The 113,454-nt window shown below is 66.5% G+C and carries 103 protein-coding genes and 3 tRNA genes (2 of these 106 running past the window's edge); 50 read left to right on the top strand and 56 right to left on the bottom strand.

Going from position 1 to position 113,454, the window contains the following annotated elements; translation table 11 throughout:
- Positions 1-66, top strand: the 3' portion of a protein-coding gene (locus tag ACN0RC_RS06435) for a DUF937 domain-containing protein (RefSeq protein ID WP_417509960.1). It extends 519 nt beyond the left edge of the window; only the last 66 of its 585 coding nucleotides appear in the window; its start codon lies off the left edge, out of view; the stop codon is at positions 64-66.
- A gap of 24 nt (positions 67-90) precedes the next feature.
- Here ACN0RC_RS06435 and tilS read toward each other — a convergent pair whose 3' ends face one another.
- On the bottom strand, positions 91-1,080 hold the full coding sequence (gene tilS / locus ACN0RC_RS06430; RefSeq protein ID WP_417509958.1) for a tRNA lysidine(34) synthetase TilS: 990 nt from the start codon (positions 1,078-1,080) through the stop codon (positions 91-93).
- A 64-nt stretch (positions 1,081-1,144) separates the two neighbouring features.
- Between tilS and ACN0RC_RS06425 the strand changes: the two genes are divergently transcribed.
- The gene (locus ACN0RC_RS06425) at positions 1,145-1,777 is read left to right on the top strand and encodes a TMEM175 family protein (protein ID WP_417509956.1); all 633 of its coding nucleotides are present in this window, start codon (positions 1,145-1,147) and stop codon (positions 1,775-1,777) included.
- Positions 1,778-1,820: 43 nt separating this feature from the next.
- Positions 1,821-2,309: an inorganic diphosphatase gene (locus ACN0RC_RS06420; RefSeq protein WP_417509954.1), complete on the top strand. Its 489-nt coding sequence runs from the start codon at positions 1,821-1,823 to the stop codon at positions 2,307-2,309.
- Between the two features lie 71 nt (positions 2,310-2,380).
- Here ACN0RC_RS06420 and ACN0RC_RS06415 read toward each other — a convergent pair whose 3' ends face one another.
- Positions 2,381-3,835: a M23 family metallopeptidase gene (locus ACN0RC_RS06415; protein WP_417509952.1), complete on the bottom strand. Its 1,455-nt coding sequence runs from the start codon at positions 3,833-3,835 to the stop codon at positions 2,381-2,383.
- Between the two features lie 185 nt (positions 3,836-4,020).
- Here ACN0RC_RS06415 and ACN0RC_RS06410 point away from each other — a divergent pair.
- The 3 genes from ACN0RC_RS06410 (at position 4,021) to ACN0RC_RS06400 (ending at position 4,339) form a co-directional block, all read left to right on the top strand.
- A tRNA-Glu gene (locus ACN0RC_RS06410) sits at positions 4,021-4,093 on the top strand.
- 27 nt (positions 4,094-4,120) lie between these two features.
- Positions 4,121-4,194 (top strand) — tRNA-Asp (locus ACN0RC_RS06405).
- Between the two features lie 72 nt (positions 4,195-4,266).
- Positions 4,267-4,339 (top strand) — tRNA-Phe (locus ACN0RC_RS06400).
- Between the two features lie 41 nt (positions 4,340-4,380).
- Here the strand turns inward: ACN0RC_RS06400 and ACN0RC_RS06395 are convergent.
- Positions 4,381-5,010, bottom strand: coding sequence for a hypothetical protein (locus ACN0RC_RS06395; RefSeq protein ID WP_417509950.1), 630 nt, complete (start codon positions 5,008-5,010; stop codon positions 4,381-4,383).
- Positions 5,011-5,116: 106 nt separating this feature from the next.
- Positions 5,117-6,277: a glutamate--cysteine ligase gene (locus ACN0RC_RS06390; RefSeq protein WP_417509948.1), complete on the bottom strand. Its 1,161-nt coding sequence runs from the start codon at positions 6,275-6,277 to the stop codon at positions 5,117-5,119.
- Positions 6,278-6,406: 129 nt separating this feature from the next.
- On the opposite strand from ACN0RC_RS06390, the gene ACN0RC_RS06385 reads away from it, so the two are divergent.
- From ACN0RC_RS06385 to ACN0RC_RS06375, 3 genes are read left to right on the top strand one after another with little or no spacing between them, the layout of a single operon-like run.
- Positions 6,407-7,213, top strand: a complete 807-nt coding sequence (locus ACN0RC_RS06385) for a class II glutamine amidotransferase (RefSeq protein WP_417509946.1) — start codon at positions 6,407-6,409, stop codon at positions 7,211-7,213.
- 54 nt (positions 7,214-7,267) lie between these two features.
- Positions 7,268-7,687 (top strand): hypothetical protein, encoded by a 420-nt coding sequence (locus ACN0RC_RS06380; protein ID WP_417509944.1) that lies wholly within the window; start codon positions 7,268-7,270, stop codon positions 7,685-7,687.
- A 51-nt stretch (positions 7,688-7,738) separates the two neighbouring features.
- On the top strand, positions 7,739-9,139 hold the full coding sequence (locus tag ACN0RC_RS06375; RefSeq protein WP_417509942.1) for a threonine/serine ThrE exporter family protein: 1,401 nt from the start codon (positions 7,739-7,741) through the stop codon (positions 9,137-9,139).
- Here the strand turns inward: ACN0RC_RS06375 and ACN0RC_RS06370 are convergent.
- The 3 genes from ACN0RC_RS06370 to ACN0RC_RS06360 form a co-directional block, all read right to left on the bottom strand.
- Complete coding sequence (locus ACN0RC_RS06370; RefSeq protein ID WP_417509940.1) at positions 9,129-10,541, bottom strand: amidase; 1,413 nt, start codon at positions 10,539-10,541, stop codon at positions 9,129-9,131. The genes ACN0RC_RS06375 and ACN0RC_RS06370 overlap by 11 nt on opposite strands.
- A gap of 42 nt (positions 10,542-10,583) precedes the next feature.
- Positions 10,584-11,696: an acyl-CoA desaturase gene (locus ACN0RC_RS06365; protein ID WP_417510448.1), complete on the bottom strand. Its 1,113-nt coding sequence runs from the start codon at positions 11,694-11,696 to the stop codon at positions 10,584-10,586.
- A gap of 124 nt (positions 11,697-11,820) precedes the next feature.
- Positions 11,821-12,090 carry a hypothetical protein gene (locus tag ACN0RC_RS06360; RefSeq protein ID WP_417509938.1) on the bottom strand — a complete coding sequence of 90 codons (270 nt, stop codon included), beginning with the start codon at positions 12,088-12,090 and terminating at the stop codon, positions 11,821-11,823.
- 204 nt (positions 12,091-12,294) lie between these two features.
- Between ACN0RC_RS06360 and ACN0RC_RS06355 the strand changes: the two genes are divergently transcribed.
- Positions 12,295-13,890 (top strand): amidohydrolase, encoded by a 1,596-nt coding sequence (locus ACN0RC_RS06355; RefSeq protein WP_417509936.1) that lies wholly within the window; start codon positions 12,295-12,297, stop codon positions 13,888-13,890.
- Positions 13,891-13,918: 28 nt separating this feature from the next.
- Here the strand turns inward: ACN0RC_RS06355 and ACN0RC_RS06350 are convergent, their stop codons facing one another.
- Positions 13,919-15,088 (bottom strand): glycosyltransferase, encoded by a 1,170-nt coding sequence (locus ACN0RC_RS06350; protein WP_417510446.1) that lies wholly within the window; start codon positions 15,086-15,088, stop codon positions 13,919-13,921.
- 110 nt (positions 15,089-15,198) lie between these two features.
- On the opposite strand from ACN0RC_RS06350, the gene ACN0RC_RS06345 reads away from it, so the two are divergent.
- The 3 genes from ACN0RC_RS06345 (at position 15,199) to ACN0RC_RS06335 (ending at position 18,745) form a co-directional block, all read left to right on the top strand.
- A complete protein-coding gene (locus tag ACN0RC_RS06345) occupies positions 15,199-15,462 on the top strand; it encodes a glutaredoxin family protein (protein WP_417509934.1) in 264 nt (87 codons plus the stop codon).
- A gap of 26 nt (positions 15,463-15,488) precedes the next feature.
- A complete protein-coding gene (locus ACN0RC_RS06340) occupies positions 15,489-16,892 on the top strand; it encodes an MFS transporter (RefSeq protein WP_417509932.1) in 1,404 nt (467 codons plus the stop codon).
- Positions 16,893-16,975: 83 nt separating this feature from the next.
- Positions 16,976-18,745 carry an aldehyde dehydrogenase family protein gene (locus ACN0RC_RS06335; protein ID WP_417509930.1) on the top strand — a complete coding sequence of 590 codons (1,770 nt, stop codon included), beginning with the start codon at positions 16,976-16,978 and terminating at the stop codon, positions 18,743-18,745.
- A 21-nt stretch (positions 18,746-18,766) separates the two neighbouring features.
- On the opposite strand, the gene pip is transcribed toward ACN0RC_RS06335, so the two are convergent.
- Together pip and ACN0RC_RS06325 are read right to left on the bottom strand one after the other, a co-directional pair.
- A complete protein-coding gene (pip, locus tag ACN0RC_RS06330) occupies positions 18,767-19,732 on the bottom strand; it encodes a prolyl aminopeptidase (protein WP_417509928.1) in 966 nt (321 codons plus the stop codon).
- A gap of 119 nt (positions 19,733-19,851) precedes the next feature.
- The gene (locus ACN0RC_RS06325; protein WP_417509926.1) at positions 19,852-20,721 is read right to left on the bottom strand and encodes a neutral zinc metallopeptidase; all 870 of its coding nucleotides are present in this window, start codon (positions 20,719-20,721) and stop codon (positions 19,852-19,854) included.
- A 47-nt stretch (positions 20,722-20,768) separates the two neighbouring features.
- On the opposite strand from ACN0RC_RS06325, the gene ACN0RC_RS06320 reads away from it, so the two are divergent.
- Together ACN0RC_RS06320 and ACN0RC_RS06315 are read left to right on the top strand one after the other, a co-directional pair.
- On the top strand, positions 20,769-21,758 hold the full coding sequence (locus tag ACN0RC_RS06320; RefSeq protein ID WP_417509924.1) for a malate dehydrogenase: 990 nt from the start codon (positions 20,769-20,771) through the stop codon (positions 21,756-21,758).
- Between the two features lie 61 nt (positions 21,759-21,819).
- Positions 21,820-22,257 carry a dehydrogenase gene (locus ACN0RC_RS06315; protein WP_417509923.1) on the top strand — a complete coding sequence of 146 codons (438 nt, stop codon included), beginning with the start codon at positions 21,820-21,822 and terminating at the stop codon, positions 22,255-22,257.
- Between the two features lie 2 nt (positions 22,258-22,259).
- Here the strand turns inward: ACN0RC_RS06315 and ACN0RC_RS06310 are convergent, their stop codons facing one another.
- From ACN0RC_RS06310 to ACN0RC_RS06260, 11 genes are all read right to left on the bottom strand, one after another.
- Positions 22,260-23,030, bottom strand: coding sequence for a hypothetical protein (locus ACN0RC_RS06310; protein WP_417510444.1), 771 nt, complete (start codon positions 23,028-23,030; stop codon positions 22,260-22,262).
- Positions 23,031-23,136: 106 nt separating this feature from the next.
- A complete protein-coding gene (locus ACN0RC_RS06305) occupies positions 23,137-24,771 on the bottom strand; it encodes a serine/threonine-protein kinase (RefSeq protein ID WP_417509921.1) in 1,635 nt (544 codons plus the stop codon).
- Complete coding sequence (locus ACN0RC_RS06300) at positions 24,768-25,967, bottom strand: FHA domain-containing protein (protein WP_417509919.1); 1,200 nt, start codon at positions 25,965-25,967, stop codon at positions 24,768-24,770. The genes ACN0RC_RS06305 and ACN0RC_RS06300 overlap by 4 nt, the downstream gene beginning before the upstream one ends.
- Entirely contained in the window at positions 25,967-26,782 is an 816-nt protein-coding gene (locus ACN0RC_RS06295; RefSeq protein WP_417509917.1) for a PP2C family protein-serine/threonine phosphatase, read from the bottom strand. Before ACN0RC_RS06295 ends, ACN0RC_RS06300 begins: the two co-directional genes overlap by 1 nt.
- Positions 26,779-28,083 (bottom strand): RDD family protein, encoded by a 1,305-nt coding sequence (locus tag ACN0RC_RS06290; RefSeq protein WP_417509915.1) that lies wholly within the window; start codon positions 28,081-28,083, stop codon positions 26,779-26,781. The genes ACN0RC_RS06295 and ACN0RC_RS06290 overlap by 4 nt, the downstream gene beginning before the upstream one ends.
- Positions 28,080-30,476, bottom strand: a complete 2,397-nt coding sequence (locus ACN0RC_RS06285) for a transglutaminaseTgpA domain-containing protein (RefSeq protein ID WP_417509913.1) — start codon at positions 30,474-30,476, stop codon at positions 28,080-28,082. Before ACN0RC_RS06285 ends, ACN0RC_RS06290 begins: the two co-directional genes overlap by 4 nt.
- Positions 30,473-31,732 carry a DUF58 domain-containing protein gene (locus ACN0RC_RS06280; RefSeq protein WP_417509911.1) on the bottom strand — a complete coding sequence of 420 codons (1,260 nt, stop codon included), beginning with the start codon at positions 31,730-31,732 and terminating at the stop codon, positions 30,473-30,475. The genes ACN0RC_RS06285 and ACN0RC_RS06280 overlap by 4 nt, the downstream gene beginning before the upstream one ends.
- Positions 31,732-32,703 (bottom strand): AAA family ATPase, encoded by a 972-nt coding sequence (locus tag ACN0RC_RS06275; RefSeq protein WP_417509909.1) that lies wholly within the window; start codon positions 32,701-32,703, stop codon positions 31,732-31,734. The genes ACN0RC_RS06280 and ACN0RC_RS06275 overlap by 1 nt, the downstream gene beginning before the upstream one ends.
- A gap of 46 nt (positions 32,704-32,749) precedes the next feature.
- A complete protein-coding gene (locus ACN0RC_RS06270) occupies positions 32,750-38,848 on the bottom strand; it encodes an Ig-like domain-containing protein (protein ID WP_417509907.1) in 6,099 nt (2,032 codons plus the stop codon).
- 117 nt (positions 38,849-38,965) lie between these two features.
- Positions 38,966-39,535, bottom strand: coding sequence for a DNA-3-methyladenine glycosylase I (locus ACN0RC_RS06265; protein ID WP_417509905.1), 570 nt, complete (start codon positions 39,533-39,535; stop codon positions 38,966-38,968).
- A 27-nt stretch (positions 39,536-39,562) separates the two neighbouring features.
- Positions 39,563-41,632 (bottom strand): acyl-CoA dehydrogenase, encoded by a 2,070-nt coding sequence (locus ACN0RC_RS06260; RefSeq protein ID WP_417509903.1) that lies wholly within the window; start codon positions 41,630-41,632, stop codon positions 39,563-39,565.
- Between the two features lie 177 nt (positions 41,633-41,809).
- Between ACN0RC_RS06260 and ACN0RC_RS06255 the strand changes: the two genes are divergently transcribed.
- A complete protein-coding gene (locus ACN0RC_RS06255; protein ID WP_417509901.1) occupies positions 41,810-42,226 on the top strand; it encodes an OsmC family protein in 417 nt (138 codons plus the stop codon).
- Between the two features lie 8 nt (positions 42,227-42,234).
- On the opposite strand, the gene recQ is transcribed toward ACN0RC_RS06255, so the two are convergent.
- The gene (gene recQ / locus ACN0RC_RS06250) at positions 42,235-44,295 is read right to left on the bottom strand and encodes a DNA helicase RecQ (protein ID WP_417509899.1); all 2,061 of its coding nucleotides are present in this window, start codon (positions 44,293-44,295) and stop codon (positions 42,235-42,237) included.
- Between the two features lie 71 nt (positions 44,296-44,366).
- On the opposite strand from recQ, the gene ACN0RC_RS06245 reads away from it, so the two are divergent.
- The gene (locus tag ACN0RC_RS06245) at positions 44,367-44,693 is read left to right on the top strand and encodes a GNAT family N-acetyltransferase (RefSeq protein WP_417509897.1); all 327 of its coding nucleotides are present in this window, start codon (positions 44,367-44,369) and stop codon (positions 44,691-44,693) included.
- A 39-nt stretch (positions 44,694-44,732) separates the two neighbouring features.
- On the opposite strand, the gene ACN0RC_RS06240 is transcribed toward ACN0RC_RS06245, so the two are convergent.
- The gene (locus ACN0RC_RS06240; RefSeq protein WP_417509895.1) at positions 44,733-45,050 is read right to left on the bottom strand and encodes a hypothetical protein; all 318 of its coding nucleotides are present in this window, start codon (positions 45,048-45,050) and stop codon (positions 44,733-44,735) included.
- Positions 45,051-45,075: 25 nt separating this feature from the next.
- Here ACN0RC_RS06240 and ACN0RC_RS06235 point away from each other — a divergent pair, with 25 nt between their 5' ends.
- From ACN0RC_RS06235 to ACN0RC_RS06210, 6 genes are all read left to right on the top strand, one after another.
- On the top strand, positions 45,076-45,594 hold the full coding sequence (locus ACN0RC_RS06235; RefSeq protein WP_417509893.1) for a hypothetical protein: 519 nt from the start codon (positions 45,076-45,078) through the stop codon (positions 45,592-45,594).
- Positions 45,595-45,635: 41 nt separating this feature from the next.
- Positions 45,636-46,124 (top strand): HNH endonuclease signature motif containing protein, encoded by a 489-nt coding sequence (locus tag ACN0RC_RS06230; protein WP_417509892.1) that lies wholly within the window; start codon positions 45,636-45,638, stop codon positions 46,122-46,124.
- 40 nt (positions 46,125-46,164) lie between these two features.
- Positions 46,165-46,707 carry a gluconokinase gene (locus ACN0RC_RS06225; RefSeq protein ID WP_417509890.1) on the top strand — a complete coding sequence of 181 codons (543 nt, stop codon included), beginning with the start codon at positions 46,165-46,167 and terminating at the stop codon, positions 46,705-46,707.
- 9 nt (positions 46,708-46,716) lie between these two features.
- Positions 46,717-47,259: an ECF transporter S component gene (locus ACN0RC_RS06220; protein WP_417509888.1), complete on the top strand. Its 543-nt coding sequence runs from the start codon at positions 46,717-46,719 to the stop codon at positions 47,257-47,259.
- A gap of 63 nt (positions 47,260-47,322) precedes the next feature.
- On the top strand, positions 47,323-49,032 hold the full coding sequence (locus tag ACN0RC_RS06215; protein WP_417509886.1) for an ABC transporter ATP-binding protein: 1,710 nt from the start codon (positions 47,323-47,325) through the stop codon (positions 49,030-49,032).
- On the top strand, positions 49,029-49,862 hold the full coding sequence (locus ACN0RC_RS06210; protein ID WP_417509885.1) for an energy-coupling factor transporter transmembrane component T family protein: 834 nt from the start codon (positions 49,029-49,031) through the stop codon (positions 49,860-49,862). Before ACN0RC_RS06215 ends, ACN0RC_RS06210 begins: the two co-directional genes overlap by 4 nt.
- A gap of 81 nt (positions 49,863-49,943) precedes the next feature.
- Here ACN0RC_RS06210 and ACN0RC_RS06205 read toward each other — a convergent pair whose 3' ends face one another.
- The 4 genes from ACN0RC_RS06205 to ACN0RC_RS06190 all read right to left on the bottom strand — a co-directional run bounded on the left by ACN0RC_RS06205 (position 49,944) and on the right by ACN0RC_RS06190 (position 53,017).
- Positions 49,944-51,107, bottom strand: coding sequence for an acyl-CoA dehydrogenase family protein (locus ACN0RC_RS06205; RefSeq protein WP_417509883.1), 1,164 nt, complete (start codon positions 51,105-51,107; stop codon positions 49,944-49,946).
- 167 nt (positions 51,108-51,274) lie between these two features.
- Positions 51,275-52,210 carry a M15 family metallopeptidase gene (locus ACN0RC_RS06200; protein ID WP_417509881.1) on the bottom strand — a complete coding sequence of 312 codons (936 nt, stop codon included), beginning with the start codon at positions 52,208-52,210 and terminating at the stop codon, positions 51,275-51,277.
- A gap of 32 nt (positions 52,211-52,242) precedes the next feature.
- On the bottom strand, positions 52,243-52,422 hold the full coding sequence (locus ACN0RC_RS06195) for a hypothetical protein (protein ID WP_417509879.1): 180 nt from the start codon (positions 52,420-52,422) through the stop codon (positions 52,243-52,245).
- 31 nt (positions 52,423-52,453) lie between these two features.
- On the bottom strand, positions 52,454-53,017 hold the full coding sequence (locus tag ACN0RC_RS06190; protein ID WP_417509877.1) for a PfkB family carbohydrate kinase: 564 nt from the start codon (positions 53,015-53,017) through the stop codon (positions 52,454-52,456).
- A gap of 123 nt (positions 53,018-53,140) precedes the next feature.
- Between ACN0RC_RS06190 and ACN0RC_RS06185 the strand changes: the two genes are divergently transcribed.
- Positions 53,141-54,190, top strand: coding sequence for an Rv2578c family radical SAM protein (locus ACN0RC_RS06185; protein ID WP_417509875.1), 1,050 nt, complete (start codon positions 53,141-53,143; stop codon positions 54,188-54,190).
- A 32-nt stretch (positions 54,191-54,222) separates the two neighbouring features.
- Entirely contained in the window at positions 54,223-54,762 is a 540-nt protein-coding gene (locus ACN0RC_RS06180) for a YaeQ family protein (protein ID WP_417509873.1), read from the top strand.
- Positions 54,763-54,840: 78 nt separating this feature from the next.
- Here the strand turns inward: ACN0RC_RS06180 and ACN0RC_RS06175 are convergent, their stop codons facing one another.
- Positions 54,841-57,180, bottom strand: a complete 2,340-nt coding sequence (locus tag ACN0RC_RS06175; RefSeq protein ID WP_417509871.1) for a DEAD/DEAH box helicase — start codon at positions 57,178-57,180, stop codon at positions 54,841-54,843.
- Positions 57,181-57,416: 236 nt separating this feature from the next.
- Here ACN0RC_RS06175 and ACN0RC_RS06170 point away from each other — a divergent pair, with 236 nt between their 5' ends.
- Positions 57,417-58,313 carry an aldose 1-epimerase family protein gene (locus tag ACN0RC_RS06170; RefSeq protein ID WP_417509869.1) on the top strand — a complete coding sequence of 299 codons (897 nt, stop codon included), beginning with the start codon at positions 57,417-57,419 and terminating at the stop codon, positions 58,311-58,313.
- Positions 58,314-58,329: 16 nt separating this feature from the next.
- Here the strand turns inward: ACN0RC_RS06170 and ACN0RC_RS06165 are convergent, their stop codons facing one another.
- From ACN0RC_RS06165 to ACN0RC_RS06155, 3 genes are all read right to left on the bottom strand, one after another.
- The gene (locus tag ACN0RC_RS06165) at positions 58,330-61,533 is read right to left on the bottom strand and encodes an efflux RND transporter permease subunit (RefSeq protein ID WP_417509867.1); all 3,204 of its coding nucleotides are present in this window, start codon (positions 61,531-61,533) and stop codon (positions 58,330-58,332) included.
- 79 nt (positions 61,534-61,612) lie between these two features.
- Positions 61,613-61,972 carry a CrcB family protein gene (locus tag ACN0RC_RS06160; RefSeq protein ID WP_206494390.1) on the bottom strand — a complete coding sequence of 120 codons (360 nt, stop codon included), beginning with the start codon at positions 61,970-61,972 and terminating at the stop codon, positions 61,613-61,615.
- Positions 61,969-62,379, bottom strand: coding sequence for a fluoride efflux transporter FluC (locus tag ACN0RC_RS06155; RefSeq protein ID WP_417509864.1), 411 nt, complete (start codon positions 62,377-62,379; stop codon positions 61,969-61,971). The genes ACN0RC_RS06160 and ACN0RC_RS06155 overlap by 4 nt, the downstream gene beginning before the upstream one ends.
- 105 nt (positions 62,380-62,484) lie before the next feature.
- Between ACN0RC_RS06155 and ACN0RC_RS06150 the strand changes: the two genes are divergently transcribed.
- On the top strand, positions 62,485-63,999 hold the full coding sequence (locus ACN0RC_RS06150) for an FAD-dependent oxidoreductase (RefSeq protein WP_417509862.1): 1,515 nt from the start codon (positions 62,485-62,487) through the stop codon (positions 63,997-63,999).
- Between the two features lie 10 nt (positions 64,000-64,009).
- On the opposite strand, the gene ACN0RC_RS06145 is transcribed toward ACN0RC_RS06150, so the two are convergent.
- Entirely contained in the window at positions 64,010-64,813 is an 804-nt protein-coding gene (locus ACN0RC_RS06145; protein WP_417509860.1) for a nitroreductase family protein, read from the bottom strand.
- Between the two features lie 4 nt (positions 64,814-64,817).
- A complete protein-coding gene (locus ACN0RC_RS06140; RefSeq protein WP_417509858.1) occupies positions 64,818-65,192 on the bottom strand; it encodes a hypothetical protein in 375 nt (124 codons plus the stop codon).
- A gap of 147 nt (positions 65,193-65,339) precedes the next feature.
- Between ACN0RC_RS06140 and ACN0RC_RS06135 the strand changes: the two genes are divergently transcribed.
- Both ACN0RC_RS06135 and ACN0RC_RS06130 read left to right on the top strand, forming a co-directional pair.
- Positions 65,340-66,179, top strand: coding sequence for a DUF4097 family beta strand repeat-containing protein (locus tag ACN0RC_RS06135; protein ID WP_206494394.1), 840 nt, complete (start codon positions 65,340-65,342; stop codon positions 66,177-66,179).
- Complete coding sequence (locus ACN0RC_RS06130) at positions 66,176-66,808, top strand: helix-turn-helix transcriptional regulator (RefSeq protein WP_206494395.1); 633 nt, start codon at positions 66,176-66,178, stop codon at positions 66,806-66,808. The genes ACN0RC_RS06135 and ACN0RC_RS06130 overlap by 4 nt, the downstream gene beginning before the upstream one ends.
- A gap of 6 nt (positions 66,809-66,814) precedes the next feature.
- On the opposite strand, the gene ACN0RC_RS06125 is transcribed toward ACN0RC_RS06130, so the two are convergent.
- Entirely contained in the window at positions 66,815-67,357 is a 543-nt protein-coding gene (locus tag ACN0RC_RS06125) for a universal stress protein (protein ID WP_206494396.1), read from the bottom strand.
- Between the two features lie 146 nt (positions 67,358-67,503).
- Between ACN0RC_RS06125 and ACN0RC_RS06120 the strand changes: the two genes are divergently transcribed.
- Together ACN0RC_RS06120 and ACN0RC_RS06115 are read left to right on the top strand one after the other, a co-directional pair.
- On the top strand, positions 67,504-67,692 hold the full coding sequence (locus ACN0RC_RS06120) for a DUF3073 family protein (protein WP_206494397.1): 189 nt from the start codon (positions 67,504-67,506) through the stop codon (positions 67,690-67,692).
- Between the two features lie 106 nt (positions 67,693-67,798).
- A complete protein-coding gene (locus ACN0RC_RS06115) occupies positions 67,799-68,623 on the top strand; it encodes an MOSC domain-containing protein (RefSeq protein ID WP_417509855.1) in 825 nt (274 codons plus the stop codon).
- A gap of 9 nt (positions 68,624-68,632) precedes the next feature.
- Here the strand turns inward: ACN0RC_RS06115 and ACN0RC_RS06110 are convergent, their stop codons facing one another.
- Genes ACN0RC_RS06110 through purM form a run of 3 tightly spaced genes read right to left on the bottom strand, consistent with a single transcriptional unit; the run spans position 68,633 to position 72,528 of the window.
- On the bottom strand, positions 68,633-69,949 hold the full coding sequence (locus tag ACN0RC_RS06110; protein ID WP_206494405.1) for an MFS transporter: 1,317 nt from the start codon (positions 69,947-69,949) through the stop codon (positions 68,633-68,635).
- On the bottom strand, positions 69,946-71,403 hold the full coding sequence (purF, locus tag ACN0RC_RS06105) for an amidophosphoribosyltransferase (RefSeq protein ID WP_417509853.1): 1,458 nt from the start codon (positions 71,401-71,403) through the stop codon (positions 69,946-69,948). Before purF ends, ACN0RC_RS06110 begins: the two co-directional genes overlap by 4 nt.
- Positions 71,404-71,409: 6 nt before the next feature.
- Positions 71,410-72,528 (bottom strand): phosphoribosylformylglycinamidine cyclo-ligase, encoded by a 1,119-nt coding sequence (purM, locus tag ACN0RC_RS06100; protein WP_417509851.1) that lies wholly within the window; start codon positions 72,526-72,528, stop codon positions 71,410-71,412.
- A 79-nt stretch (positions 72,529-72,607) separates the two neighbouring features.
- On the opposite strand from purM, the gene ACN0RC_RS06095 reads away from it, so the two are divergent.
- The gene (locus ACN0RC_RS06095; RefSeq protein WP_417509849.1) at positions 72,608-73,213 is read left to right on the top strand and encodes a zinc-binding alcohol dehydrogenase; all 606 of its coding nucleotides are present in this window, start codon (positions 72,608-72,610) and stop codon (positions 73,211-73,213) included.
- A gap of 3 nt (positions 73,214-73,216) precedes the next feature.
- Here ACN0RC_RS06095 and ACN0RC_RS06090 read toward each other — a convergent pair whose 3' ends face one another.
- Positions 73,217-73,531 (bottom strand): potassium transporter Trk, encoded by a 315-nt coding sequence (locus tag ACN0RC_RS06090; protein ID WP_417509847.1) that lies wholly within the window; start codon positions 73,529-73,531, stop codon positions 73,217-73,219.
- A 98-nt stretch (positions 73,532-73,629) separates the two neighbouring features.
- Positions 73,630-76,635, bottom strand: coding sequence for an HtaA domain-containing protein (locus ACN0RC_RS06085; RefSeq protein WP_417509845.1), 3,006 nt, complete (start codon positions 76,633-76,635; stop codon positions 73,630-73,632).
- Positions 76,636-76,779: 144 nt separating this feature from the next.
- On the opposite strand from ACN0RC_RS06085, the gene ACN0RC_RS06080 reads away from it, so the two are divergent.
- The 3 genes from ACN0RC_RS06080 to ACN0RC_RS06070 are packed head-to-tail and all read left to right on the top strand — an operon-like array spanning position 76,780 to position 79,744.
- The gene (locus tag ACN0RC_RS06080; RefSeq protein WP_417509843.1) at positions 76,780-77,904 is read left to right on the top strand and encodes a heme/hemin ABC transporter substrate-binding protein; all 1,125 of its coding nucleotides are present in this window, start codon (positions 76,780-76,782) and stop codon (positions 77,902-77,904) included.
- Positions 77,901-78,974, top strand: coding sequence for a FecCD family ABC transporter permease (locus ACN0RC_RS06075; protein WP_417509841.1), 1,074 nt, complete (start codon positions 77,901-77,903; stop codon positions 78,972-78,974). The genes ACN0RC_RS06080 and ACN0RC_RS06075 overlap by 4 nt, the downstream gene beginning before the upstream one ends.
- Positions 78,971-79,744 (top strand): heme ABC transporter ATP-binding protein, encoded by a 774-nt coding sequence (locus ACN0RC_RS06070; protein ID WP_417509839.1) that lies wholly within the window; start codon positions 78,971-78,973, stop codon positions 79,742-79,744. Before ACN0RC_RS06075 ends, ACN0RC_RS06070 begins: the two co-directional genes overlap by 4 nt.
- 10 nt (positions 79,745-79,754) lie before the next feature.
- Here the strand turns inward: ACN0RC_RS06070 and ACN0RC_RS06065 are convergent, their stop codons facing one another.
- Positions 79,755-80,123 carry a sterol carrier family protein gene (locus ACN0RC_RS06065; RefSeq protein ID WP_417509837.1) on the bottom strand — a complete coding sequence of 123 codons (369 nt, stop codon included), beginning with the start codon at positions 80,121-80,123 and terminating at the stop codon, positions 79,755-79,757.
- A 30-nt stretch (positions 80,124-80,153) separates the two neighbouring features.
- Between ACN0RC_RS06065 and ACN0RC_RS06060 the strand changes: the two genes are divergently transcribed.
- A complete protein-coding gene (locus ACN0RC_RS06060; protein WP_417509835.1) occupies positions 80,154-80,840 on the top strand; it encodes an NUDIX hydrolase in 687 nt (228 codons plus the stop codon).
- A gap of 30 nt (positions 80,841-80,870) precedes the next feature.
- On the opposite strand, the gene ACN0RC_RS06055 is transcribed toward ACN0RC_RS06060, so the two are convergent.
- Positions 80,871-81,605 carry a DUF805 domain-containing protein gene (locus ACN0RC_RS06055; RefSeq protein ID WP_417509833.1) on the bottom strand — a complete coding sequence of 245 codons (735 nt, stop codon included), beginning with the start codon at positions 81,603-81,605 and terminating at the stop codon, positions 80,871-80,873.
- 115 nt (positions 81,606-81,720) lie between these two features.
- Here ACN0RC_RS06055 and purD point away from each other — a divergent pair, with 115 nt between their 5' ends.
- Entirely contained in the window at positions 81,721-82,998 is a 1,278-nt protein-coding gene (gene purD / locus ACN0RC_RS06050) for a phosphoribosylamine--glycine ligase (RefSeq protein ID WP_417509831.1), read from the top strand.
- A gap of 152 nt (positions 82,999-83,150) precedes the next feature.
- On the opposite strand, the gene ACN0RC_RS06045 is transcribed toward purD, so the two are convergent.
- Genes ACN0RC_RS06045 through ACN0RC_RS06035 form a run of 3 tightly spaced genes read right to left on the bottom strand, consistent with a single transcriptional unit; the run spans position 83,151 to position 86,952 of the window.
- The gene (locus ACN0RC_RS06045; protein WP_417509828.1) at positions 83,151-84,329 is read right to left on the bottom strand and encodes an ROK family transcriptional regulator; all 1,179 of its coding nucleotides are present in this window, start codon (positions 84,327-84,329) and stop codon (positions 83,151-83,153) included.
- 56 nt (positions 84,330-84,385) lie between these two features.
- Entirely contained in the window at positions 84,386-85,471 is a 1,086-nt protein-coding gene (locus ACN0RC_RS06040) for an ABC transporter permease (RefSeq protein WP_417509826.1), read from the bottom strand.
- Entirely contained in the window at positions 85,468-86,952 is a 1,485-nt protein-coding gene (locus tag ACN0RC_RS06035; protein ID WP_417510442.1) for a sugar ABC transporter ATP-binding protein, read from the bottom strand. Before ACN0RC_RS06035 ends, ACN0RC_RS06040 begins: the two co-directional genes overlap by 4 nt.
- A gap of 298 nt (positions 86,953-87,250) precedes the next feature.
- Here ACN0RC_RS06035 and ACN0RC_RS06030 point away from each other — a divergent pair, with 298 nt between their 5' ends.
- The 3 genes from ACN0RC_RS06030 to ACN0RC_RS06020 all read left to right on the top strand — a co-directional run bounded on the left by ACN0RC_RS06030 (position 87,251) and on the right by ACN0RC_RS06020 (position 90,570).
- Positions 87,251-88,303, top strand: a complete 1,053-nt coding sequence (locus tag ACN0RC_RS06030; RefSeq protein WP_417509824.1) for a substrate-binding domain-containing protein — start codon at positions 87,251-87,253, stop codon at positions 88,301-88,303.
- Between the two features lie 61 nt (positions 88,304-88,364).
- Positions 88,365-89,528 (top strand): Gfo/Idh/MocA family protein, encoded by a 1,164-nt coding sequence (locus tag ACN0RC_RS06025; protein WP_417509822.1) that lies wholly within the window; start codon positions 88,365-88,367, stop codon positions 89,526-89,528.
- Between the two features lie 37 nt (positions 89,529-89,565).
- Entirely contained in the window at positions 89,566-90,570 is a 1,005-nt protein-coding gene (locus ACN0RC_RS06020; RefSeq protein ID WP_417510440.1) for a sugar phosphate isomerase/epimerase family protein, read from the top strand.
- A 66-nt stretch (positions 90,571-90,636) separates the two neighbouring features.
- Here ACN0RC_RS06020 and ACN0RC_RS06015 read toward each other — a convergent pair whose 3' ends face one another.
- Both ACN0RC_RS06015 and ACN0RC_RS06010 read right to left on the bottom strand, forming a co-directional pair.
- Entirely contained in the window at positions 90,637-91,167 is a 531-nt protein-coding gene (locus tag ACN0RC_RS06015; protein ID WP_417509820.1) for a GNAT family N-acetyltransferase, read from the bottom strand.
- 44 nt (positions 91,168-91,211) lie between these two features.
- Positions 91,212-92,636, bottom strand: coding sequence for a DHA2 family efflux MFS transporter permease subunit (locus ACN0RC_RS06010; protein ID WP_417510438.1), 1,425 nt, complete (start codon positions 92,634-92,636; stop codon positions 91,212-91,214).
- Between the two features lie 150 nt (positions 92,637-92,786).
- Between ACN0RC_RS06010 and ACN0RC_RS06005 the strand changes: the two genes are divergently transcribed.
- Both ACN0RC_RS06005 and ACN0RC_RS06000 read left to right on the top strand, forming a co-directional pair.
- Positions 92,787-93,659, top strand: a complete 873-nt coding sequence (locus ACN0RC_RS06005) for a phosphoribosylaminoimidazolesuccinocarboxamide synthase (RefSeq protein WP_417509818.1) — start codon at positions 92,787-92,789, stop codon at positions 93,657-93,659.
- A 124-nt stretch (positions 93,660-93,783) separates the two neighbouring features.
- The gene (locus ACN0RC_RS06000) at positions 93,784-95,124 is read left to right on the top strand and encodes a uracil-xanthine permease family protein (protein ID WP_417509816.1); all 1,341 of its coding nucleotides are present in this window, start codon (positions 93,784-93,786) and stop codon (positions 95,122-95,124) included.
- A gap of 131 nt (positions 95,125-95,255) precedes the next feature.
- On the opposite strand, the gene ACN0RC_RS05995 is transcribed toward ACN0RC_RS06000, so the two are convergent.
- Together ACN0RC_RS05995 and ACN0RC_RS05990 are read right to left on the bottom strand one after the other, a co-directional pair.
- Positions 95,256-96,782 (bottom strand): carboxyltransferase domain-containing protein, encoded by a 1,527-nt coding sequence (locus ACN0RC_RS05995; protein WP_417509814.1) that lies wholly within the window; start codon positions 96,780-96,782, stop codon positions 95,256-95,258.
- Between the two features lie 4 nt (positions 96,783-96,786).
- Positions 96,787-97,551 carry a LamB/YcsF family protein gene (locus tag ACN0RC_RS05990; protein WP_417509812.1) on the bottom strand — a complete coding sequence of 255 codons (765 nt, stop codon included), beginning with the start codon at positions 97,549-97,551 and terminating at the stop codon, positions 96,787-96,789.
- Between the two features lie 51 nt (positions 97,552-97,602).
- On the opposite strand from ACN0RC_RS05990, the gene ACN0RC_RS05985 reads away from it, so the two are divergent.
- Positions 97,603-98,454, top strand: coding sequence for a VOC family protein (locus ACN0RC_RS05985; protein WP_417509810.1), 852 nt, complete (start codon positions 97,603-97,605; stop codon positions 98,452-98,454).
- 16 nt (positions 98,455-98,470) lie between these two features.
- Here the strand turns inward: ACN0RC_RS05985 and ACN0RC_RS05980 are convergent, their stop codons facing one another.
- The 5 genes from ACN0RC_RS05980 to ACN0RC_RS05960 all read right to left on the bottom strand — a co-directional run bounded on the left by ACN0RC_RS05980 (position 98,471) and on the right by ACN0RC_RS05960 (position 104,267).
- Positions 98,471-99,466 (bottom strand): LacI family DNA-binding transcriptional regulator, encoded by a 996-nt coding sequence (locus ACN0RC_RS05980; RefSeq protein WP_417509808.1) that lies wholly within the window; start codon positions 99,464-99,466, stop codon positions 98,471-98,473.
- A 29-nt stretch (positions 99,467-99,495) separates the two neighbouring features.
- Entirely contained in the window at positions 99,496-100,917 is a 1,422-nt protein-coding gene (locus ACN0RC_RS05975; RefSeq protein WP_417509806.1) for a GH1 family beta-glucosidase, read from the bottom strand.
- A 5-nt stretch (positions 100,918-100,922) separates the two neighbouring features.
- Positions 100,923-101,813 carry a carbohydrate ABC transporter permease gene (locus tag ACN0RC_RS05970; protein WP_417509804.1) on the bottom strand — a complete coding sequence of 297 codons (891 nt, stop codon included), beginning with the start codon at positions 101,811-101,813 and terminating at the stop codon, positions 100,923-100,925.
- A complete protein-coding gene (locus ACN0RC_RS05965; protein ID WP_417509802.1) occupies positions 101,810-102,856 on the bottom strand; it encodes a carbohydrate ABC transporter permease in 1,047 nt (348 codons plus the stop codon). Before ACN0RC_RS05965 ends, ACN0RC_RS05970 begins: the two co-directional genes overlap by 4 nt.
- 97 nt (positions 102,857-102,953) lie before the next feature.
- Complete coding sequence (locus ACN0RC_RS05960; RefSeq protein WP_417509800.1) at positions 102,954-104,267, bottom strand: ABC transporter substrate-binding protein; 1,314 nt, start codon at positions 104,265-104,267, stop codon at positions 102,954-102,956.
- A 139-nt stretch (positions 104,268-104,406) separates the two neighbouring features.
- On the opposite strand from ACN0RC_RS05960, the gene ACN0RC_RS05955 reads away from it, so the two are divergent.
- The 6 genes from ACN0RC_RS05955 to ACN0RC_RS05930 all read left to right on the top strand — a co-directional run bounded on the left by ACN0RC_RS05955 (position 104,407) and on the right by ACN0RC_RS05930 (position 109,708).
- Positions 104,407-104,937: an adenine phosphoribosyltransferase gene (locus tag ACN0RC_RS05955; RefSeq protein WP_417509798.1), complete on the top strand. Its 531-nt coding sequence runs from the start codon at positions 104,407-104,409 to the stop codon at positions 104,935-104,937.
- A 62-nt stretch (positions 104,938-104,999) separates the two neighbouring features.
- Positions 105,000-105,248: a phosphoribosylformylglycinamidine synthase subunit PurS gene (gene purS / locus ACN0RC_RS05950; RefSeq protein WP_417510436.1), complete on the top strand. Its 249-nt coding sequence runs from the start codon at positions 105,000-105,002 to the stop codon at positions 105,246-105,248.
- The gene (gene purQ, locus ACN0RC_RS05945) at positions 105,245-105,952 is read left to right on the top strand and encodes a phosphoribosylformylglycinamidine synthase subunit PurQ (RefSeq protein ID WP_417509796.1); all 708 of its coding nucleotides are present in this window, start codon (positions 105,245-105,247) and stop codon (positions 105,950-105,952) included. The genes purS and purQ overlap by 4 nt, the downstream gene beginning before the upstream one ends.
- 85 nt (positions 105,953-106,037) lie before the next feature.
- Positions 106,038-106,964, top strand: coding sequence for a 2-hydroxyacid dehydrogenase (locus ACN0RC_RS05940; protein ID WP_417509794.1), 927 nt, complete (start codon positions 106,038-106,040; stop codon positions 106,962-106,964).
- A gap of 62 nt (positions 106,965-107,026) precedes the next feature.
- Positions 107,027-108,688, top strand: coding sequence for a glycoside hydrolase family 13 protein (locus ACN0RC_RS05935; RefSeq protein WP_417509792.1), 1,662 nt, complete (start codon positions 107,027-107,029; stop codon positions 108,686-108,688).
- Between the two features lie 6 nt (positions 108,689-108,694).
- Positions 108,695-109,708 (top strand): LacI family DNA-binding transcriptional regulator, encoded by a 1,014-nt coding sequence (locus ACN0RC_RS05930; RefSeq protein ID WP_417509790.1) that lies wholly within the window; start codon positions 108,695-108,697, stop codon positions 109,706-109,708.
- 12 nt (positions 109,709-109,720) lie between these two features.
- Here the strand turns inward: ACN0RC_RS05930 and ACN0RC_RS05925 are convergent, their stop codons facing one another.
- On the bottom strand, positions 109,721-111,217 hold the full coding sequence (locus ACN0RC_RS05925) for a SulP family inorganic anion transporter (RefSeq protein ID WP_417509788.1): 1,497 nt from the start codon (positions 111,215-111,217) through the stop codon (positions 109,721-109,723).
- Positions 111,218-111,446: 229 nt separating this feature from the next.
- Here ACN0RC_RS05925 and ACN0RC_RS05920 point away from each other — a divergent pair, with 229 nt between their 5' ends.
- The gene (locus tag ACN0RC_RS05920; RefSeq protein WP_417509786.1) at positions 111,447-112,661 is read left to right on the top strand and encodes an amidohydrolase; all 1,215 of its coding nucleotides are present in this window, start codon (positions 111,447-111,449) and stop codon (positions 112,659-112,661) included.
- Positions 112,662-112,759: 98 nt separating this feature from the next.
- On the opposite strand, the gene ACN0RC_RS05915 is transcribed toward ACN0RC_RS05920, so the two are convergent.
- Complete coding sequence (locus ACN0RC_RS05915; protein WP_417509784.1) at positions 112,760-113,164, bottom strand: arsenate reductase ArsC; 405 nt, start codon at positions 113,162-113,164, stop codon at positions 112,760-112,762.
- A gap of 26 nt (positions 113,165-113,190) precedes the next feature.
- Positions 113,191-113,454: the 3' portion of a metalloregulator ArsR/SmtB family transcription factor gene (locus ACN0RC_RS05910; protein WP_417509782.1), read on the bottom strand. 747 nt of this gene lie beyond the right edge of the window; only the last 264 of its 1,011 coding nucleotides appear in the window; the start codon falls outside the window, past its right edge; it ends in the stop codon at positions 113,191-113,193.

Below are 113,454 nucleotides of genomic sequence, written 5' to 3'. Positions count from 1 at the left end.
GGCTCGTCTTCGGGTGGCGGCGGCATCGGCGACCTGCTCGGCGGCCTCTTCGGCGGCAAGAAGTAGTCGCGGCGCGGCGCGGCTTCGCCGCTACCGTGCGCTGAAGACGATCCGCGCACCATCCCGGTATGCGGCGCACCCCGGAAGATCGATCGGGCCCTGACCCGACCAGTCGGTGACGAGGCGGGCCACTTCAATCGTCTGCGTGCGCGAAAGGCTCGCACCGAACTCGCTGTGGGCGACCAGACGGATGATGCGGTTGCGCAGGGCTGCGGGATTCGCCGCGAGTGCCGCGACGCTGACCGAGATGCCGGCTTCAGCGTGCTCGACGATGTCTTCGATGGTCTCGTGGACCATCTCGTCGAACGCCTCAGCATCCTCGCGAAGCTGCTCGGCCGTGCGCGCGAGCGCCTCAGCGATCCCAGGGCCGAGCTCTGATTCGAGCACCGGCAGTACGTTCTCGCGCACCCGCACCCGCGCGAAACGGTGCTCACTGTTGTGCGGATCGTGCCACGGCTCCAGATCGGATGCTGCGCAGAACGCCTCTGTCGTCGCGCGGCGCACCCCCAGCATCGGGCGCAGCCAGACGGTGCCGTCCTCGTCCTCGCGTCGCGGCGCCATCCCCTGCAGGCTGGCCGCTCCGGATCCGCGGGCGAGCCCGAGCAGGACGGTCTCTGCCTGGTCATCGAGAGTGTGTCCGAGCAGGACAGCATCCGCTCGTTCGCTCGCGGCAATGCCGCGCAGCGCCGCGTAGCGCGCGTCGCGCGCGGCAGCCTCGAGTCCCCCCTCAGCGGACGAAACGTCGACTCGCGCAACAAAGGAGCGGATGCCGAGGCCCTCAGCCTTCACCGCGACCGACGCCGCGACCTCATCTGAGCCATCCTGCAGGCCGTGATCGATCGTGGCACTGAGCACGTGCATCCCGCGAGAGCGCGCTTCGAAAACGGTCGCCTCGGCAAGCGCGAGCGAATCTGCGCCGCCGGACAGCGCGACGATCACGGTCGCACCATCGGTCAGATCGGCGAGCACGACCCGCACGGCAAGGCGGATCTCAGCGACGGCAGGCGGGAGCGAAGGCATCCTTCCACGGTACGACACCGAAGCGCATCTATCGCGAGAAGCATCCCGGTCATATTCTGGGCGAGTGACAGAGCCCCAGCAGATGACGCAGTCGTTCTCCACCGAGCGATTCAAGGCGTTCGTCGACGCAGTGGTCGCAATCGCGATGACGCTGCTGATCCTGCCGCTGATGGATTCCGTCTCGGACGCAGCATCCGACAAACTCAGCACCGCCGATTTCCTGGGCGAGCACAGCGGTCAGCTGACCAGCTTCGTGCTCAGTTTCGTGCTCATCGCGAACTCATGGATCGGGCATCACCGCCAGTACAACGACGTCGAGGTGATCACCCGTCCGCTGCTGTGGATCAACGTGGCCTGGATGGCGACGATCGTCTGGCTGCCGGTGCCGACCGCCATGATCGGCCAGATGGACTCGGACCCGCTGCAGGCTGTGCTGTACATCGGCACGCTGATCCTCACGCAGTTCACCACTTTCGCGGCGCGCATCTATCTTCTGCGGCATCCGACGTACACGCGGGCTGATCCGCAGCGGATACGCATGGGCGCGATGGCGGACATCGCCTCGGCGATCCTGTTCGGCATTGCACTGATCGTCGTCATCGTGTTCGGGTCAGTCGGGTACTTCGCCCTCTTCCTCCTGGCGCTCACCGGCACTCTCGCAAGAGCGCTGAACAAGCTCTTCCGCACGCGCGGGTAGGCTAGTCCGCGGCATCCACCCGTTTTTCCTGAGGAGTACACGCATGGGCGCACACGACGCCGTCATCGAGATCCCGCGCGGCAGCCGCGTGAAGTACGAAGTCGACCACGAGACCGGACGAGTCCACCTCGACCGTGTGCTCTACACGACCTTCGGATATCCGGCTGATTATGGGTACTTCGACAACACTCTCGGCGAAGACGGCGACCCGCTTGATGTGCTGGTGCTGCTCGATCACGCCATCTTCCCCGGCGTCGTCGTCGAGGTGCGTCCGGTCGCCGTGCTCAAGATGAGCGACGAAGCCGGCGGCGATGACAAGCTCGTCGCTGTGCTCGCCAAGGATCCGCGCTGGGCGCACATCCAGGACATCGACGACATCGCTGAGTACACGAAGAAGGAGATCGCGCACTTCTTCGAGCACTACAAGGACCTCGAGCCCAACAAGTGGGTCAAGGTCGACGAGTGGGGCAACGCCGCCGAAGCGCAGCGCATCCTCGACGAGGCCATCGTTCGCGCAGGCGAAACGCACTGACCTCAGAATTCCACGAAGAAGCCCTCGGCAGCGCAGTTGCGGCCGAGGGCTTCTTCATAGGTTCTGCGGGCTCAGACCGAGACCCCGCGTGCCGCCATGAAGTCGATCGGGTTCGTGTATCCGCCCCAGATGTACACCTCGAAGTGCAGGTGACATCCGAAGGAGTTGCCGGTGTTGCCGGCGTACGCGATGACCTGTCCGGAGTTGACCCACTGTCCGCTGCTGACGGCGAACGAGTTGATGTGAGCGTAGCCGGTGCCGACGCCGTCGCCGTGCTGGATGCGCACGTAGTTGCCGTAGCCGCCATTCCAACCGGCGTAGTCGACCGTGCCGGAGTTCGCGGCATAGATGGCAGCGCCACAGCCGTTGGCGAGGTCTACGCCGTAGTGGTAGCCACTCGAGCAGTAGCTGCTTCCGCACTGCACCATGCGTGGGCCGTATCCGGAGCTGCGCCATCCGCCGTGCGGGCGGACCCAGCCGCCGGAGCCGACGTTTCCGCCACCTCCACCGCCGCCGCCACCGCCACCACCGCCTCCGCCGCCGCCGCTGTTGTTGTTGTTGTTGGCTTCTTCTTCGGCACGACGACGCGCTTCTTCTTCGGCGCGACGACGCGCTTCTTCTTCACGTCGCTTGCGCTCGGCCTCGCGAACGCGAACGCCCTCTTGGTAGTCGGCGACGGTCTTCGCCGTGTCGTCCTTGAGGGCGGCGAGCTGCGCTTCGAGCGTCCCGAGGTACTCGGTCTGCTCGGCGAGCGCCGCCTCGGCTGCCGCCGCGGCGTTCTGCGCGGCGATCATCTTCTCTTCGGCGATCTTCTGCAGGCGGTCGCGCTCGGTGCGGGCGACGACAGCCTGATCGCTCAGCGCCTGTGCGGAGTTTCGAGCTGCGACGGCCTTGTCGTAGACGGACTGGTTGAAGCCCAGCATCTTATCCATCGTGCCGAGGCGCGATAGAAGGTCGTCGGCGCTGGCGGCGGAACCGGCGAAGAAGAGTTCAAGTGCAGTGTCGTCGCCGCCGTTGCGATAGAGCTGGGCAGCGACTTGGCCGGCCTTGCGGGCAGATTCGACTGCGATCGTCGATTGTTCATCGGCCTGAGCCTGGAGCGACTCCGCTTCGGCGATCGCAGCGAAGTACGCCTGCTGCGCTTCGTAGAATTCGTTGCCGGCTGCTTCTGCCGCGGCCTTGGTCTCGGCGACGCGCTGGGTGAGCGACTGGATCAGTCCCTCGATGCGTGAGACCTCAGCGGCTTTCGCGGCCTCGTTGTTCTTCGCTCGCTCGACATCGTCCCAGCTCGGGTACGAGGCAGCGTAGGCGGCGTTGACGCCGGCACCGATCCCGAATGCACTGAGGGTCGCGACGCTGAGAGCTCCGAGACCCAGCGCATTGCGGCGGGTCAGCGATCCCTTCTGCCAGAACGTCTTGCGTTCTTCAGCACTGGGCGCGCAGTTGCACGAGTCGCCGGCCTCTAGCGCAGCATCCATTGCGGACTGCTCGACGTTCACACGGCCCCTTTCACAGGAATCACTCATGCAACACTAACAACATCTTTCACATCCGCAACAGGTGATTTCGTGGGCATCCAGGCACGTTGCGAACGCTCCATCGTCGCGCAGAAACGCCCGGGCGTTCCGCAGACTCGCCCTCGATTGGTGTTTTCGGCAAAACATCCTTTATGCTTGAGCGTCGGCAAGGAAGTCCTCCGGGACAGACTTTCGGCCCCATCGTTTAGCGGCCTAGGACGCCGCCCTTTCACGGCGGTAGCACGGGTTCGAATCCCGTTGGGGTCACTCCATCCGATACAATTTAAAAAGTATGGCCCTGTAGCGCAGTTGGTTAGCGTGCCGCCCTGTCACGGCGGAGGTCGCGGGTTCAAGTCCCGTCAGGGTCGCTCTAAGCGACGGGCCCTTTTTTCGAAAAGGGCCTTTCGTCTAGGATGCGGCAGATTTATGATGTGCCGCATGGCTCTGTAGCTCAGTTGGTAGAGCGCACGACTGAAAATCGTGAGGTCACGGGATCGACGCCCGTCGGAGCCACTGTCCCTCACGAGGCTTCTACTCGTGGGGGACTTTTAGTTTTATCCCTGGTCAGGTTGAGTTTTCTCCCTGGTCGTTGAGTCAGCGAAGCTGAGCAAATCGGCACGATCCGCTCGATGCAACCCATGCGGCCGGGGTCGTTGTGCCGGTTTTGTGCCGGTAGGAGTTCCAAAGTTGACGCTTGCCATATCTGATTCGAGCCCATGAACGGGTCTTAGCGGCCTTGGGCTTGACCGATCGGGCGCGCAATCGCCGCGCTCGGATTCGAGACGGTCGATCCGTCGCGTGGAAATCCAGTTCATCGATTCACGCGAGGCGCGGATGTCGTCGACCTTGTGGTCGCCCGAGATGTCCACGAGCCCACCCGTTGGATGCAACGCCCGCTCCTGCGCTCCCCCGGCGCAGGGCAAGCGCTCCTGCGTCGCGATACGTACACGCTCATAGGTGATGAACGGTCGGTGGAGCTTGAAGTGCCAGACCCCCTCGGAGCGATTGTTGCCAAGGCCGCCGCCTACGCAGTCGATTCTCGAAATCCGCAACGCCATCTCGAAGATCTTGCTGTGCTCGGCGCCGCGACGGGCACTCCCCGAGCGCTTGGTCTCGCCAGGCTCACGCCCAAAGATCGACGCCACCTGAATCGCGTGATCCCTTTCCTCACCAACCCTCGTCACATTTCATGGGCACCTCTCGATCCATACGACCGAGAACTGGGACAGCGAATCTGGGCACGCATTGCTGATGCGGTGGCGCGACCGAGCACGGAGGTCGCGGAGTAGCTCACCCTTCGAGCCCCGCTGTGGCCGTGGCGAGGTCTGCGACGACGTCGCTGAGTTGCCCGGTCTTCTCGAGCATGGTCCGCTGGCGCATGGCGCCGTTCCCGCGCTCGAGGATCTGCGCGATCTGCCGTTCGACGAGTTCTTCGTCGCCGTTCTCGCGCAGAGCAGGTCGGATATGGTCGACGAGGTCGGCGACGATCTCACGCGCCGGGCGCGCCGCGAGCGTTTGCGGGTCGATCAGATTGCCTTCAATTCCGAATCGTCCCGCCTGCCAGCTCATCACCCGAAGCATGGCGACAGAAAGTGCCAGGGGCTCCTCCCCCGCCCGCCATTCCGCGGCGGCGGTGTCCACAAGGCCACGGCACAGCGCGGCGATCAGCACTGTGTCGGCGGCATCCGCGCAGACATCGGCGACACGGATCTCCACAGTCGGGTAGTGGTGCGACAGGCGTGCGTCGAAGTAGATCATCCCTTTGTCGAAGATCACCCCGGAAGCGATCATCGCCGAGACGAGCGAGTGGTAGCTCTCGGCCGTGTCGAATCGCTCGGTGGGCCCGGCCGTGGGCCAGCGCATGATCGCCTGCGAGCGAAAACTGGCGTACTTCGTATCTTCGCCCTGCCAGAACGGCGAGTTCGCGCTCAACGCCAGCAGCACGGGCAACCAGCCTCGAATGCGATCGATCACGCCAACGCCCTCATCATCGGACTCCACCGACACATGCACGTGGCACGCGCCAGTGAGCTGCTCGGTCGTCGTCAGCCCGAAGTGCTCGACCATCTGCAGGTATCGCGGCTTTCCGACGATCGCCGCTTCGACCGGCAGCGGCGAAGTCCCAGAGGCGATCACCCGCGCACCCGCACGTCGCGCCGCGGTGATCGCCTGGTCGCGCCATGCGCGCACACCCTCACCGAGAGCGGCCATATCCGTGTGCGGAACCGTGTCGGTCTCGATCTGCTGCTGCTGGAGCTCGTGCTCGATCGACCCTCCCGGCACCTCATCGGGGGCGAATTCGCCGGATGCCGCAATAGACGCATCTCCGGCATCCTCAGCGGGTTCCGCGGCTTCAGCCGCGTACTGCAGGGTGCGCGCGGCGACGGACAGCGGCCGCCCGCTTTCGGCATCGACGAGCAGCAGTTCTTCTTCCACACCGACGGTACGCATGGCCTCAGTGTGCCAGCCGACCATGAAGCGCAGAGGGGGGTTGCGTGCAGGACGGACGACAGCATAAGGAGGTTGTCAGCACGCGCAGAAAGGAGAAGGCTCGACCATGACCGGAAGGGAGAACCCACTTTGTGCCGCTTGCTTGGCTACGTCACTGACCACCCGACCTCCGTCGTCGACGTTCTCGGACGCGACGACTTCGATACCTTCACCGCACTCACCGAAGTGCACAGCGACGGCTGGGGAATGGCATGGCACCGCTCACTCGGCGACGAGACAGAAGCGATCTCGTCGGTGCGAACCGCCTCGATCGACCCCCAGTACGACGCGCTCGCGAATCAGCCCCTCGGATGCTGCGGACTCGTGCACCTGCGCTGGGCGACCGGTGGTCTACCCGTCTCGCCGGCGAACACCCATCCCTTCACCGATGACGGATACGCCTTCGCGCACAACGGTCATATCGCACCGATCGACCACCTCGAAGCACAGCTCAGCGCGCACTCTCGAGCGAAACTCGTCGGCGATACGGACAGCGAGCGCTACTTCCGCCTGATCATGCAATGCATCGGCGAGGCCGACGGAGACGAGGTGGCAGGCGTCACTCGTGCGCTCGAGATCCTCGTGCGGGAGTTTCCGAACTCGAGCCTCAATGCTCTTCTTCTGACCCCTGCGAAACTCTTCGCCATCCACATCAACAGTCGAGTGGATTCGCCCGTCGAAGCCCTGCGCGAGCTCTTCGAATCGGTAGAGGCGATGCCGGCCAGCCACGCCACCGAGTACTACGCCATGGACTACCGCGTCACCGACAAGGCCGTGCATGTCATCTCCAGCGGCGTCGACGCGGAGGGGTGGACTCGTGTTCCCGAAGACGCCGCAGTCGTCATCAATCTTGCGACGCGCGAGGTGACACGACTGCATCCGGTCCCTCTCGCATAGCGCGCGAGACCCGGCGGCTTGTGCGCGCCCTCCACATGTGATCACCTAGCGACCATGACCAACACGTTCGACGACTGGACTCGCCTCTGCAATCTGCTCGACGAGGATCCCGAGGTCACGCCTGCCGCCCTCGAGGCGGTCGAAGCAGGTGAATCGCCCTGGGATGCTCTGATCGAGGCCCTCGACGATTCAGGCGCGCTCGCGTATCTCGACAAGAGCGACACCGGCGCCGAACTCGCCGATGCGCTGCCCGCTCTCCCCCGCATCGTCCGCACCGGCATCGACCTCGAAGAAGTGGCCGACATCGGCGACCTCAGTGCTGCGATCATCAGCGCGAACGAGCTTCTCGCCGCGCATGGGCTCACTCTCATATACCTCGCAGACCCCGAGGACGAAGACGCCCATCCCCTCGTCGCCGTGCCGACCGCGGATCTCGATGAGATCAACGCGCTGATCGAGAAACTGTACGGCTGACATCCGCTCCCGGATACCCTCCTGCCCGCCGCGACTCGAGACAATGGAGACATGGCCACTGAACGACGCTTCCGCATTCTGAACTCGGTGGGCCGAGTCATCCGCACCGACCCCGACAAGGTCGCTCTGACCGAGGCGTATACGGTCTTGACCGACACCATCGTCGTGAAGATCCTCGATCTCGCGATGCGGATCGGCGAATCGATGTTCGCGGTCGGGGCATCAGCGCACGATGTGACATTCGCGATCATCCGCGTCGCCCGCGTTTATGGGCTCACCGGGGTGCACGTCGATGTCACTTTCAGCGCGGTCAGCGTCTCGTACCACCGCGGCGAGGACGACTGGCCGACCACGCTGATCCGGGTCGTACGCGCCGCCTCCCCCGACCACGCCAAGCTGCAGCGCCTGCAGGCGCTCGTCGTCGACATCACTGACGGAATGGACCTCGATGAGGCGCGCCTCGCTTTCCGCATAATCCGGCGGACGCCATTCCTCTACCGCCCCATCGTCGTCCTCTTCGCCCGCGCCCTGCTCGCCGTCGGCGTCGCGATCCTCTACGGCGCCTCGCCGATCATCATCGGACTGAGCTTCCTCGCCGCCCTCGCCGCAGCATTCACTCAGGCGGGTCTCGCCCGGCTTCAGGTTCCGCTGTTCTTCAGCCAGATCGCCGGCGGATTCGTCATCACCGCAGTCACAGCCGTGGTCGCGGCCCTCGGCCATGCCGAGGTCGCCCCCTTCGTCGATGTGCAGCCGTCGATCATCGTCGCGTCGGGAATCGTGCTCATGCTCTCGGGGCTCACCGTCGTCGGCGCCGCACAGGACGCCATCGACGGATTCGCCCTCACGGCCGGCGGGCGCATCCTGGATCTGACGATGCAGACCCTCGGGGTGGTCCTCGGCATCCTGATCGGCCTCGAGGCTGCCCGAATCTTCGGCGTCAGCATCCCGCTGCCGACCGATGCGATCCCCTTCGGGTCGTTGGTCGCGCAGGTCGGCGGCGCGATCATCATCGCGGTCGCGGTCGCGCTGTTCAATGGCGCGGGAATGCGCATCATCCTCGTCAGCGCTTTCCTCAGCACGATCGCGATCCTCGGCTACAGCGCGACGATCGCGCTCGGCGTGCAGCCGCCCGGGGCCAGTGCGATCGGCGCGCTGCTGGCGAGCTTCATCGGCATCCTCACCGCCCGCGGAGTGCACGTGCCATCGGTCGCGGTGACGACAGCGGCGATCGTGCCGCTCGTGCCCGGAACCGCCGTCTTCCGCGGCCTTCTCGGCATCGTCGACTCCGATGGAACCGCCGAAGGGATGCTGGACGGCGTCGGTCCGCTCGTGCTCGCCGCATCGATCGGGATCGGACTCGCCGCTGGCGCATCCCTCGGTCTGTATCTCGGAACGCCGCTGCGAGCCACGCTCGCCAGTGTCTCGAAGTCGCGCGCTCGCCTCAGGCGCTGAGCTCCCACACCGGCGGGTGCGGCAGCACGCCCACGCGACGCTCCAGCGTCGCGGCCAGTGCGATGATCGCGGCCTCGCCGCCAGGGCGCCCGATCAACTGCACGCTCACCGGGTGCCCAGAGACATCTCGCGTCACGGGCACGACGATCGCCGGGAGCCCTGCCACATTGACGAAGCTCGAGTACGGCGCGTAGCGCACCTGCTGTGAGAAATTGTGCGCGGCATCGGATGCGTCGAACCACCCGACCGGCTGCGGCGGCAACGCCAGCGCGGGGGTGAGCACCGCGTCGAAGGGTGCGAAAGCCGTGATCGTCTCGCGCTCGAAGACCGTCGCCGTCGCGAGCGCGTCCAGCACCTGCGGTCCGGTGAGCTTGCGCCCCTCGCGCACCAGCCAGGCGGTGATCGGCTCGACGAGTTCTAGCTGCGCATCCGAGAGCGTCATACGCGCGGCGCTCGTGCGCCAGATCGTCGTGAACATCTCGGCGTACCCGTGCGGGCGCCAATCGAACGCGTCGACGTTTCCTCCCGCATCCGAGAGCAGGGCGGCGGCGATCGCCACCGCGCGCGCCGCATCAGGGTCGAGCCGAATGTCATCAGCGTCATCCCATGGCGAGACTGTCGTCACGCCGATGCGAGCGGATGCTCCAAGCCCTCTGGCCGCGGCGAGGAAAGAGCCAGAACCGGGCGCGGCCGTCGCATACGGGTGGGGACGGCCGGCGACCTGCACATCGAGCAGCAGCGCGGCATCGGCAACGGTGCGGGCGATGGGACCGGCGACTGGAAGGCCCCCAGGGCTGTCCAGGCCGGATGCGAACGGTACTCGTCCGCGCGATGGCTTGATGCCGACCACACCGACGGTCGCCGCGGGAATGCGGATCGACCCTCCGCCATCAGATGCGGGAGCCAGCGGGAGCAGGCCCGCAGCGACGGCGGTCGCCGCTCCTCCGCTCGAGCCCCCTGCGCCGTTGGCCGGGTTCCACGGGTCACGCGCGGGCGGCGCGATCTGCGTCTCGGTATAACCGGTGAGCCCGAACTCCGGCGTATTGGTCTTGCCGAGGCTAATACCGCCGGCCTCGTCGAGCACCGCGGCCTGGTCGCCCGTGGCATCCGGAACGAAGTCGCGATGCAGGCGCGAGCCGAACCGGGTCGGAACACCGGCGCGCGGAACGAGGTCCTTGTCGCCGAACGGCAAGCCCCAGAGGGCTCCGCTCGGTTCGCCGGCCGTAAGCGCTGCTGCGCGTTCGAGCGCAGCATCCGCTGTCACCTCGACGAAGGCGCCGAGTCCGTCATCGAACCGTGCGATGCGATCGAGATAGTGCTGAGTCAGATCGGCAGGGCTCACTTCGCGAGCGCGGAGCGCCGCCAGCTGATCGATCGCGGTCAGTTCGTGCAGCTCGGCCATGCTTCGAGCCTACGGCTCGATGCACTGCTCCGGCTGCGCGGGCTACGCCCGCTGGAACTGCGTCACTGCCGGGCAGTCGAACGGGTCACTGGCTGCGAGTCCCACGCGGTTCAGGTACTGCACGACGATCGCGTACGAGCGCAACAGGGTGGTCTCGGTGTACGGCACGTCGTTGGAAATGCAGTAGTCGCGCACGATGCTGCGAGCCTTGGCCAGGTGCAGGCGCGACATGCTGGGGAACAGGTGGTGCTCGACCTGGTAGTTGAGCCCGCCCAGCAGCCACGTGACCCACCAGCCGCCAGAGACGTTGCGCGAAGTGCGAACCTGTTTGGTGAAGAAGTCCAGGCGAGCACCGGGGTCGATGATCGGCATGCCCTTGTGGTTCGGAGCGAACGCGATGCCCATGTAGACGCCGAAGACCGCGAACTGCACACCGGCGAACGCAAACGCCATGCCCAGGGGGAGCAGCAGGAAGACCGGCACCAGCACGAGCGCAAGGCGCCCCACGATGAGCGCCAGTTCGAGCCAGCGACCCTTGACGCCCTTCTTCGTGACGAGGTACTTGAGTCCCTGGAGATGCAGGTTCAGCCCGAGCAACGTGAGCAGTGGGAAGAACAGCCACCCCTGCTTGCGGGTGATCAGGCGGATGAGACCGCGCGACTTCGCGGCATCCTCTTCAACGAATGAGATGGTATCGACCGCGATGTCCGGGTCCTTGCCGACCTGGTTCGGGTTCCCGTGATGCTTGGTGTGCTTGTTATCCCACCAGGAATAACTCATCCCGATGGAACCGATCAGAATCCGGGCAAGCCGGAAGTTCGCCGGTCCCGAAGACAGGACCTGACGGTGCGCGGCCTCATGGCCGAGGAACCCGATCTGCGTGAAGATGATGCCGAGGGCTGCGGCGATGAGGAGCTGGAACCAGCTGTCCCCGAGGAGGATGAACCCAGTGATCGCACCGCCGAGCGCGAGCGCGATGCCCGCGGCGACGAAACTGTAGAAGCGCGGAGTCCTCTGCAGAAGACCCATCTCCTTCACTACCTGTGAAACGCTCCGGTACGCCTTGGCCATCGGGGGGAAATCCGCGTTCCCGGAGTACGTCTGGCGCACACGTCCGAGAGTGCTGGTCGGTTCGGTGACGGTGGAAGTGGAAATAGGGTCCTCCTGCCGATCGGAGCCCTTGAGCTGCGGAAGCCAAGGGCAGTTGCCGATCGCTGGTGCCAGGCTAACGCTGTCCGTATGCGTCACTGCGTATACGTTGCATCCTCCTGGCGGTCTCTCAGGAGCGCGCCTTACTCAGATGGCGCCGCAGAGTCTGTCGGATCGAACGCCCGCGAAGCTTGGCCGCGCCTTCCAGCGCGCGTCGTGCGTCTTCCAGCGTCTCGAAGGATCCGAGGTCAGCGCCCCGACTGTCGTGCACAACGTGCGCGGAGCCGTCGTTCTCGACGAAACCGGCGAATTCGCCGTCGCGCGTTGCGACGTACACGTCCTCGTCGGCCTGCTTCCAGAACAGGGGTTGAGGTGGATGGGTGGTGGTGGTGTTACTCATGGTGATACTCATTGCTGTGGACGGGCGCGCGCAGGCGCACCCGAAATTCTTGTGATCAAGAGCGGATGCCGCGCGCGTCGGTGCGAGCGGTCCTTTACGGCCCTGATCAGTGGCAGCACGAGCGCCGGAATTGCGGCAAGAACTCGGTGTTGCAGAACCAGTCTAACCGATCACGACCGGGGAAGCCCGGATAACCTGTGAATCATGTCTGGCGACACCACTCTTCTGATCACCGGCGTACGCGTTCGAGGCACCGCTTCGGCCGGTGCGTCAGCGCTTCTCGTCGAGGGAGGGACCATTCGCGCGGTCGGCGATGGCGACCTCGTCGAGGCGTCAGGAGGCACACGTCGCATCGATCTGGACGGGCGTGTCATCACGCCGGGCTTCATCGACGCTCATGTGCACCCGCTGGCCGCCGAACTCGCGCTCGGTGGAGTCTCCGTCACTCCCGACTCCACAGTCGAGGAGTGCTGGCAGCAAGTGAGGACAGCGGCAGCATCCGCGTCCGCCGGGTCGTGGGTCGTCGTGGCGGGGTACTCCGCCATCCGCTTCTCCGCCGAGCGGATCACCCGGCGCGAATTGGATGCGGTGGAAGCGGAGCATCCGGTCGTCCTCATCAACAGCGACCGACACGGCGCGCTCGCGAACACTGCGGCACTGCACGCCTCGGGCCTCCTCGATGCGGAGTCCGGCTTTCTCGAGCGCTCCGACGACGGCGCACCGACCGGAATCGTCAACGAGAGCACTCTGAATGCGCTGTTCGCAGCCGTCGCGCCACCAGACGCCGCCACCCAGCAGCGTGTGATGCGTGCGGCCCAGCGCCGGCTGCACGCGCTGGGGATCGTCGGCTGGCAGGACGCATTCATCGGCGAGATCCAGGGATCACCGGATGCCTCGGCCGCTTACCGCTCTCTCGCCGAAGGCGGTCTCCTCACCGCGCGCGTCTCGGGTGCGCTGGGCTGGGATCGCAATCGTGGGCTCGATCAGATCGACGAGCTCGTCGCGCGCCGTGCGGAACTGCCGCTCGGGCGGTTCTCTGCGCCCGCCGTCAAGATCTTCGTCGACGGCGTGCATGAGTCCGGCACCGCCGCCATGCGAGCGGACTACTTCGATGCGTCGGGTGCGCCCCTCGGACACAACGGAGTGCTCGCGATCGAACCCGAGCTCCTCAAGACAGCGGTCTGCCGACTCGACGCCCTCGACTTCGATGTGCACCTGCACGCCCTCGGCGATCGCGCGGTGCATGAGGGACTGGACACCCTCGCTGCCGCACGGCGGTCGAACGGCCACCGCGGCACCCGGCACCAGATCGCGCACGTGACGTTCTTGGAGAACGGCGACGCCGAGCGCTTCCGCGCCCTGGATGTGACGTTGAATCTCCAACCGGTGTGGACTGCCGACGACTTCCTCGACTTCGACCAGTACCTCCGTTACGTGGGCCCCGAGCCGATGGGGCGGATGTCGCGCCTTGCCGATTGGACCCGCGCTGGCGTGCGCTTCGCAATGGGAAGCGACTGGCCGGTCTCGACGCCCGACCCGCTGCTCGGCATCCATGCCGCCGTGCACCGCTCACTCACCCGCGACAGTACGGCCCGTTTCGCCGAGCAGGCACTCACTCGGGATGCCGCGTGGCAGGCCTACACGGCCGGGTCCGCGTGGTCATCGCGACTGGACGGATCGGGGCGGCTCGAGGCGGGAAGCCTCGCCGACTTCGTGGTCTGGGACGGCGATCCCTTCGATGACGAAGTCGAGTCGTCAGTGGCTCAGACCTGGATCAGCGGCGAAGTCGTCCACGGCTGAGCGCACAGAGGTCGACGTGCTCGCGGAGTCACAGCTCGCCTGGCCGCATCGCCTCGGCGTCGATCGCCGCGATGATGCGGGTCGCCGCGGTGTCGGTCTTCACCGCGGCATCCGCCCCTCGCACGCGCTCGCGACGCGGCGCGTAGACGAACAGCGCGTGGAACAGGAAGCGCGCGAAGAAAGCGACCACGAGTGAGATGGCGGTCGCGAGCACACTCGAGATGTGCCAGGTCTCGACCATGAGCACCATGATCGGGATGCGCAGCGCCGCCTCGATGTTGTTGAACGTGAAGGATGCTCCGAACCGCGCCCAGACACCCCGAGCGTCGCCCCGCATGTCTCCGAAAACGAACCGCTCCTGCAGCAGGAAGTTGCCGACGATCGTGACCTCGGCGCCGATGATCGCCGCCCACACATAAGGCATGCCCGCGGTCGTCAGCAGCCACATGATGCCGAGGTTCGCGACCGCCCCGATTGCTCCGATGAGTGCGAACAGTGACATTTTGCCGAAGCGCAGCCTGGTCAGATGGGCGATGAACGTCGCGCCCTGGCGAAAGGATGCCTTCGAGGTGCCGCTGTGCCGCGCGGAGAACTCCATCGGCACCTCGGCAACGCGCACATCGCTGCGAGCGAGGATCTCCAGCAGAATCTTGAATCCATGCGGACGCAGGGCCTGCAGATCGACCCGAGTCCGCTCGACGAGGAAGAAGCCCGTCATCGGATCGGTGCTGTGCGCCAGCCTCCGCGGGAACATCGCCTTGGTGAGCCATGTCGACGCCCGAGAGACGCTGAGCCGCAGCGCGGTGCCGAGACCAGCCGAGTCGCCGCCGCCGACATACCGGGAGGCCGCGACGACGTCCGCGTCGCCCTTCTCGAACCGGGCGAGCAGCGTTGAGATGAGCTCGGGCGGATGCTGCAGATCGCCGTCCATCACGATGCAGACGTCTCCGGATGCTTCGCGAAGACCGACGACGACCGCACCACCGAGGCCACCCGTGTTCGCCGCCCGGTGAATGACACGCACGGGAATCGACGCATCCTGAGCGATCCGCTCGATCTCTGCCGCAGTGTCATCGGTGCTGTCGTCGACGAAGAGAATCTCGCCATTGCGACCGGCCAGCGCAGCCGTCGTCCGCTCGACGAGCTCGGCGACGTTGTCGCGCTCGTTGAATGTGGGGACGATGACGGTGACGTCGATGCTCACGCCTTGCCCCTTCGTACTCGCTGATATGACGGCATCCATCGTCCCACGCGCGCGCTGCACGCAGGAACGGAGCCCGTTCAGGTGTGGACGAATATCCTGGAAATATGACTTCGATCAGCCCAGACACCATCACCATGTTCGGCGCCGAGTGGTGCGGCGACTGCCGTCGCACCAAGAAGCAGCTCGATGAGCTCGGTGTCGAGTACACCTACATCGACCTCGAGGCCGACCCGGCTGCCGCAGACGTCGCCAAGGACATCTCCGGACGCATGAACATCCCCGTCGTCGTGTACCCCGATGCTTCGCACCACGTCGAGCCGTCCAACGACGACGTCGCCGCCAAGCTCCGCGAGCTCTCGCTGATCTGATGCGCTCGCGCCGATACACTGGCGCGATGAGCACCGAGGCGCGACCCGAACGAGCATCCTCTCGCCTGTCCGCACGCACGATCGTCACGTACGCGATCGGCTCGCTCGGCACAGGCGGTTACGCGACCCTGCCAGGGCTCGTCCTGACCTACTTCCTCACCGACAACCTCGGTGTCGCCGCCCTCGCCGCCGGCCTCATCGTCGCTGCGGCGAAGATCTGGGACGTCATCATCGATCCGCTGATCGGTGCGGCATCGGACCGTCAGCTGGCCCGCACCGGCTCGCGCCGCGGGTTCATGCTGACCGGCGCGCTGATGCTGCCGGTGTTCTTCGCACTGACGTTCGCGGTGCCGCCGTCGTGGGGGCCTGCGGCGAGCGCAACCTGCGTGCTGCTCGCGTTCCTGGGCACTGCGACGGCGTTCAGCCTGTTCCAGGTGCCGTACGTCGCCCTCCCTGCCGAGCTCACGAAGTCGTACGACGAGCGCACGCGACTGCTGGGCTGGCGTGTGGTCGTCCTCACCGCGGCGATTCTGCTGTTCGGTGCGGGCGGGCCGATGCTCCGTCGCGCCACCGGCGACCCGGTGACCGGATACCTGCTGATGGGCATCGTCGCCGGTGTCGTCCTCGGCATCGGGATGCTCATCGCGACCCGTTCCGCACACGATGCCACCGCAGCCTCACCAGCATCAGCATCCGCATCTGGATCTGTGCCCGCGCGTGTGAAGCTCCGGGAGGAGTACCTCTCCGGATTCCGTGCGCTGCGGCGCAGCATCCCTTTCCGCGCCCTGCTCAGCACCTTCCTGCTGCAGGCTCTCGCGACCGGCACGATGCTCGCCGGAGCGCAGTATGTCGCCCGATGGGTGCTCGGCGACGAGGCGGCGGTCGAGATCCTGTTCGTCGCACTCGTGGGGCCGGCACTGATCGCGACCCCGGGGTGGACCGTGGTGTCGAACCGCATCGGCAAGGAACGGGCATTCCTCGCCGCCAGCATCCTGTTCCTGCTCGCCGCCACGTCCATCGTCGTCGCGATCTGGACGCCGGGTGCATGGATCTACGCCTCGGTCGCTGTGGCGGGCGTTGCGTACGCGGGACTCCAGTCGCTGCCGATGGCGATGCTCCCCGACGTCATCTCGCACGATGAGCGCACGAGTGGCCCAGGGCAGGCGGGCACCTTCACCGGAATCTGGACCGCTGGCGAGACGATCGGCTTCGCGCTCGGCGCGACGGCCGTCTCACTCACGTTGGCCGCCACCGGATACATCTCCAGCGTCGCCGGGGCCCAGACCACGCAACCGGATGCCGCGGTGATGGGCATCGTGGTCAGCTTCAGCATCCTGCCTGCCGCGCTCATGGCACTCAGCCTCATTCCGCTCTCGCGCTACCGCCTGCGTCGGAGCGACATCGACGCTCCCGGCGCGGCTCTTCCCTGACTCGCGCGACTGGTGACCGAGAGCACGTGCCCGCATAAGCTGGATACACCCGAACTTGTGCTTCACGCACGAAGGAGATGCCGATGACGTCAGCAACCACTTCGACCGATGCCCCGTCCGTTCCCGCCGCTGGCGGAATCGACGAGGACGAGCGCGCACGATTGGATGCCGCGATCGACGACCTCGAGACAGGGGCTCGCACGTGGTCAGCGCTGAGCGTCGGCCAGCGTGCGACGCTGCTACGAGCTGTGCGCACCGCGGTCGCGGCATCGGCGGAAGAGTGGGCGCATACCGCGGCCGCTTCCAAGGGACTCAGCGGCAGCCACCCGCTACGCGGTGAGGAATGGCTCGCCGGGCCCTACAGTGTGCTCGGCGCGCTCGACGCGTACGCCGAGACGCTCTCGCGGTTGGCGGATGGACGCAACCCGCTCGAAGGCATCCGCATCGATCGCGCCCCCGGCGGGAGGGCGCGCGTACATGCCTTCCCGCTCACCGGACTCGACAGGGTTCTGCTCTCCGGCTTCAGCGGCGAGGTCTGGCTCGAGCCGGGCACGACTCCTCGCACAGCCCGCGCAGCTGCTGGCCTCGCCCAGCGCACCCCGCAGGAGTCCGGCGGTGTGGGTCTCGTGCTCGGAGCGGGCAACGTCACCTCGATCCCCGTGCTGGATGTTCTCTACGAGCTCCTCGCCCACAACCGCACCGCGCTGCTCAAGGTCAACCCCACTCAGGACGCACTCGTGCCGGTGTTCGAGCATGCCTTCGCGGCGCTGATCGAGCCCGGGTTCCTGCGAATCGTCCGCGGTGGCGGCGACGTCGGCGCGTACCTCACCGGGCATAAGCGGCTGGATCACGTGCATATCACGGGGTCGGCGGCGACGTTCGACGCGATCACCTGGGGCCCGCGCGATGCGGCAGCGACCAAGCGCCGGCGACGCGAGGACCGTCCGCTTCTGAAGAAGCCGATCACCGCTGAGCTCGGCGGTGTCTCGCCGATCATCGTTGTGCCGGGCGAGTGGACCCCAGCTGATCTGCGCTTCCACGCCGAGCACATCGCGACGATGCGCCTGCAGAACTGCGGGCACAACTGCATCGCGGGGCAGGTCGTGATCATGTCGTCCGAGTGGGCGCAGGCGGATGCGTTCCGCGCCGCGCTGCGTCGCGCGTACGCCAAGGCTCCAGAGCGCCCGATCTGGTACCCGGGCTCGACGAGCCGGATGCAGCAGGCGAACGACGACTATCCGGATGCGCTCGTGCTCGGCGACCGACTCCTCGTGGAGATCGGCGCAGATGATGATGCCACAGCACTCGAGAACACCGAGTACTTCGCGCCCGTGCTCGGAGTCGTCTCGCTGTCGGGACAGGGGCAGGAATTCCTCGATGCCGCGGTCGCGCACGCCAACGACAAGCTGCAGGGAACGCTCGGTGCGAACCTGCTGATCGATCCGGCGACGCAGCGCTCGCTCGGCACCGGGTTCGAGCGATCGATCACCGAGCTCCGCTACGGCTCGATCGCCATCAACGCCTGGACAGCTTTCGGCTTCATCACCCCGACGCTCACCTGGGGCGCGTTCCCGGGCAACACGCTGCAGGACGTCGGCAGCGGTCTCGGCGTCGTCCACAACGCGCTGCTGCTCGACCGCGTCGAGCGCTCGGTGCTGCGCGGCCCGTTCCGCCCGTTCCCCCGGTCGCTTCCGGTCGCGAACGGCGGGGGCCGTTTTACGATCTTGCCGAAGCCGCCGTGGTTCGTCACCGCGCGCACCGGCGCCGTAGTGAGCGAGGGGCTCACGCGCTTCCGTGCGAACGGTGGCGTGGTCGGACTCGCGAAGACGCTGCTGCAGGCGCTGCGCGCCTGAGCTGTCAGGAGGGGCGGGGGATCAGTCGTCCGCGAAGAGGTCGGCGGCGTCCCGGAGCGCCTGCTTGATGCCGGGCTCGGATGCCGAGTGGCCCGCGTCATCGATCACCACGAACTCCGCCTCCGGCCATGCCCGGTGCAGGTCCCACGCGGTCATCATCGGAGTGCACACGTCGTAGCGCCCTTGAACGATCACCGCGGGGATGTGCCGGATCGCGTCCACGCCGGCGATGAGCTGACCCTCGGTCCACCAGCCGCGGTTGAGGAAGAAGTGGTTCTCGATCCGCGCGAACGCCACTGCCGTGGCATCCTCCGTCATTCTCTCGACGGTGTCGGGATCCGGCTTCAGCGAGATCGTCGACCCCTCCCACTTCGACCAGGCCCGCGCGGCCGGAATGTGCACCTGGGGGTCGGGATCGAACAGGCGTCGGTGATACGCCTCGATCATCCGGTTGCGCTCGAGCACAGGGATCTGCGCGATGAAGCCCTCCCACAGATCGGGGAACAGCGCCGCAGCCCCGCCCTCGTAGAACCATTCGATCTCCAGACGGCGCAGGGTGAAGATGCCGCGGAGAATGAGCTCGGTGACCGCCTCTGGGTATGCCTGCGCGTAGGCGAGGGCCAGTGCGCTCCCCCACGAGCCGCCGAACACCTGCCACTTCTCGATGCCGAGGTTCTTGCGCAGCAGTTCGATATCGGCGACCAGATGAGCCGAGGTGTTGAACCGCAGGTCGGCGTCCGGGGCGCTCGCGTGCGGTGTGCTCCGCCCGCAGCCGCGCTGGTCGAACAGCACGATCCGGTACTTCTCGGGATCGAAGAACCGCCGATGCCACGGAGCTGTTCCCCCGCCAGGTCCGCCGTGCAGGAAGACGACGGGCTTGCCCTTCGGGTTGCCGCTGACTTCCCAGGCGATGCGGTGTCCGTCTCCGACGAGCAGCATGCCGCTCTCATGTGGTTCGATCGGCGGATACAGGGCATCCGTGTTCATGGTCTTCCCCCGGTGAATCGATATAAGTCGCCATCGGCGACCTTCTCACCGTATCGCGCGACCCGTGTTCTCCCGCGGAACCACGGCGTACCCGCCGCGATCACCTCGCCCTGATCGAGTCAGAGCTGGTCGCCCGCGACCGCGAAGGTGTCGCAGCTGCCCAGACCATTCTGATAGCCGTTCGCGAACCAGAACTGACGCTGCTCGCTGGATCCATGCGTCCAGGATTCCGGGTTGCTGAATCCGGACTGCTCCTGGATGTGATCGTCACCCACGGTGAATGCCGCGTTCAGCGCGTCGGTGATCTGCGCGTCCGTGGGCGGTTCGAGGTAGTGGACGCCGTTCTCATCCGTCTCGTCTGCGGCCGACGCGAGCCATGCGCCCGCGTAGCAGTCCGCCTGCAGCTCGGTGCGCACGCTGTTGCTGTCAGGGCCCGTTCCGTTATTGGGATATGCGTCCATCGTGCCGGTGATGTTCTGGATGTGGTGGCCCCACTCGTGCCCGACGATGTAGAGCTGCGCGAGCTCACCGGCGGATGCATCGAACTGCTGACGCATGATCTGGAAGAACGCGGGATCGATGTAGACGCCCTGCTCCGGCGGGCAGTAGAACGGACCCACCGAGTTGGATGCGGTGCCGCACTGCGTAGACGTCTGCCCCTGAAACACGTACAGCTGTGGCGGCGTATACCCCTCGACGTGCTGACCCCAGTACTCGTCGAGCAGCACCTGTGCGCCGGCCATTCGGCAATCGTCCTGGGTGTTGGCGTCTTCACCGGTCTCGCAGGCCAGCACGGAGCTGCCGGAGTCAGAATTGCCACCCTGCTGCTGCCCCATGCCGACCAGGCCCGACAGATCGATGCCGAGCAGAGGACCTGCGATCAGCGCGACGATGGCGAGCAGGCCGACGCCGCCGCCGGCGATTGCGGCTGTTCGCCCTGGTCGTCGTGTGCGGTGACCCGAGATGTCGGCATCCGGATTGAACGTCATGAGATGAGATTACCCCGCTGCACGCCGCGCGCACGTAGGCTCATCCCATGGCGACGACGATCACGATCACAGGTGCTGGCGGACAGATCGGATACGCACTTCTGTTCCGCATCGCGGCCGGCGACATGCTCGGTCAGGGCGAGAAGGTGCGGTTGCGGCTTCTCGAGATTCCGCAGGGGATCCGAGCCGCAGAAGGCGCAGCGCTCGAGCTGCACGACGGCGCATTCGACCTTCTGGAGAGCGTCGAGGTCACCGATGACGCCAAGACCGGGTTCGACGGATGCAACATCGCCCTGCTCGTGGGCGCCCGCCCGCGTGGACCCGGCATGGAGCGGGGCGACCTGCTTGCAGCCAACGCGGGCATCTTCGGACCCCAGGGCACCGCGATCGCGGACCGTGCCGCCGCAGATGTGCGCGTCACCGTCGTCGGCAACCCCGCCAATACGAACGCGCTGATCGCCGCGGCATCCGCTGACGGTGTGCCGGCTGACCGCTTCACCGCGCTCACGCGTCTCGACGAGAACCGCGCCAGAGCGCAGCTCGCTGCCGCGCTGGACGCCCCGGTCTCGAGCATCCGTCGCGTATCGATCTGGGGGAACCATTCCGCGACGCAGTTCCCCGACATCACCCACGCGACCATTGATGGGCGGCCGCTCCGCGATGCTCTCGCGGAGCGCGTGGATGATGTGCAGGGCTGGCTCGAAGACACCTTCATCCCTCGGGTGGCGAAGCGCGGAGCCGAGATCATCGAGGTGCGCGGATCGTCATCGGTGGCGTCCGCCGCGAATGCGGCGATCGAGCACACCCGCGACTGGGTCCGAGGAACGGACGACTGGACCAGCGCCGGCGTCGTCTCACGCGGCGAGTACGGGGTGCCGGCAGGTCTCGTGTCGTCCTTCCCGGTCAGATCGGTCGATGGCGCGTGGCAGATCGTCGACAGACTCGAGCTGAATGAGTGGGCGCGAGCGCGCATCGACGCATCGGTTGCAGAACTCGCCTCCGAGCGCGACGCGGTGCGCGCGCTCGGTGCGCTCTGATCCGCTGCGCAGGTTCACCACGACAGGGCAGAATGGATGCCGGAGGTCTCAGATGAGTGACATGAATGACACAGCAGATGCTGCTCTTACGAGCCCACTGCATCTGCCGCATGCTGCGGCCGAGTGCCCGAAGTGCCTTGCCGACGACGATCATGACTGGTGGTCGGCGCGTCCAGAGGGCGCACGATTGGTCGGACTGGTCGTCTCTCGCGAGGGGATGCCGTCAGTCACGCAGCAGCGAGAGGACCTCACCCGGTTCGGCGTGCCGATCGAAGGGTTCCGGCATCCGGCTCCCGACATCCTCGAGAGCTGGGAAGATCGCGTCACTCGACTTCTCGATACTCTCCAGCGCGGCGACGTGGTCGTCGTCGCCAACGTGCACGCACTCGGCCGTGACCGCGATGAGGAGACGCGCACGGCGAGTGCCCTGCGCAGCCGCGGGATCATGGTGAAGGTGCTCGGACACCACGCCCGCCATCTCACCGACGTCGCGCGCTGACCTCAGTCGTCGGAGTCGCCGTGGTTGCGCAGCGCGTCCTCGTCGAGGAGCGGCAGATCCGCGCGGGTCACGACCTGCGAGGTGACCGCATATTCCACCAGTCGCGCTCGGCGATTCGTGGCGAGCTTGCCCGGACCGCCGCGCAGACCCTGCACACCCATGCGGTCGAGCTTGTCGCAGACGTTGTCGAGCTTGCGGTTGAACTTGCTCATCGTCCATCCGAGGCGTTCGGCCGCGGCGCTGGATGACGGAAGCTCATTCATGCTCACGCCCTCGCGGCGCAGCATCGGCTCGGCGAGTGCGACGATCAGCTGCTTCTGCAAGGTGGTGAAGCTGACCGGCATGACCGTCGTCTCACCGCTCATCACCGCATCGACAGCGCGCGAAACCTCGTAGGGGGCCTCGTCCGTCAACAGATTCACCTCGTACGTGACCGGGCCGGCGGTGAAGACGATGACGTTGCGCTCGAAGACGAGCGGCATCCGCGCACCTGGCGACAGCCAGGATTGCACCGCGCCTCCGGCACTGGAGATCGTGGCCGCCAGACGCACCCCGACGTTGGCCAGCCACCAGAGTCCGTCGCGGTGCCGCAGCTCGAGGAAGTGTCGGTGCAGGTAAGGATTGTCATCGACTTCGAGGTCGCCCTCGCGACCGATGATGAACGGCTCCCCCGGATTCAGGTCATACCATTCACCGGCGAACTCCAGGCGAAGCGGCGCTACAGCGCTCGCCCCGTCCCGTTCCGCGTTCTGGACGAGCTCAGCAGGATTCACCTCAGTCACGTATCGACCCCCTGGCGAATATCCTGCCACGTGGGAGCGTTCAGCGTATGATCTGCGACTCTCTGGCGCCTTCAGATCGTCATCGGACGCAGGGATGTCATCCCACGCAACCCCGCACCGGCTCAGAAGCGCGGCCGTCACCGCGGCGGAGCATGACGTCGACGCAGACCTGTCCGGCGGCAGCGCCTTCGACTGTCACCGAGGTGTTCTCGGTCGTCTCGGTCTTTCCCGCCCCGGCCAGGTCTACCGTGTGCCACAGGTACATGTCACCGTCTTCGGGCGAAGGATTCGTCCAGCTGAAGGTGACGGCTGTGCCGTTCCTGGCACCGGTGAGACCTTCCACGATCGGAACAGCATCCGACACCGGATCCTGCGGGATCACCTCATCCTGTGTGGCGACCGGCGCTGGTTCCTCGCCGCTGTTCATCAGGTTGACCCCGACGATCGCACCGCCGACGAGCACCACCGCGGCCGCGGCGATCGCGATCCACATGCCGACGCGCGGCTTGCCGGGAGCCTCCTGAGCCGGCGCGGCGGCCGGCGAGACAGGCGCAGCCGGAGCGAGATCCAGCGGAGCATCCGGAGAAACGGTGCGCGGGCCGCGGACAGTGCGGTCGTCGTCATCATCGTCAGCAAACGGCACGACACCAGCCGAAGCCACGCGCACCACCGTGTCGTCGGGCACCTGATCCGCGACGGCTGGCGCGAAGCGCGGTCCAGCATCGGCAACCGGCTCAGGAGCCGGTTTGCCGAACTGGCGCGTCGTCGCAGAGGGTCGGGTGCTTCCGGCATCCGGTTCGATGTTGACGATGTCGCGGACGCGAGTCAGGCCCTCGCCATCGTCGTCGAGGTCCTCCGGCATGGGGTGATCGTCGACGATATCGATCGACGTGACCGAGTGGGAGAGCTCGATCTGCACTTTCTGCAGCGCCCGCGCGAATGCCACCGCGCTGGGGTAGCGTGCGTCCGGGTTCTTGGCCATCGCGCGCTCGAGCACCTGCTGCAGGCTGCCAGGAGAGTCGGGCCTCGACAGCGCAGGCAGCGGCATCCGCTCGATGCGCTCGATCAGATCAACACTAGTGTTGCGCTCACCTGGCCGCTCGAACGGCGAGCGCCCCGCAAGGAGGGTGTACAGGGTCGCACCGAGTGCGAACACGTCAGAGCGTGCACCGCTCTGCGGATTCTCGGCGAAGAACTCCGGCGGCGACCACGGAATCGACATTCCGGTCGCCTCGCCCACCGATCCCGTTGTCGAGGCAATACCGAAGTCGGTGAGGGCAGGTCGGTTGTATTCCGTGACGAGAATGTTGGCCGGCTTGATGTCGCGATGCAGCACGCCCGCACGATGTGCGGTCTCGACCGCCCCTGCAACCTGGATGCCGACGCGCAGAGCCTCTGCGACCGAGAACGGCTCCTTGCGGGCGCGGGTCTGCAAGTTCGGCCTCGGGCAGTACTCCATCACCAGGTAGGGACGACCGTCGCCGGCGACCCCCGCCTGATAGATCGTGACGATCGCGGGATGCGTCGAGAGCATCGCCATCACGTTCGCCTCATCGGCGAACTCCTTCGCGGCACCGCTGGAGATGCGGTCAGCGAGCAGCACCTTCACCGCGACGCGGCGCTTGGGCATCTGCTGTTCGTAGAGGAAGACGTCGGCGAAACCGCCCGTCCCCAGCGCCTGCACATAGGTGAAGCCGGGAAGCTCCGGCGGCGCGGAAGGAGGTCTGCTCACGGCAGGTCCTCGAACGTGACCGTCACCCCGTCGCCGAGGTCGACCACATCGCCGGAGAGCACGAGGGTGGGCTCCCCCGGGTGCAGACGCAGTGGATCTGATCCCGGACGCAGCAACGTCGATCCGTTCGTGGTGCGCAGGTCGACGACGACGACGGTGTCGCCTTCCGGACGGATCTCGAGGTGGCTGCGCGAGATGTCGTGCTGGGGGCTCTCAACGGCGATCAAGTGCGGCAGGTCCGCGCCGGACGCGCGCGTGGAGCGGGGTCGGCGGCCGATGATCACGGTGCGGTCGAGCGTCACCACCTGACCCGTGGATACGCGCACTCGCCCGGTGGTACCTCCTGAGACCACGGGAAGAACAGCGGTCGGGGCATCCGGACCCGCGGTGGGAATGTTCTGCCGCAGAGCACGCGCCTCGGCGACCGAGATCGTCGCGCCGTCGTGATCGCCCTCGACCGCAGCGATCGGTGACGGAGGAACCGGCGGTGCGGGCGGAGCGCCAGGCGCGACGACCGTCGCACCGAACAGCTGGTCGAACTCGTCGGTGTCCGAAGAGTACGTCACGTCGGTGGGCAGCAGCGTGATGCCTTCAACAGCATCGTCGACGGGTTCGGGCTCTGGCTCGGGTTCCGGCGCTGGTTCCGGCGTGGGTTCGGGTTCGGGTTCGGGCTCCGCCAGGACAGCCGGTGCGTCCACTACGACATCCACATCATCGGCGGCATCCGCTGTCTCGACATCACCGGGCTCGACGTCACCGGGCTCGACGTCCGCGCTGACGTGGGCTGCTCGCACGACGCCGCCCGCGATCGGGAGCGAGAAACCATCCTCTTCGTCGCCGATGGCGATGGCGATTCGACTCGCATTGGCGACGAAGCGTTCGCTCCATGTCGTGACGTTCGCTCCGGTGAAGGCATCCTGTCCCTCGGGTCCCGTCACCTGGACGGTCGCGTCTCCGCGCACCGCGATCCGGGCGTTCTTCCCGTCGAGCACGACCGCGGCGAACGGGAGCATCGCCGCGAAAGAGCCAGCGGCCTGGTCGGTGAGCAGGTCGATCACGCTGCCGAGATCACCCGCTGCGCTCTCACGCTCCCAGAGTCGTGAGATGAGTTCTTCGGGAGCATCCGGTGCCACCGCGATCAATGCGCGGGGTGTCACCAGCATGAACCAGTCTCCGGGTCGGTAGGTCGTCTGCATCAGCTCATCCCTCCTACGGCGGCCGCGCGCGGCCGGGTGTCCTGGTCGATATCCTCATCTGCCCGCATGCGCACGCCGGGGCGGGATGCCACCGACACCGCATCGACCACGACGACGGTGATGTTGTCTCGTCCGCCGGCGTGCACTGCTTCACCCACGAGCACGGATGCCGCGGTCTGCGGATCGGATTCCATCATCAGGATCGCACCGATCTGGTCATCTGCAACCTCTGAGGAGAGCCCGTCAGAGCAGATCAGAATGCGATCGCCGAGCTCGGCGGGGAACATCCAGAAGTCGGCGTCGCCGGTGCTGCCTGCGCCGATGGCCCTGGTGATGATGTTTCGTCGATGGTCAGTCGCCGCTTCGAGTGCGGTGAGTTCACCGGACTCGATGAGTTCCTGCACGACCGAGTGATCAACGCTGATCTGCTCGAGTTCTCCCTCGCAGAGCCGGTAGGTGCGGGAGTCGCCGATGTTGAAGGTCAGCCAGTAGCCCATGCCGTCGACGTCTGCGAGCACGACACCGCTGAGCGTCGTCCCTGCCCGTCCGTTCGCCGATACCGAGAGCGCTTCGACCGACTCGCGTGCTCTGCTGAGCGCATCGAGCACGTCGTCGAGTTCGAGGCTCTGTCGGCCGATGTAGGGCGAGAACTCGGCGACGACGGCAGCGCTCGCGCGCTCACCCGCCTCGTGGCCGCCCATCCCGTCGGCGACGATGAAGACCGGCGCATTGGCCAGCGCCGAATCCTCATTCAGCGGGCGGCGCAGACCCGCATGAGTCGACGAACCGGCCGAGACGATCAGCGGCGCCGTCATGCGTATCCTCCGATGGTGACGATGCGGTCGCCGATCTCGATCGCATCTCCCAGCCGCACGCGCACCTGCTCCCCCGGAGGGCAGACGATGCGGTGACCGTCGCGCACGAGCGCCGTGCCGTTGGTCGAGTGCCGGTCCATGACCCATCCGCCGGATGCCTCTGCGGCCGCTTCGAAGTGCGTCTTCGACAGCGACAGCGTCTCATCACGTACCGAGACCGTCGCCGCGCCGTCTTCTGGGGCGGGGTTGCGACCGAACACCGTGCGCTGCGACACGGTGACCCTGGTGCCGTCATCCCAGGTGAACACGAGTCGATGGCCCGGGATGCTGATGCGGGTGTCCTCGATGTCTTCAGAGGACTGCGTGACGGGTTCAGCAGCGGCCGGCTCGGCGGCAGCCGCGGGAGCGGCCGGCTCCGTGGGAGCCGGTGCGGGAGCCGCGGCCGGCGCGGCGGGGACCTCTGGCGTCGGGGGCGCCGGTGTGCTGCGGGCGGGCGGCCCGTCCTGCGTGATGCCGGGGACGAACGCGATGAGCGACTCGTCACTCGGTGCCGGTACGGCGGGGTGCGCGATCGGCGCGGGCGGGGTCGCCGGTGCGGGCGGGAACGCCGGCGCGTGCGGAGCGGCGGGCTGCCGCAGCGCGTCGACCGAGCGCACGGTCTCGTCGAGGGCCGGTGCCTGTTCTGCGGGGGCGGCGAACTGCGGCGCGCCCTGTGGTGTTGCCAGCGTGCCAGCGAAGCCAGGGACGGACTGTGCTGGTCGCCCGTCCGGAACCGGCGGGGCGCCGTCCGGCAGAGCTGGGCGCGGCGGGACGGGCATCGCCTGCGTCGCCGGCGCGGCGACCGCGGCTCCCGCGCCACGAGCATCCAGCATCAGGGAATGCGCGACCTTGTCGTGCCAGCCCTGGAAGCGACCAGTGCCATCGAACAGCGGCGTGAAGTAGCCCACGACGATGCTGGCCGAAAGGCCGAAGATGATGTTGCGCAGCAGCGACTTCCCGAAACCGAGGGGAGCGCCGTCCGCCTCGCGGGCAAGGCGCAGTCCCTGCGCGCGCATGCCGATGGAGCCCTTGCCGCCCTGCATCCAGGTGTAGACGACGAACCAGCCGAGCATCAGCAGCCACGCCACGGGGGCACCGAGGCCGACGACGGCCAGCAGCCCATCTGGACCCGTCGCGAAGCCGATCACGACGAGGATGACGATCAGGACGATGCCGATGGCTGCGGCGATCAGGGCGTCGATGATGTAGGCCACGGCACGTCGGGATGTCGGGGCAACGGTGCCGAACGACAGTTGCGTCATGGTGTCTCGCTCTCGGGTGCGTCAGTCGGGCTGTTCTCGATGGTGCCAGGTTCTCGACGGATGCGCGCGGTCGCAGCCGTTTTCAGCCCCTGGAAGCCGGTCTGCAATGCCGACCCGCCCAGCAGCGAACGCAGACTCAGCCTGGCCTTCATCCGCTTCCAGAAGCCCGCCTCCGTGCCGAGGCCGACGACGATGCCGTCGACTTCCTTCCAGAATGCGTCCACGTCCTCAGCACTCGGGTCGTTCGGTCCGAAGACCTCGGCATCGGCACGGTCAGCAAGAGCCGTGAGCGCAGGAACGGCCATCGAGTCGGCGAGGAGGACCCCTTCTTCGCCGCGGGTGGCACCGGGGGTGATCCGCGCGCCGTAGTCCACCGCACGGTCGGTGAGCTCATCCCAGCCGCCGGCGATCCGGTCGGCCGTGCGCTCTGCAGAACGACGTGCCCGGCGCCGTGAGGCCTTCCAAGCTCCGATGATGATGAACGGCGAAGCCAGCAGCAGGAGCACCGCCAGCGAGATGCCGCCGATGAGGAGGATCGCTCCGATGACACCGAGGATGTTCAGCGACTCGTCCTCGGACTCGCGGTCGTCCGGCAGCGTCGGCGGAAGATCCACCGGCTCCTGCGGCGGGGGCGGCGGCTGCAGCACCTGCGGCTTCGGATCAGCGCGCGGCTTGGTGTTCTGGTCGTTGGGCACCTGGTCCTCAGGCGGCGTCGGGTCGAACGGCACCCACCCGAATCCGTCGAAGTTGACCTCGACCCACGCGTGGATGTTCTCGCCGTTGGCCGCGAAGTCGGCGGCTCCGGCATCCTTCTCGTCGGGGTAGAAGCCCATGACCACTCGGGCGGGCATGCCCAGCTCTCCTGCGAGCAGAGTCATCGCGACTGCGTACTGCTCGTCGTCGCCGATCATCTGGTCTCCGCCGATGAGCGTCGAGATGCGCTCAGAGGTGTGACCGGCCCGCGAGAGGACCTCCCCCTCGAGCCCGTGGCTGAAGAATCCGTCTTCAGAGAGGAAGGTCGAAAGCGCCCTCGCCTGCTCGACCGGCGTCTTCGCCTCAGTGACGACGTCGGCGGCGAGAGTGGTGAGCTCTTCCGGCACGTTCTCGTTCTTCGGCGGACGCACCTTGCCGAATTCGGCATCGCCGATCTGCTCGTCGGTCACCGTGGCGGGGATCACCGCCTGCACGGTGTAGCTGTCTCCCTTGTGGAGGCCGCTCGTGGTGACGGCGGTCGCAGCGCCGCTGCTGTAGTAGGTGCTGCGGCGGAACGCGTCAGCATCCTCGCCCGCGAATCGGATCTCGGAGGCGAGACCCGCCTGCGGAACCCACACGTCGGAGTACGTGTCGATGTCGATCTGAAGGGTGACCGGAACGCCCTCGGCATCGGGCGACATATTGGATCGGATCGGCGAGAACGCGCTCGACGTTCCCGGCCCGCCGTCGACGACGTTGATGACCTGGCCGTCGAACTCGTCCATGGCCGCGAGCCGGATGCGGGCGCCCTTGGGCAGACCGCGCACGGTGAACAGCGTGTTCTCCGCGTCATCGCGCACGTGGCCGCGGAACGACTGCAGCGCGCTCGGGTAGTCGCGCACGTTGAAGGGCGGGATGATCGTGTCGCGCAGCACATGCCGCGTCTGGGTCGGCGCAGTGAATGCGCTCGTCGCGACGCCGGCGCCCACAGCGACGACGAGCACGGCGGCCCCTGCGATGAGGCGGCGCATGCGCATGTGATTGGCGCGTGCGGAGTCACCGGCCTCCACCGAGACCGCGGCGCTCTGCGGCGCCCAGATCTGGCGAACGGCGAGCCAGGCGACGCTCGCGATCGCGAAGATCGCGCCCTGGATGACGGGCACAGCCGGTTGCGGGGTTCCGAAGGCGATCACGAGGCCGAGCAGCACCCCGGCAGGAATCAGCGCCCAGCCCGGCTGCGCAAGACGCAGGGCGAGGGATGCGGTGAGCACCGCAGTCACCAGCGTCAGAAGGAACGGCACGATGAAGTGCCCGTCGGCGCCGGAGACCGGTGCGACGGTCGTGAGCAGCTGCTTCCACGAGGTGACAGTGCCGACCGCGAGCTCTCGAAGAGTGTCGAGGGTCGGGATGAATCCGGCGATCGTCGTGTTCGGCAGCGCCAACGCGCCGCCGAAGAAGAAGTAGGCGACGATCGTGAGTCCGGCGACGATGAGGATTCCCCATCGTCGCCAGGCCGACACCGCGGCGATGACGATGCCGAGCACAGCACCCCCCACCGCGGCGGTCAGGTAGCTGGGACCGGCGAAGCTCGGCCAGAATCCGATGATCGACGCACCGATCAGCACGAGCACGATGACGATATCGAATGCCCAGCGGCGCACGGGGATGACGGGCACCTCAGTGGATGCGTCGGTTGTCATGCGAGGACCTTCTGCAGTGCAAGCGGAATCTGCGCCAGCGCACCGACGCTGACGATATCGGCGTCGGTGATACGCCGCAGGGCGGGTGTCTCGACGGTGGTATCGGCGATGACGACGATGACCTTCGCGCCGAACGGGAGGCGCGCGCAGGCCACGCGCAGGTCGTCATTCGCGACCTTCGGGCCGCAGACGAGGACGACGACGCTGGCCAACGGCATGGTGGCGGCGATCACACCGCTGAGCTCTGCGATGCCGCCGTCTCGCGGCTTGCTGTTCTCGACGGCCGAGAGCGAGTCGAGCAGCTGCTTGCCTGTGCCGGCGCGCAGCTCGCCGCCCTGCACGCGCACGTCGACGCGCTGCGAGTCACGCAGTGCGCGCAGACCGATGGAGCCGGCGATCGAGACCCCGAGTTCGAAGTCGGCCATGTTCGCGTAATCTCCGCTGGAGCGGGAGAGCGCGATGACGAAGTGCGAGCGGCGCGTCTCTTCGTACTGCCGCACCATCATCACGCCGGTGCGGGCGGTGGAGCGCCAGTGCACGTGCCGCAGGTCATCTCCCGGCTGATATTCATTGAGGGCGTGGAACGACACGTCGTCACGAGAGAGATCCGTCGCGGGGAGACCCTCGAGGTCACGAAGGAAGCCGAGCGACTGTCCGTCAAAGAGCACGGTCTGCGGGTGCACGAAGAGATCGACGGGGTCATCCCGTCGATGCGCGCGCTCGAACAACCCGAGCGGGTCGCCACGGACGACGCTGACAGGTCCGACTTTGACGACGCCTCGTCGCTGCGTGGGAATCGCGAACAGCTCTTCGGCCTTCTCGCCGGGGGCGAGACGCTGGATGCCGAACTCACCGCGCCCACCGCCGACAGGCAGCACGATGCGCGATGGCAGGATCGCCCTGGTGCTCGGGTTCGAAAGTGTGAGCGCGCCGACCGCGCGTTCGCCGACGACGACGCGCGTGCGAGCGAGATCGAGATCGACGTCGTATTCGGTGCGGCCGATGAGGAACAGCGCGCACAGCATCAGGATGATCGTGACGATCGCCGCTGTGACGGTCAGCTCCTTCCACCCCAACGAGGCGCCGACGATCCAGAACACGACGGCGAACGCCATGAGCACCCACGCGAGCGGGCGGATGACGGACACGATCTTGCGCAGACGCTCACCCGCACGCACGCCGAGCAGCGCCGCGACGTCACGCCATCCGGCGTCGCGAGCGTTGTCGGATGCGACGGGCAGCGTCTGCGACGTCATCACGCTGCCGTTCGGGCCTGCGGCGCTGCGACGCGATCGAGCACGCGGGTGATCACGACATCGGCAGTCGTACCGGCGAACTCAGCCTCTGCGTCGAGCATGAGGCGGTGCTGCCAGGCCGGAGCGATGAGCGTCTTGATGTCGTCGGGGAGCACATAGTGGCGCCCGCGCGCTGCCGCCCAGACCTTGGCGAGACGCACCATGGCGATCGCACCGCGCACCGAAACGCCCAGACGCACTCCGGCGTCGTCGCGCGTCGCCTCGGCGAGCTCGGCGACGTAACGCAGCACGGCCGGTTCGACGTGCACGCTGGCGCCGAGGTCTGCCATGTCGGCAACAGCACCCGTCGTGATGATCGCAGACAGTTTCGCAGAGGGGTTGCGGTCGGATGCTCCGGCCAGAATGCTCTCGGTGACCGCGAGGTCGGGGTAGCCGATCGACGTCTTGATCAGGAAGCGGTCGAGCTGGGCCTCGGGAAGCTTGTAGGTTCCGGCCTGCTCCACCGGGTTCTGCGTTGCGATCACAAGGAACGGGCGACCCGCCTCATGCGTGACACCGTCGACGGTGACCTTGGACTCTTCCATGACCTCGAGCAGTGCCGACTGCGTCTTGGGGGACGCGCGGTTGATCTCGTCGGCCAGCACGATCGACGCGAAGATCGGGCCCTTGTGGAACTCGAACCGGTGGTCCTTCTGGTCGTAGATCGTCACACCGGTGACGTCGGACGGCAGCAGGTCAGGGGTGAACTGGATGCGCGAGCTCGTGCCCTGCACTGTGGCGGCGAGCGCCTTGGCGAGGCTCGTCTTACCCGTACCCGGCGCATCTTCGAGCAGCACGTGGCCCTCGGCCAGCATGGCAGCCAGCACCAGACTGATCACCTCGTGCTTGCCCTGCACAGCCTTGTCGATGTTCTCGACGAGACGGTGGAAGGTGCCCTGGAACCAGGTCGCCTGTTCAGGAGTCATTGTCATTTCGCTTCGTTTCTCTTCGGTCCGAAAATTCGCGTGTGCGGTCCGGCTAGGGTCTCGCCCAGAACGCCTGCTCCGTGTCGACCCCGTCACCCCAGCCGACGATGTCAGCCCAGACGTTGACGCCATCACGGCCCTGGTAGCAGGGGAGCTGCTTCTGTCCAGCGCCGTCGAAGTTGACGCTGTACCGGTAGTTGCCGATCGCGCCCTTGCCCTCGACCATGCACTGCACGTCGTGCGTGCCGATGCTCAGGTTCTCCCAGTGCACGACGAACTGGCGGCATCCGTTGACGCAGTTTCCGGCTGCATCGCCCTGGGTCACCCAGACCCGCGGCTGCGGACGATTGTTCGTCGTCGCCGACGCCGTCTTCGAAGCCGACCAGCCGGCCTTGTTGTGCACACGGACCTCGATCGCCCAGTTCTGCTCGTAGTCGTTGCCGACCGTGCGCGTCCCGTTCCCGCCCACGCTTTCCCAGCCGCCCCAGTTTCCGTTGGCATTGCGGATACGGATCTGCGTGTCGTCAATCGCGGCGCCGTTGTTGCCGTTACTGCTCCAGCCGAGTGTGACACTCGTGCCGTTGTTCTGCGCCGTCGCGTTCGGCTGCGGCGGGATACCAAAGGGTGTCGCCGAGTTTGATGCTGCTGACTCCGCGCCGGTATAGCTACCGGTTCCCGTATTCGAGAGGGCTCTGATCTGCAGGGTGTAGCCAGAGCCGTTGTTGAGGCCGCCGATGGTGTTGCTGCCCAGGGTCTGCCATCCACCGCTGTTGAGACGGTACTGGTACGAGATTTCGCTCGCCTTGGCGCCGTTGCGCTGGTCCGCCGAAAGCGTGTACGACGACGTGATCGTGATCGACCGGTCCCCCGCCGAGATCGTTGGGGTGGCCGGAGCATCCGGTCTGATCGCGCCTCGGCGCTCGGCCGATGCCGGGCTCCACTGACCCCAGCCCGCCTTGTTGCGCGCCCTGACGACGTAGGAATAGCCGTCTTCAGATGTCGGGACGACGAGCGCCTGACTTGTCTGCGAGGCAGCTGCGGTGACGGTCTTCCACGTCGATCCACCCTTGAGCACCTGGATCTCGTAGCTGTCGATCGCCGCGCCGTTGTTGTTCGGTGCCGCCCAGATGACATTCATCTGTGCTTGGTCGCCCACCGGCGACAGCTCGGCGGTCGTCGGCGCCTTCTGCTGCAGAGGGGGACCTGCCGGAATCTCATCCAGCGACCAGCCGCTCCAGGTCGATGGCTCAGGAGCCCTGTTCACCGCCTGCACGCGCACCTGATATGAAGTCCCGTTCTCGAGCCCCTCCCAGGTCATCGAGTTGCCGGTGACGCTCTTCTCGGTGATGCCCGATGGCGGTGCCGGTGAGATCTGCAGGTTGAACGATTCGACGGGCGAACCAGGGGTGGAAGGCGTCTTCCAGGCGACCTTGAGCGACTTGTCGCCGAAGACCAGAGTCGGGGCGACCGGGGTGTCGGGGCGCGCATCCGGACGCGCGATCGCCGATGCCCCGGAGGGCTCGGAGTCACCGACGCGGTTGGTCGCTGTGACCTCGAAGGTGTACTCGACGTTGTTGGTGAGACCATCCAGCGTGCACGTGGTCGTCTGGCACTGCTTGGTGTAAGCGCCGCCGCTGGTGCTCTTGACCGTGTAATGGGTGATCTCCGCACCGTTGTTCGACGGAGCCGAGAACGACACGACGACCGTGCGGTCCTGCACACTCGTCACCTGCGGCCGACCCGGCGCCTCGGGAACGCCCTGCACGGTCACGACGATGCGACCGTCGACACGGCGGTCGGGGTCTTCTGTCGCATCCTCGACCGTGTAGCGGACGACGAGGGTTCCGACGAAGTCCTTGCTGGGGGTCACCTGCACTCCGGTGCCGTCGGGCTTCGCGGTTCCCGCGCCGGTCTCGGGCGACGCGGAGACGAGCTTCAGCGGCGCATCGGGGAACGGGTTGAAGTCGTTCTCGAGCACCGGAACGGTGATCGTCTTGCCCTGGTCTGCTTCGTCGATGGTGTCGGTGTTCGCCGTGGCGAGCGCGCGCGTAGACGCGGTCACCCGCACGGTGACTGTGCCCTCGATGGGCTCGCTCTCTCCGTCGGAGATGCGAATCGTGAGGGTCTGCGTCGTACCCTTCTTCGCGTTGGAAGCCGCTTCCACCGACAGCTGACCATCGGCGATCCGCGCGGTGACGCCCTGCCCGGCACTGCCCTGGAGCGAATAACTGTGCTTTCCGGCGTCCTCCGGATCCGGATCCGTCGTCAGCGCCTGCAGGTCGAGGGTGGTCGCATCCTCACCGGGCGCGACGTTCACCTCTCCTCGAGTGAAGGTGGGCGACTGGTTCTCCGGCGGCAGCACGGTGATCGGGATCGTCAGGGTCGCCTTGCGTCCCTCCGGGTCATCGGGGCCCGTGCCATCGGTGACCTCGAACGAGAGACCGTCTTCTCCGAAGTACCCGGGAGCCGAGGTGTAGACGAGCGTGCTGCCGTCCTTGACGAGGTCGGATCCGTCGGCGTGCGCTGCGCTGACCTTCGCGTGCTCGGTGATCATCACGCTTCCGCCGCCGGCGACTGTGACGTACTCAGAGAGCGGCAGTTCCTTGGTCTCACCGCTCTTGACCGTGAGCGGCTTCGTCGACGTCAGCGACGGGCGGAGCTCCTGCACCGCAGGGACGAAGATGAACGCCGAGGTCTGCAGGTCGTCGCGGTCAGTGAGCGTATACCGGATCAGCTGCATCTCTTCGCCGATGGTGACGCTGACCTTGCCGTCGTCCTGCAGGGTACCGCCTTCGCCGACCTCTACGCGGAGTCCGTCAGTGGTGCCGTCGGGGTCCTCGTCGTTGGCAAGGATCTCGACATCGACGTCCAACTCTCCGTCGGTGAGATCGGTGGGGAGGATCCGGTCGTCTCGAGCGATGGGCGCCAACAGCGGCACATCCTCGTCGACGGTGATCTGGAGCACGGCCTGCGCCGACGCACCGCGCGCGTCACGGATCGTGTACTGGAGCGAAGTCTCTGCCGCACGGTTCGGGGCCTCGACGAGCACACGATCACCGGAGACCCGGGCCGTCATTCCCTCGATCTCGGGAAGGACGAGCCCGTCCTTCACCAGAGCGATCTCATCGCCTTCGGGATCGGAGTCGTTCAGCATCACCGGAACGGCGATCTCGCGCCCAGGTCGCACGACGACAGCATCCTTGACCGCGAACGGGGCCTGGTTGACGTCTTCTGCCGGCGCGATCCCGATGCGGACGGTTGCCAAACCCTCCTTGCCGAGGCGGTCGCGCACACGGTAGGTGAAGTGGTCGACCCCAGCGGAGTCCGCGTACGCCTCGTAGACGAAGTAGTTCTGCGCCACCTCGACGATGCGTCCCTTGGTCGGGTTAGAGGCCGGTCCGATCAGCTCGACCGAGTCGCCGTCGGCATCCAGGCCGTCAAGCGGGATGGCGATATTCGCCACGCTGCCGCTGAGCACACGCGTGGTGATGTCGCGCGGACGCGGAGCCGCGTTCTCCTCCTGCTCGGGAAGGATCTGGATGGTGATGTATCCGCCGACCTTGTTGCCGCGGGTGTCAGAGACCTCGTACGTCGCGTAGACGGTCTTCGCCTCGGGGCCGGCCTTGAAGCGCACCACATCCTGCGAGACGAAGATCTCGCCGTCCTCGGGAGCGACGAACGGTTCGATGAGCTCGGATTCGAGCGTGAGGGCGTCACCGGTCGGACTGGTGTCGTTGTCGAGAACAGGGATCGTGACGACGTCGTTGACACGGACGACGGCTGTATCAGGGCTCGCTACCGGCGGAAGGATCTTCTCCGGCGCGGGGATCGGAATGACGACGACCTCGCCCTCCGCCGTCTGCGATCCGTTCGAGATGCGATATGTGATGCGCACCTGCTCATCGAGTGCACCCTGATCGCCGATGCGAAGGGACTCGTGGTTGAGGACGGACACCGAGATGCCGCTGCCGGGCTCGACGCTGACCGATTGGATGACCAGGATGCCCCCAGAGGGGTCAGAGTCATTGTTGAGCACTCCCAGCAGCACTTCGCCGCCGGAGGGCAGCAGCGCAACATCGCGCACGGCGACGGGAGGCAGGTTCTGTTCACTCGCGTCGGCGACGTCGATGCGCACGATTCCCTGCACGCCGTTCGGTCCTGCCGCCACCTCGTAGAGCACGTAGTAGACGCCCTTCGTCGGCGCGCTGAACGTGAATGTCTTGTTCGGGTAGTCCGGGGTGATGGTCGCACCCGGCGTCTCATCGCCGTTCACACGGGTCAGACGCAGCTGCTCACGACCGGAGCTGGAGTCGTTCGCGAGCGGCGACACGGTGACCTGTTCACCGACGCGGGTCATCACGTGGTCGGCGTTTGTCTTCGGCAACGTCGTGCCCGAGGGTCGCACATCGAGGATGAGCACTCCTCGCGCGATCTCGCCGAGCGCGTCGGAAACCGAGACCTGCACCTCTTTACGACCCTGCACGCTCGCGGTGGCACGGTAGGTGACCTGCCCGTCGGTGGTGAACTCGACCTCATCGCCCGGGGCTGCGATCACCTCGCGGAGGTAGATGTCATCCCCCTCCGGGTCGATCCAGTCCGGCAGCACGTTGTACGAGACGGTGCCGCCGGTCTCGATCGCGAGAGTCGTCGAGCGCTTCGGCTTGGGTGCGGTGTTGGTGTCCCAGCCCTTGACGGAAAGGCTGACCGTCGCGGTGTCCTTGCCTCCGCGACCGTCGTTCACCTCGTAGCTGAAGGAGGCAGCGCCGGATGCTTCTTCATCCACGGCGATCTGCAGCGACCCGCCGTCGTAGATGGGTTGTACGGTGCCGACGGCGGGCTGCTGCTCGGCGAGCGCCGCAACGAGAACGTCTCCGTCAGCGTCGTTGTCGTTGTCGAGCACGGGCAGAGCCGTGGTCTGGCCGGGACGCACACCGTACTCATCGTCCTCTGCGACGGGCGGGGTGTTGACGTCGGTGCGCACCGGGAGCGTCGTCTCGACGGTCTCTTCGGTGGTGTCCTCTTCGTCTTCGGTCTCGCCCTCGGGAGGTGTCAGGTCGTTCCAGTTGTCGACCTGCTGCAGGCTCTCATCTGCCAGCCAGGCTGCTCCCCCGACGGTGTCATTGAGGATGATGACGTCACGGTTCACGCGGAAGGTCAGCGACGAAGAGTTCTCGACACCCGGCACGTCGGCGTTCACATCGTTGTCTTCGCCGGGGCATTCGCGCACGAATGTTCCGGCCCCCGCCCAGGCGCCGTAGCTGCAACCGAGCAAAGACACCGGCGCGGCAGGCGTGCCACCGCCGCCGACGTTCGTCATCTGCGGTTCGCCACCGTCGAGCGGCACATCGATCAGATGGGATGCCGTCGCCACAGCAACCTCGTCTGTCGCAGCGGACGCGTACTGCAAGACCGCCGTGTCTGCCTCGGCGATCTCGGTGCGGACGCCGCCGGGAGCGATGAGGGCACTGTCTGCCGGAGACAGAACGACGGGCGTCGACCCGACGACCGTGATGGTCGGCGCAACCGAGGTGTCGATCTCACCCAACGAGGCGGAGGAGGGCTCGAGGGCTTCGCCCTCATTGTCTACGGGGATCGTGACGACCTCGCCGTCGTCGCCGGAGACGGCGTAGACCGTGCCGTCCTGGCCGACGACGACATCGGAGTTCTTGCCGAGTTTGGCGACCGGATCCGTGCCCTGGTGCTCGAAGTTGGAGATCGCCTTGATCGGGACGACCCACAGCTTTCCGGAATCGCCATCGAGGATCGCCGTCGTCTGAGCGCCGAGCACGACCTTCGCCGACCCGGGGATAGGAGCGCTGTCACCGAGCGAGACACGTGCGGGATCGACAGCGGTGAGCGTCGAATTCGAGCGATCGGTGACGAGGACCGTCGACTTGTCCTGCAGGATGTCGAAGCTCTCACCCGTCGTGCGCAGGCCACCGTCGAGAAGAGTCGATTCGTTGTTGAAGTGGCCGACCATGAGCGCCGAGGACTTCGTGATCCACACGCCGCCGTCGTTCAGATCGACCTTCGTGGTGGGATTTCCCTCATACGCGAACGCGAGCGTGCCGACGGTGAGAACCGCTGCAGTCACAGCTGCAACAGATGCCGCTGTCTTCGGTTTCGTGCGCAACCAAGACAGCGCCTTCATCTTCCGTTTCCCCCCGGGTGACTCGTCACTTGCGGTCCGACCCCTCACGGGCGGGACACACCGGTACATACTAACTGCCCGATCTGAAACCCTCGACGGGCAGAGATGCCCATGCGATCAGAGCGCGCGCCAGCATCCTTCGACGTGATCGTCGACCATCCCCGTCGACTGCATGAGCGCGTACATGGTCGTCGCACCGACGAAAAGGAACCCTCGCTTGCGCAGTTCTTTACTCATCGCCGTCGACTCCGCCGTCACCGCCGGCACGTCATCGAAGGACCGCGGGCGGGAGTGTCCCAAGGGAGCGAACGACCACATCAGCGCGTCGAGCTCGCCCTCAGACATCTCCCCGACCAGACGCGCGTTGCCGATCGTGGCGAGGATCTTGGCACGGTTGCGGATGATCCCGGCATCCGCCATCAGACGCTCGACATCGTCATCGCCGAAGGCCGCGATGCGGTCTGGATCGAACCCTTCGAAGACCTCACGGAACCTCGGTCTTTTGCGCAGAATGGTGATCCAGCTGAGCCCGGCCTGGAAACCCTCGAGCGCCATCTTCTCGAACAGTGCGCGGTCACCGTGCAGCGCAACGCCCCACTCCTCGTCGTGGTAGCGCCGATACTCGGCATCCTCTCCGGTCCATGCGCAGCGGGCGCGCCCATCGGGTCCGGCGATAAGCGAGGTCATGGATTCAGCGTACGCACCGCCGGTGGATCACTTCTTCGCGGCTCGCTTGAGCGCCTTCTCCGAGATCGGCGCCTTTCCGGATGCTTCGAGCTCGGCGTAGTACGCACGCGCATCGTCCTGGCGCTGCTGCTCGATCCCGCTCGCGATGGGTGCGCGCACGTGCTCGGGCTCGTAGCCGAAGGCGCCCACCAGATCGAGGGCGTGGGGGCGAAGCCGCAGGCAGAGCCGGTCGATGTAGCTCGACACCGCGGCTGCGCGTTGCGTCGACAGGCGACCGTTGATGATGTGCCAGGCGAGATGCTTCTCGATCAGCTGCAGCCCGAACAGGTCGCGCAGCCAGGTGAGTACCTGCTTCGTGTCTTCATCCGGAATGCTGTTCACCGCGTCGGTGAACGCCTCCCACTGCAGCAGCTCGCCGTGCGCGCGCGCGGCCTCGATGAGTTCGGCCTGGTTCTCGTTGAACAGCTTCTCGCCGAGCACCTTGTCTTTGCCAGCGGGACGCAGGCGGCCGGCGATGTCGGCCACCATCTGCTGCACGCGATCGGCGAGCAGCTCGTGCTGCTGATCGGCGCGCAGACCGTTCTCGACAGAGCGCGCAGTGGAGCCGAAGTCGGCGATGTTCTGCCCGAATCGGCGCAGGCCCGCGCCATGGAACACCTTGCCCGCTGTCTGTCCGACAGCGAACTTGGCGAGGGCCGCGGCATCCTTGTCCTTGAACTGCTTCGCGAAGTCGGTGAGCAAGCGCTTTCCGACCAGCTGCAGCAGGACGTTGTTGTCTCCCTCGAAGGTGACGTAGACATCGAGGTCGGCACGGAGCCCGACCAGGCGGTTCTCGAACATGTATCCCGCGCCACCGCAGGCCTCGCGCGCTTCCTGCAGCGTGTCCAGCGCCTGCCAGGTCGAGAGCGGCTTGAGCGCAGCCGCCAGCGTCTCGAGATCTTCGCGGTCATCGGGGGTGTCGGTGCGTCCGGAGAAGACGCCATCGAACTTCTGCGCGAACTCGTCGTGCGCGAAGATCTGCGCGTAGGCCGTGGCAAGGCGCGGCAGCAGGCGGCGCTGGTGCTTGCCGTAGTCGAGCAGTACGACTTCCTGTCCGTCGGCACCGTCGAACTGCCGACGCTGAGTCGCGTAGGTGATCGCGATGTGGAGGCCGAGGGCCGAAGCCCAGCAGGCCGCGCCGTCGAGAGAGACTCGTCCCTGCACAAGAGTGCCGAGCATCGTGAAGAAGCGGCGGCCGGGGCTGTCGATCGGGCTCGTGTACGTGCCGTCGGATGCCACGTCGCCGTACTTGTTCAACAGGTTCGTGCGCGGAATGCGCACGTGGTCGAACGAGAGGCGGCCGTTGTCGATGCCGTTCAGGCCACCCTTGAGCCCGTCGTCCTCACGGGTGATTCCCGGCAGGTCGTTGCCGTCCTCGCCGCGCAGCGGCACGTAGAAGCAGTGCACGCCGTGATTCACGCCGTTCGTGATGAGCTGCGCGAAAACGGTGGCGGCGATGCCGTGCAGTGCGGCATTGCCGAGGTACTCCTTGGTCGCCGCCCGGAACGGGGTGTTGATCACGAATTCCTCGGTCTCGGGATCGTAGGTCGCCGTCGTTGCGGCAGCGGCCACGTCGGAGCCGTGCCCGATCTCGGTCATCGCGAACGCGCCGGGGATGGAGAGGTCCATGACGCCGGGGAGCCACTTCTCGTGGTGCTCCTCGGTGCCGAGCTGCAGGATGGCCGAGCCGAACAGCCCCCACTGCACGCCGGCCTTGATCTGCAGGCTCGGGTCGGCGGCGACGAGCTCCTCGAAGCCCGAGATGTTCGCGCCGTTGTCTTCTGCGCCGCCGAACTTCTTCGGGAAGGCCCGGTGAACCGCGCCGTTCTGCACGAGCAGGTGCAGCTGGCCGAGAACGCGCTCGCGGTGCTCATCCTTGTTGAGGGAATCGTCGCGCCAGAACGCGGGATCCTTGATCATCTCGCGTGCTTCACGACGAGTGTCGGCCCAGGTGCCGAGCAGAAGATCGTTGACACGGTCGACATCTATGCGCGGAACGCTGTCTTCTGCGTTGTGTGTGCTGCGGGGCTTCGTACTGCGGGCGGCGGCGTCGACCATGGTGGTCCTCTCAAAGAGAAGTCAAGATTCTCCAACCGTAGGACTCCTCTAACCCTGAAGAAAGCCTCCTGTGCGATCTCTCCAATGAGTGTGGGCCCCCGTGCCTCACACGGTTGTTGTGAGGCGACAGGTTCGGCCACCGGGCCGCTTGACTCGACACCGGCGTACGGTGGAGGGATGAGCGAGAAGTATCGGACCGCAGCGAGCAACAGCACCAGTGAGCCCGGCGTCAGTCGAGTCGACGACGGCATGACCGTGCACGTCTCGTCGCCGCTGAACCCCGACCGGGATATGGATGCCACCAACCCTGAGCAGCTGCTCGCACTCGCCTGGGCGACCTGCTTGAACTCGACCGCTCAAGCAGTCACCGCGCGAAAGCACAGAACAGCCGTGCGCGTCGAGATCGTGCTGCGCGATGCCTCTGAAGGTTCCGGCTACGAGTTCGCCGTCGACGCCTACTTGTCGGTCGAGGGCGCATCTCCGGAGGAGACCGAACGGGTGCTCGAGCAGGCGCATGCGCGCTGCCCCATCTCGAAGCTGTTGCGCAGCGCGACGACGGTGGCCGTGCACGGCGAACCGTACGCCGTCGACTGACAGCGCAGCTAGTTCGCGGCGACCACCGCGAGCACCGCGTCACCGTATGCCTCGCGCTTCTTCTCACCGATCCCCGTGATTCCTTCGAGGTCACCCAGCGATGCCGGACGCACTTCGGCGAGCGCCCGAAGGGTCGCATCGCCGAAGACGATGTACGCCGGTTTGCCGATCTCCTTCGCCGTCGCCGCGCGCCAGACCCGCAGCGCTTCGAAGAGCGAGCGGTCGCCTTCTGAAACCGGCCCCTGAGCCTGTCGAAGGGCCGATGCGGCAGATGTCTTGCGGGCGCGACTGGCACTCACCCGCCCCATCGTGTCTTTGCGAAGCGGGACGGGCGTTTCACCTTTGAGGACCCCCGCGGCGGCATCGCCCGGGGCGAGGGTTCCGTAGTCGCCCTGGGCGACCAGGATGCCGCGGGCGAGCAGCTGCCGCACGACGCTGCGCCAGTCCTGATCGGAGAGGTCTGCGCCGATACCGTACGTCGCGAGCCCGTCGTGCTTCTGCTGGCGGATGCGCTCGTTCGATGATCCGCGCAGGATGTCGATGAGGTGACCGGCACCGAACGCCTGATTGCGTTCGCGCTTCAGGCGCACGATCGTCGACAGCAGCTTCTGCGCCGGCACGAGGCCGTCGAAGGTCTCGGGCTTCTCGAGGCACGTGTCGCAGTTGCCGCAGGGTGCGGATGCTTGACCGAAGTAGTTGAGCAGATTCTGTCTGCGGCACTGAACCGTCTCGCACAGACCGAGCATGGCGTCGAGGTGGTGGCCCATCCGCATCTTGAAGGTGCGGTCGCCCGGGCTCTGATCGATCATGCGGCGCTGCTGCACGACATCACCGAGGCCGTACGCCATCCACGCCACCGCCGGCTCGCCGTCGCGTCCGGCGCGGCCGGTCTCCTGGTAGTAGCCCTCAACCGATTTCGGCAGATCGATATGCGCGACGAAGCGCACGTCGGGCTTGTCGATTCCCATGCCGAACGCGATCGTCGCGACCATCACGACGCCGTCCTCGCGCAGGAACCGCGACTGGTTCGCCGCACGGACCTCGGCGGGAAGTCCCGCGTGATACGGCAGCGCGTCGAGCCCCTGGGCTGCGAGGTAGGTGGCCGTCTGCTCGACGGACTTGCGACTGAGGGCGTAGACGATGCCCGCGGGGGGAAGGTCCGATCCCTGAGCCTGTCGAAGGGTCGAGATGAATGACACGAGCTGCTTGCGCGGATCGACCTTCGGGACGATCCGGTACTGGATGTTCGGTCGGTCGAAGCTCGCCACGAAGTGCTTGGCGGTGTCGAGCTGGAGGCGCTCGGTGAGCTCCTTGTGCGTGGCACGGGTCGCGGTGGCGGTGAGCGCCATGCGCGGAACACCGGGGAACCTCTCACCGAGGTCGCCGAGCGCGAGGTAGTCGGGGCGGAAGTCGTGGCCCCACTGCGACACGCAGTGCGCCTCGTCAATCGCGATGACACTGAGGATGCCGCGCTGCAGCAGTCGGGTCGTCGCTGTGGACGACAGGCGCTCTGGCGCGACATAGATGAGGTCGAGTTCGCCGGCGACATACGCGCGCTCGACTTCGGAGCGCTCGGATGCCGACTGCGTGGAGTTCAGGTACGCGGCGTTGACGCCGTTGGCGCGCAGCGCATCGACCTGGTCGTGCATAAGGGCGATCAGCGGGCTGATCACCAGTCCTGTTCCTTCGCGGACGAGCGCCGGCACCTGGTAGGTGACGCTCTTGCCTGCACCGGTCGGCATCAGCACGACGGCATCCCCGCCGGCGATCACCTGGTCGACGATCGCCGCCTGATCGCCGCGGAACGCGTCGTAGCCGAAGACAGTGTGCAGCGCTTCGCCCGCGGTCGGGAAGCGCGACGGGGTCGCCTGCCGGTTAGTCCCTGAGCCCGTCGAAGGGGCCGACACGATATCCGCGACGGGAGTGAAGGGACTATCTCCCCAGTCGAGCGCCGGTTCGTAGCCGTCGCCCTGCGGCTCCCAGTCCATGTCCTCGGGCGGCGGAGTGTCGTCCCACGGCAGATCCGCGTAGGGGTCGCCGGGGAACGTGGCTCCAGGATTCTGCGGCATCCCTTCAGCGTAACGACCCACGGCGACACGAGCCGTCCTAGGGTGGGGTAAACGTACGCAAGGGAGCAGCCATGACTGACGAACCCACCGTCACGCGCAACGCGGAACTTTCGCGCTATGAGATCCGTACCGGCGACGTCCTCGCGGGATTCGCCGAATACAAGGAACGCGACGAGGAGATCCTGTTCACGCATACCGAGGTCGACCCGGCCTTCCAAGGCATGGGCCTGGCACCGGTTCTCGCCGGTGAAGCGCTGGCGGATGCCGTGGCAACCGGCAAGACGCTCGTCCCCTACTGCCCGTACATCGCCCGCTACCTCAAGCGCAATCAGATCGAGGGGGCAGAGATCCGCTGGCCGCAGCTGCCGGAGGACCCCGCCGGGAACGACAAGAAGTAGTCATCGCGGCGCGGTCGATTTCTCGCACTTTTCATTGCATTATTCGAAACTTTGTTCTATTTTGGATACACGACCCCGCTCAGCCCCACGCTCCAGAAAATCGAGGAATCCCTCGTTCTGCGCGGTGGACTGCTCGATGAATGGGTCGATCTGGGTCAACAGGTCGCCGCGCTCGAGGCTCGACGGGCCGAGCTTCTCGCCACGCGGCTCGATCTGCTCGCACAGGAGCGCTCGCTCGACCCGGGTTCCGACGAAATGGCGCTCCGTTCGATGTGCGCCGAGTACGAGCAGCAGATCCTGCCGTTCGCCGAGAACGACACCGCCGCCCGCCCGCACGCGCACGCACGCCCGCGGCATTGCCGCCCGGGTGCATCCCGAAGGGATGGCAGAGCAGCATCGCCGCGGCCGTTCCGAGCGCGCTGTCACAGTGAAGCCCGACGGAGACGGAATGGCCGTGCTGACGGCAATCCTTCCCGAGCTTCTCGCGTATGCGACCCACGATCGCATCACGTCGATGGCAGATGAGGTCACTCGAGCCCGCCCAGAGGGTCAGCGCCGGCCCCGACGGTCCACGCTCGCGAAGATCCGTGCTGAGCGCGAGGCTGCCCTCGGCATGCAGACACCGCACGACCCCGAGCCTCCCGCTCACCCTGGGGCAGCGTTCCTCGACGCACTCGACGACCCCGCTCCGTGGGAAGACGACTCCGTGTCCTGCGATGAGCGAGAAGCAGAAGCCGCCGAGCAGATGGCGGAGCGTGAGCACGCCGCGCACGCTGCGGCAGAGTCCTTCAACCTCGCACCCTCATCGATGAGTCGGACCTCCTCGATGAATCAGATATCCTCGGCGAAGCGGGCTCCCTCGACCAGCTGCGTGCGGACATCTTCGCTGATCTGCTGCTGACGACATCGCCGACCAGCATCACGTCGACGTCTCTCGAATCGGTGAAGGCCACCGTGCAGGTCACGATCGGCGCATCCACACTCATGGGAGCAGACGATGCGATGGGCGAACTCAACGGTCACGGACCGATCGCCCCTGACGCGGTTCGGCTACTCGCAGGACAAGCGGGCAGCTGGGACCGAGCGTTCCTCGACGCCCGCGGAATGGTCGTCGAAACAGATAACTACGTTCCCACCGCCGGCATGAAACGCTATCTGCGCGCACGTGATCAGCACTGTCGATTCCCCGGATGCCGCACACCCGCCCACCGGTGCCAGATCGACCATAATCATGACCATGCGAAAGGCGGGCCGACGGCTCTGAGCAATCTCAGTCTGTTCTGCACGAGTCATCATCCGCTGAAGCATCCGGATGTCGATGACCGCGATCGGTGGACGGCGAAGCAACTCGATGACGGGGTGGTCTTGTGGACCAGCCCGCTCGGGCGCACCTACACCGATGAACCTCCACTGCGCGTGATGTTCACGTGAGTCCGCGTATCGTCAGATATGTCATAGCTACGGAGGATCCATGTCAGACATGCCGATGCAACCGCACCTCGTGGTGATGGGCGTATCCGGGAGCGGAAAGTCGACAGTCGGCAGACAGATCGCCGATGAGATCGGGGCGGACTTCGTCGATGCCGACGATCTGCATCCCCTCGAGAACAAGGAGCGCATGGCTGCGGGCCTGCCGTTGCGCGACAGCGACCGCTGGCCATGGCTGCGCACGGTGGGCGAGCATCTTGCCGCCGCTCCCGCGGGGGTGGTCGTCGCCTGTTCCGCGCTGCGTCGCAGCCACCGCGATGCCCTGCGTGCAAGTGACCCCTCGGTGATCTTCGTGCACCTGGCAGGGCCCCAAGGACTCGTCGCCCAGCGCATGGCCGGCCGCGATCATGAGTTCATGCCCGACTCGCTGCTCGCCTCTCAGTACGAGACCCTCGAAGGTCTCGAAAGCGATGAACCGCATCTCGAAGTCGACCTCCGCTCGACGCCACAAGAGATCGCCCGCGAAGTGCGCGCGTGGCTCGAGAGCACCGAGTCCCAGAGCACCGAGCCCCAGGCCCGGAGATAAGCTGATCTCGTGCAGAAGACCCGTGTGCTCTCGACCCGCGTACTGCTGATCTGCGCGGCGATCGGCGTGGCCACAGGCCTCGTCTCGGCCGGTTGGGCGGGGCTCCACATCATCGCCGCGGCCGGCGCGGTGCCTCTCTACGGGCTGGTGCTCGGATTCCACGCCCTCCCCGGCGTCATCGCTCAGCAGGTTCTCCGTGCCCCGTGGGTCGCCCTCATCACCCATGCGATCGCCGCTCTCATCGGGCTGGCGTTCGTCCCAGCCATGGCAGGACGCTACATTCTCGCCGCTGTTGTCTTCGGCGGCGTGCAAGAAGGAGTCTCCGCGCTCACCCGCTACCGACACTGGGAGCCCTGGCGCTTCCTGCTCTCGGCAGCGATCACCGGCATCGTGATCGCCGTGCCGCTGTGGTTCGCGTTCCACGTTTCGAGCCTCCCCACCTGGGGCGCGATCGGCTTCGCCGTGCTCTTCATCGCCGGACCCGTGGCATGGACCCTGGTCGGTCTCGCCATCGGCAGTGCCCTCCGCCGAGCGGGCGTCATCCGGAACTGACGGACGTCATCCGGGACTGATCGCGCAGTTTCACAACAGGTAAGGCTCAGCTAACCTGGAGGCATGCCCCCTTCCGCGCCTCTCCTCCGTGTGCGCGGGCTCTCACTCACCCATGCGGGCTCTACCAGCCCGTCGCCCATCGACGTGAGCTTCGAGGTACACCCCGGTGAAGTCGTGCTCCTTCTCGGGCCGAGCGGATCGGGAAAATCCACACTCACCCTCGCACTGAACGGCCTGATCCCGCAGTCGGTTCCCGCCACGATCACCGGCTCCGTCGAGGTGAACGGACGCGACACCGTGGGCACTCCTGTCGCCGAGCTCAGCGTCGATATTGCGATGGTCTTCCAGGACCCGGATGCCCAGCTGGTCACCGGAACGCTGCTCGACGAGGTCGCGTTCGCGCTCGAGAATCTGCTGCTGCCGGTCAACGAAGTGCTCTCGAGATCAGAGCGCGCACTGCGCCAGGTCGGGCTGTGGGAGCGCCGGAATCAGAACCCTGACCTACTCTCCGGTGGGGGCCGACAGCGCCTTGCGATCGCCTGCGCTCTGGCGATGGGGTCGCCCGTGATCGTGCTCGATGAGCCGACGGCGAACCTCGATCCGCAGGGCATCGACGATGTCTACGACGCGCTGTCGACCCTCATCGAATCCGGCGATCGGGCAGTGATCCTCGTCGAGCACAATCTCGATGCCGCGATGCGCTTCGCGACCCGCGTTCTGGTCCTCGACCAGCAGGGTCGCCTCGCGTTCGACGGCCCCGCAGAAGAGATCATGCGCACGCACACGGACGAGCTCATCGCGATGGGAGTGTGGCTTCCTGCCGCAGCTCTCGCGGGACGGATGCTGCGCGAACGCGGCATCCTGCCCGCCGAGGTGCCGCTCCCGCTCACTCCGGAAGCGCTCGCGAGTGCGTTGGAGGGGGCGCCTTCCCCTGGCCGAGCCGAACGCGAGCCTTTCACGGAGCGGGCGAAGCGAGACAACGCACCGGAATCGTTTCTCCCGCCGATCGTCCGCGCGCGCGGTCTCACCGTGAAGCGCGGACGTGCCGAGATCCTGCACGGCATCGACCTCGATATCTCGGCCGCATCGTTGACCGCGATCGTCGGGGCCAATGGCGCGGGAAAGACGACACTCATCCAGTCGCTCGCGGGCGTCATCCTTCCGCCCAGGCATCAGGTCTCGATCGATGGAATGGATCCGGGGCGAGCATCGCCCAGGGATCTCACCGCGCGCATCGGGTTCGTGTTCCAGAACCCCGAGCACCAGTTCATCACGCACACCGTCTTCGAGGAGCTCGCCTACGGACTGCGCCTGCGCAAGACCAGCGATGCAGAGATCACCGACCGCGTCGACGAGATGCTCCGCCGGTTCGGGCTCGAGCACAAGGCCGATGTGCACCCGTTCCTGCTCTCCGGCGGCGAGAAGCGACGCCTTTCCGTCGGCACCGCCCTCATCACCAGACCCGAAGTGCTGGCTCTGGACGAACCGACCTTCGGCCAGGACCGCAGCCGCGCCGACGAGCTCCTGCATCTGCTCGCTGACCTCCGCACCGCCGGAACCACGATCATCATCGTCACCCATGACCTGCAGCTGGTCGCAGATCACGCCACCCACACAGTGATCCTCGACGACGGCCGCGTGCATGCCTCGGGGCGCACCGCCGAACTGTTCGCGACGCCCGGACTCTTCGAAGCTGCCGGGCTCCGACTGCCTGCGCTTCATCGTGCGCTCAGCCCCGAGCTGCGCGGCATCGTCGCGGAGGCCGCACTGTGACGACGATCACTTCGCCCACTGCCACGATCGATCCGTTCGCACCGGGAGTCCCGGCATCCGCCTGGCGATTCCTGAACCATCTCAATCCGCTGACGAAGATCGCAGCCGTCCTGCCTGCCATCGTCCTGCTGGTCTTCGTGCGCGACATGGTGACACCGCTGATCTTCATCGTGCTCGCCTACGTGCTGATCCTCACCGGCACGCGCATCACTGCGAAAATCGCGGCGCTGCTCTTCCTCGCCGTTCCGATCGGCATCGTCGCGGTCGGTTTCGGCTTCTCGCTCTGGGTGGATGCCGCGAGCGTCGATCACACCGCGCCATTCCTGCAGATCGGCGGTTGGACGCTCTTCACCGGGGCGCTGCAGGTCGGCTGCGCAAGCGCCCTGAGGATCGCGGCGATCCTCGCGCTCGCGCTGATCGGCGGACTCACCACGACGGGTCCCGACCTTGCCCGTGCGGGCATCCAGCAACTGCACATCCCCTACCGAATCGGGTACACCGCACTGGCGGCGTACCGATTCGTTCCACGGTTCAACTACGAACTCAGCGTGATCCGCGCAGCTCATCGCGTGCGAGGGCACCATCGCGGCCGCGGTCCGTTCGCAGCGATGGCGCGCGGGTGGGGCTACATCGTGCCGCTGCTCGCCAGCGCCATCCGACATGCCGAACGCGTCGCCCTCGCGATGGATGCTCGCGCTTTCGGCGCCTATCCCACACGCACGGAACGGCATATCGTCCCGTTCCGCATGCGCGACGTCGTGTTCATCGTCGCGTTCATCGCAGCATCCGCGGTGATCTTCGCGCTCACGTATCCGTGGCTCGCGGTCTGAGGCCCGTAAACACGTTCAGGTCGCAGTTTCTGCCGCTCTGGGAGCCCCCAAAGCGGCAGAAACTGCGACCTGAACTGAGTGTCAGCGCTTGCCGACGATCTGGCGACCGATGAGGTCACGCATGATCTCGTTGGTGCCGCCGTAGATGCGGTGCACACGGGCATCCGTGAAGGCGCGCGCGATCGGGTACTCCATGATGTAGCCGTAGCCGCCGTGCAGCTGTACACCCATGTCGAGCACCTCCCACTCGCGCTCGGTCGCCCAGAACTTGACCTTCGCGGCGTCTTCCGCCGTCAGCTTCTTGTCCTTGTACGCAAGCATTGCGCGGTCGACGTACGCCCACATGACCTCGGTCGTGGTGACCATGTCAGCCAGACGGAACCGCGTGTTCTGGAAGTCGGCGATGCGCTCACCGAACGCCTCGCGGTCCTTCGTGTAGGCAACGGTCCATTCGACGGCGGCCTCCGCCGCAGCCGCAGCGGCCACACCGATCGACAGACGCTCGAGAGGCAGGTTCATCATCAGCTGGATGAAGCCCTGACCCTCCTTGCCGCTGATCAGGTTCTCGTCGGGAATGAAGACATCGGTGAAGCTGAGCTCAGCGGTGTCCCAACCGTGGAAGCCCATCTTGCGGAGCTTCTTGCCCTGGTCGAAGCCCTCCATGCCCTTCTCGACGATCAGCAGGCTGAACGCGTCAGGACGGTTGCCCTCGCCGGTCTTCACGAAGGTCACGACGATGTCCGCGGTCGTGCCCGAAGAGATGAACGTCTTCGCGCCGTTGAGGATGTAGCCGCCATCGACCTTCTTGGCGTTGGTCTTGATGCCGCGCAGGTCAGAGCCCGCACCCGGGTCGGTCATCGCGAGAGCGCCGAGCACCTCGCCGGTCGCCATGCGGGGAAGCCACTTCTCCTTCTGCTCCTGCGTGCCCATGTGCACGAGGTACGGAACGGCGAGGTCGTCCTGAATGCCCAGGGCACCGGCGAGCGAACCTGCTCCAGAACCGATGACCTCTTCGTTGACGATCGCGCGGAAGCGGTAGTCCTGCAGCATGCCCGCACCGCCGAACTCCTCGGGGACGGAGAGACCGATGATCCCTGCTTCACCCGCAGCGAGCAGCGTCTCACGGTCGACTTCACCGGCAGCATCCCACCTGTCGATGCTCTCGGTGCTCACGTGTCGCTTGACGAAGTCCTTGACCAGGTCGCGGAATGCCTCGTGGTCTTCATCGTAGATGTCGCGTTCCATGCCGTCCTCCCGAACGTATTGGCGTCCTTGCACCGCCGAGTCTATGTCTGAGAGCTGATGCTGCGGGAGGGGATTGTGAGAATGCATCCCACCATGTGTGAGACCGGGTATCGCGTTTGCGGAAAGCTACAGAACGCCCGCTTCCCGGCCCTTCAGCAGCCGGCAGCTCAGTGCGCGTAGTCGGGCGCGGCCGGCAGACCGAAGAACTCCTCAAGGGTGTGGAAACCGCCCTCGTGATAGGCGCTCGCGAGCCCTGGGCCGATATAGCGCAGATGCCAGGGCTCGGGCTCGTACCCGGTCACCGAGGTCGCTCCTGCCTCATAACGGACGATGAATCCGTACTCCCACGCGTGCGCGGCGATCCAATCGCTCTCGGCAGTCCCCCCGAATGCACCGATCTCGCCGCACCCGCTGCCGCACGCGACGACATCGACGGCGAAGCCGGTCTGGTGCTCGCTGAAGCCGGGCCTGGCAGAACTGAGATCTGCCTCGGCCTGCCCCGCCGCACTCACCTGACTGGAGTAGTTCGCCACCTGCAGCCGGTAAGAGCGATAGGCGTTGTTCATGCCGAGCTCTCCCGCCCCGGAATTCTGCAGGGCAGCAGTCATGTTGCCGAGCGCAGCGGCGGCATCCGCGTCGATCAAACGTGACGCCGTCGTCATCTGGATCGGTGCTTCGGTCATCGCGGCCGGCTCGTAGTCGACAGGGGCGAGCGCTTGCAACTTGTTCACGACCACCCAATGATGCATAGGGTCAGTCAATGAGATGCACGGTGCGTTCCCGACCAAGACGGCGTCGCGGAATGCCACTCCGCCGCCGAACCCGGCGACGACGGCCTCATCATCACCAGCGGCGAGCGCATCACTCACCTCTGGGGTGGCGCAGGGGGCTGCGGCATCGACGGATGCGAACTCGATACCGGGCAGATGAGCGACCACGGCGGGAGAAGGCGGTACCACTTCTTCAGCAACTTCAGCGACCGACGGCACCTCAGTGAACGCCCACAGTGCCCCGAGGGCGGTCACCGCAAGACCGATGGGAAGTGCGATCGTCAGCACACGAGACCGAGGCGACGCGTACCGGGGGTGCATGGCGTGTCTCATCGCTTCCATTATTGCTGAACGATGGGCACCCGTTACTTCCTGCCCTGCCGCAGCCTCGCGACTTCCGCGACATCGGGAACGGCATCCTGCGCACCGGGACGACTCACGGAGATCGCCGACGCGGCAGCGCCCCACATCGCGGCATCGACCAGGAGATCGAGATCGACATCGGCAGGCAACCTGCCGGATGCCGCGAGACGCGCCGCGAACACACCGCAGAAGGTGTCGCCCGCGCCGGTCGTATCAATCGCCCGCGCGGTACGTCGATTCCAGGCAACAGCCGCTCAGCCGCTCAGCCGCTGCGACGAACGGCCCAGAGGGCGCAGCGTTGTGCACATGCCAGGCGCCGTCGGGGCGGCGCGCTGCAGCATCCTCGACGAGCGAGATGGGAACCTCGAGCTGTGTGAGCAGAACCCGCGATCGCGCCACCACCTCGCGCTGGGCTTCGGTCAGCTGCGGAAGAACCGCGTTCGCGCCGGGCACGACGACGATCGTGTTCTCTGCATTGCGATCGACCGAGATGAGAGCCGTTCCGCTGGGACCGTCGACCTCGGCAAGACCCGAGACGTCGATCCCATCACTCTCCAGCGCGGCGCGAAGCGCCACCCCATCAGAGTCCTTGCCGATGGCTCCGACGAAGGCGACCTCTGCCCCTCCTGCCCGTCGTGCTGCGACAGCCTGGTTGGCGCCCTTGCCGCCGCCCGAGCGCGTAAGCGTCGTGCCCAGCACGGTCTCGCCAGGGCCGGCGATCCGATCGACTTGGGCTACGACATCCTGGTTCACGCTGCCGACGATGACGACGCTCATGCGCACACCTCTCTGCCGAGCATCCACGATATCGCGATGCGGATCAGGACCGTATTGATTCTTATGCACGAACAAAATAGATAACTACTTGATAGTCACTCGTTCATATGTTCTACTTTCATCATGCGCTGGCAGGGACAATCGATCACCGACGTCGACTCCGCGGCCCTCCCCGGTCTCGAGAATCGCAGTGGAATCGTGCGCTCGGTCACCACTCCCGAGTTCGCGGGAATGACGTTCCACGAGGTGCTCGCGAAGTCCGCGCTCAACCACGTTCCTGGCGGGTCGAAGATGCCGTTCAGCTGGACGATCAATCCGTACCGCGGGTGCAGCCATGCCTGTCTCTACTGCTTCGCCCGCGGCACTCACCAGTACCTCGACCTCGACGGCGGCGCAGATTTCGACTCGCAGATCGTCGTGAAGACGAACATCGCCGAAGTGCTGCGGAACGAACTGAGACGCGGCAGCTGGCAGCACGAGACGGTGGCTCTCGGAACCAACACCGATCCCTATCAGCGGGCCGAGGGGCGGTACCGGCTGATGCCAGAGATCATTCGCACCCTGGCGGAATCCGGCACTCCGATGTCGATCCTCACCAAGGGCACGCTCATCCGGCGCGATATCGGGGTGCTCATCGAAGCCGCGGCATCCGTTCCGGTCGACATCTCGATGTCTATTGCGATGTACGACGACGAGCTGCAGCACTCGATCGAGCCCGGCACGCCCTCGACGCAAGCGCGCCTCGACACAGTGCGTGCGCTCGCCGATGCCGGGTTCCGGGTCGGAGTGTTCCTCATGCCGGTGATGCCGCATCTCACTGATTCGGTGGAGCACATCGACCATGCGCTGCGGCGGATCACGGCGTCCGGCGCTGACCATGCCATCTACGGCGCATTGCACCTGCGGGCCGGGGTGAAGCCCTGGTTCATGCAATGGCTTCAACGCGAGCACCCGGAGTTGATGGCCTCGTATCGCGGGCTGTACCCGGGCGCAGCAGCCGATGCGCCGGGAGCATACCGGCAGTGGCTGGCGAAACGGATCAGGCCACTCATCCACGCGCACGGTCTCGAGGCGCGGCACTCCGACGACGCGTACCCCACCCGCCGGCTCACCCGTCCGGCGGTGCTCACACCGACCATCCCGGCACCAGCCCCGCAACCGATGCTGTTCTGACGGGTCTGCTGTGCACCGTAGGCTCGGGAGCTATGGCAATCGGCTCGACGATCTACACGTTCACGGTGCAACTGGCAGACATGGACCGGGGTGTGTACGACGACTTCACGCTGCGCGTGGCCAGGCATCCGTCCGAGACGGATGCATACATGGTGACCAGGCTGCTCGCGTACTGCCTGGAGTACACCGAAGGGATCGCCTTCGGTGAAGGAATCTCGTCGACCGATGAGCCGACGGTCATCGTGCGCGACCTCACCGGTGCCGTGATGGCCTGGATCGAGGTCGGCGCGCCCGATGCCGAGCGCCTGCACCACGGCAGCCGGATCGCCGAACGCGTCGCCGTCTACACGCATCGCGACCCGGCGAAGGTGATCGCCGCGTGGTCGGGCAAGCGCATCCACAACGTCGACGCGATCGAGGTGTTCAGCTTCGAATCCGCCTTCATCGCCGACGCCGTCGAACTGCTCGAGCGGCGAAGCACCGTGACCCTCACCGTCACCGAAGGCCAGCTGTATCTCGACCTGAACGGCACGACGCTGAGCACTACCGTGCACGCGCACTCCGCCATCTGAGGGGCCCGGAAGGACGCGAAAGGGGCCCGGAATCAGATTCCGAGCCCCTACCCGCAGCTGACTGCGGAGATCGAATGATCAGGCCGTCAGTTCAGCCTCAGTGGGCATGCGCCCCGCGATCTCTTCGATGATGTCGTCGCCGACGCGCGCCTTCTCGAACGGTGCGTCGATCTCTGCGCGCCCGAGCAGCTCGCTCATCCGCCGCTCGCGCTGGCGGGTGATCAGCGTGACGACGCGACCGGAGTTTCCGGCGCGGCCCGTGCGACCAGAACGGTGCATGTACGTCTTGTACTCGTCGGGCGCATCGGCCTGGATCACCAGATCGATGTCATCGACGTGGATGCCGCGAGCCGCGACATCCGTCGCAACCAGCACGCTCACGCGGCCAGAGGTCATGCGCTGCAGGTTGCGCGTGCGCTTGGCCTGGTTGAGGTCACCGTGCAGCGACACCGCAGGGATGCCGGCATCGTCGAACTGCTCGGCGAGCATCTCGGCATAGGCGCGAGTGCGGGCGAACACGAGGGTCTTTCCCGCGCGGTCGACCATCGAGGTCAGGATCTCAGCCTTGTCGCGGTGGTCGATGACGAGCACGCGGTGGTCGATGGTGCCGGAGTCCTGATCCTCACCGGCGACCTCGTACACGGCGGGGTCTACGAGGAACTCTTCGACGAGCGCCGCAACCTCACGGTCGAGCGTCGCCGAGAACAGCAGCTTCTGACTGCCCTCTGCCGTGTGACGCAGGATGCGCTGCACGGGCTCGACGAAACCGAGCTCGCACATGTGGTCGGCCTCATCGAGCACCGCGATGCGGCAGTCCGACAGGTCGAGCTTGCCCTGGTTGATGAGGTCTTCGATACGACCCGGGGTGCCGATCACGATGTCGACGCCCTTCTTCAGCGCACCGACCTGGCGCGCCTGCGGGACACCGCCGTAGATCTGGGTGGTGAACAGGCCGACGCTGCGAGCGATCGGCTGCACCGTGCGGTCGATCTGCAGCGCGAGTTCCCGCGTCGGAGCGAGGATGATCGCCTGCGGATTGCGACCGAACTCACGTCGCTTTCCGGCCTGGCCCTTCAGGATGCTCTCGACGAGCGGAGCGCCGAAGGCGATCGTCTTGCCGGAGCCAGTGCGCCCTCGGCCGAGCACGTCGCGGCCCTGCAGGATCGCAGGGATCGTCGCCGCCTGGATCGGGAACGGCGCTGCCGCACCCATACCGCTCAGTGTCTCGACGATGTTCGAACCGAGTCCGAGGTCAGCGAACGTCGTGCCCTCGACCTCGGGAGCGGCGACGACCTTGGCCTCGAGACGCTCGTGGACGACATCCTCGGTCGGCTCGAACTTCGCGCTCTTCGCGGGCGCACCGTTCCAGTTGTCACGGGTCGGACGCTGCTCGCGGTCATCGCGACGCGGGCGCTCGCTGCGCTCGTTGTTGAAGCGAGGACGCTCATTGCGATCGTTGCGATCGTTGTTGAAGCGGGGGCGGTCGTCGCGGTTCGGACGCTCGTCCCGATTGAAGCGGGGACGCTCATTGCGATGGTTGCGATCGTTGCGATCGTTGCGATCGTTGTTGAACCGAGGACGCTCGTCGCGGTTCGGACGCTCGGATCCGCGGTCGTTGTTGAACCGGGGACGCTCGTTGCGGTCGTTGTTGTAGCGCGGACGCTCGTCACGGTTGTCGTAGCGAGGACGCTCACCACCGCGATCGTTGCGATCGTTGTTGAAGCGGGGACGGTCGTCGCGGTTCGGACGCTCGTCACGGTTGAAACGGGGGCGCTCAGATCCGCGATCGTTGTTGAAACGAGGACGCTCGCCACCACGGTCATCGCGATTCGGGCGGTCGTTGTTGAACCGAGGACGCTCGCCACCGCGGTCGTCGCGATTCGGGCGGTCGTTGTAACGACGCTCCCCCGAAGGGCGCTCGTTGTTGTAGCCAGGACGATCGTTGTTGAAACGCGGACGCTCGCCGTTGAAGCGCGGACGCTCACTGTTGTACCGCGGGCGCTCGCCCTGGTGGTTCGGCGATTCGCGGCGTCCGGACTCGGCGCGGCCGCGGATGCCACGGGCCTCATCGCGACCGGCACGGTCCTGGTCGCTCCAGCGACGCTTCGGGGCGCCGCCCTCTGCTTCCGCAGGGCGGTAGCCGCGATGGCTGGGGCTCTTGCTGCCGGGCCGACGATCGAAGCGGTCGCCGCCGGTTGCACGCGGGGCCGGCGAACGACGGTCCGAAGCATCCGGCCGCGCACCGCGGAAGTCACGCGAGTCGCGGGAATCACGCGACTCACGAGACTCGGAAGAGTCGCGCGAATCGTGAGCGGGCCGGCCACCGGCGTGACGATCGTGGAACGGCGTCTTCTTCGCGTAGCGGGGCTCGAAATTACGAGCGGGGCGACCGCCCTTGGGCTTGCCATTCTTGGGCATGGTGTTTCCTGACTGTCTCTGACACGAGAACAGCATCCGCGGAAAGCGCACAGAGATCAGCGCAGAGCGGACATACCCGAGCATTCATCGGCCGGGGCCATTCATGTGATGGTTAGTAACCATCGGCCCCTGGGCTCACACTTGATTCAGAATTCTCCCGCGCAGTCGCGGGTGCCTGAAGCCGACCGCACAAGTTTACCGGATCCACCTGTGAAGGTGCCCGTACGATAGTCGGAGTGAACTCCCTTTCTCCCACCGGCACTCAGATCCACCTCACGCGCGGCGCAGTCACTGCGCAGATCGCTCAGGTCGGAGCATCCCTTCGCGGACTGACCGTCGGCGGTGTCGATCTCGTCTCGCGCTACCCCGAAGACATCCCGACCCCCTCCTGCTCGGGCGTCGTCCTCGCTCCGTGGCCGAACCGCGTGCGCGACGGCGTGTGGAAGGACGCCGGAACGGTCCGGCAGCTCTCGATCTCAGAACCGAAGCTGAACAACGCCATCCACGGACTGCTCCGCTACACCGCGTACGCGATCGAGCAAACGGATGCTGCCACCACCCTTCGGGCGACGATTCACCCGCAGACCGGCTACCCGTACGAGATCGCGACTTCAGTGACGTACGCACTGACCGAGGCCGGCATCAAAGTCACCCACACGCTGACGAACCGCTCGACCGAGAAAGCCCCCGTCGCTCTCGGCACGCATCCCTTCGTGACGATCGGCGACGTCGATCCCCGCAACCTCGTGCTGCGCGTGCCAGCGAAGACCCAGCTCGAAACCGACGAGCGGATGCTTCCGCTCAAGGCCACTCCGGCGTCAGATGAGATGCGCACGGGAGTGCGCCTCGGCGGCATCACTCTCGACACCGGCTTCGCCGATCTGGTCCCCGACAAAGACGGCCTGATTCGGCATTCGCTGACTGCGTCAGACGGCCGGCGCGTGACGGTGTGGCAGGAACCGGATTTCGAGTTCGTCCAGGTGTTCACGACCACGAATTATCCCGGCCACGACCTCGCCGTCGCGATCGAGCCGATGACCGCCCCGGTCGACGGGCTCAACAGCGGTCTCGGTATCCGCCGGCTCGCATCCGGTGAGACCTGGACGCTCAGCTGGGGCATCGAGTTCAGCTGACGGGATCGCGCGGGCGCTACGCCCTCTGCCCGCGCAGTTCGCGACGCGTGAGCGGGTGCTCGGCAGCATCCTCCGAAGCATCCGGCCCCTCGGGCGCAGGCCCGTCCCCAGCGCCGCCCTCGTCAGGCCCCGCCCCGCCCTCGTCAGGCCCCGCCCCGCCCTCGTCAGGCCCGGCCTTGCGGGCAGCGCGACGCTCGCGCGCGCCCTCGACGAGGTTGTAGAGCGTAGGCAGAACGACCAGCGTCAGCACGGTCGACGAGACGAGTCCGCCGATCACGACGATCGCGAGCGGCTGCGAGATGAAGCCGCCGTGACCGGTGATTCCCAGCGCCATCGGCGTGAGCGCGAAGATCGTTGCGAGAGCGGTCATCAGAATCGGACGCAGACGCTTCTCGCCACCGGCCATCACCGCATCGTGCGCGGACAGGCCCTTCTCGCGGTACTGGTTCACGAGGTCGACGAGCACGATCGCGTTCGTCACCACGATGCCGATCAGCATCAGCACACCGATGAGGGATGCCACGCCCAGCGGCACGCCCGTCGCGATCTGCAGCAGGATCGCACCGGTCGCCGCGAACGGCACCGAGATCAGCAGCAGCAGCGGCTGGCGCAGCGACTTGAAGGTCGCCACCATCACCACGTAGACGATCAGGATCGCCGCGAGCATCGCGAGCCCGAGCTGCGAGAACGAATCAGCCTGCTGCGATGCGACGCCGCCGACCTCTGCGGAGGCGCCATCGGGCAGCTCCACCGCCTCGAGAGCGGCAGTGACAGATGCGGTCGCGGTCGCGAGGTTGTCGGATGCCGGGGGCACCGTGATCGTGGCGGTCCGGCGCCCCTGCTGAGTCGTGATCGACGTCGGCCCCTCGGCCTCATCGACGCTCGCGATCTCATCGAGGCGCACGAGCCCTGCCATCGTCGGAATGGTCAGCGCACGGAGGTCCTCGATGGTCGCCGGAGGCTCTGCCGCGGCGAGGTACACCGTGAGGGCAGTGTCATCGAGCTCGACCGAGCCGATCTGCTGCGGGCGCATCGTGTTCGAGACGAGCGCGCCGACCGCGACTTCTGAAAGGCCGCGCTGGGCTGCCGCATCCCGATCGACGACCACTGCGATGTACGGCAGGGATGCCGCGAGGTTGTTCGTGATCTGGCCGATGCCGTCACGACCGCTGAGCTCTTCGGTCACCGCATCCGTCGCCTCGGCGAGCACCTCGCCGCTCGGCGCGGTGATGTTGACCTCGATATCGCTGGATCCGAAACTGGCTGCGGCGTTGACGCTGATCTCGCCGACGCCCTCGAGCCCATCAACGGCATCCAGCACATCGGCGCGGAGCTTCTCCTGGTCAGCACCCGATTCAGTCATGATCGAGTACGTCACACCGGCGCCGCCCGAGAAGGCATCCATCAGCGGCGAACCGCTGGAGCCGACCGAGATCTGCACATTCTCGATGCCGTCGATGCCGTTCAGCGCCTCTTCGACCACGAGCGAGGCGTCGTTCTTCGCCTCGAGGCTCGCGGTCGGGCCGAGGTCCTGCGACACCGTCATCGTGTTCTGTCCGGAGTCGCTGAGGAAGTTGATCTTCATCAGCGGGGCAGCCGCCAGCGTTCCACCGAGCACGACGATCGCGAGGATCACGGTGAGACCGGAGTGCGCGAGCGTCCAGTGCAGGATCGGACGGTATGCGCGTTGCAGCTTGGTGGGCGGAGCATCCTGATGCTCCGGGTCGATGACCTGCCCGTTCTCGTCGGTGAGCTCCTTGCCGGGCCTCAGGAACCAGTACGCCAGCACCGGAACGATCGTGAGCGAGACCAGGAGTGATGCCACCATCGCGATCGTCACGGTCATCGCGAACGGCCGGAACAGCTCACCGACCATGTCGCCGACGAACACGATCGGCAGGAAAACCGCGACGGTCGTGATGGTCGATGCGGTGATCGCCGCGGCGACCTCGCGCACTGCGAGCCGGATCGCATCACCCTTATTCGCGTCACCGACGTAGTGCCGCTTGATGTTCTCGATCACGACGATGGAGTCGTCGACCACGCGGCCGATCGCGATCGTGAGCGCGCCGAGGGTGAGGATGTTCAGCGAGTACCCGAACGCCTGCAACCCGATGAAGGTGATCAGCACGCTGGTCGGGATCGAGATCGCGGTGACCAGCGTCGAACGGATCGACATCAAGAACACCAGGATGACGATCACCGCGAAGACGAGTCCGAGCAGGCCCTCGGTGGCGAGCGTCTCGATGGACTGCACGATGAACGGCGCCTGGTCGAACACGATCGTGAACTCGGCGTCGGGGAACGTCTTCTTCAAGTCATCGATCGCGGCGATCACCCCGCTCGACACCTCGACGGTGTTCGCGGCGGGAAGCTTGGTGATCGAGATCGACAGCGCGTCTTCGCCGTTGACGCGCGAGATCGATGAGACAGGCTCTGTCTCGAGTGCGACGGTCGCGACGTCGGCGATCGTGGCATCCGATCCGACGAGCGGGAGGGCGGCGATCTCCTCGACCGAGGTGATCTTCGCTCCGGTCTGCACCGTGAGCGTCTGACCGTCTTGGGTGATGTCGCCACCGGGGAACAGGGTGCCGTTCTGCTCCAGTGCATCGCGGATCGCCTGGGTGCTGAGGCCGGCCGCTGCGAGCGCCGCCTGATCAGGGGTGATCGTGATCTGCTGTCCGAGCCCGCCGACGATCTGCGCCGCGTTGACGCCATCGACATCTTCGAGGGCCGGGATCGCCACGTTCTCGAGATCTGCCTGCGCAGTCTCGGCGTCGTCGAAGCCGGTCACTGCGACCTGGATTACAGGGAAGTCATCGAGCGAGAGCGACAGCACCTGGGGCTCGACGTCGGCCGGAAGCTGGTTGGAGATGCGGTTGATCGCCTGCTGCATCTTCTGCTCTGCCGTGGCGAGGTTCTCGCCGTAGGTGAACGTCGCCTGGATGATCGAGGCGTTGGTCGTACTCGTCGCGCTCGTCGATTCGAGCCCGGGGACACCCTGGATGGCGGTCTCGATCGGCGTCGACACGTCGTTCTCGACGACCTCGGGAGAAGCGCCGGGGTACGTCGTCATGACGATGAGCGCGGGCAGCTCGAGGGAAGGAATGAGCTCCTGCTTCAGGTTCGTCAGTGCAAGCCCGCCGAAGACGGCGGCGACGATCGTGATGAGGGCGATCAGCGCGCGATTGCGCAGGCTGAGAACGGCGAGGTTCGACAAGGCGTGTGTCTCTCGATTGTGAAGTTACGGCGCGAGGGTGCGCGGCCAGTCTTTCACAGGGATCGGGCTATCACCTGTGTCAGAGCGCGAATCCGATCCAGAGTCCGACGAGCGCCGCAAGAACGGATGCCGCGAAGGTTCCCAGAAGGTGCAGAACGGATGCGGGGCGCTCGCCGTCGCGCCAGAGCGCGAAAGTGTCGAGCATTGCTGTGCTGAACGTCGTGTAGCCACCGAGAAGGCCCGCTCCGACGATGAACGCCGCATCGGGGATGGCCGAGGTGACCACACCGAGGGCGAAGGCTCCGGTGATGTTCACCACGACGATCCCCCACGGGAAGCGCCCCCGTGTGAGGGACATGACGCCGAGATCGACGAGGTACCGAAGGCCCGCGCCCACGCCACCGGCGACGGATGCCAGGAGGAAGAGCAGCGGCGTCATTCGATGCCCCTCACCCGCGGCCGGCCCCGATTGAGACCGCATGCGGCCGCGCCGATTCCGAGCCCCAGCGTCAGCATGACGTAGACGACGGCGGCGAACGGAGATTCCGTCCACAGTCCGACCGAGCCGACCGCGAACGCGCTGTAAGTGGTGAATCCGCCGAGGATGCCGGTGCCGAGGAACAGCCTGGTGTCCTGCCCTCGGCCCCTGAGCTTGTCGCCTCGGTCCCTGAGCCTGTCGAAGGGCCGCGAGGCGAGAATCCCGATCAGCAGCGCTCCGAGCACGTTGGCGATGAGCGTCGCGAACGGGAAGCCGCCAGAGTGCGGAAGCAGCAGCTCGATTCCGAGCCGGCCCGCCGTGCCCAGCATCCCGCCGAGCATGACGAGGAGAAGCCGGCGCAGGTTCACGTCGGCAACTCTAGTCGCGGCATCCGCGCTTCATGACGCGTGCCAGCGCACGCGGCAGATGTCAAGGCTGTGGGAACGATGCCGCAGAAGACGTTGACTGATGCCATGACATCCCTGTGGAAGATCACCCCGGCATTTCCCGCTGGCGCTCCGTTCGAGCCCGGAGCACAGCACGACGTGGTCATCGTCGGCGCGGGGCTCACCGGCCTCTCGACCGCGCTGATGCTCACCCGCAGGGGACTCGACGTCGCGGTAGTGGATTCCGGCGGTGTCGCCGAGCTCGCCTCCGGCGGCAACACCGGCAAGCTCTCGCTCTTGCAGGGGCAGACCTTGGCGAAGATCCGACGGCACCATCCCGCATCGCTCGTGAAGGCGTATGTCGACGCGAATCGGGCGGGAATGCAGTGGCTGACGGATTTCGCCGACGAGGTGGGCGTCTCCTACCGGCGGCGCACCGATCATTCCTATGCGACCGGTCCCGAGGGGCTCGACTCTGCGGCGTCCGTTCATGCAGCCGCCCAAGAGGCGGGCCTGCGCGTTCGGATGCTGGCCGCGGGAGACTTCTCGACGCTGCCTTTCCCCGCGGTCGGCGGCGTCGCCCTCGACGATCAGGTCACGATCGATCCCGTGCAGGTGGTCCGGGCTCTGGCGGATGCCTTCATCGCCGCGGGCGGGACGCTGAACACCGGCATCCGAGCGACCGGTGCGCGCGCGTTGCCCCATCCGCACATCGACACCGCCGCCGGCCCACTGTTCGCCGACCACATCGTGCTCGCGACCGGCACCCCGATCCTCGACCGCGGCCTCTACTTCGCCAAGGTGCGCGGGATGCGCTCGTACTGCGTCTCGTTCCGGGTGCCGGAAGAACTGCCCGCGGGAACCTTCATCTCCGTGGACGGACCTACCCGATCGATTCGTCCGGTGTCCGAGGCGGATGGCCCCGCAGGCGCCGCGCAGCTCGTCGTCGGCGGCAACGGTCACCCGGTCGGCCGCCACGACGACGAGAGGGCAGCCGTCGAGGACCTCATCGAATGGACCCGTGAGTATTTCCCGGGTGCCGAGGAGACCCACCGCTGGTCAGCGCAGGACTATGAATCGCACAACCGCATTCCGTTCGTCGGTGCGATGCCGAGAGGGCTCGGACGCATCCGCTTCGCCACTGGGTACGCGAAGTGGGGACTGTCGAACGCACCGGCTGCGGCCCTGCGCCTGACGAGCGAGATCACCGGCACCCCCAGATCCGACCGACCGAAGTGGATGACCACGATCGGAACCCGCCTGACCGTGCCGGCCGATATCGGTCGAGGGGCGGCCGAGGGCGGTCGCGTCGCGGCACTCCTGGCGCGTGGATGGACCGACGCCGAGAAGCGCGCGGTCCCGGTCCCGCGTCCTGCCGAGGGCGCCGGAGTCGTCGCCAACCGAGCCGGCTGTCCGGTCGGCGTCTCGACGGTCGATGGCGTCACGCAGGCTATCAGCGCGGCGTGCACGCATCTCGGCGGCGTCCTGAACTGGAACGACGCCGAGCGCACGTGGGATTGCCCGTTGCACGCGTCGCGCTTCGCCCCCGACGGCACGCGCATCGAGGGACCGGCGCTGCGCGATCTGAAGCAGCAGCGCTGATCGCGCGCAGTCACACGGTGGGCGGCGAGTCCCATCCCTGCTGCGGCGTCTCGCAGTCCTCTCGAAAAACGTATTGCGAGACGAGCTTGCGCTGGCTGCTGGACCAGTCGATCGACGGGCGGCGCTGCTCGGGCGGCAGATAACCGAGGCGGTACACGGCCATCAGCTCGAGATCGTCGGGAACGCGCAGCAGCCGGACGATCTCGTCCCAGCGGCCGGGGACCTCCATCGGGAACGAGACGAACTGGATCCCCATGCCGAGCTCGAGAGTCGTGAGCCATACGTTCTCCATCGCGGCCCCCATGCTGAACACCGAGTAGAACGACGACAGCTGTCCCGGACGATTCTCGCTGCGGTCGAGCATGACCCCAAGCAGCAGCGGCGAGCCTCCCACGAGTCTGCGGTTGTCGGCGCCGAGCGTCTTGGGCACCCCGAAAGCGTTCATGAGCGCCTGTCCGCGCTTCGTGAACACCTGACTGGTGAAGGGTCGAAGCGCCGCGGGCAGCCTGTCGAACAGCATCCCGCTGCGTGTGGCGTCCATCTCAGCCTGGCTGAAGCGGAAGTAGGGCTTGTACCGTTCGAAGAACGTGCCATTGGACATCGCTTGGGTCATGCTCTCGCCGGAGATCCGAGCGATCTCGTCGATCGTCTCGCGGTTCTCGATCACGACGAAACGCCACGGCTGGCTGTTCAGCTGAGAGGGAGCGCGCCCGGCCGCTTCCAACAGCACGCGCTGGTGCTCCTCGGAGACGGGGTCGGGCAGGAATGCCCCATTGGTGGTCTTGCGGCGGCGAATGGCATCGAGCAGTTCCATACGTTCACTTTCGATGAGAGTCCTGCCGAGAGCCGACGAGGCCCGCGGCGATGAAGGGGGCGGCGGACAGCGCGATGAGAGGATGCCGCCGGGTGCGCGCTCTCACGAAGGCGATCGCCGTCAGCGGCACGGCCGCCGGCATCAGCGCCAGGGCTGCGCGGCGACCTGCCTCCCGGGCGCCCTTACCGACCAGGCCCGTGCAGACCGCTGCGGCGACCGAGACGCACGTGGCGATGTACAGCGCGTGGTGCAGCCAGCGAAAGCCGCTGCTATCGACGAGCCGTGCGGCGACCGCGGCTCCAAGAGCGCAGTTCGTCGCATAGCTGACCGCCGCCACTGCGAACAGCGGCGCTGCAGTCGACTCCGAGCGACGGCTCATGTCACGACCCTACGTCGCAGTCGCGGCCGAAGCGCCGGTCACGGCCCAATTGGAGGAGAACACCCGAACTCTCTTGACAAACTCACGATATATCGTGTTATCGTTCTTTAACGCGATATATCGCGATCAACCATCGAGGAGAATCCCATGACCGAGAAGTGGCTCATCGCCCCCGGCGAAGAACGCGTCATCGACATCGCTCACGCCTCCCGGCTCAAGGTCGGTCTGGTCGGCGGGCAGGTCGACATCATCGCCCACGACGAACCGGGCATCCGCATCGAGGTGAGCGGCGTGACCGTGAAAGACCTCCGCATCGAATCCGACGGAACACAGATCGAGATCGACCACCCGCAGCTCGGGTGGGACAACTTCCTCGAGGTGTTCCGCAACTTCGGCTCCGGCGGCCCTCGCGCAGAGGTCAGCGTCGCCGTCCCCCGCAGCATCGCCCTGAACCTCGGCGTCGTCAGCGCCGGCGCGCTGGTCTCGGGCCTCACCAACGACGCGCGCCTCAATACCGTCTCCGGCGACATCATCGTCGACACTCACACCGGCGACCTGACGCTCAACTCCGTCTCGGGCGACGTGCAGGTGCGCGCTCTCACCGGAACCGCGAACGCGAACAGCGTCTCGGGAGACGTCGCCCTCACCGGCTCCGTCCGCAAGGCGACCGTCGACACGGTCTCCGGCTCCATCTGGGTCGATGCCACCGGCGCTGTGAACACGATCAACCTGAATACCGTCTCGGGCAACAGCACGATCCGCCTCGAAGAGACGCTCCCGGCGAACTATGTCGTGCGCTCGATGAGCGGTGGCATGCTGATCGACGGCGTCGACCGAGGCGGCTCCGGCCCGAGCAGCTACACCGGGTCCACCGGCGAGCTCGCCGGAACGTTCGTCGACATCCGCAGCAACTCCGTCTCGGGAGATACGACAGTGCTCCGCCAGCCTCTGACCACCGTGGCAGATGACGAGGAGTGGGACTCATGACTCCCCCCGTCTTCTCGCACGGCGACCTGAGGCTGTATCTGCTCTCGCTCCTCGCCGAGGCACCGCAGCACGGCTACGGCATCATCCAAGCGCTCACCGACCGCACGGGCGGCACCTACACGCCGAGCGCGGGAACCATCTATCCGCGGCTCGCGAAGCTCGAAGAAGAAGGACTGGTCACCAAGACGGTCGAGGGACGCACGACGATCTATGCGATCACGGATGCTGGCCGCACCGAACTCGCTGATCGCGAAGGCGACCTCGCAGGCATCGAGTCCGGTCTCGCCGACTCCGTGCGCCTCATCGCCAGCGAGGTGCGCCAGAGCGTGCAGCAGGCCATGAAGAGCCTGCGCGCCGACCTTGCAGCGGCGGCGAACGACGAGCGGACAGCAGCCAAAGCGCGCCCCTCGACGGCGGCACCGATGAGCGATGAGCGGATCATCAGTCGTGAGCAGCTGCACCGCGCCGATGCATCCATCAACGCCTTCCGCGCCCGCGTGCGCACCGATCTGCGCACGCACGTCGCCCGCGGCGGCGTGCTCGCCGAGTCGGTCGTGACCGACCTCGAGAACGCAATGGATGCCGCGGCTCGCGCCCTCACCCAGTCGTTGGGGTCGGCCGGGCGCTGAGGCGGTCTACTCCGACCAGATCTCGGCCTGGTCGTCGGGGACCTCTTCTTCCAGCGGAACCACGAGGATGGGACGGTGCTGACGGTGGGCGAGGCGCGCGGCCACCGAGCCGGTGAAGAACTCACGGATCGATTCGCCGAGTCCGCGGTTGCGGGTGCCGACGACGATCAGCTGGGCATCGATCTTGTTCGCCAGCTGCTTGATCGCCAGCGCGGGGTCGCCGACCAGCTGACGAGCCGTCCACGTGATGCCGCCGTCCCCGAGCACGGATGCCGCCGCCGCCTGCACATCTTCGAACTCAGCAGCCCCGGCGTCGGCGTTCAGGTCGATGGGCGCGGAGTGCACATAGCCGTCCGGGTCCTCATAGGTCACGAACCGCGTGACGTCGACGTGGGCGACCACGAGGGGCACGCCGAGCAGCTTCGCGTATCGTGCGGCCTCTTCGAGGACATGCGGCGACTGGCCGGGCTGCATGCCGACGATCACGGCCTTCTGAAGCGCGGAATTCTGGCCTGCTTCGTCGGACGGGGAGGAGGTCTGGTCAGTCATGAGAATCGTTCCCTTCACCTGCCGGCGAAGGCCAGATGCCCTGGCCCTCGTGCTATTCTGAATGCTACTCTTACCGGCTGCACGCCGGTGTCGTGAAATGCTGTGGGCCAAACGCCTGCAGCCTAACTCGTAAGGGGGTCTCGCGCATGGGCCGTGGCCGTCAAAAAGCGAAACACACCAAGATCGCCCGCGAACTCAAGGCGTACAGTCCGTCCTTGAACACTTCTGCGCTTGAGCGTGAGCTTGCTCATCCGTCAGACGACGAGAACGCCTACGTCGACAAGTGGGCCGATGAGTATGCCGACGAAGACGAAGACGAACTCGAAAAGGCCTGACCCCGAGTTCGCACTTCGCTGACTGCAAGACGCTGACCCGCACGCCGCCGGTATCCGGCGCGCGTGGCGGGGTCCGTCGTCGCCCGTACCTGCGAGAATGACGATCATGCCTCGTGTCGTCGCTCTCTTCCGACACCCGATCAAGGGCTTCACTCCCGAGCGCCTCAACGAGCTGACGATCCAGCCCGACGGGCGCGTGGCGGGCGATCGTGTGCTGGCGTTCCGATTCGCGGATGCCGCGACTCCAGACCTGCGCGATGGGCTCGACTACTGGCCGAAGTCCAAGGGTCTGGCCCTGCAGGACTTCCCCGCTCTCGCCGCGCTCCGCCTTCAATACGATCAGTCCGCGCTGCGCGTGCGCCTGTCCCACGACGAGAAGCTCCTCGTCGATGCCTCGCTCGATGCCGACGGTCGCGCCCAGCTCGAGGCCGTGGTCACGGAGTACGTGCAGGACACCGCGGATGCGCGCCGTCTGCAGCGCACAGGAAGACTACCGCTGCGTCTGGTCGGCGATGGCGAGCGCTCGCGCTTCCAGGACCGATCGCGCGGCTACGTCACCGTGCACAGCACGGCCAGCGTCAGCGCGCTCGGGGATGCGCTTCAGCTTCCGATCGATGATCGACGATTCCGCTCGAACGTCGTGATCGACGGAATCGGAGCCGGCGAAGAGCTCGAGTGGACCGGCAGCATCCGGATCGGCGAGGTGACGTTCGAAGCGGCGGGTCCGATCATCCGGTGTCTGGCGACCCATGCGAATCCCGACACCGGCGTTCGGGATGCTCCGGTGCTGACCACGCTCACCGGTGCCATGGGGCTCGCAGAGCCCGCGCTCGGCCGCCTGCTGCTGCTCTCGGGCGTGAGCGGCGACGTCGACGATCGCTCAGGGCACGGCGGCGTCATCCGCGTCGGCGATGAAGTCGTCGCCGTCTGAGCCCAGCATTCACCAGCGCCCGTGGCGCCGTTCCCACTCGTCTTCGACGGTGCGCCGTCTGCCCGCGATGTACCCGAAGGGGGTTGCGATGACGAGCACCGCGGCCATGACGAGCAGCGGAACTGTCCAACTCTCAGTGGCCTCATGCAGCACGCCGATCAGCACCGGGAACGCGGCGGCGATCACGTAGCCGGTGCTCTGTACGAAACTGCTCAGAGCAACGGCGCTCTCGGGGGTGCGCGAGCGGATGCTGATGAGCACGAGTGCCAGCGGGAACATCACACCGACGATGCCGAACAGCCCTACCCACAGCCAGATCGTGACCGGGTTCGCCCAGAACAGCAGCCCCGCAATTCCCAGCAACCCCGTGGCGGCCCCGACCGCGTACAGCCCGCGAGTTGCTTGGAAGCGCACCACCAGCACGGGCACGAGCAGGGATGCCGGCAGCCCCATCACCGCGAACAGCGACAGCAGCAGCCCGGCCTCCGCTGCAGAGACCCCCGCGACGTCGACGACGATGGTCGGCAGCCAGGCGAAGGACACGTAGGCCATGATCGATGAGGTGCTGAACACCACGGCGAGCGACCACGCCAGAGGCAGGCGCATGAGCCGCCCGAACAACCGCGCACTGCTCGGCGCGACTGCGATGGGTCCGGTCGACAGGGTTACGGGGTCGTCGATGGATGCTTCGCGCCCTTCGACAGGCTCAGGGAGCGAAGTCACGGGGGATTCGACGGACGAAGTGCGACCGGTCATCAGCATCATGATCCACGGCACCGCGCCAGCGATGGCGAACACGCCCCACAGTCCGAGCGAGACGCGCCAGCCCGCGGCATCCGCCACCGGAACCGCGACCAGCGGCGGCACGAACGTCGAGAATGCCATCGCCGTCGTGTACAGCGTCAGCATCAGCCCAATGCGATCGGTGAAGTACTTCTTCACCAGCGGGGGCACGAGAATGTTCCCCATCCCCACACCCGCGAAGATCAGTGCGGTGGTGAGCAGAAGCGAGACCGAGCCACCAGCGAAAAAACCGCGCAATACGAGGCCGATAGCGATCGCGGCAAGCGCGATGACAGTAACGCGTTCGATGCCCAACCGGCGCACCAACAGGGGTGTCGCAAGCCCGAAGATCGCGAAGCACACCGGTGGTGCCGTGCCGATGAGACCGATCACCGCGGTTGGCACCGTGAAGTCAGCAGCGATGTAGTCGAGCAGCGGCGAGAGCGACGCAACCGCAGATCGCAGCGAGAACGCGCACAGCAGGATGCCGAGCAGTGCGAGCAGCCGTCCTCTCGCGAGCGGACGCCCCTTCGAGGGACTCACGAGGACTGCGAGCTCTCCACCCAGTCGAGATACTCCTCGGTGACAGTGCCGGTGACGTAGCGACCGTCGAAGCAGCTCATGTCGAGATCGGTCAGCTCAGAACCCTCGATGATCGCCGTCTTCAGATCTTCGACCTCCTGATAGACGAGGTGATCGGCGCCCAGTTCTTCGGCGATCTGCGGGATCGTGCGACCATACGCGATGAGCTCATGCTTCGAGGGCATGTTGATTCCGTACACGTGCGGGTAGCGCACGGGGGGAGCGGCAGAGGCGAACGTGACCGAGAGCGCCCCGGCATCCCGCGCCATCTGGATGATCTGCTTGCTCGTCGTGCCGCGCACGATCGAGTCGTCGATCAGCAGCACGTTCTTGCCCTGGAACTCAGTGGACATCGCGTTGAGCTTCTGGCGCACGCTCTTCTTGCGCACCGCCTGCCCCGGCATGATGAAGGTTCGCCCGACGTAACGGTTCTTGTAGAAGCCCTCGCGGTACTCGATGCCGAGCTTGCGCGCGACCTCCATCGCAGACGGGCGCGCGGAGTCCGGGATCGGCATGACGACGTCGATCTTGTCGCGCGGCACGTGCTTGGCGATCGTGTCGGCGAGGCGCTCGCCCATCCGCAGCCGCGACTCGTACACGGCGATGCCGTTCATCGTCGAGTCAGGACGAGCGAGGTAGACGTACTCGAAGGCGCACGGGAAGAGCTCGGCATCGGCAGCGCACTGCCGCGAGTGCAGCTCGCCCTCGTCGGTGATGAAGATGGCCTCGCCGGGTGCGACCTCGCGGACGACCTCGTAGTCGCCGTTCTCGAGCACCAGCGACTCGCTCGCGACGATCCACTCGTCATGCTTCTTGCCTTCGCGGCGCCCGAGGATGAGAGGCCGGATGCCGAAGGGATCACGGAACGCCAGCAGACCGTAGCCGGCGATCACCGCGATCACCGCGTACGCACCCTCGATCCGCTCATGCGTGCGGGCGACTGCTTCGAAGATGCGCTCCGGGTCGAGATCGACATCGGATGTCGTGGCCTGCAACTCGCCGGCGAGCACGTTCAGCAGCAGCTCGGTGTCGCTGGAGGAGTTCAGGTGGCGGCGGTCGCGCTTGGCCATGTCGGCGGTGAGCTCACGGGTGTTGGTGAGGTTGCCGTTGTGGATGAGGACGATGCCGTAGGGAGCGTTCACGTAGAACGGCTGCATCTCTTCTTCGCTGGATGCTGTGCCCTTGGTGGCGTACCGGACGTGACCGAGCCCGACGTTGCCGAGAAGCGAGCGCATGTCACGGGTGCGGAACGCCTCGCGCACCATCCCCTCAGCCTTGGCCATGTGCATGATGCCGCTGGGCTCAGCAGTAGCGATACCGGTGGCATCCTGACCGCGGTGCTGCAGAAGCAGCAGAGCGTCGTAGATGTCCTGGTTGACCTGGCCGCCTGCGACCACTCCGACGATTCCGCACATGGGGTGTTACTTCGCTCCGTCCGCGTATGCGCCCACCAGGCGCACTGCTCCGCCGTCGACGCCCTTGGCGCCTTCTTCGAATTCTCCGGCCGGGCGCTGGCCCATGCCGACTGTGGCGACCTGCCAGGCATCGATGCCTTCTGCGGCGAGCGCGGCGATCGCGGCGTCCTTCTGACGCTGGTCGATGACCGCGAGGAAGCCGATGCCGAGGTTCCAGGTGCCCTCGGTCGATTCGAGGCTGGTGCCGGAGATCTCGCTGAGCACCCGGAACACGGGACTCGGCGACCACGTCGAGCGATCGATCTCGGCCCAGCTGCCGACCGGCAGCACACGAGCGAGATTAGCGGCGATGCCACCCCCGGTGACATGGCTGAGCGAGTGGATGCTGTCGCCGGGGAGTGCGTCGATCAGGCGCAGCAGCGGCAGCGTGTACAGGCGGGTCGGCTCGAGAAGCGTCTCGCCCCAGGTCTTGCCGAACTCTGCTGCCTGATCGCTGTAGCCGATGCCCGCGCCGGTGATGATGTGCCGCACGAGCGAGTAGCCGTTGGAGTGCAGACCGCTCGATGCCAGCGCCAGAACGACATCGCCGTCCTGCACGCGCTCAGCGCCCAGCACGGCGTCGGCCTCGACAATGCCCGTCGCTGCACCGGCGACGTCGTAGTCGTCCGGGCCGAGAAGACCCGGGTGCTCAGCGGTCTCGCCGCCGACGAGCGCGGTGCCGGTTGCGGTGCACGCGTCGGCGATGCCGCGCACGATGTCGGCGATGCGCTCGGGGACGACCTTGCCGCACGCGATGTAGTCGGTCATGAACAGGGGCTTCGCCCCCACCACGACGATGTCGTCGACGACCATCCCGACCAGGTCCTGCCCGATCGTGTCGTGCTTATCGATCGCCTGCGCGATCGCGACCTTCGTGCCGACACCATCAGTACTGGTCGCCAGCAGAGGCTTGGTGTAGCCGAGCAGAGCCGAGGCATCGAACAGGCCGGCGAAACCGCCGACACCGCCGAGCACTTCGGGTCCGTGCGTCGCGCGCACGGAAGTCTTCATCAGCTCTACCGCGCGGTCACCCGCAGCAGTGTCAACGCCGGCTTCGGAATAGGGATTGGTGGAGGAGGCAGCCACGACACAAGACTACAGTCGCGCGAGCAGTCTGAATTCCGAGAAGCCAGCTTCTGCTCGGCGATCTCCATAGGATGGGGCCATGGCCGACAAGCCGCAGTGGTTGATTCGTGAGGACGCCGGTGTTCCGGTGCTCATCGCGCTGGCCCTGCGACAGATGCTCGGCATCCGCGAGCCCGACGATCTGCCGTCGCTGCGCGACCTGCAGTTTCGCGCGCCGGATGCCGTCGACGCGACGCCGGAACTCGAGAAGCAGTGGCGCGAGTACTGGAACATGACCATCGAACCGCGTGCGCATCCCTCCGAGGGGCCTCTCGAACTCGTGGAGGGATTCGACACTCTCGTCGCACTGCCGGCTAAGGGAGCCGAAGAGCTTCGCGCGGCGATCGAGCCGCTCAAGGCTTCCGCGCTGCAGTACGCGAAGGATGCGCGCAACCGCTATTTCCAGACGATGAAGACCGCATCGGGCGCGAACGCCTATCGGGCGTACGCCAGCGCGATCGCCGAGTTCGAGCGGGAAGTCGGTCGGCGCGCCCACTCCTTCGAACTCAACGTGCAGGTGCTGCCTTTCTCGCAGCGCGGAGTCTGGTGGATCGGCGCACTCACTGTCGCCGTCACCGACGGACTCCGACGTGACGTCGTGGCCTTCGATGCGGCCATTCGCCCGGTGATCGGCGAACTCGCCTAACGCTCAGTCGGAGGCGACGATCGTCTCTCGGTCGACCCGCACGACGCGATCGTGCCTGCGTGCGATGCGCTCGAGCAGGATCGCGACGAGGCCGCCGAGTGCGAGTCCGATCGGGACCGTCCACAGCAGGGTAAACCCGAAGACCTGGTTCGGCGTGTAGATGACATCGAGCGTCTCGGACGGCTCGTAGCTGCCCACCATCGTCAGGATGCCGGCGGCGATGATGCCGAGCACCACACCGATCGCCATGAAGACGCCGTAGCGCGGCACGCGCCGCACGGTAGCCTCGACGGTCTCGGTGAAATCGGTGGAAGACATGCATCCATTGTCCCACTGTTCCCGCAGCACCGCCGCTCGACAACGACCGGGCCTAAGCGGGGAACGCCGCCCCCCGGGGCGTTCCCCGCTCAGAGCGTTCAGGCGTCGGGCGTCGAGGCGTCAATGACCTCCGTTGCAGCGCCCCTGCGACGCGCGAACAGGATGCCGCCGCTGACCAGAAGCAGCAGCACCACGCCGCCCCCTGCGAGCCACGGCCAGAGGGGCCCGTCCGTCGAGATCGGCTCGATCGCCGCCGCGACAGCGTTGGTCTCGACAGCCTCATCCTCGCCACCGGCAATCGGAGCGACACCGCAGTCCGTGCCGACCGGGATCGCGACCGACACCGGATCGAACGGCTCCCCCGCGGGGTACGTGCCGAAAGCCGCGGAGCCGGCCTCGGTCAACATCGTTGCCGCAGCGTCGATCGTCAGCACGCCGCCTGAAGTGTCGGCATCCGCGAGCGCGAACTCCACGAATCGCACACCCTTCGCGTCGATCGCTTCGCCGCTCTGAGTGGTGCCGCTGATGTCGAAGACGATGTACCCGGTGTCTCCGGCGAGTTCGACGCGGGCATCGTTGAGTGTCGTGTCGAGGGCTCCATCGTGCCCGTGGAACGCGATCATGCCGCCGAACCCGACGAGGCCGGACCGGGACTTCGGGTCGTAGGACCCGGCGCCGCCCGACCACACGTAGTCAGGGAAGACGTACTCGACGCCGGTGAGATCCCAACCGCCATGAGCGATGCCCTCGATGTAGTTGCGGAAGCTCTCCTTGTATCCCCAGTTCAGCGTCGCCCCCTCCACTGTGCACTGGCCGATCACCGTTTCCGACGCGCGTGCGAGGGTGAATGCGAGGCCTCGGTCGACCGAGCCCTGGAAGGTGAGCGTATGCGCACCGTCTTCGAGGGTGGCAGGCAGCGCCCCCGTCCAGGTCGCGATGCCATCGGCATCCGCCTCGATCGTCCCGAGCAGCACGGGCGTCGAGTACACCACCACCTTGATGTCCTGCTCATTCGGCTGGAACCCGGAGGCGGTGACTGTGGCGGATGCTCCGGACTGCAAGGCCTTCAGATTCGCCGCATCAGCGCGCGCCCCCTCCGCCGTCGGCGGGGCGGCGGGGAGTTCGCTCTTCGACTGGACGGATGCCGCGGCCACCGTGCCCACCGTGCCGTTGGGGGCCGCAGCTGTGGTCCCGATCGTGAAGGTGACAGGGTTCAGCGTCGTGGCGAACCCGCTGAGCACCCGGTCTCGGCCGGTGGCGGTGAGCGCGGCCGGAACAGCGGTATAGGTGACGGCGCCGTTTGCTGTGGTCTTCGTTCCGCCTGCGAGATCGAGCGTCGCGAACGGCACGCGCGAGCCGCCGTAGTTGACGTAGAGCGTGCTTGTCGTGGCCGACACGAGCTCGACGCGCGGGTTCGACACCGCCACGCTGAGGACGCCGCCGTGGCCGGTGAATCGTACGGATCCGGTGTAGCCGGTGCTGCCGATTCCGGTCGACGGGTCGTACGTGCTGCCGGCGGCCTGTCCGAACTGGAACTGCCCTCCGGAGCGCGTCGCACCGCCGGAGACGAAGACCTCACCGCCTGCGATCGGGCCGGTCACATAGTCCACGAAGCTCGAGGAGATGGCCCATCTCAGTGAGCCGCCAGCCACGGGTGCCGACGGTGGCGTCGGAGGTGCCGGCGGACTCGTCGGATCGGTCGGAGGGGTCGGCTCGTCTCGCTCGAGCTGCGCCCACTGCGCAGCCGTGATCGCGACGTCGCCGCGTGCGTAGATCGTGTCGGCTTTCGGAGTCGTGTGCTGCCGCCAGGTGATCACCTCGTACGCCGCCGACTGATCGAGTGCGTCGCCTGGAGTGGTCAGTGCGGTCGTGAATGCGCCATCAGTGATCGTTCGCACGTACTGCATGGCGAGATAGCCATCGGATGCCGTGACGTCGGCCTCAGTGCCCTTCTCGATCAGAGCCGCGTACACGCCGGGGACGTCGACGAACCCCTCACCGCTCACGTTGACGACGAGGTCGGTACCGCTGACGGATGCCGCGTTCGCGACGGTCATCTCGGGCTCCGGTTCGGGCTCGGGCTCAGTGGAGTAGTCGAGCAGCACGCTCTGCTCCTGTGCGGCGTTCGCGACGCCTCCCGCACCGTACGTGTACACACCGTACGAGCCGCCCTCCGGAGCTGCCGGAGCGTTCGCGAGGGTGAGGTGCGCGCGGAACGTGCCGTCGTCGGCGATGTTCACCCACTGCGCGCGAATGGCGTCCTGATACCGCTCGGGCACCTGATCGAGGACGCCCTCCGCAAGCGCCCACAACTGCGTGCCGACAGAACGAGTGCTGGATGCTGCGCCGGATGACGGCTGCCAGCTCGCGGCGAAGTCGCCGAAGACGATATAGGTGCCCTGGGGCAGCGTGTTCGGAATCGGTACACCTCGTCCGCCGATGTTCGCGGCCGGGTCATAGCCGCTGCCCACGATGACGATCTCGTCGCCGGCGTGCAGGGCGGTGTCACCGGCGGGAGTCACGCCATCGGCGAGGAATACGTCGAGCGCCGGCTCGAACACCGGCTCGGGCTCGGGTTCCGGCTCGGGTTCCGGCTCTGGTTCCGGCTCAGGCTCAGGCTCTGGCTCGGGAGCAGGCGGGAAGACCGCGTCCCACTGCGGCGCCGATACCGACACGACCGAACGCCCGTAGAGAGTCTCCGGTGTGAAGGCGCTGTGCTGTTTCCACAGCACCACCTCGTACGTCAGCGAAGGATCGAGAGCCGCAGCCGGTGCGTTCAGCGTGAACGATGTCGCTCCCGCATTCACTGCGGGGAAGGGCAGAGCGAACGCGACGTACTGCATGTTGTTCAGCCCCTTGTCGTCGCCCTGCACGATGAGCGCGGCATACGCCCCGGTCACGCCATCCGGCAGCCCAGCGGCATCGACCTGGATGGTCAGGCCGGATTCGGATGCTGCCGTCGTCTGCGGCGCGACCGTTGCGCGCTCAGCCGCGAACGCCACCGGCGCGGCGATCGTGCCGAACAATGTCATGAGCACGGCGAGCACCGCGGCCAGCGCTGTGCGCGTGCGGCGGGTCGTCGCGAGGGACTCAGGGTGAATCACGGGTGCCTCCAGGCAGGGCAGAGCGCGCGGAAGGCGTCTGCCGTGGGTGTGTGGTGGGAGATTTGGTTAGGCTTAGCTAACCTACGATTCAGACCATAGACTGCTTTGCGTCACCACGTCAAAAATTAGGACAGGCTTACCTAAATGCGCTTGCGTCTTCCCTCGCTCATCGCGATCATGCTCGCCGTCACCCTCGTCGGTTGCTCAGCCCCTGCTGCCACGGCAGGATCCGAGGCGGGAGCAGCTGATCCATGCCCCGCGGCAGGGCGGCAGCTCTCGGAACTCGACCTGGCCGACGACGTCCGCGCGACCACGGGTGGCTCGACCGCCTGCCTGCCCGCTCACGCCATTGAGGCCGTGTCCGATACCAGTGCCCCGAACCTGCCCGTCACCGTGACCGACGCCGAAGGACGCGAGGTCGAGGTGACTGACGTCGAGCGCATTCTCGCCGTAGACATCTCCGGCACCATCGCCTCGACGGTGTTCGCGCTGGGCATGGGCGACAACGTCGTCGGGCGCGACTCGTCGACCACGTTCGCCGGCACCGAGGATCTGCCCGTGGTGACCAAGGCAGGCCACTCGCTGAATCCCGAGGCCATTCTCGAGCTCGCCCCCACCGTGATCCTCACCGACACCACGATCGGCCCCAAAGAGGTGCGTCAACAGCTGCGCGAAGCGGGCATCCCGGTCGTCGTGGTCTCCGATGAACGGCGTCTTGACAGCACCGACAGTCTGGTGACCGAGATCGCTTCGGCTCTCGGCATCCCGACCCGGGGTGAAGAGCTGATCACTCAGGTCGACACCGACCTCGACGCGGCGCTCGACGAAATCGCACCACTGATCCCTGCCGACCCCGCGGACCGGGCACGGATGCTGTTCCTCTACGTGCGCGGCGGCGCCAACGTGTATTACATCTTCGGCAAGGACTCCGGAGCGGACTCGCTCATCGATTCCGTCGGCGGCATCGATGTCGCCAGTGAGATCGGCTGGGAGGGCAGCAAGCCCATGACCGCCGAAGCGCTCGTGGGCGCGCAGCCAGATGTGCTGGTGATGATGACCGACGGCCTGGAATCGGTCGGCGGTATCGACGGCCTGATCGAGCGCGTGCCCGCCGTCGCCGAGACTCCCGCAGGTGCGAACCGTCGGGTGATCGATATGGCGGATGCCGAGATCCTCAGTTTCGGACCACGGTCACCCGAGGTCGTCCGCGCGATTGCGCGGGCCCTCTACGCGCCCGGATCCGGCGCATCCGGCGAGACCGCCGAATGACCGGCGAGGTCATCACCACGACGCCGACCAGACACCGTGGAACGCGATTCGCAGTGGTCACGTCGGCGCTCGCGATCACACTGATCCTCACGTGTCTGGTGTCGCTCGGGAGCGGGCAGTACCTGCTGTCGCCAGCCGAGATCGTCGGCATCCTGCTGCGTGCCACCGGACTCGACTCCGGGTGGGCGCCCGACAACGCATCCGCGAGCGGGGTGATCCTCACCATCCGCCTCCCCCGCCTCGTTCTCGGGGTGCTGGTCGGTGCAGCCCTCGCCGTCTCCGGAGTGCTCATGCAGGCGATCTTCGGCAATCCGCTGGCCGACGCCGGCGTCGTCGGCGTCTCGTCGGGAGCAGCGCTCGGCGCCGCAGCGAGCCTGACGTTCGGCCTGGCCGCCTTCGGAATGTGGATGACACCAGCAATGGCGTTCGTCGGCGGGCTCGTCGCAGTGCTGGCGGTGTACTTCATCAGCCGATCCGGCGGCCGCACCGAGGTGGTGACACTGCTGCTGACCGGCATCGCCATCAACGCGATCGGAGGAGCGGGTATGGCGTTCCTGACATTCCTCGGCACGACGTCGACGCGCGAGCAGATCGTCTTCTGGCAGCTCGGCTCGCTCAACGGTGCCCTGTGGCAGAACATCGCACTCGTCGCGCCGCTGACCGCGATGGGGCTCGTCGTGGCGCTCGTCGTCGGCCAACGGCTCGATCTGTTCGCCCTCGGCGAGCGCACGGCCCGCCACCTCGGCCTCAACGTCGAGCTGCTGCGGATCACCGTGATCATCACCGTTGCCGTGCTCGTGTGTGCGGCAGTCGCATTCGCGGGGATCATCGGTTTCGTCGGACTCGTCGTCCCGCACCTGATGCGCATGCTCATCGGACCGGCGCACCGGCCGCTCATCATCGCGTCGGCCGTCGGCGGCGCTCTCCTCGTCGCTCTCGCTGACCTCGTCGCGCGAACCGCGGTGCCACTGGCCGACATGCCGATCGGCATGATCACCGCGCTGGTGGGCGGACCGTTCTTCCTCTGGTTGCTTGTGCGGACGCGCCGACGATCAGGAGGTTGGGCATGAGCGTACTGACAGCATCCGGGATCACGGTACGGCCGGTCACCGGGGGGCGAGCGATCCTCGAAGACGCCGCGATAGAGGTGCGCCCCGGCGAGGTCCATGCATTGGTCGGGCCGAACGGGGCGGGCAAGTCGACGATGTTCGCGGTGCTCGCGGGCGACGTCTCACCGGAGTCCGGGTTTGTATCGATCGACGGTCGTCCGCTGGACGCGATGCGCCCTCGGGATCTCGCACGCATCCGCACCGTACTGCTCCAGGAGAACACGGTGTCGTTCCCGTTCTCTGCCGAAGAGGTCGTACGGATGGGACGCGCACCATGGGCCCGCACGCCGCTCGAGGCCGACGATGATGCGGTCGTCACCGCATCCATGCGAGCGACCGAGGTGGCCGAACTCGCCCATCGGTCGGTGTCATCGCTCTCGGGCGGCGAGCGCGCACGGGTTGCGCTGGCGCGTGCGCTCGCGCAGTCGACGCCGATCCTGCTCCTGGACGAGCCGACCGCGGCGCTCGATCTCAGACATCACGAGGATGTCATGCGACTGCTGCGTGCGAGTGCGGATGCCGGCACCGCCGTCGCCGTGGTGCTGCACGATCTGAATGCCGCCTTGGCCCACGCCGATCGGCTGACGCTGCTCGCCTCCGGGCGGGTGATCGCGACCGGATCTCCGGCGCAGGTGCTCACTGCCGAGCGGATCGCGCAGGTGTACGGGCAGAGAGTGGAGGTGTTCCCCCACCCCACCACCGGGGTCCCGCTGGTCGTCGCGCAGAGGTGAGCTGACCGCCTCACGGGCGAAGCGGCAGCAACCCGTTCAGGTCAGCGCGCGTGCCGGAGGCATGCACGCGGCCGGCCGCGACAGCATCCGCCCATGGTTCTGCTCCGGTCGCGAGTGCGACCCAGGTCGCGGCATCCATTTCGATCACATTCGGAGGAGTGCCGCGCGTGTGGCGGGGGCCCTGCACGACCTGCACTGCCCCGAAGGGCGGCACCCGCACTTCGACGCTGTTCCCCGGCGCCTTCTCATCGAGCAGCTGCAGCAGATACCGGACCGCGGTGGCCGATGCCGTGCGCGCGGGCTTCTCCCCGGCAGCCATCGCTGTGCGCACAGCATCCAGAGCCGTGCGCCCTTCAGCGGTGTCGATCTTGCGGGCCATCCCCTCAGCCTATGGCGGGGTTAGGCTCGAATGGTGACCGACAACCAGCGACCGGAAGGTGCGCGCGCCCAGCTTCTCGCCGCCGCGCACGGCAACGGCTGGGACCGCCGTGTGCTTCCGCCGCTGCCCGAAGGCGCCAAGGCCCGCGCCTCAGCCGTGCTGATCCTGTTCGGCGTGCTCGACAGCATCCCCGCCCGCACAACGGATGCCGCTGTTGCGAGAGACCTCGACGTCCTGCTGCAGCGGCGGGCGTCCACGCTGTCATCTCACCCGGGGCAGGTGTCGTTCCCGGGAGGCGGGCGCGACCCCGAGGACCGCGACTTCATCGACACCGCTCTGCGCGAGGCCGAAGAGGAGACGGGGCTGGATCCGACCGGGGTCGAGGTGCTCGCCACCCTGCCCGAACTGCCGCTGGCCGCCAGCAACCACAACGTCACCCCCGTGCTCGGCTGGTGGACGAAACCCTCGAAGGTCGCCGCTGTCGACCATGCCGAGACCGTCGAGGTGTTCCGGGTTCCGGTCGCACAGCTGCTCGATCCTGCCACGCGCTACACATCGACCATCGCTCGCGGGTCAGATGTGTTCAAGGGCCCGGCGTTCGACGTCGACGGCACGATCGTGTGGGGATTCACCGCGATGGTGCTCGATCGCCTCTTCGACACCTGCGGGTGGACCGTGCCCTGGGATGCCTCGGACGAACGCCCCGTCGTGCTCTGAGCAGTCCGTCTTGCTCTGAAGCGACCTCGGTCAGCGCCGGTCGAAGCGCTGTCCCTGCGGGTTCGACGGCAGGATCGTGAAGACCAGCACGACGAGCGAACCGACGTAGGTGAACGACAGGAACCAGAAGGGACCGGCGAAGTTCGCATCGTGCAGACGGCGCCAGCTGATCGCGAGCGTTGGGACGATGATGCCGAGGCCGAAGATCGCCAAGGCGACGCCCACGACAGCGGTGATGGCAACGGCCCAGCCGGCATCTCCTGTCTCATACGACTGCGCGGCGCTGATTCCCGCGCTCACAGCGATCAGCACGATGGCGACGAACGCGACCAGAGCGATGAACAGCTGCACCCACCAGTACTCGCTGCGCGAGGCGCGTCCGGTGAAGGTCGCGTAGCTCTTGAAGAAGCGAGTGATGGCCTGGCCGAACGTCGCGCCATACAGAGGCAGCGTCAGGTCATCGGGGCTGCTCGCGCCGCGCGGCACGGCCGGGTACACCGGGAGAGCGGCTGCGCCGTAGGCCGGTGCCGGGTAGCCGGGCTGGGCCGGGTAGCCAGGCTGTGCGTAACCGGGCTGGGCCGGGTAGCCGGGCTGGGCATAACCGGGCTGGGCATAACCGGGCTGGGCCGGGTAGCCCGGCTGGGCCGGAGGGGCGGGATAGTTCTGGGGCGCAGCGGGAGCGCCCGGATACGGTGCCGGAGGCTGCGGCGGCACGGGCTGCTGCGGGGTCTGCCACGTGGGTTCCTGCGGCTGCTGGTCAGTCATGATGCTCCCTCCGATGAAGCATCCGACTGACGCTCCCCTCGGCTGGTGAGCTTAGCAAGGGGCGGAACACCGCATCCGTGGTCTCTTGCCGCGCGGGCCTCGATAGTCTGGTGTCGTGAAGATTCTCGTCCTCGGTTCCGGTGCCCGTGAGCACGCGATCATTCTCGCCCTGAAGTCCGAAGGCGCAGGGCACGAGCTTTTCGTCTCGCCCGGCAACGCCGGTATCGCCGCCGATGCGAACCTCGTCACCCTCGATCAGCTCGATGGCGGTGCCGTGGCATCCTTCGCGAACGAGCATTCGATCGACCTCGTCGTCATCGGCCCCGAAGCACCCCTCGTCGCAGGCGTCGCCGACACGCTCCGCGAGCGCGGCATCCCGGTGTTCGGGCCCAGCAAGGCCGCCGCGCAGCTCGAGGGCTCGAAGGCGTTCGCGAAGCGCATCATGGATGCCGCAGGAGTGCCCACCGGACGCGCGGTCCGCGCAGCATCCATCACCGACGTCGAGCAGGCCTTCGACGATCTCGGCGCTCCCTATGTCGTCAAGGCCGACGGTCTTGCGGCCGGCAAGGGCGTCATCGTCACCTCCGACCGCGCGGAGGCACTCGCGCACGCCGAGCACTATCTGCCGGCAGGCCCCGTGCTCATCGAGGAGTTCCTCGCCGGCCCCGAAGTCTCGCTCTTCTTCCTCTCTGACGGCGACACCGTGCGGGCGCTCAGCCCCGCACAGGACTTCAAGCGCGCCTTCGATGGCGACGCGGGCCCGAACACGGGAGGCATGGGTGCGTACTCTCCCCTCCCCTGGCTCGACGAGCAGTTCGGCAGCGAAGCATCGTTCGTCGATCTCGTGACCGAGCAGGTCGCACTGCCGGTGATCCGCCAGTTGGATGCGGAAGGCACCCCGTTTATCGGTCTTCTCTACGCCGGTCTCATTCTGACCACGGCAGGCGTCAAAGTCATCGAGTTCAATGCGCGCTTCGGCGACCCCGAAACCCAGGTCGTGCTGCCCCGCCTGCGCACTCCGCTGTCGCAGCTGCTGCTCGCCGCGGCATCCGGAACTCTTGAAGACCAGCCCGCTCCCGTCTTCTCGGACGACGTCGCGATCACGGTCGTGCTCGCGAGCGAGGGGTACCCCGAAGCTCCGCAGACCGGCCGCCAGATCTCAGGTCTTGCGTCAGCAGGCGCGGTCGAAGGCGTGCGGATCATCCATGCCGCCACGGCAGGACCGGATGCTCCCGGCGGCGACCTCGTCGCCACGGGAGGCCGCGTGCTCAACGTCGTCGCGGTCGGTTCGGACTTCACCGATGCCAGGGCGCGCGCGTACGACGCCATCGGGCGCATCGGCCTTGACGGCTCGCACTACCGCCGCGACATCGCCGCCAGCGTCAGCGAGTGACTCGGGCCGCCGCGGCGGCGCGCGGTTCGCGCGGCTGATTCCTGGTTCGCGCGGCTCTTCGCTGTTCGCGCGGCTACTACTTCTGCAGCGCGAGCAGGTTTGAGCAGCGCGTAGCCGCGCTCCCCCTGTCGAACCGGCGAATCGCGCGGCTTTCAGCTGTCGAAGCCGAAGCTCTGCGGCAGGATCTGCGGCGAGAGAGCGTACTCGACCGCCAGTATGCTCGCCCCGCGCACCGCCGCTTCGCCGGCTGTACCCGACTGCACGATCGCGAGGCCCTCCGTCGCGAGGGGCATCGAGCGCGTGTACACGACCTCGCGGACTCCGGCGATGAGGTGTTCGCCGACTCGCGCCATGGCCCCACCGATCACGATCACTGACGGATTGAGCAGACTGACCGATGCTGTGAGCACCTCGCCGAGATCACGCCCCGCCTGACGCACCGCCTGGATCGCATCGAGATTGCCGGCCTTGACGAGCTCGACGACGTCGTTGCCGTCCTTCGCCTCGATTCCGAGCGCCGCCAGAGACCGCGCGATCGCAGGACCTGAGGCGAGCGCTTCGAGGCATCCGGTGTTCCCGCAGTGGCACGGAATCTCTGCGCCCCGGGCAATGCGAACGTGCCCGAAGTCGCCGGCGATGCCCTGCGCTCCCCTGAGCAGCCGACCATCCGAGATGATGCCGGCGCCGATACCGGTCGCTACCTTCACGAAGATGAGGTGATCGGTTCCCGGCCATCCCACCCCGCGTTCGCCGAGCGCCGAGATGTTCACGTCGTTGTCGACGAGCACGGGGACCTCGAGGTGCTGCTGCACCCAGCCCGGAATATCGAAGCCGTCCCAGCCCGGCATGATCGGTGGCCGTGCCGGGCGACCGGTCGAGTGCTCCACCGGTCCCGGCACGCCGATTCCAACCGCAGCGATCCGGTCGCGGCTGAGTCCTGCCTCGCCCATGAGCTCGTTCGCCGTATCGACCACCCAGGAAAGCACCGGCTCCGGTCCGAGCGACACCGCGATCGTGTTGCTGCGCTCCGCGAGGATGGTGCCGGCGAGATCCGTCACGGCAACCGTCGTGTGCGAGGCGCCGATGTCGGCGGCGATGACGACTTTCGCCGCGGGGTTCAGCGCGAACTGCGAGGGCGGGCGGCCACCGGTCGACGCGGCATCCGCGACGGGGGCGATGAGCCCCATTCGCATGAGCTCGTCAACCCTGGCAGCGACCGTCGATCGGGCAAGTCCCGACGACTTCGCCAGCTCCGCGCGCGTGCGGGGCACACCGTCACGCAGCAGCTGGAAGAGCTCGCCCACTCCCACAGCGCTGAGATTGCCTGTCATTCTTCCCCTGTGCTGCTCGTGCGCCGTGTCTGCTGACGCTCCCCCGGAGCGTCAGCTCACTTCTGTGTCGGTACGGAGAAGTTTACGCCGCCGACTGTGACGCCCTTGCCCTGGCTCTTGCGTCCCTTGCCTGAGCGACCCACCGCGAAACGCTGCTGCAGCAGGACTGCGACGACGATGATCACGCCCTTCGCCACGGCCTGCGCCGAGGAGGTGAGGTTGTTCTGCACGAACACGTTCGACAGCGTGGCGAAGATCAACACGCCGAACACCGTTCCGGTGATCGTGCCTCGTCCGCCGACCAGCAGCGTGCCGCCGACGACGACCGCAGCGATCACGTCCAACTCGAGCAGAGTGCCGTGCGTCGACGTGCCCGCCGTCGTGCGGCCGAGGTACATCACAGCCGCGATGCCGGCCGTCAGCCCGACCAGCGCGTACAGCCACATCGTGTGCTGCTTCACCTTGATGCCGGCCAGGCGTGCGGCCTCTGGGTTACCGCCGATCGCCACGGTGCGGCGTCCGAACGTCGTGCGGTTCAGCAGGAACCAGCCGACGAGCGCGACGACGATGAAGATCCAGATGAGGATGTCGATGCCGAGCAGGTCGACGTTCATCGCAGTGACGAAGTCCCGGTCGTTCAGCACGAGCGTGCGGTTGTTCGCGAGGATCTCCGCGAGACCGCGCGCGCCCACCATCATCGCCAAGGTCGCCATGAAGGCCGCGACGTTGCCGTACGCGATCACGACACCGTTTATCAGTCCGGCGCCCGTGCCGACCGCAAGTGCCACGATGACGATCACGATCCAGTGACTCGATTTGGCGATGTCCTGGATCGCGGCCAGCGAGCCGACGACCGATGCCAGCGCCAGCACTGCTCCGACCGAGAGGTCGATGCCACCGGCGATGATGACGAACGTCATGCCGACGCTGACGACGCCGACGATCGACGCCTGACGCAGGATCACGAGCGCGTTGTCGAAGTTCAAGAAGTTCGATGAGGTCACCGCCCCCACGATGACGATGACGAGAAGCGCCAGGACCAGGCCGAGGTTGCGACCGACGGAGCCGGAGAGCAGTCGGCGCAGCTGCGAGGTCTTCTCAGCCGAGTCCAGCGGGGCTGTGGGTGTGGTCTGCACGCTCACGCGGCGACTCCTTTCATGACGAGGTCGAGCACGCCTGGCTCGTCGATCTCAGATGCGGGAAGAGTGGTGAGGACGCGGCCATCGCCGACGACGAGTACGGAGTCGGCGAGACCGAGGACTTCCTCGATCTCGCTCGAGATGACGACGATCGCGTGGCCGGATGCTGCGAGCCTCCGGATCAGCGCGTAGATCTCCGCGCGCGCACCGATGTCCACGCCGCGGGTCGGCTCATCGAGCAGCAGCACCGAGCTGCCGTGGACCAGCCAGCGCGCGAGCAGGATCTTCTGCTGGTTGCCGCCGGAGAGCGTTGCGGCCGCCCGGTCGGGATCGGCGGGTCGCAGCTCGAGGGCTGCGATCTGCTCTTTCGCGATCCGGCGCTCGTTGCGCTCATCGAGCAGTCCGCCCTTGGCCAGGCGCGTGAACGAGGAGAGTGTGACGTTCTTGAAGATCGGCTCGCCCAGCACCAGCCCCTGCGACTTGCGCTCTTCAGGACTCAGGCCCATACCGGCGGCGACCGCTGCGGATACGGAGCCGCGCGGGATCTCCTTGCCGCCGATTCGGACGGTTCCGGCTGAGGCTTTGCGCGCGCCGTAGATCGTCTCGATGATCTCGCTGCGTCCCGAGCCGACCAGCCCCGCGAGACCGACGATCTCACCGGCCCGCACAGAGAACGAGACATCGTCGAACACCCCGTCCAGCGCGAGCCCTTCGACCTCGAGCAACACCGGGGCGTCGGGAGCGATCGGCTCTGCCGGAGGGAAGACGTTCGCGACGGTACGACCGGTCATGTGCTTGATGAGCACAGCGGTCGGTGTATCGGCGACTGAGAGGTTGCTCGCGACCGTCGAGCCGTCTTTGAGGACCGTGATGCGATCACCGATCTCGCGGATCTCTTCGAGGCGATGGGTGATGTAGACGACGGCGATCCCCTGCGCGGTCAGCTCGCGCACCACCGCGAACAGGTTGCGCACCTCTTCGGAGTCGAGCACCGCCGATGGCTCATCCATGATGATGAGCTTGGTGTCGTGCGAGAGCGCGCGAGCCATGCTGACGATCTGCTTGCCCGCAGCGCTGAGGGATCCGACCTCGGTGTGCGGCGACATCGATCCGTGGCCGAGGCGCTCCAAGAGCTTCCTGGTCTCTCGGACGAGATGGCTGCGACGGGTGAATCCGAAGCGATCGAACTCGTGGCCGAGGAAGACGTTCTCGGCCACCGTGAGTCCGTCGACGACGTCGAGCTCCTGATACATGGTCGAGATGCCGAGGTCGATCGCCGCCTGAGGGTTCGCGATGTCGACGGCCTCGCCCATCCAGCGGATCTCACCCGCATCCGGGGTATGCACCCCCGCCAGAGTCTTGATCAGCGTCGACTTGCCTGCACCGTTCTGGCCGAGCAGGCAGTGCACTTCGCCCGGTCGCACCTCGAGGTCGACGCCGCGCAGCGCGCGCACACCGATGAAGCTCTTCTCGACGCCGCGCATCTCCAGTAATGCCGTCACCTGGTCATCTTTGATCACAGCAGTGAAGATAACACGCCAGATCGATGAATGCGAGCGGTCCCATTCGCTGGCCGAGTCACAGAAGGCCAGAACCAGCGCGCTGCAACTCCCCTGTGTTTCCGGCGCACATCGGACTTCTGCCTCTCGGTCAACAAAAGCTGGGCAGTCTGTGACATCTTCTGCTAGCCTCACCTTGTCGGTGCTGGTGCGCACGAAATCGAATCCCGATCGCCCGTGTTCGCGCCGCACGCATCTGCATCACATTTCAAGGAGGAAAGACATGCACAGCATGCGCACACGCGGGCTTCGCCCGTTGATGGCCGGAGCGGCCGCACTGTTCGCCGTCACACTGCTGGCCGGTTGTACCAGCGACGGGACAGAGAGCGAAGCCGACTCGGGCAACCAGGGCACCACCAGCGAAGAGAACACCGCCTCGGGCGACACCGTCGTCATCGGCTGGTCGGGTCCTGAAGCCGACCACGGCTGGCTCGGCGCGATCAACGCCGGCGCCATCGCCGCTGCAGAGAGCTACGACGACGTCGAGCTGCGCCAGGCAGAGGGCACCAACGACGCCAACCAGCAGATCGCCGCCATCGAGCAGTTCATCAACGATGACGTCGACGCGATCGTGCTCCTCCCCACCGATGGCGCCGCCCTCACGCAGGCTGCGCAGAAGGCGATGGATGCCGGTATTCCGGTCGTCAACGTCGACCGCGAGTTCTCCAGCCCGTTTGCCTCGCGCATCACGATCCTCGGCGACAACTACGGCATGGGCGTCAGCGCTGGCACCTACATCTGCGAGCAGCTCGACGGCCAGAGCGATGCCGTCGTCGCTGAGATCGCCGGCATCGACTCGCTGCCGCTCACACAGGACCGCTCGCAGGGCTTCGCCGATGCTCTCGACGCTTGCGGCCTCGAGGTCTCGGCCCGAGTCGCAGCCGACTTCACGGTCGCCGGCGGTGAGAGCGCGGCATCCCAGCTGCTCTCGGCCAACCCGAAGATCGACGCGATCTGGAACCACGATGACGACCAGGGCATCGGCGTCATGGCCGCGATCGACGCGGCAGGTCGCGATGACTTCTTCATGGTCGGCGGCGCAGGCAGCGTCAACATGATGGACCGCATCAAGGCTGACGACAGCGTGATGAAGGCCACCGTCATCTACCCGTCGACGCAGGCTGCCGACGGAATCGCCATGGCGCGTCTCATCGCGCAGGGCAAGACGATGAGCGACCTGATCACACCGAGCGTCCCCTACCGCATCGTTCTGGATGCGCCGGTGGTGACCAAGGACAACGTCGACGAGTTCATCAAGCTCGCCTTCGAGTCCTGATCCACGCAAGCGGGGCGGGCGCCTTCGTGCGCCCGCCCCGCACCATTTCCCGGGAGTAAAGATGACAACTCAGCTGCGAGTGGCCATGATCGGCCACGGATTCATGGGAGCCGCGCACTCCGTCGGCTGGCGGCAGGCTCCGGCAGCGTTCGACCTGCCGCTCGCACCGCAGATGGCGGTGCTGGTGGGGCGCGATGCCGAGAAGACGGCGAGTGCCGCCCGTAAGTGGGGCTGGGACGAGACCTCCACCGATTGGCGAGAGGTCATCGCACGCGACGACATCGACCTGGTCGACATCGTCACCCCTGGTGACTCCCACGCCGAGATCGCCATCGCGGCACTCGCCGCTGGCAAGCACGTACTGTGCGAGAAGCCGCTGGCCAACTCGGTCGAAGAGGCAGAGGCCATGGAGCAGGCGGCACGGGATGCTGCGGCACGCGGCATCCGCGCCATGGTGGGTTTCACCTACCGCAGGGTTCCCGCCGTCACCCTCATGCGCGACATGATCGCGAGCGGTCGCATCGGCACCGTGCGCCAGGTGCGCGCCAGCTACCGGCAGGACTGGCTGGCTGATCCTGAATCGCCGATGACCTGGCGACTCGACAAGAGCCTCGCGGGCTCCGGAGCGCTGGGCGATATCGGCGCCCACATCGTCGACATGACGCAGTTCGTCACCGGGCAGTCGCTCTCGCAGGTGTCAGGGGTCATCGAGACGCTGATCGACGAGCGTCCCGTGATGGCCGAGTCCAAAGGCCTCAGCGGCACCGCCGGAACCGAACGCGGTCAGGTCACCGTCGATGACGTCGCGCTGTTCACCGGCCGGCTCGATTCGGGGGCGCTGGCAACCTTCGAGGCTTCGCGCTTCGCGACCGGACGCAAGAACGCACTCGACATCGAGATCTCGGGTGATGCCGGCGCACTGCACTGGAACCTCGAAGACATGAACGTGCTCGACTTCTACGACGCCACGGCTCCGGCGGGCGAGCAGGGCTTCACCCGCATCCTGGTCACCGAACCCGAGCATCCGTACGTCTCCGGCTGGTGGCCGACCGGGCATATGCTCGGCTACGAGCACGGCTTCTCGCACCAGGTCAAGGACCTCACCGAGGCGATCTCCGCCGGGGCAGATCCGCAACCGAGTTTCGCCGATGGCCTGCTCGTGCAGCGCGTACTGGATGCTGTCGAGCGCAGCTCGCAGAACGGCTCCGCCTGGACGAGCATCTGAACTACCACCGAACAAATCTCATGAGAAGAGGACGATGATGTCACGACCTGTCACCCTGTTCACCGGCCAGTGGGCCGATCTGCCGTTCGAAGAGGTCGCCCGACTCGCGGGCGAATGGGGCTATGACGGCCTCGAGATCGCTTGCTGGGGCGACCACCTCGACCCCTGGCGCTGGGATGACGCGGACTACATCAAGGACCGCCTCGACATCCTCGAGCGCAATGGGCTGAAGGTGTGGACGATCTCGAACCACCTCAAGGGCCAGGTCGTCTGCGACGACCCCATCGACGAGCGGCACCGCAACATCGTCTCGGACCAGGTCTGGGGCGACGGCGATCCTGAGGGTGTGCGCCAGCGCGCCGCCGAAGAGATGAAGAACACCGCACGCCTGGCCGCTGCGCTGGGAGTCAAGACGGTCACCGGATTCACTGGATCGTCGATCTGGAAGTACGTCGCGATGTTCCCGCCCGCCACCGACGAGATGGTTGAGGCCGGATACCAGGACTTCGCAGACCGCTGGAACCCGATCCTCGACGTGTTCGACGAGGTCGGCGTGCGCTTCGCTCACGAGGTGCACCCGTCCGAGATCGCGTATGACTACTGGACCACCAAGCGCGCGCTCGAGGCGATCGGGCACCGCGAGGCGTTCGGGCTGAACTGGGACCCGTCGCACATGGTGTGGCAGGACATCGACCCGGTCGGGTTCCTCTGGGACTTCCAGGACCGCATCTATCACGTGCACTGCAAGGACACGAAGAAGCGCCTGGGCAACGGCCGCAACGGCCGGCTGTCATCGCACCTGCCGTGGGCCGACCCGCGGCGCGGCTGGGACTTCATCTCGACCGGTCACGGCGATGTGCCATGGGAAGACGCGTTCCGCATGATGAACGCGATCGGCTACGAGGGCCCGTTGTCTGTCGAGTGGGAGGACGCCGGGATGGACCGCCTCGTCGGTGCACCGGAGGCTCTCGAGTTCGTGCGGAAGCTGTCGACGTACAAGCCATCGGATGCCGCATTCGACAGCGCCTTCTCGACGAAGTGACCGCGGTCCAGGGTCGCTGAAGCACGCGCTGCTGCTCTCTGGTTCGCGCTGCTGCTGCTCCTGCAGCTACAGCGCGATCCAGTAGCGGCGCACCCGCGGGTGGCCCTGCTCAGCGGCATCGATCACGTCTTCGAGCTCGCCACCCGCGCCCTCGATCGTGCGGAACGATCCGGCGTTGTCGTCGTCGCAGGTGAGCATGACCCGGTCGAGGCCGAGTTCCCGCGAGCGTTTCAACGCGAGGTCGAGCCCGGCGCGGGCATACCCCCTGCGCCGGTGCGAGGGGCGCACGGCATAGCCGATGTGTCCGCCGAATTGACGGAGCCAGTCGTTCAGCTCGTGCCGGAGCGATACGAAGCCGACGACCTCACCGGCGTCGGTGATCCAGTACAGATCGTTGTGCACCCGTCCGTCGGGTGCGGGGACGCTCGTGTCGGAGATGAGCTCGGCCTTGGCGATCAGCGCGTCGAGTGTTTCACGATCGCCGCTGGTCGGAGCGGTCATCCCCGAACCATCGATGTGCGCGCCACCGAACTCCGCGACGGCCGCCGCCCAGGAGTCGAAGAGAGCGGTCGTGGGGCGGGTGAGTGCGATCGTCATCGCAATAGCCCATCACGACCGATCAGATGCCCGCAAACCGGCGCCTACTTGTTTCGCACGCCCTTGTTGCGCACACCCAGGTGCGCAGGCCGGCGCAGGAACAACACGGCGGCAACGCCGAGAAGAATGACCGCCGCCGGCATCAGCATGGTCTGCGCCATCGCCTCGGCGAAGGGTCCTGCGACAGCATCCGGCATCTGACCCTCGCCGAACCCGCCCGACGCCTCCTCTGCGCCGGGCAGATTCGCGACGAGCCTGCTCTGCATGAACACGGCGATCGCGGCCGACCCCAGCACGGACCCGATCGTACGCATCGTGTTGTAGATGCCGGCACCAGCACCAGCCTGATGCATCGGAAGGTCGCGGGTCGCCGTGGTCGCCAGCGGACCCCACATGCCGGCGTTCCCGAAACCGAGGATCGCAGAGGGGATCAGCAACCAGCCGATCGGAGTATCGACGTTCATCATCGCCGCGAACAGGAACAGCGAGAGCGACACGAGCAGCAGTCCGGGTACGAGCATGACGCGCGGATCGATGCGGTCGAGCAGTTGGCCGGCGAACGGCGAGACGACGCCAGCGGCGATCGCCATCGGAATCAGCAGCAGGGCAGCCTCGGTCGGGCTCAGCCCACGGGCGGTCTGCAGGAAGAACATCAACGGCAGACCCTGTGCGGTCACCGTGAACCCGACCGTGACGATCGTGATGTTCGACCAGGCGAAGTTGCGATTGCGGAACAGCTCCATCGGCACGAGCGGCTCGTTCTTGGTGCGCGACTGATACCAGAGGAACAGCCCCAGCACCACGACACCGGCGATGATCAGGCCCCACACCGAGATCGGCCCCCAGATGACACCCCAGTCGTAAGCTTCGGCCTCTTGCAGCCCGAACACGATGAGGAACATCGCGATGGCGCTGAGGAAGACACCAGGGATGTCGAAGCGGTGTTTGTGCGTCTCGAGCTTCGGTACGAGGATGCATGCCAGCACGAAACCCACCACACCGACCGGCAGGTTGATGAAGAAAATCCATTCCCAGCCGAGACCGTCGACGAGGAATCCACCGGCGAGCGGGCCGACGAGCATCGCGACACCGGATGCTCCGCCCCACAGCCCCATCGCCGCGCCGCGGTGCTCGGGCGGGAAGGTGCGGGTGATGACGGCCATGGTCTGCGGTGTCAGCAGCGCGGCACCGATGCCCTGCGCGGCGCGCGCCCAGATGAGCCCGTCCAGTGTCGTGGACAGCCCGCACCACAGCGAGGCAAGCGTGAAGATCGCGAGACCTACGAGATAGATGTTCTTCGGTCCGAACCGGTCGCCGAGGCGTCCGGTGATCAGCAGCGGCACCGCATACGCGAGCAGATAGGCGCTGGTGACCCACACCACGCGGTCGAGATTGTTGGAGTTCGGGTCGAGCGCCTCTTTGATCGCCGGATTCGCGACACTGACGATGGTGGTGTCGACGAGGATCATGAAGAATCCGATTACCAGCGCCCACAGTGCGGGCCAAGGGCTGCGCTCGGGCGTCTGGTCGGCTCCCGCTCGGGATGCAGTGGCGTCGCTCACCCCGGCAACGGTACACCCGAGTCCCGACACCGCCGTCGGGACGGGGATAATGGGCGCATGAGCACTCCTACGAGCGAAGCGAACAGCATCCCCGGCTGGCGTCATCTCTACTCCGGCAAAGTCCGTGATCTGTACGCCTCAGCGGATCCCGCCGACACTCGCATCCTCGTCGTGGCATCCGATCGGGTCAGCGCATTCGACTTCGTGCTCTCCCCCGGCATCCCCGAGAAGGGAGCCCTGCTCACGCAGCTCAGCCGCTGGTGGTTCGCGCAGCTCGACTTCCCGAACCATCTCGCACAGGGGGAGATCCCCGCTGAGGTCTCTGACCGGGCGATGCTCGCACAATCGCTGGAGATGCTGCCGATCGAGTGCGTCGTGCGCGGGTACATCACCGGCAGCGGCTGGATCGAGTACCGGGAGAGCGGCACGGTCTGCGGCATCCCGCTTCCGGCAGGGCTTCAGAACGGCGACCGTCTGCCCGAGCCGATCTTCACCCCGGCCTATAAGGCGCCGATGGGTGAGCACGACGAGAACATCACCTTCGAGAAGACGATCGAGCTCGTCGGTGCGGAGCGCGCGGCGGAGCTGCGCGCCGCATCGCTCGCGATCTACGCGCGCGCCGCGTCGATCGCCGGGGAGCACGGCCTCATCCTCGCCGACACCAAGTTCGAGTTCGGAACGGATGCGGAAGGCACGCTGCGCCTGGCCGACGAGGTGCTCACGAGCGACTCCTCGAGGTATTGGGATGCCGCGGCCTGGGAGTCCGGACAGACCCCGTCCGAGCGGATGGCGAGCTTCGACAAGCAGATCGTCCGCAACTGGCTGGCCGCGAACTGGGACAAGCAGGGTGAGCCGCCCGCACTCCCCGAAGAGGTCGTCGAGCGCACCGCCGCACGATATCGCGAGCTCATCAAGCGCCTGACCGCGTAGGGCTGGACGGCGGGACCCGTTTCTGTCACGCTGGCCCCTTTCTGTCACGCCCGGACCGCGCCATGCACAGCGAACGCTCAGCAATCGCTAATGTTGCTCCGAACCCGAAAACTGAGGAGCACGCATGCCCGTGTGGAAGATTCATGGCGATGGTCGTAACGTCGCCCCCGACCAGGTCGTCAAGCCCGAAGAGCGCCTGAACTGGCCCGCAACCTTCGCCATCGGCGCACAGCACATCGTCGCGATGTTCGGTGCGACCTTCCTGGTCCCGATCATCACCGGTTTCCCGGTCTCGACGACGCTGCTGTTCTCGGGAATCGGCACGCTGCTGTTCTTGATCATCACGCGCAACCGGCTCCCCAGCTACCTGGGCTCATCGTTTGCCTTCCTCGCCCCGATCACGGCGATCAACGGCGGCGGCGCCCTCGAGACCCCGCAGCAGATCGGCCAGGCTCTGGTCGGCGTACTCGTGGTGGGAGTCCTGCTCGCAGGAGTCGGGTTCCTTGTGCAGGCGGTCGGCATCAGCTTCGTCGACCGCTTCATGCCGCCAGTCGTGGCGGGATCGATCGTCGCATTGATCGGCTTCAACCTCGCCCCCGCGGCGTGGAACAACTTCACGCTGCAGCCTGAGCTCGCCTCGGTCACCCTGATCGCCGTCGTGCTGTTCAGCGTGTTCTTCCGCGGATTCCTCGGCCGCATCTCGATCTTCCTCGGCGTGATCGTCGGCTACATCGTCGCGATCTTCACCGGACAGGTGACGTTCGACGGCGTCGCAGAAGCGGCCTGGATCGGGCTGCCCGACTTCCACCTCGCCGCGGTCGCCGACCCCGGAGCGTGGGCGTTCGCGCCGATGTTCCTCCCGGTCGTCCTCGTGCTCATCGCCGAGAACGTCGGCCACGTCCGCGGTGTCGCGACGATGACCAACGACCCGTCGATCAACAAGCACACCGGCCGTGCCCTCATCGCCGACGGTGTCGCCACGACCCTCGCGGGTGGCTTCGGCGGATCAGCGACCACCACCTACGGCGAGAACATCGGGGTCATGGCCGCGACCCGCGTCTACTCGACGGCCGCGTACTGGGTGGCAGGTTTCGCCGCGATCCTGCTGGCGTTCTCGCCGAAGATCGGCGTGATCTTCAACACGATCCCCGCGGGAGTCCTCGGAGGGGTGACCACCGCCCTGTATGGCCTCATCGGCGTCATCGGCATCAAGATCTGGGTCGACAACCGCGTGGACTTCTCGCGTCCGGTCAACCAGTACACGGTGGCGGTGTCATTCGTGATCGCCGTCGGTGGTTTCGCAATGTCGTGGGGTGCATTCCAGCTCGGTGCGATCGTCGTCGGCACGGTCGCCGCCCTGCTCATCTACCACCTGGGCAACGCGATCGCCCGCTGGCGCCGCTCGGGTGCGGACGATGGCGGCCCGATCCCCGCGGTCGGCCCGCTCGGCGGCGACCCGGAGTAGGCAGCATCCGGCACAGCAGATGTTGCGCACGGCGGAGCATGTTGCGCACGGCGGAGGAATCCGGCCACAACCTCCGGTGGGCGTAACACGCTCCGGCAAGTGCAACGCCGGAGGGGACGGATGCCGCGACCTCAGCCGACGCGGAATCGCACCCGCGCGCCCGGCGGCAGCTGCCCCGCGAGGTCGAGGCAGGAATCGGTGAGCGCGCCGATGATCGGGTAGCCGCCGGTGAGCGGGTGATCGGGCAGGAACAGCACCGGCTGCCCGTCACCGGGCACCTGAATCGCGCCGGTCACCGCACCCTCGCTCGGCAGCTCTCCGGCCACGGCGCGCTCGAGCGGCACCTCACCCTGCAGACGAATGCCGACGCGATCGGCCCGTGGCGTGACGAGCCATTCCTGCGTCGTCAGTGTGTGAAGAGCGGATGCTGTGAACCAGTCATCCCGCGGACCCAGGGTGATGCTGAGCTCGACGAGGTCACCCGGCGCCGGCAGCTCGCGCGTCACCACCGTGGGATCGACAGCCCGCCTGGGCGGCGCTCCCACACCGACGACATCGCCGGCTGCGAGCGGCGGCGGGCCGAGCCCGGAAAGGGTGTCGCTAGAGCGACTGCCCAGAGCGGATGCCACCCGCACCCCGCCGCGGATTCCGATGACGCAGCGCAGACCCCGCGTCGGATACCCCAGCTCGAGCTCATCACCGTCGGCTGTGGCGAACGGGCTGCCGTGCACGATGTCACGCACCTCACCCACGCGGTTCGTCACTGCCAGCTCGCCCACGGCTCCCGTCACCACGGCGACCCCCTCACCGTGAAAACGCAGCACTGCTCCCCCGACGCTCTCCAGCACCGCGGCGCCTCGATCATTGCCGACGGCGCGGTTCGCATCGCGCATGGCCGTGCGATCCGCCACGCCGAATGCCGAGACTCCGAGGCTCGCGCGTCCAGGACGGCCGGCATCCTGGACCAGCAGCTGCAGGGAGGTGCGGATGACCTCCACCCGATTGCCGGACGCTTCGACAGGCTCAGCGGCCGGGGAAAGCTGCACGTGATCGGCGCTCAGCCTCTGGAACCGCACCGCGATTCCCGGCACGAGCAGGGCAGGCGGCTCACGATCGAGGTCCCACATCACGGCATCCGTGCGTCCGATGAGCTGCCAACCGCCAGGGCTCTCTCGCGGATACACCCCGGTGAACGGCCCGGCGAGCGCCACCGCTCCCGCAGGCACTCGCGTACGAGGTGAGAGGCGCCGGGGCACATCGAACAGCGGATCGCTACCGATGATGTACCCGAATCCTGGTGCGAACCCGGAGAACGCCACTCGCCAGTGCGCAGCGAGGTGCCGGCTCACGAGCGCATCCGTCGAGACGCCGAGAAGAGAGGCGGTCTCAGCGAGGTCGTCTCCGTCGTACTGCACGGGGATCGTCACCTCGCCCGTGGGTCGTGCGTGCTCGTCCTGCGGCTCGGTCGCCTCCAGCAGCTCTGCCAGCGCGGCCGCCGACGTTCGCGCCGGGTCGAAGTGCACGAGCACGGTCCGCGCGCCGGGAATCTGCTCGATGATGCCAGGCAGCCCGCGCCAGGCGAGGTTCCATCGCATCGCCTCGTCGAGGTCGGCCGCTTCGACAAGGAGGGCGCGATCGGATGCCGTGAGAATACGCATCCGGTCACCCGCCGGCGAAGGCGGCGATCGTGATGCCGTTCTGCTGCAGCATCCGCTTCGTCTCTGCGGCCATGGCGACCGACCCCGCGCTGTCGCCATGCACGCAGATCGACTGCGCGTGAACGCGTACGTCGGTGCCGTCGATCGCGCGGATCACTCCTTCGTGCGCCAACCGCGCCATGCGCTGTGCCACCACGGCAGGGTCGTGCAGCACGGCGCCCTCGTGCGAGCGAGAGACGAGCTGCCCGTCCGGGCGATAGGCGCGGTCGGCGAATGCTTCGGATGCCACGGTAAGCCCTGCCCTCGACGCGATGTCGAGGACGACGCCGCCGGAGAGCCCTAGCAGAACGAGAGTCTGGTCGATCGCGCGGATCGCGGCGACGACGTCGGCCGCCTGTCGCGGATCGTGGGCAATGGCGTTGTACAGCGCACCGTGCGGCTTGACATACTGCACTCTGCCGCCGACGGCAGAGGCGAGCCCCATCAGCGCGCCGAGCTGATACTCGACATCGGCCTGCAGGGTTGCGGAGTCCACATCCATCTCGGTGCGGCCGAAGTTCTCGTAGTCGCGATACCCGGGGTGAGCGCCGATCACGACGCCGTGGCGGACAGCGGTCGCGAGCGTCTCGCGGATGCCCGTAGTGCTCCCGGCGTGAAAGCCGCACGACACGTTCGCGCTGCTGACGATCTCGAGCATCGCGGCGTCGTCGCTGATGACACGACTCGGAACGTTCTCGCCGAGATCCGAGTTCAGATCGATCATGGGCATGATCCAGACGATACTCGGAATACTTTCGTGCCTGTCGCCGTTTCACCTGTCATGACGAAAAAACTTGCCGAGGCAACAACAATGGGTGCGGTCACCCTGTTCGTCGCCGACCTCGACGCGATGACGGCCTTCTACCGTGACATCATCACTCTTCAGGTGCTGGGCGCCGAGGGCGACACCGTCACCCTCGGGCGAGCGGGTGTGCCGATCGTGATCCTGCAGCACTCGCCGAGCCTGAAGCACGCCACCCGTGGGTCGGCAGGCCTTTACCACACCGCGATCGTCTTCGAGTCGCAGGCGGCACTGGCATCCGCCCTTCTCTCGGTCGCCCAGCGCGCACCGCAGACCTTCACCGGCAGCGCCGACCACCTCGTAAGCCAGGCGTTCTACCTCACCGATCCCGAGGGCAACGGAATCGAGCTGTACTGGGACCGCGACCGCTCGGAGTGGTCGTGGACACACGGCCAGGTCGAGATGGCCACGCTGTACCTCGACCCGAATGCCTTCCTCCAGGAGCACCTCGGCGAGGACCCGGCCGACACGGCGCCCGCCCGCGTCGGGCACGTGCACCTCTCGGTCGGCGATGTCGCCACCGCACGCGATTTCTACGTACAGCGCCTGGGATTCGATGCGACCCTCTCCATGGGAGAGCAGGCCCTGTTCGTCAGTGCCGGCGGCTATCACCACCACATGGCGATGAACGTGTGGAACTCCCGGGGCGCAGGACCCCGGATGCCGGCACTCGGGCTCGGTCAGGTCGACCTCGCTCTGCCGGATGCCGACAGCCTCGGAGCCCTCGGCGAACGGCTGAAGCACTTCGGCACCCAGGTCGCCGACGACGGGCGCACGCTGACGTTCAGCGACCCGTGGAACAACACTCTCAAGGCGCAGCTGGTCGCGTGACGGGGCGCCTGCCCCCTCACGCCGAGGCGCGCACCACCAGCTCAGTCGGCAGAATCGTCACAGGCGGCGGCTCTTCGCCACGGAGCCTCGACAGCAGCACGGCCGCCATCTTCTCGCCCATGGCGTACATCGGCTGTCGCACGGTCGTCAGCGGTGGGTCTGCGTTCAGAGCGACAGGCGAGTCGTCGAAGCCGACCACGGCCACATCCTCCGGAACCCGCAGGCCCGCCCCGCGCAGGGCCGTGATGGCTCCGCGCGCCATGAGGTCGCTGGCGACGAAGATCGCATCAGGCTGACCGTCTGCGAGGATGCGCCGAGCAGCCTGCGCACCGCTGCCCTCGCTGTAGTCGCCTGCGACCTCAGCGACGGGAGCGAGCCCGGCATCCGCGAGCGCCGCCCGAAAACCCTCACTTCGATCGACAGAGGCGAGCATCGTCGCCGGACCCGCGATCGTCGCGATCCGCGTGCGGCCGAGGTCGATCAGATACTGAGTCGCCATGCGTCCTGCAGCGATGTTGTCGACGTCAACGACATACTCGCTCGCTCGCTGACGCTGCGGCCGGCCACCCCAGACCACGGGCAGCGCGTCTGACATGCGCTCGACGAACGCGTCACTCGTGTGGTGCGAGACGATCAGTGCGCCGTCGACGCCGCCATTGCGCACGAAGCTCGTCATCTTGTCGCCGGGGTCGTCGCTGGCGATGAGCAGGTTCAGCAGATAGTCCGAACCGCCCAGCGCCGCAGTGATCCCGGCGACGATGGACGCGAAGAACGGGTCGCCGAAGAAGCGCGTGGTGTCTTCAGGGACGATCAGCGCAATCGCGTTCGTCTGCCGCGAAGCCAGCGAACGGGCAGCACGATTGGGCACGTAGCTGAGCTCGGCGATCGCCGACTGCACAGCGTGGAGTGCCGCCGGGCTCACAGACGTTGACCCGTTCACGACACGGGACACCGTCGACCGGGACACCCCAGCGGCAGTCGCCACCTCTTCAATCGTCGCGCGCGAGACCACGGCTCTCCCTTCTGCCGCCTCTCCGACAGTCAGAGCGAGCGTGCGGCGATGATCCGAGCGTACTCGCGACCGCTGTCTTTCACCGTGCGCTGCTGAGTGTCGTAGTCGACGCGCACGATCCCGAAGCGCTTGTCATATCCCCAGGCCCACTCATAGTTGTCCATGAGCGACCAGTAGAAGAACCCTCGCACGTCGACGCCGGCGTCTGCGGCATCCAGCACTGCCGACAGGTGAGCGCGCACGTACGCGACACGATCAGCATCGTGGACCTGGCCGTCCTCAGCGACGACGTCGTTGAAGGCCGCGCCGTTCTCGGTGACGTAGAGCGTCACGTCGCGCTCGGCGGCGTACTCGTCCGAGAGACGGTGCAGCAGGCGCGTGAGGCCCTCCGGCTGGATCTCCCAGTTCTGCGCCGTGCGCTCAAGACCCCGCTCGACCGCATGGATGCCGGCATCAGAGGGGTACGGGCTGCGTCCCTTGCGCTCGGTGGCCGGACCGCCGGGCAGCGGCGGGTTCTCCTGCGCGGTGCCCGAGAGGAAATCACCGTGGTAGTAGTTGACGCCCTGCGTATCGATCGGCTGAGAGATCGTCTCGAGGTCGCCCTCGTGGATCGCGGCCTCGAACTGCGCAACGGCATCCGCGTCGACCGCACGGAAATCCTCGATGATGTCGGCGGGGTACTCTCCGCGATAGATCGGGTCGAGGAACCAGCGGTTGAACTGTCCGTCGACTCTGCGCGCAGCATCCACGTCACCCGCGTTATTCGGGTCGGCGGGGTCGGCGACTGTGTGGTTCAGCGTGATGCCGAGGTTGAGCGATGCATCGCGCGAGCGCAGCTCGCGGATCGTCTCACCGTGCGCGAGCAGCTGATGGTGCGCTGCCAGCAGCCCCTCGCTGATGCTCGTGTGACCGGGGGCGTGCTCGCCACCCGTATAAGAGAGGAACGACGAGCACCACGGCTCGTTGAGCGTCGTCCACACCTTCACGCGGTCGCCGAGCGCATCATGCATGGTTCCGGCGTAGTCGAGGAAGCGCGAGACGACGTCGCGGTTCGTCCAGCCGCCGTTCTCCTGCAGCGCCTGTGGCATGTCCCAGTGGTACAGCGTCAGCCACGGCATGATGTCCGCGCTGAGCAGCTCGTCGACGAGGCGCTTGTAGAAGTCGACGCCCTTCTCGTTGACGGCGCCACCGTCTGGGCGCACTCGTGCCCACGACGTCGAGAAGCGGTAGGTCTGAAGCCCCAGCTCCTTCATCATCGCGACGTCGCTCTCGTAGCGGTGGTAGTGATCACACGCCACGTCGCCGTTGTCGCCGCCGATGACCGTTCCCGGCACACGGGAGAACTCGTCCCAGATCGAGGCGGTGCGGCCGTCTTCGAACGCCGCACCCTCGATCTGATAGGCGGCAGTGGCCGCACCGAAGAGGAAGTTCTCGGGGAAATGCCTGGTCATAAAGGTCATCCTTTCACCGCGCCAGCCATGATGCCACTGACCAGCTGCTTGCCCGCGACCACGAAGAGGATCAGCAGGGGCAGGGTCGCGAGCACCGCACCGGTGAGCACGATTGAGTAGTCGATGTAGTAACCGGACTGCAGCTGGCTGAGCGCTGTCTGCAGCGTCGGGTTCTGGGGAGAGAGAACGATGAGCGGCCACAGGTAGTCGGTCCACGCCGTCATGAAGGTGAACAGGCCGAGGATCGCCATGGCGGGGCGCGCGGCCGGGATTCCGACCGTGAGGAAGGTGCGGAACTGGTTCGCACCGTCCATGCGTGCCGCCTCGATGAGCTCGTCAGGGATGACATCGACGAGGTACTGGCGCATGAAGAACACCCCGAAGGCGGTGACCAGCGTCGGCACGATCACGGCGCCGATCGATCCGGTCCAGCCCATCTCGCGCATCACCATGAACAAGGGGATGATGCCGAGCTGCGTGGGAATGGCCATCGTGGCGACGACGAAGATCATCAGTCCCTCGCGACCGCGGAAGCGCAGCTTCGCGAAGGCGTATCCGGCGAGAGTAGAGAAGGTCACGACCGAGAGCGTGATCACCGTCGAGATGATGACCGAGTTGCCCAGGGCCAGCCAGAACGGGATGGCGTCGAAGACCTTGGCGGCGTTCGCGAAGAAATTGCCGCCGGGGATCAGCGGCAGCGTCTCGCCGCGGGTGGAGTTGGTGCCGCTGGCGACGACCACCGACCACCACAGCGGGTAGACGCTGCCGATGATGAAGGCTGCCAGCAGCCCGTAGGTGAGGAAGCCAGGACGGCTGCCGACGCCTGCGACACCACCGCTGCTGCTGCTGCGACGACGGATCTTCTCCGGCACGCTGAGGGCCTGTGTCGCGGTCATCGCTGTGCTCCTGTCTTGGCCTGGCTCTTTCGGGCGCGGCGCCTGGCCGCGCGGCTCTTCGGTGCGTCACCGGTGGATATCCCGCGGGTGAGCAGGAAGTTGATCACACCGATCGCCACGATGAGCACGAACAGCAGGATCGCAACGGCGGATGCTTCGCCGAGATTGCGGCGGAAGAATGCCATCTCCCACAGGAACAGCACCGTGGTCTGGAACTGCCGGTCGCTGCCGCCGATGCCGCCGGCGGTGGATACGTCGAACAACCGAGGCTCGGCGAAGACCTGCAGGCCACCGATCGTCGCGGTGATGATCACGAAGATGAGGGTCGGTCGGATGGTGGGAATGGTGATCGAGAAGAAGCGGCGGATGGGGCCGGCGCCGTCGATCGCGGCGGACTCGTAGAGGTCGCGCGGCACGGCCTGCATCGCGGCGAGCAGGATGAGCGCGTTATAGCCGGTCCAGCGGAAGTTGACCATCGTGGCGATCGCGATGTGCGAGAGGAAGGTGTTGTGCTTCCACTCCTGGTCGACGATTCCGATGAGGTTCAGAAGATTGTTGGCGAGGCCGTCGGCCTCATTGAAGATGCTCGAGAAGATGATCGCCACCGCGACAGGGGTGACGACGAAGGGGATGAGGATGCTCATCCGCCAGAACGTGGGGGCCCGAAGGCCACGGTCGAGCAGGTAGGCCACGATCAGCGCGACCGCGAGCTGCGGGATGGCTGAGAGCAGGAAGATGCTCAACGTGTTGAAGATCGAGTTCCAGAACATCGCGTCGCCGAGAACCTCGATGAAGTTCCCTGCCCCGACGAAGTCGCCCTGGCCCTTGAGCAGGTCCCAGTCGAAGACTGCGACGTACACCGTGTAGAGCAGCGGGAACAGTCCGACGAGGCCGAACAGCAGGAAGAACGGCGAAATGTAGAGGTAGGGCGAGGCGTTCTGGTCGAACCGGGATACGCGATGACGCCAAGAACGTCGTTTACCGGCAACCGCCGGATCGGCGGTGGCGACCACACGATCCTTGGGTGGGGCAGTGAGAGTCATGATTGTGTCCTTGACGTCGAAGATGTGATTCGTCCCGGCCCCGGCCGCCGGGCGAGCCGGGGCCGAGACGAGATCACGAACAGTGGATGCTTCGGTATCAGCCGACGAGTTCGTTCAGCAGCGAGATGGCCTCATCCCACGACTGCTGCGTGTTCACTTCACCGCGGTCGAGCTTGCTGAGTGCCGGTCCGAAGACGTTCTCCTGGATGATCGAGTCATCTGCGCCCTTGAACTGCGCGACAACGCCCTTGGCACGCTCGGCCAGGATCGCACCGGTGGGTGCGTCGTTGAAGAACGCGTTCGGGGTGGCGTCGGCCGCGAGGGACTCCTGCGCCTTGATGGTCGAGGGGAAGTTGCCAGCGGCAACCGACTGCTTCACCTGCTGCTCGGGCTGCGTCAGCCAGTCAGCGAGCTCAGCGGCTGCTTCCTTGTGCTCCGAGGTCTCCGGGATCGTGAGCCATGCTCCACCCCAGTTGACCGCTCCGCCGGGGAAGACGTCTGCGAAGTCCCAGCCGGTCGATGCGTCGCCGCCGCCAGCCTCGACCTGACCCTGAACGACACCCAGCATCCAGCCGGGGCAGACGAAGGTCGCGAACGTGCCGTCGACGAACGACTTTCCGCCGTTCCAGTCCCATGCCGCCTGAGCAGCCGACTGGCCGCCCTCGGTTGCAGCACCCAGGAGCTCGAAGCGCTCCTTGAGCTCCTTGTTGCCCTCGACGTTCAGCTCACCGTCAGCGGTGTAGTAACCCTCGTCGAGCTGGTTGACCATCGAGTTCCAGACGAAGCCGGAGTGGTCGTACCAGGCCTTGCCGGTCTTGTCGGTGTACTCCTGGCCGACCTTGAAGAAGTTCTCCCAGTCGCCGTCGAGCAGCGTGGCAACCGACTCGCGGTCGCTCGGGAGGCCGGCGGCCTCGAAGGCCGCGCCGTTGTAGCAGATGCCCGAAGGGCCGATGTCGGTGCCGTAGCCGATCACGCGGCCGTCGGCGTCGGTGCCCTGAGCGTACTTCCAGTCGACCCAGTCGCCCTTGCGGTCCTCGATGCCGTAGTCCTTCAGGTCGACGAAGGTGTCGGAGACGTCCATGATGGCTCCGAGCCAGCCCTCTTCGACCGCGACGATGTCGCTGAGGCCAGAGCCTGCGGCGATCTTGGTGAAAGCGTCGGTACGAGCGTTTCCACCCGTGTCGATGTTCGTCGCCTCGATGGTGACGTTCGGGTGCAGGTCCTCGTACTCCTTGTACAGGTCGTCGTAGCCGAAGGTGCCGAAGGTCGTCACGGTCAGCGTGACGTCTGCGTCGGCATCTCCCTCAGCGCCGGAGTCGGTGCCGCCTGAGGCGCAACCGGCCAGGGCGAGAGCTGCTACGGATGCGACGGACGCTGCTGTCAGCACGCGTCGACGGATGGATGTGTTCACGATTCACTCCTTTGTGCGGGTGGGGTTTCACTGCTTGGCTCTGTGACGTGGGAGCGCTCCCACGATCGTTGAGTAACTGTATGGGAGCGCTCCCAAGGTTGTCAAGTGCCACCTCAGGAGAGGCCGGTAGCCTTGACCGGTGCCGTCCCGTGAACTTTCTTCTGCCCTCGCCCGCGCCGAATCTCTGATCCGCAGCATCCCGGACTACCCGGAGCCGGGGATCCTCTTCCGCGACATCACGCCACTGCTGGCCGATCACGATGCGCTGCGCGCGACCACAGAAGCGCTGATCGAGCCCTTCGCGGGAACCTTCGACTACGTGGCCGGAATCGAAGCACGAGGATTCCTGATCGCCGGCACCGCGGCGATCGCAGCGGGTGTCGGCCTCATCCCGATCCGCAAGGCGGGCAAGCTGCCTCGCCCCGCGGCATCCGTCGATTACTCACTCGAATACGGCACCGCCACCATCGAGATGCACGACGACCTGCCCCAGGGCTCGCGTGTTCTGCTCATCGACGACGTGCTCGCCACTGGTGGCACGCTCGCCGCCGGTCGTCACCTCATCGAACGGTTGGGATCCCACGTCGCAGGCATCTCGGTGCTCTTCGAGATCGACGGGCTCGGCGGCCGCGAGGCCGTCGGCGATCTACACACCGTCTTCCACTCCTGACGCGCACTCGCACGCACACTAGACTGGGCGTGCCCGCCTTCCCGCGACTTCCGGAGCCGTTCATGCCCACCATCGTCGTCGACGTCATGCCCAAGTCCGAACTGCTCGACCCCCAGGGGAAGGCCGTCTCCGGCGCATTCTCACGCCAGGGTGTGACGAGCTTCAGCGATGTGCGCATCGGCAAGCGCTTCGAGCTCACTGTCGACGGCGAGGTCACCGACGCTGTGCTGGCAGAGGCGAAGAAGATCGCCGAAGACGTGCTGTCGAACTCCGTGATCGAGGACGTCGTCGGCATCGAGGTGGTCGAGTGAGCGTCCGCATCGGCGTCATCACTTGGCCTGGATCGCTCGACGACCGCGACGCGCAGCGCGCTGTCCGCCTTGCCGGCGCCGAGCCCGTCGCCCTCTGGCACGGATCGCACGACCTCGAAGGCGTCGACGCGCTCGTCCTTCCCGGTGGCTTCAGCTACGGCGACTACCTGCGAAGCGGCGCGATCGCCGCGCTCTCGCCGATCATGTCCGAGGTGAAGGATGCCGCGGCATCCGGAATGCCGGTGCTCGGAATCTGCAACGGTTTCCAGATGCTCGTCGAGGCGCACCTGCTGCCCGGCGGGCTCATCCGCAACGACCACCAGCACTTCGTGCGTCGCGACCAGAAGCTCACGGTCGAGAACTCCGACACCGCCTGGACCAACACCTTCCGCCGGGGCCAGGAGATCGTCATCCCGCTGAAGAACGGCGAGGGCGGCTACATCGCCTCCGATGAGACTCTCGATCGCCTCGAGGGCGAGGGCCTGGTGGCCTTCCGCTACGCGGGCGTCAACCCCAACGGATCACTGCGCGATATCGCCGGCGTCACGAACGAAGCCGGAAATGTCGTGGGCCTCATGCCGCACCCCGAGCACGCGACAGAGGCGGGCTTCGGCCCCGACACCGACGCCGCCATGCGATCGGGCACAGACGGCCTCGGCTTCTTCGCGAGCGCCGTCGCTGCGGTCGCCCGCGTCGCCGCGTAGGCTTCGGCGCCGGCTGGTGACTTGGGCCGAGCGTACTCCGGTGATGCGGCGGCCGATAGGTTCGCCGCCTCGCTAGGCTCGAAGCGTGAGTCTCTTCGTCACCGTTCCCACCGCTCGACTGGCCGAGAACCTCGGCGCCCTGCCCGAGGGAGTGGAGCTGGAGGTCTGGGACCTGCAGTCCCCACCCCCGCGCGAGAAGATCGACCTGGTGGTTGCGCCCTACTTGAGCGACAGCACGGTGCTCGGTGCACTCCAAGGGCTCGACATCGGCCTCGTACAGAGCCAATCCATCGGGTACGACGGTGTCACTGACCAGCTACCCGAAGGTCTGCGCTACGCGAATGCCGCGAGCGTGCACGAGGCGTCCACGGCCGAGATCGCGCTTGCGCTGACGCTTGCCGCACAGCGACAGCTCCCTCGGTTCATCCTCGCGCAGCAGAACAGCGAGTGGTCGCCGGTGTTCGCCGAGAGTCTCGCTGATCGCCGGGTGCTGCTGGTCGGCTTCGGCGGCGTGGGCGAGGCGATCGCCATGCGCCTGGAGCCCTTCGAGATCGATCTCACCGTCGTCGCGCGCACCGCGCGTCCGGTCTGGCATGAGCGGCTCGGACGCGTGCAGGTGCATGCGATCGACGAGCTGCCTGCTCTGCTGCCGAATGCCGAGATCGTCATCCTCGCGCTCCCCGGGGGCGACGCCACGCACCACCTCTTCGACGACGCGCTGCTGGAGAAGATGACCGACGGTGCGCTGCTGGTCAACGTCGGCCGCGGCACCCTGATCGACAGCGACGCGCTCGTGCGCCAGCAGGGACGCATCCGCGCGGCACTCGACGTCGTCGACCCCGAGCCCCTGCCCCCCGAGCATGACTTGTGGAAGACGCCTGGCGTGCTTCTCTCACCGCACATCGGCGGAGCGTCCACCGCGATGAACCCACGGATCGCTCGTCTCGTCCGCGGGCAGATCGACCGGATGCTGCGCGGTGAAACCCCGGTGAATGTCGTCATCGGCGAATAGCCTTCGAACCGTTTCGATCCGCGCCCTAGCGGGCCTGTAAGCGTTTGCACTATGCTGTTGCCATGACAGAGCTTGAGCAGTTCGCAGCGCCCGGTTCCGAGTGGTGGCGAAGCGCCGTTATCTACCAGATCTACCCGCGTTCCTTTGCTGACGCCTCTGGTGATGGAATCGGCGATCTGCCCGGTGTGACCAGCAGACTCGATTCCCTCCAGGATCTCGGCATCGATGCGATCTGGCTGAGCCCGTTCATGACGAGCCCCCAGAAGGATGCTGGTTACGACGTCGCCGACTACCGCGATGTCGACCCGCTGTTCGGCACACTCGCCGATTTCGACACGATGCTCGCGGCAGCTCACGCCCGCGGCATCCGGGTGATCGTCGACCTCGTTCCGAACCACTCCAGCGATCAGCACGTGTGGTTCCAGCAGGCACTGAAGGCGGCCCCCGGCAGCCCCGAGCGCGCTCGTTACATCTTCCGTGACGGCAAGGGCGAGAACGGCGAGATTCCGCCGAACAACTGGGAGAGCGTGTTCGGCGGCGGCCAGTGGACTCGCATCACCGAGCCCGACGGCACCCCTGGCCAGTGGTACCTGCACATCTTCGACCCCTCGCAGCCCGACTTCGACTGGACCAATGAAGAGGTTCGCGAAGAGTTCCGCGGCGTCCTGCGCTTCTGGCTCGACCGCGGCGTCGACGGATTCCGCGTGGATGTCGCCCACGGCATGATCAAGGCCGACGGCCTCCCCGACTACACGCCCCCGTCCGAGTCCGACTCGATGGGCGGCGGCGAGGACGACGTGCCCTACTGGGGCCAGGAGGGTGTCCACGACATCTACCGCGACTGGCACAAGGTCCTCGCGGAGTACGATGGCGATCGCGCACTGTGCGGTGAGGCCTGGCTGCCCACTCTGAAGAAGACGGCACTCTGGGTTCGTCCCGACGAGATGCACCAGACGTTCAACTTCCCGTACATGATGACCGAGTGGGACGCCGAGAAGGTCCGCGGCGTCATCCGCGACTCCCTCGAGGAGTTCGGCAAGGTCGGCGCTCCCAGCACCTGGGTGCTCTCGAATCACGACGTGATCCGGCACGCTTCTCGCCTGGCTCTCACCGCTGACAGCCCGCAGGGCGACGGAATCGGACCGAAGTCCGCTGGCAAGCCCGACGAAGCGACCGGTCTCGCACGCGCTCGCGCGGCGACCACGATCATGCTCGCGCTGCCCGGTTCCTCGTACCTGTACCAGGGCGAAGAGCTCGGCCTTCCTGAGGCGATGGAGATCCCCGACGAGTTCCGTCAGGACCCGACGTGGTTCCGCACGAACGGCGAGCGCTACGGCCGCGACGGCTGCCGCGTGCCGATCCCGTGGGAAGCGGATGCTGCGGCGTACGGCTTCAACACGACCGGTGACTCCTGGCTGCCGCAGCCGGAGGAGTGGTCGCGTTTCGCTCGCGATGTCGAGGAGGCCGACCCCGCCTCCACCCTGCACATGTACAAGACGCTGCTGGGCATGCGCCGCGAGTTCGAGCTCGGCAACGGCTCGCTGGTGTGGGAGGACCTCGGCGAGAGCGCCATCGCCTTCCGCCGAGGAGACGTGTATGTGGTCGCGAACCTCGGTGCAGAGCCGTTGGAGCTCGGCGACGATGTGACCTTCATCACGCAGAGCCAGAGGTTCGACGGCACTGCCGTGCCGACTGATCACGCAGCCTGGTACACGAAGAACTGAGCCACCGTGGTCAGCATCGATGAGGTCGCGCGAAAGGCCGGGCTGTCAACCGCCACGGTCTCGCGCGCCCTCAGCGGTCGCGGCTACGTCTCCACCTCTTCTCGCGAGAAGGTTCACCTGGCCGCCGAGGAGCTCGGTTACGTCGTCTCTTCGCGGGCTTCGAGCCTGGCGTCAGGGCGCACGAGGAACATCGGCGTCGTGGTGCCGTTCCTCGATCGGTGGTTCTTCAGCACGGTGCTCTCTGGAGTGTCCAGCGCGCTGATGCGCCACGGCTACGACATCACGCTCTACAACATCACGGCCGATCAGGACGTGCGAAAGGACGTGTTCGAGACGGCTCTGCGACGACAGCGCGTGGATGCTGTCATCGCCGTCTCCATCGAGCTGAACGAACACGAGACCGCGCGACTGCTCGCGCTCGGTCTGCCGGTGATCGCCATCGGTGGCCCGAACCCCCGGCTCGACACGCTCACCGCCGATGATGGTGCGCTCGCGCAGCTCGCCACGGAACATCTGCTGACCCTCGGCCACACCGAGATCGCGCACATCGGCGCAAGCCCCGAATTCGATCTGGACTTCCACATCCCGACCAATCGCCGGCTCGGTTTCGAGACGGCGCTGGCTGGTGCGGGGATCACTCCGAATCCCGCGTTCCTGGCGCCTTCGGACTTCACGGTCGAAGGCGGGTATCGGGCAGCGAAGCAGCTCCTGGGGCGCCCCGGACCTCGCCCGACCGCGGTCTTCGCGGCATCCGATGAGATGGCGATCGGTGCCGTCATGGCGGCGCGTGATCTCGGGTACCGGGTGCCCGAGGACATTTCGGTGATCGGCATCGACGGTCACGAACTCGGCGAGTTCTTCCAGCTCACGACCGTCGATCAGTTTCCGCTCGCGCAGGGCGAGCGGGCGGCCGAGGCTGTGCTCGCGAAGCTCGAGGCGACGAACGAGCCTGCCGCGCATGCGGCGCTGCCGTTCGAACTCATCGTGCGCGGAACGACGGCGCGGCCTCAGGAGAAGTGACCGGGTACGCGCTCACGCCGGCGGAAAGCCCCCGCTCAACCGCCCGTGGAACACTCCGCTGGCGACGTTGAGCCCGACGAGCTCGACGGTCTTCTCGTGAGCGAGATACTTCGTCTGGATCGCGTCGAGTGCGGCAACTGTCGAGGCGTCCCAGATGTGCGACCGTGACAGGTCGATGACGATGCGCGCCGGATCATCGACGTACTCGAACTGCGTGGTGAGGTCGTTGCTGGAGGCGAAGAACAGCTCACCGTCGACGACGTAGTGCGCGGCATCCGCCGTCACCGTCCGGGTGACGGTCGCGAAATGCGCGACGCGACGGACGAAGAGCACGGATGCCACGACCACACCGGCCACCACCCCGATGGCGAGGTTCGAGGTGAGAACCACGAGCACGACGGTCGAGGCCATGACGAGGGTCTCGCTCTTCGGCATCCGCTTCAGGGTCGACGGGCGGATGCTGTGCCAGTCGAAGGTCGCTACGCACACCATGATCATGACCGCGACCAGGGCGGCCATCGGAATGATCGCGACGACATCGCCGAGAGTGACGACAAGGATGAGCAGGAAGACACCGGCGAAGAACGTGGAGATCCGCGTGCGTGCGCCGGACACCTTCACATTGATCATGGTCTGGCCGATCATGGCGCACCCGCCCATGCCGCCGAAGAACCCCGAGAGGATGTTCGCGACACCCTGCCCCCAGGCCTCGCGAGTCTTCCGGGAGTGCGTGTCGGTGATCTCGTCGACGAGCTTCGCGGTCATCAGCGACTCGAGCAGACCCACCAGTGCCATGCCGAGCGAGAAGGGCGCGATGATCGTGAAAGTCTCCCAGGTGAACGGGACGCTCGGGAAGAAGAGCTCGGGAAGGCTCTTGGGGAGCTCGCCCTCGTCTCCCACGGTAGGCACATTGAGCGCGAAGACGACCACGACCGCGGTGACCAGGACGATCGAGACGAGGGGCGCCGGGATCACCTTGGTGATGCGGGGCATCATCACCATGATCAGGATGCCGCCGGCGACGAGCGGATACACCAGCCAGGGCACACCGATCAGATGCGGCAGCTGTGCGATGAAAACGAGGATCGCGAGCGCGTTGACGAAGCCGACCATGACGCTGCGCGGGATGAAGCGCATGAGCTTCGCGACGCCGAAGAGGGCGAGGAGGATCTGGAAGATTCCGGCGAGGATGACCGTGGCGATGAAGTAGTCCATCCCGTGTTCGCGCATCACCGGCGCGATCACGAGTGCGACCGCTCCCGTCGCCGCGCTGATCATCGCGGGGCGTCCGCCGACGAACGCGATGGAGACCGCCATCACGAACGCGGAGAACAGCCCGACCTTGGGATCGACCCCCGCAATGATCGAGAAGGCGATGGCTTCGGGGATCAGCGCGAGACCCACCACCAGGCCCGCAAGGACTTCGCGCGTCAGCAGTCGAGGCGATTTCAGCGCAGTGAGCACGGAGGGGTTCGGCCGGTAGCGGGCGCGATCGTCGACGGTTGTCATGCGGGTGCTCCTGGGATGTGCGCCCGAGCGGGCGTATCAACTGTAGTGCGGGGCCCGTCTCGCCTGCCACGCAGTGACTGATGCGCGCGCCCTTTCATCGACGCCCCCTCTGATCATCGACGCCCCCTCTGATCCGCGCGTTTGAGCGGGGGCCTCGGCGGCGCGAGGGGGCGCCGAGGCCGCTGGCGCGGGCGACCGGGCGGGTGACCGGCCGTCTAGAGTCGAGGTCATGGCCATCGACCTTGTGCACCTGTACACCGATCTCCACCGGCATCCGGAACTCTCCTTCCAAGAGACCCGGACTGCAGCAATCGCCGCCGGTCACCTGCGCGATCTCGGCCTCGAGGTCGAGGAGCGCGTCGGCATCACCGGTGTCGTCGGAGTGCTGCGCAACGGTGACGGCCCCGTCGTCTGGGCGCGGGCCGACATGGATGCGCTGCCCGTTCTGGAGACCACCGGTCTGCCGTACGCGAGTACCGTGACCGGCATCGATCCGGCAGGAAGCACCGTGCCGGTCATGCACGCCTGCGGTCACGACATGCACGTGACGGCGATGATCGGTGCCGTCGAGCGGCTCGTGAACACCCGCGGCGAGTGGTCAGGGACGCTCGTCGTGCTGATCCAGCCCGCCGAGGAGTACGGTGCCGGCTCGCGGGCGATGCTGGATGACGGCATCCTCGATCGCTACCCGAAGCCCGATGTCGTCCTCGGGCAGCACGTCACCCCCCTTCCGGCCGGCGTGGTGGGCATGCGACCAGGGCCGCAGATGGCGGCAGCGGACGGCATCACCGTCACACTTCACGGCCGCGGCGGACACGGCTCCCGGCCGCATACGACCATCGACCCGGTCGTGATGGCTGCGGCCACGGTGATGCGCCTGCAGACCATCGCATCGCGTGAAGTCGACCCGCGCGGCGTCGGCGTTGTCACGGTCGGTTCGATCCACGCCGGCACGAAGAACAACATCATCTCCTCGGAGGCCACGCTCGAGCTCAGCCTGCGCTATCCCGACGATGCGGCGCGCGAGCGGATCATCGCGAGCGTCGAGCGGATCGTGCGGGCAGAGGCGGCGGCATCGGGTGCGCTGCGCGATCCCGAGTTCCGCACGGAGCACCGGCTGCCGCCGACGATCAACGACCCGGAAGCGACAGCGCGCGTCTCAGCCGCCATCGACCGCGCACTCGGCGCCGGCACGGTGATGGACCCGGGCTTCTTCACCGGCAGCGAGGATGTCTCGTGGTTCGCCAGGGACTCCGGCGCACCGCTCGTCTTCTGGTTCTGGGGCGTGATCGACGCGGAAGCGTACGCTGCGGCCGTCGCCGATGGCACGGTGTCTGATGTGATCCCGACCACGCATTCGGCGCTGTTCGCACCGGTGATTACCCCCGGCATCGAAATCGGGGTGACCTCGATGACCGCCGCCGTGCGGGAGTTCATGGCCTGAGCCGCGCACACAACTCCTGAGAAACTGGACTCCGCCGTCTCACCCCGCCCCGAAACACCGGGATCGGGGAAAAGTTCAGGAGTTATGCGCGGCTCATGTCAGAGGAGTTCGCCGACCAGCTGCTCGATGCGCCCGCGGATCTCGTCGCGGATGGGCCGCACGGCTTCAATTCCCTGCCCTGCCGGGTCTTCGAGCTCCCAGTCCTCGTAGCGTTTGCCGGGGAAGATGGGGCACGCGTCTCCGCAGCCCATCGTGATCACCACATCAGACGCCTGTACAGCATCGGTGGTGAGCACTTTGGGACGCTCGGCCGTGATGTCGATCCCCAGCTCGCGCATGGCCTCGACAGCGGTCGGGTTGATCTGGTCGGCAGGCATCGAGCCCGCTGATCGGACCTCGATACGGTCTCCGGCGACCTGGCGCAGGAAACCAGCCGCCATCTGCGAGCGGCCCGCGTTGTGCACGCAGACGAAGAGCACGGAAGGGGTGGTGGTATCGGTCATGGTGTCTCCAGACAAGGGGTAGGTGGTCAGTTCAGAAGATCGTCGACGAGCGTGCGGACGCGGGCGGCAATGTCATCACGGATGGCTTCGACCCCTTCGCGCGACGCGAGTGCCGGGTCACCGACGGCCCAATCGTCGTAACGGATGCCGGGAATGACCGGGCAGACGTCACCGCATCCCATGGTGACGACGACGTCGGCCGCACGTACCGCATCGTCGGTCAGCGGTTTCGGAAAACGTTCAGATGACACGTCGCCCTCGATTCCGGCGAGCAGGGAGCGCACATGCGG

Source organism: Microbacterium sp. (assembly GCF_048259935.1).
Taxonomy (GTDB): Bacteria; Actinomycetota; Actinomycetes; order Actinomycetales; family Microbacteriaceae; genus Microbacterium.
The sequence above is the reverse complement of the archived record's forward strand: the minus strand, read 5'-3'. Positions and strand labels throughout refer to the sequence as shown.

What these genes read in the sequence shown, in the direction of transcription:
- tilS (WP_417509958.1), bottom strand. Translation starts at nt 1,080, where the DNA reads ATGCCTTCGCTCCCGCCTGCCGTCGCTGAGATCCGCCTTGCCGTGCGG.
- ACN0RC_RS06420 (WP_417509954.1), top strand. Translation starts at nt 1,821, where the DNA reads ATGGGCGCACACGACGCCGTCATCGAGATCCCGCGCGGCAGCCGCGTG.
- ACN0RC_RS06415 (WP_417509952.1), bottom strand. Translation starts at nt 3,835, where the DNA reads ATGAGTGATTCCTGTGAAAGGGGCCGTGTGAACGTCGAGCAGTCCGCA.
- ACN0RC_RS06390 (WP_417509948.1), bottom strand. Translation starts at nt 6,277, where the DNA reads ATGCGTACCGTCGGTGTGGAAGAAGAACTGCTGCTCGTCGATGCCGAA.
- ACN0RC_RS06380 (WP_417509944.1), top strand. Translation starts at nt 7,268, where the DNA reads ATGACCAACACGTTCGACGACTGGACTCGCCTCTGCAATCTGCTCGAC.
- ACN0RC_RS06375 (WP_417509942.1), top strand. Translation starts at nt 7,739, where the DNA reads ATGGCCACTGAACGACGCTTCCGCATTCTGAACTCGGTGGGCCGAGTC.
- ACN0RC_RS06370 (WP_417509940.1), bottom strand. Translation starts at nt 10,541, where the DNA reads ATGGCCGAGCTGCACGAACTGACCGCGATCGATCAGCTGGCGGCGCTC.
- ACN0RC_RS06360 (WP_417509938.1), bottom strand. Translation starts at nt 12,090, where the DNA reads ATGAGTAACACCACCACCACCCATCCACCTCAACCCCTGTTCTGGAAG.
- ACN0RC_RS06355 (WP_417509936.1), top strand. Translation starts at nt 12,295, where the DNA reads ATGTCTGGCGACACCACTCTTCTGATCACCGGCGTACGCGTTCGAGGC.
- ACN0RC_RS06345 (WP_417509934.1), top strand. Translation starts at nt 15,199, where the DNA reads ATGACTTCGATCAGCCCAGACACCATCACCATGTTCGGCGCCGAGTGG.
- ACN0RC_RS06340 (WP_417509932.1), top strand. Translation starts at nt 15,489, where the DNA reads ATGAGCACCGAGGCGCGACCCGAACGAGCATCCTCTCGCCTGTCCGCA.
- ACN0RC_RS06335 (WP_417509930.1), top strand. Translation starts at nt 16,976, where the DNA reads ATGACGTCAGCAACCACTTCGACCGATGCCCCGTCCGTTCCCGCCGCT.
- pip (WP_417509928.1), bottom strand. Translation starts at nt 19,732, where the DNA reads ATGAACACGGATGCCCTGTATCCGCCGATCGAACCACATGAGAGCGGC.
- ACN0RC_RS06325 (WP_417509926.1), bottom strand. Translation starts at nt 20,721, where the DNA reads ATGACGTTCAATCCGGATGCCGACATCTCGGGTCACCGCACACGACGA.
- ACN0RC_RS06320 (WP_417509924.1), top strand. Translation starts at nt 20,769, where the DNA reads ATGGCGACGACGATCACGATCACAGGTGCTGGCGGACAGATCGGATAC.
- ACN0RC_RS06315 (WP_417509923.1), top strand. Translation starts at nt 21,820, where the DNA reads ATGAATGACACAGCAGATGCTGCTCTTACGAGCCCACTGCATCTGCCG.
- ACN0RC_RS06300 (WP_417509919.1), bottom strand. Translation starts at nt 25,967, where the DNA reads ATGCAGACGACCTACCGACCCGGAGACTGGTTCATGCTGGTGACACCC.
- ACN0RC_RS06295 (WP_417509917.1), bottom strand. Translation starts at nt 26,782, where the DNA reads ATGACGGCGCCGCTGATCGTCTCGGCCGGTTCGTCGACTCATGCGGGT.
- ACN0RC_RS06290 (WP_417509915.1), bottom strand. Translation starts at nt 28,083, where the DNA reads ATGACGCAACTGTCGTTCGGCACCGTTGCCCCGACATCCCGACGTGCC.
- ACN0RC_RS06285 (WP_417509913.1), bottom strand. Translation starts at nt 30,476, where the DNA reads ATGACAACCGACGCATCCACTGAGGTGCCCGTCATCCCCGTGCGCCGC.
- ACN0RC_RS06280 (WP_417509911.1), bottom strand. Translation starts at nt 31,732, where the DNA reads ATGACGTCGCAGACGCTGCCCGTCGCATCCGACAACGCTCGCGACGCC.
- ACN0RC_RS06275 (WP_417509909.1), bottom strand. Translation starts at nt 32,703, where the DNA reads ATGACAATGACTCCTGAACAGGCGACCTGGTTCCAGGGCACCTTCCAC.
- ACN0RC_RS06270 (WP_417509907.1), bottom strand. Translation starts at nt 38,848, where the DNA reads ATGAAGGCGCTGTCTTGGTTGCGCACGAAACCGAAGACAGCGGCATCT.
- ACN0RC_RS06265 (WP_417509905.1), bottom strand. Translation starts at nt 39,535, where the DNA reads ATGACCTCGCTTATCGCCGGACCCGATGGGCGCGCCCGCTGCGCATGG.
- ACN0RC_RS06260 (WP_417509903.1), bottom strand. Translation starts at nt 41,632, where the DNA reads ATGGTCGACGCCGCCGCCCGCAGTACGAAGCCCCGCAGCACACACAAC.
- ACN0RC_RS06255 (WP_417509901.1), top strand. Translation starts at nt 41,810, where the DNA reads ATGAGCGAGAAGTATCGGACCGCAGCGAGCAACAGCACCAGTGAGCCC.
- recQ (WP_417509899.1), bottom strand. Translation starts at nt 44,295, where the DNA reads ATGCCGCAGAATCCTGGAGCCACGTTCCCCGGCGACCCCTACGCGGAT.
- ACN0RC_RS06245 (WP_417509897.1), top strand. Translation starts at nt 44,367, where the DNA reads ATGACTGACGAACCCACCGTCACGCGCAACGCGGAACTTTCGCGCTAT.
- ACN0RC_RS06240 (WP_417509895.1), bottom strand. Translation starts at nt 45,050, where the DNA reads ATGCCGCGGGCGTGCGTGCGCGTGCGGGCGGGCGGCGGTGTCGTTCTC.
- ACN0RC_RS06235 (WP_417509893.1), top strand. Translation starts at nt 45,076, where the DNA reads ATGGCAGAGCAGCATCGCCGCGGCCGTTCCGAGCGCGCTGTCACAGTG.
- ACN0RC_RS06225 (WP_417509890.1), top strand. Translation starts at nt 46,165, where the DNA reads ATGTCAGACATGCCGATGCAACCGCACCTCGTGGTGATGGGCGTATCC.
- ACN0RC_RS06215 (WP_417509886.1), top strand. Translation starts at nt 47,323, where the DNA reads ATGCCCCCTTCCGCGCCTCTCCTCCGTGTGCGCGGGCTCTCACTCACC.
- ACN0RC_RS06205 (WP_417509883.1), bottom strand. Translation starts at nt 51,107, where the DNA reads ATGGAACGCGACATCTACGATGAAGACCACGAGGCATTCCGCGACCTG.
- ACN0RC_RS06200 (WP_417509881.1), bottom strand. Translation starts at nt 52,210, where the DNA reads ATGAGACACGCCATGCACCCCCGGTACGCGTCGCCTCGGTCTCGTGTG.
- ACN0RC_RS06190 (WP_417509877.1), bottom strand. Translation starts at nt 53,017, where the DNA reads ATGAGCGTCGTCATCGTCGGCAGCGTGAACCAGGATGTCGTAGCCCAA.
- ACN0RC_RS06185 (WP_417509875.1), top strand. Translation starts at nt 53,141, where the DNA reads ATGCGCTGGCAGGGACAATCGATCACCGACGTCGACTCCGCGGCCCTC.
- ACN0RC_RS06180 (WP_417509873.1), top strand. Translation starts at nt 54,223, where the DNA reads ATGGCAATCGGCTCGACGATCTACACGTTCACGGTGCAACTGGCAGAC.
- ACN0RC_RS06175 (WP_417509871.1), bottom strand. Translation starts at nt 57,180, where the DNA reads ATGCCCAAGAATGGCAAGCCCAAGGGCGGTCGCCCCGCTCGTAATTTC.
- ACN0RC_RS06160 (WP_206494390.1), bottom strand. Translation starts at nt 61,972, where the DNA reads ATGACGCCGCTGCTCTTCCTCCTGGCATCCGTCGCCGGTGGCGTGGGC.
- ACN0RC_RS06150 (WP_417509862.1), top strand. Translation starts at nt 62,485, where the DNA reads ATGACATCCCTGTGGAAGATCACCCCGGCATTTCCCGCTGGCGCTCCG.
- ACN0RC_RS06145 (WP_417509860.1), bottom strand. Translation starts at nt 64,813, where the DNA reads ATGGAACTGCTCGATGCCATTCGCCGCCGCAAGACCACCAATGGGGCA.
- ACN0RC_RS06140 (WP_417509858.1), bottom strand. Translation starts at nt 65,192, where the DNA reads ATGAGCCGTCGCTCGGAGTCGACTGCAGCGCCGCTGTTCGCAGTGGCG.
- ACN0RC_RS06135 (WP_206494394.1), top strand. Translation starts at nt 65,340, where the DNA reads ATGACCGAGAAGTGGCTCATCGCCCCCGGCGAAGAACGCGTCATCGAC.
- ACN0RC_RS06130 (WP_206494395.1), top strand. Translation starts at nt 66,176, where the DNA reads ATGACTCCCCCCGTCTTCTCGCACGGCGACCTGAGGCTGTATCTGCTC.
- ACN0RC_RS06125 (WP_206494396.1), bottom strand. Translation starts at nt 67,357, where the DNA reads ATGACTGACCAGACCTCCTCCCCGTCCGACGAAGCAGGCCAGAATTCC.
- ACN0RC_RS06120 (WP_206494397.1), top strand. Translation starts at nt 67,504, where the DNA reads ATGGGCCGTGGCCGTCAAAAAGCGAAACACACCAAGATCGCCCGCGAA.
- ACN0RC_RS06115 (WP_417509855.1), top strand. Translation starts at nt 67,799, where the DNA reads ATGCCTCGTGTCGTCGCTCTCTTCCGACACCCGATCAAGGGCTTCACT.
- purF (WP_417509853.1), bottom strand. Translation starts at nt 71,403, where the DNA reads ATGTGCGGAATCGTCGGAGTGGTCGCAGGCGGCCAGGTCAACCAGGAC.
- ACN0RC_RS06095 (WP_417509849.1), top strand. Translation starts at nt 72,608, where the DNA reads ATGGCCGACAAGCCGCAGTGGTTGATTCGTGAGGACGCCGGTGTTCCG.
- ACN0RC_RS06090 (WP_417509847.1), bottom strand. Translation starts at nt 73,531, where the DNA reads ATGTCTTCCACCGATTTCACCGAGACCGTCGAGGCTACCGTGCGGCGC.
- ACN0RC_RS06080 (WP_417509843.1), top strand. Translation starts at nt 76,780, where the DNA reads ATGCGCTTGCGTCTTCCCTCGCTCATCGCGATCATGCTCGCCGTCACC.
- ACN0RC_RS06075 (WP_417509841.1), top strand. Translation starts at nt 77,901, where the DNA reads ATGACCGGCGAGGTCATCACCACGACGCCGACCAGACACCGTGGAACG.
- ACN0RC_RS06070 (WP_417509839.1), top strand. Translation starts at nt 78,971, where the DNA reads ATGAGCGTACTGACAGCATCCGGGATCACGGTACGGCCGGTCACCGGG.
- ACN0RC_RS06065 (WP_417509837.1), bottom strand. Translation starts at nt 80,123, where the DNA reads ATGGCCCGCAAGATCGACACCGCTGAAGGGCGCACGGCTCTGGATGCT.
- ACN0RC_RS06060 (WP_417509835.1), top strand. Translation starts at nt 80,154, where the DNA reads ATGGTGACCGACAACCAGCGACCGGAAGGTGCGCGCGCCCAGCTTCTC.
- ACN0RC_RS06055 (WP_417509833.1), bottom strand. Translation starts at nt 81,605, where the DNA reads ATGACTGACCAGCAGCCGCAGGAACCCACGTGGCAGACCCCGCAGCAG.
- ACN0RC_RS06045 (WP_417509828.1), bottom strand. Translation starts at nt 84,329, where the DNA reads ATGACAGGCAATCTCAGCGCTGTGGGAGTGGGCGAGCTCTTCCAGCTG.
- ACN0RC_RS06035 (WP_417510442.1), bottom strand. Translation starts at nt 86,952, where the DNA reads ATGCGCGGCGTCGAGAAGAGCTTCATCGGTGTGCGCGCGCTGCGCGGC.
- ACN0RC_RS06030 (WP_417509824.1), top strand. Translation starts at nt 87,251, where the DNA reads ATGCACAGCATGCGCACACGCGGGCTTCGCCCGTTGATGGCCGGAGCG.
- ACN0RC_RS06025 (WP_417509822.1), top strand. Translation starts at nt 88,365, where the DNA reads ATGACAACTCAGCTGCGAGTGGCCATGATCGGCCACGGATTCATGGGA.
- ACN0RC_RS06020 (WP_417510440.1), top strand. Translation starts at nt 89,566, where the DNA reads ATGTCACGACCTGTCACCCTGTTCACCGGCCAGTGGGCCGATCTGCCG.
- ACN0RC_RS06015 (WP_417509820.1), bottom strand. Translation starts at nt 91,167, where the DNA reads ATGACGATCGCACTCACCCGCCCCACGACCGCTCTCTTCGACTCCTGG.
- ACN0RC_RS06010 (WP_417510438.1), bottom strand. Translation starts at nt 92,636, where the DNA reads ATGATCCTCGTCGACACCACCATCGTCAGTGTCGCGAATCCGGCGATC.
- ACN0RC_RS06005 (WP_417509818.1), top strand. Translation starts at nt 92,787, where the DNA reads ATGAGCACTCCTACGAGCGAAGCGAACAGCATCCCCGGCTGGCGTCAT.
- ACN0RC_RS06000 (WP_417509816.1), top strand. Translation starts at nt 93,784, where the DNA reads ATGCCCGTGTGGAAGATTCATGGCGATGGTCGTAACGTCGCCCCCGAC.
- ACN0RC_RS05995 (WP_417509814.1), bottom strand. Translation starts at nt 96,782, where the DNA reads ATGCGTATTCTCACGGCATCCGATCGCGCCCTCCTTGTCGAAGCGGCC.
- ACN0RC_RS05990 (WP_417509812.1), bottom strand. Translation starts at nt 97,551, where the DNA reads ATGCCCATGATCGATCTGAACTCGGATCTCGGCGAGAACGTTCCGAGT.
- ACN0RC_RS05985 (WP_417509810.1), top strand. Translation starts at nt 97,603, where the DNA reads ATGACGAAAAAACTTGCCGAGGCAACAACAATGGGTGCGGTCACCCTG.
- ACN0RC_RS05975 (WP_417509806.1), bottom strand. Translation starts at nt 100,917, where the DNA reads ATGACCAGGCATTTCCCCGAGAACTTCCTCTTCGGTGCGGCCACTGCC.
- ACN0RC_RS05970 (WP_417509804.1), bottom strand. Translation starts at nt 101,813, where the DNA reads ATGACCGCGACACAGGCCCTCAGCGTGCCGGAGAAGATCCGTCGTCGC.
- ACN0RC_RS05965 (WP_417509802.1), bottom strand. Translation starts at nt 102,856, where the DNA reads ATGACTCTCACTGCCCCACCCAAGGATCGTGTGGTCGCCACCGCCGAT.
- purS (WP_417510436.1), top strand. Translation starts at nt 105,000, where the DNA reads ATGCCCACCATCGTCGTCGACGTCATGCCCAAGTCCGAACTGCTCGAC.
- ACN0RC_RS05935 (WP_417509792.1), top strand. Translation starts at nt 107,027, where the DNA reads ATGACAGAGCTTGAGCAGTTCGCAGCGCCCGGTTCCGAGTGGTGGCGA.
- ACN0RC_RS05925 (WP_417509788.1), bottom strand. Translation starts at nt 111,217, where the DNA reads ATGACAACCGTCGACGATCGCGCCCGCTACCGGCCGAACCCCTCCGTG.
- ACN0RC_RS05920 (WP_417509786.1), top strand. Translation starts at nt 111,447, where the DNA reads ATGGCCATCGACCTTGTGCACCTGTACACCGATCTCCACCGGCATCCG.
- ACN0RC_RS05915 (WP_417509784.1), bottom strand. Translation starts at nt 113,164, where the DNA reads ATGACCGATACCACCACCCCTTCCGTGCTCTTCGTCTGCGTGCACAAC.